Source organism: Streptomyces flaveolus, from assembly GCF_000716535.1.
Lineage (GTDB): Bacteria > Actinomycetota > Actinomycetes > Streptomycetales > Streptomycetaceae > Streptomyces > Streptomyces flaveolus_A.
Genome location: NZ_JNWV01000023.1, coordinates 57672 through 172624, shown reverse-complemented (window position 1 = coordinate 172624; position 114953 = coordinate 57672). Strand labels below are relative to the sequence as shown.

At 71.4% G+C, this 114953-nt stretch carries 102 protein-coding genes and 3 pseudogenes (1 of these 105 only partly in view); 49 read left to right on the top strand and 56 right to left on the bottom strand.

The window, feature by feature from the left end; genetic code table 11:
* Positions 1-13 precede the first annotated feature (13 nt).
* The 3 genes from OO52_RS25420 to OO52_RS25410 all read left to right on the top strand — a co-directional run bounded on the left by OO52_RS25420 (position 14) and on the right by OO52_RS25410 (position 2072).
* Positions 14-826, top strand: coding sequence for a helix-turn-helix domain-containing protein (locus tag OO52_RS25420; RefSeq protein WP_234337809.1), 813 nt, complete (start codon positions 14-16; stop codon positions 824-826).
* Positions 827-1000: 174 nt separating this feature from the next.
* Positions 1001-1717 (top strand): alpha/beta fold hydrolase, encoded by a 717-nt coding sequence (locus OO52_RS25415; protein ID WP_030646155.1) that lies wholly within the window; start codon positions 1001-1003, stop codon positions 1715-1717.
* A 73-nt stretch (positions 1718-1790) separates the two neighbouring features.
* Complete coding sequence (locus OO52_RS25410) at positions 1791-2072, top strand: WhiB family transcriptional regulator (RefSeq protein ID WP_030646154.1); 282 nt, start codon at positions 1791-1793, stop codon at positions 2070-2072.
* Between the two features lie 98 nt (positions 2073-2170).
* On the opposite strand, the gene OO52_RS25405 is transcribed toward OO52_RS25410, so the two are convergent.
* Positions 2171-5620 (bottom strand): phosphodiester glycosidase family protein, encoded by a 3450-nt coding sequence (locus tag OO52_RS25405; protein ID WP_037670914.1) that lies wholly within the window; start codon positions 5618-5620, stop codon positions 2171-2173.
* 491 nt (positions 5621-6111) lie between these two features.
* Here OO52_RS25405 and OO52_RS25400 point away from each other — a divergent pair, with 491 nt between their 5' ends.
* The 5 genes from OO52_RS25400 to OO52_RS25380 all read left to right on the top strand — a co-directional run bounded on the left by OO52_RS25400 (position 6112) and on the right by OO52_RS25380 (position 12443).
* On the top strand, positions 6112-6693 hold the full coding sequence (locus OO52_RS25400; RefSeq protein ID WP_030646153.1) for a DoxX family membrane protein: 582 nt from the start codon (positions 6112-6114) through the stop codon (positions 6691-6693).
* 734 nt (positions 6694-7427) lie between these two features.
* Positions 7428-7961, top strand: coding sequence for a CbrC family protein (locus OO52_RS25395; RefSeq protein WP_030646152.1), 534 nt, complete (start codon positions 7428-7430; stop codon positions 7959-7961).
* Positions 7962-8109: 148 nt separating this feature from the next.
* Entirely contained in the window at positions 8110-9648 is a 1539-nt protein-coding gene (locus tag OO52_RS25390) for a hypothetical protein (protein WP_030646151.1), read from the top strand.
* 108 nt (positions 9649-9756) lie between these two features.
* Positions 9757-11061 carry an AAA family ATPase gene (locus OO52_RS25385; RefSeq protein ID WP_030646150.1) on the top strand — a complete coding sequence of 435 codons (1305 nt, stop codon included), beginning with the start codon at positions 9757-9759 and terminating at the stop codon, positions 11059-11061.
* 38 nt (positions 11062-11099) lie between these two features.
* On the top strand, positions 11100-12443 hold the full coding sequence (locus OO52_RS25380; protein ID WP_051818512.1) for a vWA domain-containing protein: 1344 nt from the start codon (positions 11100-11102) through the stop codon (positions 12441-12443).
* A gap of 82 nt (positions 12444-12525) precedes the next feature.
* On the opposite strand, the gene OO52_RS25375 is transcribed toward OO52_RS25380, so the two are convergent.
* From OO52_RS25375 to OO52_RS54020, 5 genes are all read right to left on the bottom strand, one after another.
* Complete coding sequence (locus OO52_RS25375; protein ID WP_199819957.1) at positions 12526-14700, bottom strand: xanthine dehydrogenase family protein molybdopterin-binding subunit; 2175 nt, start codon at positions 14698-14700, stop codon at positions 12526-12528.
* A 17-nt stretch (positions 14701-14717) separates the two neighbouring features.
* Entirely contained in the window at positions 14718-15695 is a 978-nt protein-coding gene (locus tag OO52_RS25370; protein WP_030646147.1) for an FAD binding domain-containing protein, read from the bottom strand.
* Position 15696: 1 nt separating this feature from the next.
* Positions 15697-16185, bottom strand: a complete 489-nt coding sequence (locus OO52_RS25365; protein ID WP_078629991.1) for a (2Fe-2S)-binding protein — start codon at positions 16183-16185, stop codon at positions 15697-15699.
* Positions 16186-16346: 161 nt separating this feature from the next.
* Entirely contained in the window at positions 16347-16829 is a 483-nt protein-coding gene (locus OO52_RS25360) for a DUF2000 family protein (RefSeq protein WP_030646145.1), read from the bottom strand.
* 229 nt (positions 16830-17058) lie between these two features.
* Positions 17059-18225 carry a PucR family transcriptional regulator gene (locus tag OO52_RS54020; protein ID WP_279616788.1) on the bottom strand — a complete coding sequence of 389 codons (1167 nt, stop codon included), beginning with the start codon at positions 18223-18225 and terminating at the stop codon, positions 17059-17061.
* A 137-nt stretch (positions 18226-18362) separates the two neighbouring features.
* On the opposite strand from OO52_RS54020, the gene OO52_RS25350 reads away from it, so the two are divergent.
* Positions 18363-20051, top strand: a complete 1689-nt coding sequence (locus OO52_RS25350) for an alpha-keto acid decarboxylase family protein (protein WP_030646143.1) — start codon at positions 18363-18365, stop codon at positions 20049-20051.
* The gene (locus OO52_RS25345) at positions 20048-20506 is read left to right on the top strand and encodes a DUF2000 domain-containing protein (protein ID WP_048910661.1); all 459 of its coding nucleotides are present in this window, start codon (positions 20048-20050) and stop codon (positions 20504-20506) included. The genes OO52_RS25350 and OO52_RS25345 overlap by 4 nt, the downstream gene beginning before the upstream one ends.
* A 52-nt stretch (positions 20507-20558) precedes the next feature.
* Here the strand turns inward: OO52_RS25345 and OO52_RS25340 are convergent, their stop codons facing one another.
* The 3 genes from OO52_RS25340 to OO52_RS25330 all read right to left on the bottom strand — a co-directional run bounded on the left by OO52_RS25340 (position 20559) and on the right by OO52_RS25330 (position 22734).
* Positions 20559-21128: a TetR family transcriptional regulator gene (locus OO52_RS25340; RefSeq protein ID WP_030646140.1), complete on the bottom strand. Its 570-nt coding sequence runs from the start codon at positions 21126-21128 to the stop codon at positions 20559-20561.
* A gap of 188 nt (positions 21129-21316) precedes the next feature.
* Positions 21317-22243 (bottom strand): NADP-dependent oxidoreductase, encoded by a 927-nt coding sequence (locus OO52_RS25335; protein ID WP_030646138.1) that lies wholly within the window; start codon positions 22241-22243, stop codon positions 21317-21319.
* Between the two features lie 2 nt (positions 22244-22245).
* Entirely contained in the window at positions 22246-22734 is a 489-nt protein-coding gene (locus OO52_RS25330) for a nuclear transport factor 2 family protein (protein WP_030646137.1), read from the bottom strand.
* A 177-nt stretch (positions 22735-22911) separates the two neighbouring features.
* Between OO52_RS25330 and OO52_RS25325 the strand changes: the two genes are divergently transcribed.
* Both OO52_RS25325 and OO52_RS50990 read left to right on the top strand, forming a co-directional pair.
* Positions 22912-23724, top strand: a complete 813-nt coding sequence (locus tag OO52_RS25325; RefSeq protein WP_030646135.1) for a LysR family transcriptional regulator — start codon at positions 22912-22914, stop codon at positions 23722-23724.
* A 269-nt stretch (positions 23725-23993) separates the two neighbouring features.
* On the top strand, positions 23994-24164 hold the full coding sequence (locus OO52_RS50990; protein ID WP_234339689.1) for a CGNR zinc finger domain-containing protein: 171 nt from the start codon (positions 23994-23996) through the stop codon (positions 24162-24164).
* Between the two features lie 48 nt (positions 24165-24212).
* Here OO52_RS50990 and OO52_RS25320 read toward each other — a convergent pair whose 3' ends face one another.
* Together OO52_RS25320 and OO52_RS25315 are read right to left on the bottom strand one after the other, a co-directional pair.
* Positions 24213-25109 carry a LysR family transcriptional regulator gene (locus tag OO52_RS25320; protein ID WP_030646133.1) on the bottom strand — a complete coding sequence of 299 codons (897 nt, stop codon included), beginning with the start codon at positions 25107-25109 and terminating at the stop codon, positions 24213-24215.
* A gap of 190 nt (positions 25110-25299) precedes the next feature.
* Positions 25300-26160 (bottom strand): NAD-dependent epimerase/dehydratase family protein, encoded by an 861-nt coding sequence (locus OO52_RS25315; protein WP_030646131.1) that lies wholly within the window; start codon positions 26158-26160, stop codon positions 25300-25302.
* A gap of 270 nt (positions 26161-26430) precedes the next feature.
* On the opposite strand from OO52_RS25315, the gene OO52_RS25310 reads away from it, so the two are divergent.
* The 3 genes and pseudogenes from OO52_RS25310 (at position 26431) to OO52_RS50985 (ending at position 28250) form a co-directional block, all read left to right on the top strand.
* On the top strand, positions 26431-27666 hold the full coding sequence (locus tag OO52_RS25310) for an MFS transporter (RefSeq protein WP_051818509.1): 1236 nt from the start codon (positions 26431-26433) through the stop codon (positions 27664-27666).
* A gap of 54 nt (positions 27667-27720) precedes the next feature.
* Positions 27721-27867, top strand: a pseudogene (locus OO52_RS47805) (lyase family protein); the annotation flags it as partial.
* A 41-nt stretch (positions 27868-27908) separates the two neighbouring features.
* A complete protein-coding gene (locus tag OO52_RS50985) occupies positions 27909-28250 on the top strand; it encodes a hypothetical protein (protein ID WP_158712558.1) in 342 nt (113 codons plus the stop codon).
* Positions 28251-28326: 76 nt separating this feature from the next.
* Here the strand turns inward: OO52_RS50985 and OO52_RS25295 are convergent, their stop codons facing one another.
* The 5 genes from OO52_RS25295 to OO52_RS52960 all read right to left on the bottom strand — a co-directional run bounded on the left by OO52_RS25295 (position 28327) and on the right by OO52_RS52960 (position 35949).
* Positions 28327-32415, bottom strand: coding sequence for a discoidin domain-containing protein (locus OO52_RS25295; protein WP_030646124.1), 4089 nt, complete (start codon positions 32413-32415; stop codon positions 28327-28329).
* A 977-nt stretch (positions 32416-33392) separates the two neighbouring features.
* A complete protein-coding gene (locus OO52_RS25290; RefSeq protein ID WP_030646122.1) occupies positions 33393-33695 on the bottom strand; it encodes a sulfurtransferase TusA family protein in 303 nt (100 codons plus the stop codon).
* Positions 33692-34957, bottom strand: coding sequence for an MFS transporter (locus OO52_RS25285; protein WP_030646120.1), 1266 nt, complete (start codon positions 34955-34957; stop codon positions 33692-33694). Before OO52_RS25285 ends, OO52_RS25290 begins: the two co-directional genes overlap by 4 nt.
* A gap of 286 nt (positions 34958-35243) precedes the next feature.
* Positions 35244-35651: an FAD-dependent oxidoreductase gene (locus OO52_RS52965; RefSeq protein ID WP_051818507.1), complete on the bottom strand. Its 408-nt coding sequence runs from the start codon at positions 35649-35651 to the stop codon at positions 35244-35246.
* A gap of 13 nt (positions 35652-35664) precedes the next feature.
* Positions 35665-35949 carry an FAD-dependent oxidoreductase gene (locus OO52_RS52960; RefSeq protein ID WP_234339682.1) on the bottom strand — a complete coding sequence of 95 codons (285 nt, stop codon included), beginning with the start codon at positions 35947-35949 and terminating at the stop codon, positions 35665-35667.
* Position 35950: 1 nt separating this feature from the next.
* Between OO52_RS52960 and OO52_RS52955 the strand changes: the two genes are divergently transcribed.
* A complete protein-coding gene (locus OO52_RS52955) occupies positions 35951-36217 on the top strand; it encodes an SDR family oxidoreductase (RefSeq protein ID WP_037629266.1) in 267 nt (88 codons plus the stop codon).
* Positions 36218-36380: 163 nt separating this feature from the next.
* On the opposite strand, the gene OO52_RS25270 is transcribed toward OO52_RS52955, so the two are convergent.
* The 4 genes from OO52_RS25270 to OO52_RS25250 form a co-directional block, all read right to left on the bottom strand.
* Positions 36381-37052 carry a hypothetical protein gene (locus OO52_RS25270; protein WP_030646119.1) on the bottom strand — a complete coding sequence of 224 codons (672 nt, stop codon included), beginning with the start codon at positions 37050-37052 and terminating at the stop codon, positions 36381-36383.
* A 25-nt stretch (positions 37053-37077) separates the two neighbouring features.
* Entirely contained in the window at positions 37078-37638 is a 561-nt protein-coding gene (locus OO52_RS25265; protein WP_030646116.1) for an SUKH-4 family immunity protein, read from the bottom strand.
* A gap of 450 nt (positions 37639-38088) precedes the next feature.
* Positions 38089-38733: a dihydrofolate reductase family protein gene (locus OO52_RS25255; RefSeq protein WP_030646111.1), complete on the bottom strand. Its 645-nt coding sequence runs from the start codon at positions 38731-38733 to the stop codon at positions 38089-38091.
* Positions 38734-38926: 193 nt separating this feature from the next.
* Positions 38927-39679: a hypothetical protein gene (locus OO52_RS25250; RefSeq protein WP_030646110.1), complete on the bottom strand. Its 753-nt coding sequence runs from the start codon at positions 39677-39679 to the stop codon at positions 38927-38929.
* 191 nt (positions 39680-39870) lie between these two features.
* Here OO52_RS25250 and OO52_RS25245 point away from each other — a divergent pair, with 191 nt between their 5' ends.
* Together OO52_RS25245 and OO52_RS25240 are read left to right on the top strand one after the other, a co-directional pair.
* Complete coding sequence (locus OO52_RS25245; protein ID WP_051818501.1) at positions 39871-40704, top strand: DUF6461 domain-containing protein; 834 nt, start codon at positions 39871-39873, stop codon at positions 40702-40704.
* A 298-nt stretch (positions 40705-41002) separates the two neighbouring features.
* Entirely contained in the window at positions 41003-42007 is a 1005-nt protein-coding gene (locus tag OO52_RS25240; RefSeq protein WP_030646106.1) for a helix-turn-helix transcriptional regulator, read from the top strand.
* Between the two features lie 191 nt (positions 42008-42198).
* Here OO52_RS25240 and OO52_RS25235 read toward each other — a convergent pair whose 3' ends face one another.
* The 4 genes from OO52_RS25235 to OO52_RS25220 all read right to left on the bottom strand — a co-directional run bounded on the left by OO52_RS25235 (position 42199) and on the right by OO52_RS25220 (position 47861).
* On the bottom strand, positions 42199-46035 hold the full coding sequence (locus OO52_RS25235; RefSeq protein ID WP_030646105.1) for a S8 family serine peptidase: 3837 nt from the start codon (positions 46033-46035) through the stop codon (positions 42199-42201).
* A 194-nt stretch (positions 46036-46229) separates the two neighbouring features.
* Positions 46230-46502, bottom strand: a complete 273-nt coding sequence (locus OO52_RS25230) for a DUF6510 family protein (protein ID WP_030646103.1) — start codon at positions 46500-46502, stop codon at positions 46230-46232.
* Between the two features lie 28 nt (positions 46503-46530).
* Positions 46531-47253: an FAD-binding oxidoreductase gene (locus tag OO52_RS25225; protein WP_030646101.1), complete on the bottom strand. Its 723-nt coding sequence runs from the start codon at positions 47251-47253 to the stop codon at positions 46531-46533.
* Positions 47254-47255: 2 nt separating this feature from the next.
* Positions 47256-47861 carry a sulfite oxidase-like oxidoreductase gene (locus OO52_RS25220; protein ID WP_030646099.1) on the bottom strand — a complete coding sequence of 202 codons (606 nt, stop codon included), beginning with the start codon at positions 47859-47861 and terminating at the stop codon, positions 47256-47258.
* 250 nt (positions 47862-48111) lie between these two features.
* Here OO52_RS25220 and OO52_RS25215 point away from each other — a divergent pair, with 250 nt between their 5' ends.
* The 3 genes and pseudogenes from OO52_RS25215 (at position 48112) to OO52_RS49900 (ending at position 50823) form a co-directional block, all read left to right on the top strand.
* Positions 48112-49098: a helix-turn-helix domain-containing protein gene (locus tag OO52_RS25215; protein WP_030646098.1), complete on the top strand. Its 987-nt coding sequence runs from the start codon at positions 48112-48114 to the stop codon at positions 49096-49098.
* A gap of 344 nt (positions 49099-49442) precedes the next feature.
* Positions 49443-50573 (top strand): annotated as a pseudogene (locus OO52_RS25210) (ABC transporter substrate-binding protein).
* Positions 50500-50823, top strand: a complete 324-nt coding sequence (locus tag OO52_RS49900; protein WP_106972053.1) for a M28 family peptidase — start codon at positions 50500-50502, stop codon at positions 50821-50823. Before OO52_RS25210 ends, OO52_RS49900 begins: the two are co-directional and overlap by 74 nt.
* Here OO52_RS49900 and OO52_RS25205 read toward each other — a convergent pair.
* Complete coding sequence (locus OO52_RS25205) at positions 50802-51086, bottom strand: Atu4866 domain-containing protein (protein WP_051818499.1); 285 nt, start codon at positions 51084-51086, stop codon at positions 50802-50804. The genes OO52_RS49900 and OO52_RS25205 overlap by 22 nt on opposite strands.
* A gap of 130 nt (positions 51087-51216) precedes the next feature.
* Positions 51217-52092 (bottom strand): helix-turn-helix transcriptional regulator, encoded by an 876-nt coding sequence (locus OO52_RS25200; protein ID WP_030646094.1) that lies wholly within the window; start codon positions 52090-52092, stop codon positions 51217-51219.
* A gap of 239 nt (positions 52093-52331) precedes the next feature.
* Between OO52_RS25200 and OO52_RS25195 the strand changes: the two genes are divergently transcribed.
* Both OO52_RS25195 and OO52_RS25190 read left to right on the top strand, forming a co-directional pair.
* The gene (locus OO52_RS25195) at positions 52332-53168 is read left to right on the top strand and encodes an SDR family NAD(P)-dependent oxidoreductase (RefSeq protein ID WP_030646092.1); all 837 of its coding nucleotides are present in this window, start codon (positions 52332-52334) and stop codon (positions 53166-53168) included.
* A gap of 16 nt (positions 53169-53184) precedes the next feature.
* Complete coding sequence (locus tag OO52_RS25190) at positions 53185-53961, top strand: SDR family oxidoreductase (protein ID WP_030646090.1); 777 nt, start codon at positions 53185-53187, stop codon at positions 53959-53961.
* A 291-nt stretch (positions 53962-54252) separates the two neighbouring features.
* Here the strand turns inward: OO52_RS25190 and OO52_RS25185 are convergent, their stop codons facing one another.
* The gene (locus OO52_RS25185; protein ID WP_030646088.1) at positions 54253-54978 is read right to left on the bottom strand and encodes a class I SAM-dependent methyltransferase; all 726 of its coding nucleotides are present in this window, start codon (positions 54976-54978) and stop codon (positions 54253-54255) included.
* Between the two features lie 477 nt (positions 54979-55455).
* On the opposite strand from OO52_RS25185, the gene OO52_RS25180 reads away from it, so the two are divergent.
* The 3 genes from OO52_RS25180 (at position 55456) to OO52_RS52950 (ending at position 58753) form a co-directional block, all read left to right on the top strand.
* Positions 55456-56085: a cysteine hydrolase family protein gene (locus tag OO52_RS25180; protein WP_030646086.1), complete on the top strand. Its 630-nt coding sequence runs from the start codon at positions 55456-55458 to the stop codon at positions 56083-56085.
* A gap of 38 nt (positions 56086-56123) precedes the next feature.
* Complete coding sequence (locus OO52_RS25175) at positions 56124-58328, top strand: FUSC family protein (RefSeq protein ID WP_051818497.1); 2205 nt, start codon at positions 56124-56126, stop codon at positions 58326-58328.
* Positions 58329-58507: 179 nt separating this feature from the next.
* Entirely contained in the window at positions 58508-58753 is a 246-nt protein-coding gene (locus tag OO52_RS52950; protein WP_030646083.1) for an alpha/beta hydrolase, read from the top strand.
* Positions 58754-58827: 74 nt separating this feature from the next.
* On the opposite strand, the gene OO52_RS25165 is transcribed toward OO52_RS52950, so the two are convergent.
* The 4 genes from OO52_RS25165 to OO52_RS25150 all read right to left on the bottom strand — a co-directional run bounded on the left by OO52_RS25165 (position 58828) and on the right by OO52_RS25150 (position 62595).
* Positions 58828-59361, bottom strand: a complete 534-nt coding sequence (locus tag OO52_RS25165; RefSeq protein ID WP_030646081.1) for a DUF4863 family protein — start codon at positions 59359-59361, stop codon at positions 58828-58830.
* 128 nt (positions 59362-59489) lie between these two features.
* Positions 59490-60176 carry a TetR/AcrR family transcriptional regulator gene (locus tag OO52_RS25160; RefSeq protein ID WP_048910501.1) on the bottom strand — a complete coding sequence of 229 codons (687 nt, stop codon included), beginning with the start codon at positions 60174-60176 and terminating at the stop codon, positions 59490-59492.
* 521 nt (positions 60177-60697) lie between these two features.
* The gene (gene wrbA, locus OO52_RS25155; protein WP_030646078.1) at positions 60698-61312 is read right to left on the bottom strand and encodes an NAD(P)H:quinone oxidoreductase; all 615 of its coding nucleotides are present in this window, start codon (positions 61310-61312) and stop codon (positions 60698-60700) included.
* 308 nt (positions 61313-61620) lie between these two features.
* Positions 61621-62595: a GlxA family transcriptional regulator gene (locus OO52_RS25150; protein WP_030646075.1), complete on the bottom strand. Its 975-nt coding sequence runs from the start codon at positions 62593-62595 to the stop codon at positions 61621-61623.
* Between the two features lie 135 nt (positions 62596-62730).
* Between OO52_RS25150 and OO52_RS25145 the strand changes: the two genes are divergently transcribed.
* The 3 genes from OO52_RS25145 to OO52_RS25135 are packed head-to-tail and all read left to right on the top strand — an operon-like array spanning position 62731 to position 65705.
* The gene (locus OO52_RS25145) at positions 62731-63369 is read left to right on the top strand and encodes an HD domain-containing protein (protein ID WP_030646073.1); all 639 of its coding nucleotides are present in this window, start codon (positions 62731-62733) and stop codon (positions 63367-63369) included.
* Positions 63350-64738: an MFS transporter gene (locus OO52_RS25140; protein ID WP_078629892.1), complete on the top strand. Its 1389-nt coding sequence runs from the start codon at positions 63350-63352 to the stop codon at positions 64736-64738. Before OO52_RS25145 ends, OO52_RS25140 begins: the two co-directional genes overlap by 20 nt.
* 40 nt (positions 64739-64778) lie before the next feature.
* On the top strand, positions 64779-65705 hold the full coding sequence (locus OO52_RS25135; RefSeq protein ID WP_030646069.1) for an NADP-dependent oxidoreductase: 927 nt from the start codon (positions 64779-64781) through the stop codon (positions 65703-65705).
* Positions 65706-65856: 151 nt separating this feature from the next.
* On the opposite strand, the gene OO52_RS25130 is transcribed toward OO52_RS25135, so the two are convergent.
* Positions 65857-67059, bottom strand: a complete 1203-nt coding sequence (locus OO52_RS25130; protein WP_030646067.1) for an erythromycin esterase family protein — start codon at positions 67057-67059, stop codon at positions 65857-65859.
* 58 nt (positions 67060-67117) lie between these two features.
* On the opposite strand from OO52_RS25130, the gene OO52_RS25125 reads away from it, so the two are divergent.
* The gene (locus OO52_RS25125; protein ID WP_030646065.1) at positions 67118-67879 is read left to right on the top strand and encodes a TioE family transcriptional regulator; all 762 of its coding nucleotides are present in this window, start codon (positions 67118-67120) and stop codon (positions 67877-67879) included.
* 76 nt (positions 67880-67955) lie between these two features.
* On the top strand, positions 67956-68696 hold the full coding sequence (locus OO52_RS25120; protein ID WP_030646063.1) for a VOC family protein: 741 nt from the start codon (positions 67956-67958) through the stop codon (positions 68694-68696).
* Between the two features lie 674 nt (positions 68697-69370).
* Here the strand turns inward: OO52_RS25120 and OO52_RS25115 are convergent.
* The gene (locus OO52_RS25115) at positions 69371-69670 is read right to left on the bottom strand and encodes a hypothetical protein (protein WP_234339680.1); all 300 of its coding nucleotides are present in this window, start codon (positions 69668-69670) and stop codon (positions 69371-69373) included.
* 114 nt (positions 69671-69784) lie between these two features.
* Entirely contained in the window at positions 69785-70459 is a 675-nt protein-coding gene (locus OO52_RS25110; protein ID WP_030646059.1) for a hypothetical protein, read from the bottom strand.
* Positions 70460-70611: 152 nt separating this feature from the next.
* On the opposite strand from OO52_RS25110, the gene OO52_RS25105 reads away from it, so the two are divergent.
* Positions 70612-71160 carry a GNAT family N-acetyltransferase gene (locus tag OO52_RS25105; protein WP_030646057.1) on the top strand — a complete coding sequence of 183 codons (549 nt, stop codon included), beginning with the start codon at positions 70612-70614 and terminating at the stop codon, positions 71158-71160.
* A 37-nt stretch (positions 71161-71197) separates the two neighbouring features.
* On the opposite strand, the gene OO52_RS25100 is transcribed toward OO52_RS25105, so the two are convergent.
* The 3 genes from OO52_RS25100 to OO52_RS25090 all read right to left on the bottom strand — a co-directional run bounded on the left by OO52_RS25100 (position 71198) and on the right by OO52_RS25090 (position 73496).
* Positions 71198-71965, bottom strand: a complete 768-nt coding sequence (locus OO52_RS25100; protein WP_030646055.1) for a class I SAM-dependent methyltransferase — start codon at positions 71963-71965, stop codon at positions 71198-71200.
* Between the two features lie 167 nt (positions 71966-72132).
* Positions 72133-72594, bottom strand: a complete 462-nt coding sequence (locus tag OO52_RS25095; RefSeq protein WP_234339678.1) for a class F sortase — start codon at positions 72592-72594, stop codon at positions 72133-72135.
* 347 nt (positions 72595-72941) lie between these two features.
* Positions 72942-73496: a sortase gene (locus OO52_RS25090; RefSeq protein ID WP_234337803.1), complete on the bottom strand. Its 555-nt coding sequence runs from the start codon at positions 73494-73496 to the stop codon at positions 72942-72944.
* Positions 73497-73852: 356 nt separating this feature from the next.
* Between OO52_RS25090 and OO52_RS25085 the strand changes: the two genes are divergently transcribed.
* Positions 73853-74224 (top strand): hypothetical protein, encoded by a 372-nt coding sequence (locus tag OO52_RS25085; protein WP_030646051.1) that lies wholly within the window; start codon positions 73853-73855, stop codon positions 74222-74224.
* 250 nt (positions 74225-74474) lie between these two features.
* On the opposite strand, the gene OO52_RS25080 is transcribed toward OO52_RS25085, so the two are convergent.
* Positions 74475-74903: an ester cyclase gene (locus OO52_RS25080; protein WP_030646049.1), complete on the bottom strand. Its 429-nt coding sequence runs from the start codon at positions 74901-74903 to the stop codon at positions 74475-74477.
* A gap of 141 nt (positions 74904-75044) precedes the next feature.
* On the opposite strand from OO52_RS25080, the gene OO52_RS25075 reads away from it, so the two are divergent.
* Complete coding sequence (locus tag OO52_RS25075) at positions 75045-75653, top strand: TetR/AcrR family transcriptional regulator (RefSeq protein ID WP_234339662.1); 609 nt, start codon at positions 75045-75047, stop codon at positions 75651-75653.
* A 158-nt stretch (positions 75654-75811) separates the two neighbouring features.
* Here OO52_RS25075 and OO52_RS25070 read toward each other — a convergent pair whose 3' ends face one another.
* Positions 75812-76717: an NAD-dependent protein deacetylase gene (locus tag OO52_RS25070; RefSeq protein ID WP_030646046.1), complete on the bottom strand. Its 906-nt coding sequence runs from the start codon at positions 76715-76717 to the stop codon at positions 75812-75814.
* Positions 76718-77097: 380 nt separating this feature from the next.
* Between OO52_RS25070 and OO52_RS25065 the strand changes: the two genes are divergently transcribed.
* Complete coding sequence (locus OO52_RS25065; RefSeq protein WP_030646044.1) at positions 77098-77901, top strand: tetratricopeptide repeat protein; 804 nt, start codon at positions 77098-77100, stop codon at positions 77899-77901.
* A gap of 290 nt (positions 77902-78191) precedes the next feature.
* On the opposite strand, the gene OO52_RS25060 is transcribed toward OO52_RS25065, so the two are convergent.
* The 6 genes from OO52_RS25060 to OO52_RS25035 all read right to left on the bottom strand — a co-directional run bounded on the left by OO52_RS25060 (position 78192) and on the right by OO52_RS25035 (position 84894).
* On the bottom strand, positions 78192-78755 hold the full coding sequence (locus tag OO52_RS25060) for a hypothetical protein (protein ID WP_030646042.1): 564 nt from the start codon (positions 78753-78755) through the stop codon (positions 78192-78194).
* 1205 nt (positions 78756-79960) lie between these two features.
* The gene (gap, locus tag OO52_RS25055) at positions 79961-80959 is read right to left on the bottom strand and encodes a type I glyceraldehyde-3-phosphate dehydrogenase (RefSeq protein WP_030646040.1); all 999 of its coding nucleotides are present in this window, start codon (positions 80957-80959) and stop codon (positions 79961-79963) included.
* A gap of 111 nt (positions 80960-81070) precedes the next feature.
* Complete coding sequence (locus OO52_RS25050) at positions 81071-82027, bottom strand: GlxA family transcriptional regulator (protein WP_030646037.1); 957 nt, start codon at positions 82025-82027, stop codon at positions 81071-81073.
* A gap of 96 nt (positions 82028-82123) precedes the next feature.
* The gene (locus OO52_RS25045; RefSeq protein ID WP_030646034.1) at positions 82124-83308 is read right to left on the bottom strand and encodes a cytochrome P450; all 1185 of its coding nucleotides are present in this window, start codon (positions 83306-83308) and stop codon (positions 82124-82126) included.
* Between the two features lie 31 nt (positions 83309-83339).
* Positions 83340-84695 (bottom strand): NAD(P)/FAD-dependent oxidoreductase, encoded by a 1356-nt coding sequence (locus OO52_RS25040; protein WP_030646032.1) that lies wholly within the window; start codon positions 84693-84695, stop codon positions 83340-83342.
* Positions 84685-84894, bottom strand: coding sequence for a ferredoxin (locus OO52_RS25035; protein WP_030646030.1), 210 nt, complete (start codon positions 84892-84894; stop codon positions 84685-84687). Before OO52_RS25035 ends, OO52_RS25040 begins: the two co-directional genes overlap by 11 nt.
* A 565-nt stretch (positions 84895-85459) precedes the next feature.
* Here OO52_RS25035 and OO52_RS25030 point away from each other — a divergent pair.
* The 7 genes from OO52_RS25030 to OO52_RS25000 all read left to right on the top strand — a co-directional run bounded on the left by OO52_RS25030 (position 85460) and on the right by OO52_RS25000 (position 94746).
* Positions 85460-86467 carry an Acg family FMN-binding oxidoreductase gene (locus OO52_RS25030; protein WP_030646028.1) on the top strand — a complete coding sequence of 336 codons (1008 nt, stop codon included), beginning with the start codon at positions 85460-85462 and terminating at the stop codon, positions 86465-86467.
* 403 nt (positions 86468-86870) lie between these two features.
* Positions 86871-89255: a phosphoketolase family protein gene (locus OO52_RS25025; protein ID WP_030646026.1), complete on the top strand. Its 2385-nt coding sequence runs from the start codon at positions 86871-86873 to the stop codon at positions 89253-89255.
* 171 nt (positions 89256-89426) lie between these two features.
* The gene (locus OO52_RS25020) at positions 89427-90452 is read left to right on the top strand and encodes an alcohol dehydrogenase catalytic domain-containing protein (RefSeq protein WP_030646024.1); all 1026 of its coding nucleotides are present in this window, start codon (positions 89427-89429) and stop codon (positions 90450-90452) included.
* Between the two features lie 252 nt (positions 90453-90704).
* Positions 90705-91580 carry a universal stress protein gene (locus tag OO52_RS25015; RefSeq protein ID WP_030646022.1) on the top strand — a complete coding sequence of 292 codons (876 nt, stop codon included), beginning with the start codon at positions 90705-90707 and terminating at the stop codon, positions 91578-91580.
* Positions 91581-92166: 586 nt separating this feature from the next.
* The gene (locus tag OO52_RS25010; protein WP_030646020.1) at positions 92167-92610 is read left to right on the top strand and encodes a universal stress protein; all 444 of its coding nucleotides are present in this window, start codon (positions 92167-92169) and stop codon (positions 92608-92610) included.
* 295 nt (positions 92611-92905) lie between these two features.
* Positions 92906-93811: a universal stress protein gene (locus tag OO52_RS25005; RefSeq protein WP_030646018.1), complete on the top strand. Its 906-nt coding sequence runs from the start codon at positions 92906-92908 to the stop codon at positions 93809-93811.
* Positions 93812-93837: 26 nt separating this feature from the next.
* Positions 93838-94746, top strand: a complete 909-nt coding sequence (locus OO52_RS25000) for a universal stress protein (RefSeq protein ID WP_051818492.1) — start codon at positions 93838-93840, stop codon at positions 94744-94746.
* Positions 94747-95129: 383 nt separating this feature from the next.
* On the opposite strand, the gene arr is transcribed toward OO52_RS25000, so the two are convergent.
* From arr to OO52_RS24980, 4 genes are all read right to left on the bottom strand, one after another.
* Positions 95130-95558, bottom strand: a complete 429-nt coding sequence (arr, locus tag OO52_RS24995; protein WP_030646014.1) for an NAD(+)--rifampin ADP-ribosyltransferase — start codon at positions 95556-95558, stop codon at positions 95130-95132.
* A gap of 252 nt (positions 95559-95810) precedes the next feature.
* Positions 95811-98606, bottom strand: a complete 2796-nt coding sequence (locus OO52_RS24990) for a SpoIIE family protein phosphatase (protein WP_030646012.1) — start codon at positions 98604-98606, stop codon at positions 95811-95813.
* Positions 98607-98677: 71 nt separating this feature from the next.
* Positions 98678-99271, bottom strand: a complete 594-nt coding sequence (locus tag OO52_RS24985; protein WP_051818490.1) for a DUF3291 domain-containing protein — start codon at positions 99269-99271, stop codon at positions 98678-98680.
* Between the two features lie 48 nt (positions 99272-99319).
* Positions 99320-100021, bottom strand: a complete 702-nt coding sequence (locus OO52_RS24980; RefSeq protein ID WP_030646009.1) for a helix-turn-helix transcriptional regulator — start codon at positions 100019-100021, stop codon at positions 99320-99322.
* 186 nt (positions 100022-100207) lie between these two features.
* Between OO52_RS24980 and OO52_RS24975 the strand changes: the two genes are divergently transcribed.
* Positions 100208-101086 carry an alpha/beta fold hydrolase gene (locus OO52_RS24975; protein ID WP_030646007.1) on the top strand — a complete coding sequence of 293 codons (879 nt, stop codon included), beginning with the start codon at positions 100208-100210 and terminating at the stop codon, positions 101084-101086.
* On the opposite strand, the gene OO52_RS24970 is transcribed toward OO52_RS24975, so the two are convergent.
* The 4 genes from OO52_RS24970 to OO52_RS24955 form a co-directional block, all read right to left on the bottom strand.
* Positions 101073-101474: a hypothetical protein gene (locus OO52_RS24970; protein WP_030646005.1), complete on the bottom strand. Its 402-nt coding sequence runs from the start codon at positions 101472-101474 to the stop codon at positions 101073-101075. The genes OO52_RS24975 and OO52_RS24970 overlap by 14 nt on opposite strands.
* 153 nt (positions 101475-101627) lie before the next feature.
* Complete coding sequence (locus OO52_RS24965) at positions 101628-102008, bottom strand: antibiotic biosynthesis monooxygenase family protein (RefSeq protein WP_030646003.1); 381 nt, start codon at positions 102006-102008, stop codon at positions 101628-101630.
* Between the two features lie 4 nt (positions 102009-102012).
* Positions 102013-104190, bottom strand: coding sequence for a GH92 family glycosyl hydrolase (locus tag OO52_RS24960; RefSeq protein ID WP_078966016.1), 2178 nt, complete (start codon positions 104188-104190; stop codon positions 102013-102015).
* 111 nt (positions 104191-104301) lie between these two features.
* Positions 104302-106914: a glycoside hydrolase family 2 gene (locus OO52_RS24955; protein WP_030645999.1), complete on the bottom strand. Its 2613-nt coding sequence runs from the start codon at positions 106912-106914 to the stop codon at positions 104302-104304.
* Positions 106915-107384: 470 nt separating this feature from the next.
* On the opposite strand from OO52_RS24955, the gene OO52_RS24950 reads away from it, so the two are divergent.
* From OO52_RS24950 to OO52_RS24940, 4 genes and pseudogenes are all read left to right on the top strand, one after another.
* On the top strand, positions 107385-107582 hold the full coding sequence (locus OO52_RS24950; protein WP_030645998.1) for a hypothetical protein: 198 nt from the start codon (positions 107385-107387) through the stop codon (positions 107580-107582).
* Between the two features lie 105 nt (positions 107583-107687).
* Positions 107688-108095: a DUF3224 domain-containing protein gene (locus tag OO52_RS24945; RefSeq protein ID WP_030645997.1), complete on the top strand. Its 408-nt coding sequence runs from the start codon at positions 107688-107690 to the stop codon at positions 108093-108095.
* Between the two features lie 109 nt (positions 108096-108204).
* Positions 108205-108748: pseudogene (locus tag OO52_RS54255) on the top strand (NF041680 family putative transposase); the annotation flags it as partial.
* Between the two features lie 211 nt (positions 108749-108959).
* Complete coding sequence (locus OO52_RS24940; protein WP_078877313.1) at positions 108960-110408, top strand: serine/threonine-protein kinase; 1449 nt, start codon at positions 108960-108962, stop codon at positions 110406-110408.
* An 11-nt stretch (positions 110409-110419) separates the two neighbouring features.
* On the opposite strand, the gene OO52_RS24935 is transcribed toward OO52_RS24940, so the two are convergent.
* Positions 110420-111223 carry an SMI1/KNR4 family protein gene (locus OO52_RS24935; RefSeq protein ID WP_030645993.1) on the bottom strand — a complete coding sequence of 268 codons (804 nt, stop codon included), beginning with the start codon at positions 111221-111223 and terminating at the stop codon, positions 110420-110422.
* Positions 111224-111384: 161 nt separating this feature from the next.
* Here OO52_RS24935 and OO52_RS24930 point away from each other — a divergent pair, with 161 nt between their 5' ends.
* Positions 111385-112236: an EamA family transporter gene (locus tag OO52_RS24930; RefSeq protein ID WP_030645991.1), complete on the top strand. Its 852-nt coding sequence runs from the start codon at positions 111385-111387 to the stop codon at positions 112234-112236.
* A gap of 253 nt (positions 112237-112489) precedes the next feature.
* Here OO52_RS24930 and OO52_RS24925 read toward each other — a convergent pair whose 3' ends face one another.
* Both OO52_RS24925 and OO52_RS24920 read right to left on the bottom strand, forming a co-directional pair.
* Positions 112490-113104, bottom strand: coding sequence for a dihydrofolate reductase family protein (locus OO52_RS24925; protein WP_030645989.1), 615 nt, complete (start codon positions 113102-113104; stop codon positions 112490-112492).
* Between the two features lie 436 nt (positions 113105-113540).
* A complete protein-coding gene (locus tag OO52_RS24920) occupies positions 113541-114236 on the bottom strand; it encodes a glycerophosphodiester phosphodiesterase (protein ID WP_030645987.1) in 696 nt (231 codons plus the stop codon).
* A gap of 301 nt (positions 114237-114537) precedes the next feature.
* Here OO52_RS24920 and OO52_RS24915 point away from each other — a divergent pair, with 301 nt between their 5' ends.
* A protein-coding gene (locus tag OO52_RS24915) for a DNA polymerase Y family protein (protein ID WP_030645985.1) crosses the window boundary here: on the top strand, positions 114538-114953 show its beginning. It continues 604 nt past the right edge of the window; only the first 416 of its 1020 coding nucleotides appear in the window; it begins with the start codon at positions 114538-114540; the stop codon falls past the right edge of the window.

The following is a 114953-nucleotide window of genomic DNA, read 5'->3' as shown; positions in this document are numbered from 1 at the left end:
GATCACCCCTGCCATGCCCGAAACCCCCGAACGCCAGTCGTCCATCACGTCCCCGGGAAATGATTCAGGCCCTTTCATCAACCTGCCCTGGCCGACCGCCGGCGACGACGACCACCTTTACCTGGCCGTCAACGTCTCCGACGAGACGGTGATTCTCCCGCATGACTCCCTCCTGCAACTGGAGCCCGGTGACATCGTCATCGGCGCCGCCCCCCGACCCGACCTCCTTTCCCGTGGCGAGAACCTGGCCCTCTTCCGGATCCCCCTGTGCCTGCTCGACGCGTCGGCGGCCGACCTGGGTGCGGTCGCGCACACCCACCTCAGCGGTGGGAGCGGCCTGGCGTCGCTGGTCTCGCAGTTCCTGACCGCCCTCGCCCGAACGCCGCGCCACCAGCGCCTGACCGGCGGCCGGCGCCTGGCTCTGAACACGGCCGACCTCGTGGCCCTCCTCGTCGGGGACGTCCTTCGGACGCGCGGACCGCGCTCCGCCCCCGGGAGCCACGAGATGCTGGCGCGGATCCAGCGGCACATCCAGGACAACCTCATGGACCCGGACCTCGCGCCCGAATCGATCGCCCGGGCACACCACATCTCGGTGCGCTACCTGCACAAGCTCTTCCAGTCCGGCGGCACCACCGTGAGCGCCTGGATACGGCAGCGCAGGCTCGACGCCTGCCGCGCCGAACTGCGCGCGCGGCGCCGTACCGTGGCCGCCGTGGCCCACAGCTGGGGCTTCGCCAGCCCCTCCCACTTCAGCCGCCTCTTCCGGCAGACCTACGGCATCACCCCCAAGGAGTGGCAGGCCACCGCGTCCTCCGACGCCTGAGCCCCACCAGCCACGGCCCCACGCACCCGCGGCCCGCCTTTAGGCACCTCCCGCCGCCGACGCCCCCGGATCCCCCCACCGCCCACGAGGCCACCATGCGAAGCCGTCGAGGCCGCCGGGCACGCCGGCGCCCCCCCTCGCCGGCACACCCGTGAACCGGGAAGGAACCCCGCCATGCCCCCCACCCCCACCGTCGTCCTGGTCCACGGAGCCTTCGCCGACACGGCGATCTGGTTCGGCGTCGTCGCCGAGCTGCACAGCCGCGGCATCCCGGTCGTCGCGCCGCCGAATCCACTGCGCGGCCTCGCCGCCGACGCCGCGCACATCGCGTCGGTCGCCGCTCAGATCGACGGTCCTGTCGTCCTGGTCGGGCATTCCTACGGCGGTGCGGTGATCACCGTCGCGGGCACCACCGACAACGTCGTCGCCCTGGTCTACGTGGCCGCCTATGTGGTGGAGGAGGGGGAGAGCCTCGGCGAACTGCGGGACCGTTTCCCGGACACCGCACCGGCGGGCGACCTCCAGCGGTGGAGCTACCCCGCCCCCGACGGTGGTGAGGGCGTCGAGGTCACCCTCAGCGTGGAGGCGTTCGCGACGGTGTTCGCCGCCGATGTCTCCGCCCGGGTCGCCGAGGTGCTGGCCTCCTGTCAACCTCCGCTGGCCCTGGCCGCCTTCGAGGAGAGGGCCACTGCCGCCGCGTGGCGGACCAAGCCCTCGTGGGCCTTGGTGGCCGGCGCGGACCAGGTGATCGCTCCGGAGGTGGAGCGCTTCGGTGCCGCGCGGGCCGGAGCGAAGGTGGTCGAGATCGACGGTGCCTCGCACGCCGTCACGCTCTCGCAGCCCACGGCCGTGGCCCGGCTCATCCGCGACGCCGTCCACGCGGTGAGCTGACCCCGTACGCATCCGCTGACCCCCCCGCGCGCACCCCCCGCACGAGACCGCAGCCGAAAGGAAGGACCAGTCGATGACGACGCAGCTCAAGCCGCTTCTGCGGACGTGGGAATGGCAGGCCGAGGGGGCCTGCCGGGGCATGGACAGCTCGGTGTTCTTCTCACCGCCCGGTGAGCGGGGATCCGCGCGGCGCCGGCGTGAACAGAGAGCGCAGGAGATCTGCCGCTACTGCCCGGTGCGCGTTCCGTGCGCCGGCTTCGCCGCGGCGTCCGACCAGCGGTACGGCGTGTGGGGCGGTCGCACGGAGGCCGAACGCCGCGCCGGCCCCGGGTCCCCGGACGCCGCGAACCCCTGAACCCCTCGACCTCAGTGCCCCCTTCTCGTCGGCGCCGGGAGCGGCCTCGACCGGCCGGGGTGCCCGGGAAGCCCCGGGCACCCCGGCGGTGGGTCAGATCACCGGACGACGACCGAGGTGCCGGCCGTGACACCGCCGGCGGTCACCGAGACGGTGACGGTGCCGGGGCGGTGGGCGGTCAGGGCGCCGGTGGCGGGATCCACCGAGGCGACCTTGGGGTCGCTCGACGTCCAGACGTGGGAGGCCGGGTCCGCGATCGGGATCGTGAGCGGTGCGATGTTGTCGCCGCCGATCTGCTCGCCCGTGGCGGTCAGGGTGATGTGGTCGCCCTTGGCGACAGGGTCCTTCGGACCGTGGACCGTGATCGACGCGAGCGCGGGCTCCACGGTGTACTGAAGGTCACCGTCGTCACCGATCCGGATCAGACCGAAGTGGTAGATGCCGCCCTGGTCGGCCGGGGCGTAGGCCGGCATGCCGAGGTCGGCGAAGGTGAACTGCGGGATGCCGCCCTCCTCGGTGGTCACGCTCCGGCCCTCGGGATCGAGGATCTGCTCGGCGAAGCCGCGGGCGTGACCGTACATCATGATCACGTGCTGCTTCGGGTGCGTCTGCTGGTAGCGCTGCACCAGCCGCAGATACATGCGGGCCTCCCAGCGGTCCGTGAACTGGCTGTTCGCGGCCGGGTGCGGGTCGTAGGCGGGCATGTGCGTGACGACCAGTACGTCCTTGGCGGTGGTGTCCGTCAACTGCTGGACCAGCCAGGGGTACTGGGCGCCCTCCGGGTCCTGGAACGGGTCCGAGGACTGCAGGCTTCCGTGCGAGTTGTCCGTGACGATCAGCCGCGCCGCGCCCTGGGTGTAGGCGTAGTGGGTGTCGCCGAAGGTGTCACTGTAGTTGCCGTTCTCGGCGTCGGCGCCCTGGGTGATCTCGTGGTTGCCGACGATGTCACGCTCGGGAACGCCGAGCGCGTCCATCTTCGACTTGGCGAACCGCAGATCCGCGAGCTTGCCGTCGTCCGCCATGTCGCCCAGGAACTGGGCGGCGTCCGGCCGGGCCTGCGGGGTGAGCTCGGGCAGCCGCTCGGCGACGGAGTCCATCACGTTGCTGCTCACCGACCCGGGGTCGGAGGCGAGCAGATGGGCGTCGTCACCGGTGAGGAGAGTGGTGCCGCGCTTCGCGAAGTCCGCGGAGTCCTCCTCGAAGGACAGCCACTCGGGGTTCTTCGGGACGGCGTGGTACTCGGGCGCTGTGACGGGCCGCGGAGAGTACAGGGCCTGCAGACCCGCGACGTTGAGCGAGCCGCTGTAGGCGGTGCTCGGGCTGATGGCCAGGAAGTCGATGAAGCTGATGGTCAGCGGGAACTGCATGCCGGCGGGCAGCTGGGCCACCGCCAGGTGCCAGTCCTTCCAGGTGACGTACGTCGGGTAGAGCGTGGTCGAGGATCCGTTGACGCCGATGTACTTCTCGGCGAGCTCGATGCCGTTGCCGTCACCCTTGATCCACACACCGATGCCGGTGGGGACCTGGCCGTTGTTCGTGTCGGTCTTCAGGGTGGTCTTCGGGGAGAGCACCAACTGCTTCACGCCGGACCCGGCCGGCATCGAGTAGTCCAGCCTCAGCGATCCCGACTCGTCGGACCCCGGCGGGACGACGCCCGGGTCGGCGGTCAGGGTGGCGGGCTTGCCGGTGGAGTTGTTGCTGAGCCGCCAGACGTCCAGGCTGGTCATCGGGTCGATGACCTTGTGGACGCTGCCGACGGCGATCGACGCGGTGCTGGTGGCGCCCGCGACCGTCGCGGTCACCTCGGCGAGCCCGCCCTCGTCGGCGTCGGCGGTGAACAGGCCGTGGGCGTCGACGCTGCCGAGGCCCGCCGGGTTCACCTTCCAGGTCGCCGCCTCGGCGGGGATCCGCACCTGGTCGCCGTCCTTGTCGGTGGCCGACAGGGTGAGCTGCTGGGTGGCGCCGTTGTCGAGGTCGGCCTTGTCGGGCGAGACCGTGAGGGTCTTCAGCTTGCCGACGACCTCCAGCTTCGCGGAGGCGGAGGCCGTGCCGTCGGAGGCGATGATCCGGCCCGTGCCGGTGCGGCGCGGGGTCAGCACGCCGTTGTCGTACGTGGCGAGGTCTGAGGGTTCGACGCGGACCCGCACGTGCCCGGCCGCCGGGTTGGCGAACCGGTCGACGGCGTACACCGGCAGCGGGACGGAGCCGCCGGCGACGGTGGTGAGCGTCTTGCCGCCGTTGACGACGACCTTGTCGGCCGGTCCGGGCTGCTTGGCGGTGGAGTAGAAGAAGATGCCGTTGGCGACCGGGCGTTCGGTGTTGCCGGGCAGGTCGGACGGCGTGTTGACGACCTCGGCCCGGCCGGCCCCGGGGGCACGGCTGACCATGGTGGTGGAGCCACCGCCGTCGAACAGCATGGCGGTCCAGGCGCCGTGGGCGACCATGTAACCGGCGACCTCGTCCCGCGTCACGCCGAAGGCCGTGGCAGCGCCGCCATGGCCGTCGACGGCGACGACGACCGCGTGCTTGCCGTCCTTGGTGATGCCGACGGCCGTCTCCGGGTTGGCGCCGCTCGGCGGGGTGCCGGTCGGGTCCCGGTAGACCTTGCCGTCCTTGACCAGGGTGTCGACACCGCTGATCAGCTCGGTGACATCGTTGTCGGGAGAGAGGTGGGTGGCGATGCCCACCTTGTCACCGGAGTGCAGGCTGTCGGTGAGCCACTGCCCGCCGTCGCCGGCGCCGAGCAGGCCGAGCCGGCCGGAGGTCAACCGCGGCACGGTGGTCACCCCGGTCTGCACACTGTCGACGACGAAGCCGCCGTCCGTGGCCCGGCCGAGCACCAGCGTGGACGGCTTGGCCAGGTCCGGGGTCTCGCCGAGATCGGGGGTGACCTCGGTGATGCCACCGGTCGACACGTCGTTCACCGTGTTCACCGAGGCGAGCGAGCGGGTCGCGGAGCCGGCGGTGATCGTTCCGGAGAACGTCTCCGGGCCCATCACCATGGTGCCGTCGGGCTTCACGCCCAACTGGGAGGCGAAACCCGGCTTGGGGCTCTTCAGCACGCGCCCGTCGGAGACGATGCCGCCGAGCGGGCGTCCACTGGCGTGGATCTCGAAGTAGTCGCCGTTGACGCCGGCCACCGCGCCGGTGCGACGGGCCATCGAGGACGGCGTCTCGTCCGCCGGGTTGGTGAGGGTGTCGCCGGCCTCCACCATCCCGACCCGGAGGTTCGGATCGGTCAGGTCGGCCGTGAGCACCTGCATGTGCTGGCGACCGCCGACGGTGTCGTAGGTCTCGCTGTAGTGCCGCAGACCACGGGTGACGGTCTCGTCCGGCGTACGGGTGTGGTCCACCACCACGGGCCAGTTCTGCGGTGTGTCCGGCAGCCAGTCAGGCTGGGCCGTGTGCCGGGGCGCCGCCGTGTCGTCGGCGGAACCGAAGGCGGTTCCCGCCCCGCCCACGGCGCCGGCGAGCGTCAGCGCCAGCGCCGCCGCCACCGCGGTACGGCGTGAGCCGGCCGCCAGGGGTCTCTTGTTACGAAGTGTCATCACGCGTTTCCTAGAGGAGTGCGCCGATGGTCATCGACGCCCACGACCACCGCACACCGGCTCGGCGGAGCACAGGTGTCCGGACCCCGTGGCGAAGATGACCATCAGGAGCGCGTCCACGGACCGGCGGTCACGCGGCGTTCACCATCGACGTGCGTGGGCGCTGTCGTCCCGTGTGGCATGAGCGTGTAGACGGTGGGCCTGTCGGTGTTTCGGCCGGGATCGTTGTTGCCGTCGGGCATACTCCGCGCTCTCCGCACCGCGCAGGGGGCAGCTCCGACCCACAGGCCCGGCTGTCGGAACCGCCCCGCCGTACCCACCCGGCGACGGCTCTCCCAGATGCACGACGCGGTCCGCACCGCAAGGATCGCTTGTGAGGCGTGCGTGCTCCGTGAGGCTGTGCGGCGCGCGCACCCACCCGTCATCGGTTGCTCGGCGGCTGTCCGAGCTGGGGGTAACGCCCGTTTCGGCGCTCCAATCGGATCATTGCCATGTTGATCAAACGCATCCTGAACCGTTCGCCTCATTCCACGCAATCGGCGGCGCACCCCACCGCCACGGCGCCCACGGCGGCCGCCACCGGGCCGGTGGTGACCGCGGCCGACTGCGGCCTGCTGCTCCTCCGACTGACCTTCGGCCTGTTCATGGCCGCGCACGGAGCTCAGAAAGTCTTCGGTCTCTTCGGAGGCGGTGGTCTGACCGCGACCGGCAGGGCCTTCGAAGCCCTGGGTTATCGCCCGGGGAAGATTTTCGCCGTGATCGGGGGTCTGTCGGAGCTTCTCGGCGGTCTCGGTCTGGCCCTGGGGCTGCTGACCCCGCTCGCGGCTGCCGCCCTGATCGGCGTCATGATCAACGCGATGGTCACGGTGACCGCCGCCCACGGAGTGTGGGACTCGGACGGCGGTGTGGAGTACAACGTGGCGATCGCCGTCGCCGCCCTGGCCGTCGCCGCCATCGGACCCGGCCGGCTGTCCGCCGACCGCTTCTTCCCCTGGGGCAGGGGCGGCTGGGCGGAGGCCGCCGTCGCCCTCGGCCTGGGCGGTGTCGGCGCTGCGCTCTCTCTCAGCGTCTAGGCCGATACGGCCGCGTGGACCGCCTCTGCCGGGGGTGAACAGGCCATGCGGGCGCAGCGCAGACCTTTCCGGTCCCTGCCCCGGACAGGAAAACGGACCGGCAGCCGGACGCCCGAAGGCACGGGCGCCCCAGACCGCCGTCCGGCAGGCGAAGACGGGCAAGGCGGCAGCCGCACATAGACCCTGCGGACGTGACGACGACATACGTGGCGGACGGTATGAAGATCACAACGTTGGTGGACTTCTGGCGGATCATCGGCGAGGCGGCCAACGGCCACGAGGCGTCCCGCACACACCTGGGCCATGCGGAGACCGCTCGCCAACTGGAGATCCGTCTCTCGCGCCGCCATCCCGGGAGCCGTCCGTCCGTCAGCGCCGACCTGGCTGCGGCCCGTGAAGGCCGGGGGCCAACCGTCTGCGACTGGCTGCTCGAGATCTTCGCGGACCGCCCCCCGGGACCTTGCGGCTCCGGTGACGGCCGCCGCCCGCCGCCGCCCCGGACTCCCGAGCCTCCTGGATCGCGGCCGCGTGGGTGGGCGAGACGGCGACGCCGAGGTCCCGTACCCGTCCGAAGACGGCTCGGCTGCCGAGCCGACCGCACCGCCAACACCGAGCACGCGGCGCATTGCCGCAGGAGTCCCAGGACACGGCTTGATCGCGAACCTCCTTGCGGACAGACTGCCCACCATGCGATCAAGAGGCATGGCCATCGAGCCGCGGATCGAGAAGCGGCGATGAACGCCGGCCTGCCCTTCTTCCGCTACCACCCGGACCCCCTCGCCAGCGGCTCCATCCGCGCGGCCGCCGATACGTGCGCCTGCTGCGAGCGAAGCACCGGCTGGATCTACACGGCGACCTTCTACACCGCCCAGGAAATCGAAGGACGTTTCTGCCCATGGTGCATCGCGGACGGGAGCGCGGCTGAACGCTTCGAGGGTGAATTCGCCGACTCCTACGGACTCGACGGTGTCAGCGAGGACGTCCTGTACGAGGTGACCCGTCGCACCCCTGGCTTCCACGCCTGGCAGGATCCGCACTGGCTCGTCCACTGCCAGGACGCGGCCGCCTTCCTGGGCGAAGTCGGATACACCGAGTTGGCGGCCCACCCCGAAGCCCTCGACCAGGTGCGGGCAGACATGCGCATCGCCGGCCGGCACGATGAAGACCAGCTCGAGTACTTCCTGACGCATCTGGGCGAGGGGGCGACCGCCATGCTCTTCCGGTGCACCGTCTGCGCCACTCACCTCGCCTATGCGGACGCGTCCTGAGACTGGGGGCGCCGACGCCACACCGGTCGCCGCGCCGCGGACCGTGTGAAATTCGGGGACAGGGCGTCAGCGGTGTGGTTACGATGCCGGAGATGAAGAACTTCTCCTCGTACGGATTGGGGGAATCGTACGTGCAAGGTGAGTGCTGATGGCACATCACTTCGCGAACGACATCCCGTCCCGCCTGTTGATGTGGCAACGCGTGCGTGAGTACGCCGTGCCACCGTCCATGATCGAGACCGCGACCGCGCGTCGTGAGGTCGGTGACTGGTCGGGGGCCTGCGCCGCCGCCCGCATCGACATCGATCTCGATCTGCGCGCCGTGCGCAAGCGCCACGGCACCGATGTCGCCACTCTGCTCCGTGCGGACCTGCGCCGGCTGGCGCCGGATCTGCTCCGCTGGCACATGCCCCGGATCGCGCCCGACGGGCGGCTCCGGCCCGGCCTCACCATCTCCCTGGCCCGTTACGGCGGTTCGGGCGGCCCACCGCTGCAACTGGTGGTGCGCACACCACCGACCAGCGCGGACGCCGGCCAGCGCATGTCGCTGGCCCTGTGGGAGGGACCAGGACGCAGTGTGCCGGGGCACCACCCGCACCCCCATTCCGACCGGCGTCACCGCCTCGACCTGCACCGGCACCTCTGGGACTCCGGACGAAGCGGCGAACTCGCGCGGCGATGCGGGGCGGACGCGGCACCGCCGATGGTGCCGGTCGACCGCTCCGACGGCTCCCGCCGTCCAGCCCTTCCGGATCCTCCAGGTCACCTGGACCACGCGGATCACCCAGATCACCCGGATCCTGTGGAGCGGGCCGCCGCAGATGCCTCGTGGGCGGTCTCCCGCTGGGCCGCCGAGGCGGAGCTGCTGTTGCGGGCCGAGGGACGCCCTCGCGGCGCCTTCACCGTGCGGCTCGGTGCGCGCAGCCGTGCCGTCCTCGAACTCGTCGCGCCCGACGACAGCCATGCCCCGACGTTCAGACCCCTGCCCCGCGAGGAGTTGCCGCCGCAGCAGGTCGCCGCGCTCCCGGTGCTGCCGGAGGCGGCGGCCCGGATCCTGCCCGATCTGGAGCTGCTGCGGGCCGGGCTCGTCGCGGCCGATCGCCTGCATCCGCTCGTCGCCGCGGCACTGGCGGAGCCGAGCCCGGCGGCAGCGGCCGGACCGGCCCCCGAGCCCCATGATCCGCACCGGGTGCGGTGCCGGGGCGAGGTCCACCGGATCGCGCTGCGGGACGGGGTGCTGACGGCGATCGATCACGATCCGGCCGAACTACGGCGGGAGGAACTGCTGGTGGCGCTCGGGGGGCCGGCGCTGCCCTGCGTCCGGGCCATCGACGCGGTGCACCGCAGCCCGGAGGCACTGCCCGCCGTCCGGGAGCGGCTCCTCCACGGTGACGTCATCGGCGCGCTGGCCGTGGTCGAGGGACTCCTCGGCCCCGGCGCCCTCCTGCCCGACGGGCCGCTCCGGCGGGAACTGGAGTCGGCCGCGACCCGACGCATCGACCACGGTCTCTTCCGCTCGGGCCTGGTCGCCGTGCACCCCGCTGCCCGCGCCGCAGGAGGCGGGAGCGCCTCGGACGCGGCACACGCCGACGCGAGTCACCGTCCCCGGCTGGATCGCCGTACCCCGCACTCCATGGTCCGCAAGCGGAGCAGCCGGGCCCGGCCACGCACCGGCCTCGCGGGCTGACCACCCCTTCCGCCCAACTCGCCCACCAGCGCCACGCGTTAGGCGCCGCATGCCCTCACGACATCCGGACGGGCCGTCCCGTTCCCTCATCCCACCCAGGTGATGCCCATGACCTCCAGCACCCTCCCGCGGACCGCGGTCCCTGCCGTCGGCGCGCCCGCACCCCTCCCCGCCGGACCGTCCGACACCCGCACCCAACTCGCCCTCGCCGACCACCTCCTGGCCGCCCTGCGGAACACCACCACCGAGCCCCGCCCCGATGAGCAGCTCGAAGCACTCACCCTGGCCGTCGCGGCCGACCTGCCCGTACTGCTCTGGGGCGAACCGGGCATCGGCAAGACCGCCGCCCTGACACAGCTCGCCGGCTCCCTCGGCCTGCCGCTGACCACCGTGATCGCCAGCGTCCACGAGCCGTCCGACTTCTCCGGGCTGCCCATCGTGGGCGACGACCCGGCGGCACAGGGCGTGCCGATGGCGCCGCCGCAGTGGGCCGTGGAGCTGGTGCGGGCCGGCCGGGGGCTGCTCTTCCTGGACGAACTCTCCACCGCCACCCCCGCCGTCCAGGCCGCACTGCTCCGGGTCGTCCTCGAACGGAAGGTGGGTGCCCTCCAACTACCGCGGGGCGTAAGGATCGTGGCCGCCGCCAACCCGCGCGCTTCCGCGGCGGACGGGTGGGAACTGAGCCCGCCGCTCGCCAACCGGTTCGTCCATCTGCACTGGGTGCACGACCCGGAGGTGGTGGTGCGCGGGCTGGGCGGGGTCTGGCCCCGGGCGGAGCTGCCCCGGCTGGCGCCCGAGCGGCTGCCGGAAGCGGTGGCCCACGCCCGGCGCGCGGTCTGCGGCTTCCTGCGAGCCCGGCCGACGCTGATCCACCGGCTGCCGAGTACGGAGACACGACGCGGCGGCGCCTGGCCCTCGCCCCGCAGCTGGGACGCCGCGCTGACCCTGCTGGCGTTCGGCACGGCGGCCTCCGTCTCCCGGGAGGTGCTGGCGTTGCTGGTGCGGGGCGCGGTGGGGGACGGCCCAGGGCTCGAACTCCTCGCCCACCTGGACCGGATGGACCTGCCGGACCCGGAGTCGCTGCTGGCCGATCCCGCCTCCGCCGAACTGCCCGTGCGGGGCGATCTGCGGCAGGCGACGCTGGAGGCGGTGGTGGCCGCCGTCGGAGCGCGCCCCGAGCGGCGGCGGTGGGAGGCGGGCTGGGCGGTACTGGTCCGGGCACTGGAGACCGGCGCCCCGGACCTGCTGGTGGCCCCGGCGACGACACTGGCGGCGCTGCGGCGCGACGACTGGGAGGTGCCCGCGGCGGTGGAACGGCTGGCCGGGGTGATCGGCCTCGCCCGACGGGCGGAGCAGTCGGTGGGACGGGCCACGGCGGCCGGCGCCGGGCGTACGACGGGGCCGCGCCGATGACGGAGCCCGCGAAGCGCCCGAGGCCGCTGCCACACCCCATGCGCCCGCTCGCGCGGCCGGCACGCCCGGTATGGGCCACGGCACCGAGGCCGACCGCCTCCGGTGGGTCGTACGACCGTCCCGGCCTGCGGCTGGACCAGGAGAAGTTGCTGGCCGCCCGGCTGCACGCGGTGAAGGTCCGCCCCTACCTGGCCGCCGCCCTCTTCGCGCTGCACGTGGTGGAGGACCGCTCGGTGCCGACGATGGCGGTGGACGCGCACTGGCGCTGCTACGTCTCACCCGGCTTCGTGGCGCGCACCCCGGTGGAGGAGCTGGCGGGCGTCTGGGTGCACGAGGTCTCCCACCTGCTCCGCGACCACCACGCGCGGGGCGAGCGGTACGCGCGGGAGCACGAGAAGCACGGTCCCGGCGAACGAAGCGGGACGGGGGGTTCCTCGACCGGGGGTCGGGGGAGGCTACGGCGCAACATCGCCGCCGACTTCGAGATCAACGACGACATCTACGGCGACGGCCTGCCCCGGCCTGCCGGAGCGGTACGCCCGTCCATGCTGCGGCTGCCCGACGGTCTCCTCATGGAGGAGTACCTGCGCACGGCGTCCCTGTCCGGCCTCACCGCGGACCTGGCCTGGCTGGACTGCGGCAGCGGCGCCGACGGACAGGCCCGGCCGTGGGAGCTGGGACCCGACGGGGCACACGGGCTGAGCAGGCAACAGCGGGACGCGGTCCGCTTCCGGGTCGCCGAGGGCATCAAAGGCCGGCCCGGCCACGCGCCGGAGGGGTGGCGCCGGTGGGCCGAGGAGGTGTTCCATCCCCCGCAGCCCTGGCGGCAGTTGCTCGGAGCGGCGGTCCGCTCGGCGGCGGGCGCGCCCGGCACGGGCGAGGACCACAGCTACCGGCGTCCGTCCCGGCGCTCGGCCGGCGTCCCCGGAGTACTGCTGCCGAGCCTGCGCCGCAAGCCGCCCCGGGTCTGCGTGGTGATCGACACGTCCGCGTCGGTGAGCGACGCCGAACTGGGCAGCGCGCTGCTGGAGGTCGCGGCGATCTCGCGGGCGGTGGGCGGACGGCGCGACCTGGTCTCGGTGATCTCCTGCGACGCGGCGGCCGGGATCGCCGTCCCCCTCTGCCGCGCCGAGAACATCGCACTGGTCGGCGGCGGCGGAACCGATCTGCGCTCCGGCTTCACCCGGGCGCTGCGCTCCCGGCCAGGCCCGGACGTCATCGTCGCCCTCACGGACGGACAGACCCCGTGGCCCTCGGCCCAGCCGCCCTGTCGCACCGTCGTCGGGCTCTTCCCACGCCCCGCCCACGCCGTGAACGAGGCAGACCCCGACTATGTCCCGGACACCCCACCGCCCTGGGCACGGGTCGTGACGATCGGCTGAGACGGAGACCGGCAACGGGCGCCGCAAGGGGCCTGGGTACGACGTCCTCCCGGCCCCCTCCGGTCCGGGCCGCGCCCGGAGGTCACATACGGGGATCCAGAAGCTTCTCGGGCGTGATCGGCAGGTCCCGCACGCGCCGCCCCGTCGCGTCGAACACCGCGTTGGCCACCGCCGCCGCGATGCCGGTGGCGGACAGCTCCCCGATCCCCTTGGCGCCGAGCGGCCCGGCGTGCGGGTCGAACTCGTCGACGAAGGACATGTCGATGTGGGGTGGGATGTCTGCGTTCACGGGCAGCGGCACCCCGGCGAGGTCCTGGGACAGCCAGCGCCCCAGGTGCGGCTCGAAGTGGCTGGCCTCCATCGCGGCCATGCCCCACCCCCACACCAGGCCGCCGATCAGCTGCGAGCGCGCGGTGCGCTCGTTGACGACCGCGCCGACGCTGTAGACGCCCGTCGCGCGGCGCAGCCGCAGCAGCCCGAGGTCCGGGTCGACGCCGACCTCCACGAACATGGCGCCGAACGTGCGGGACGAGACACCCGGCGCGCCCGCGTCGGCGGACGCGCCACCGGGCAGGACCATCTCCCCGTCGCCGACCACCTCGTCGAGCCGCGCCGCGCCCAGGATGTCGCCGTACGGCCGGCGCCGGCCGCGCCAGGTCAGGGCGCCGGAGTCGGCGCGCACCTCCTCGGCCGGCCAGGACAGCACGTCGGCGAGCCGGCGCAGCACGTCGCGGGCGGCCAGGTGCACCGCGGTGCCCATGGCGAGTGTCGTCCCCGAGCCGTAGGTGGGGCCCGCGTAGGGCAGGTCGGTGTCGCCGGACACCCCCTCGACGGCACCGATGTCGATGCCCAGGGTCTCGGCCGCGATCTGCGGGAAGATCGTGGTGGAACCCGCGCCGATGTCGGTGTACCCGGCCTCGACGGTCGCGGTGCCGTCGGCCCGCAGCCTGACCCGGGCCCGCGAGGTGAACCTGAACTGGCCCTGGGTGCAGTCGGCCATGCCGCAGCCGATGAGCCGGTGTCCGTCCCGGGTGCCTCCCTTGGGCCGCTCCCACCAGCCGAACCGCCGTGCCCCCTCCTCGTAGGCCTCCCTGAGCTTCTTCGAGGACCAGGGCGTGCCGTCGGCGGGATCGTTCTCCGCGTAGTTGGTGAGGCGGAGCGTCAGCGGGTCCACGGACAGGGCGTGGGCCAGCTCGTCCATGGCGGAACCGAGCGCCCAGGTGCCGGGGCCGTCGATGGGGGAGCGCATGAACGACGACAGGTTGACGTTGCCGCGCCGCACCCGCTGGCTCGTGGAGATGTTCGGGGAGGCGTACAGCGCCTTGGAGGGCACCGACCCGAACTCCACGTAGTCGTCGGTGACCGCCGTGACGTTGTCGACCTCGTGGACGATGGCCCGCAACGCGCCGCGCTCGTCCGTGCCCAGGGACACGCGGTGCTCCATCAGCGGCTGGTAGCCGACGATGCTGTACATGTCCTGGCGGGTGAGGACCAGCTTCACCGGACGGCCGACGGCCTTGGCGGCCATGGCGGCGAGGATCTCGTGCGGCCAGACGAACGCCTTCGTGCCGAAGCCCCCGCCGGTGTGCGGGGCGATCACCCGTACCCTGTCGGCCGGGATGCCGAAGGCGGCGGCCAGGGTGTCCCGCACCGCGTACACGTGCTGCACCGAGTCGTGGACGGTGAGCCGGCCGTCGTGCCACTCGGCGACGATCGCGCTCGGTTCCATGGGGTTGCCGTGCCGCGACGGCTGTGTGTAGGTGCCCGCCACGCGTACGGGCGCGGACGCGAGGGCGCCGGCCGCGTCCCCCTTGCGGAACTCCAGGTCGCTGAGCATGCCGTAACCGCTCTCCGGCGACGGCGGGACGCCCGCGGCCGTGTCCGGGTCGACGAAGGGCTCCCGCTCGTACGACACCCGCACGCGCGTCGCGGCACCCTCGGCCGCCTCCAGGGACTCGGCCAGGACCATGGCCACCGGCTGGCCGAAGTAGTGCACGACCTCCGACTGCATGGGCAGGAAACGGGTCGCCAGCGGAGGGCTCGGCAGCTCCGCGAACGCCTTGTCCACGGCCGGCAGCTCGGTCAGCACACGCACCACGCCCGGCTCACGCCGCGCCTCCTCGACGTCGTAGCCGCTGACCCGGCCGGCGGGGACCGTCGCACCGACCAGGACCGCGTGGAGCTGCTCGGCGACGTTGTGATCGGCCGCGTACACCGCCGCTCCGGTGACCTTGGCGGGGCCGTCCTGCCTGGTCACGCCACGCATTCCAGTCATCACGCCTCCAGGGCCAGTTCGAGGGCACGCAGTGCCGTGTTGCGGGCGAGCGGGATCTTGTACGCGTTCGAGGAGAGGGCGCGGCCGGCCGCGAAGCCCGAGGTGACGGCGTCCCGTACGCCCGGGCTGCCGGGGCGCAGACCCACCAGTGCCCGCTCCGCGTCGTACAGGCGCCAGGGCCGCAGCGCCACGGAACCGAGGGCCAGGCGCGCGCGGGAGATCAGGCCGTCCCGTACCTCGACGGCGGCGGCGGCGGAGACGAGCGCGAACTCGTAGCTCTCCCGCTCGCGCACCTTCACGTACGCGGATCCCGGCGCGGGCGCCCCCAGCTCGATGCCGGTGATCAGCTCACCGGGGCGCAGCACGTTGTGCGCGGCCGGGTCCTCGGCGGGCAGGGTGTGGAACCGCGTCGCCGGGATCCTGCGACCGCCGTCGGCGTGCTCGGTGACGATCTCCGCGTCGAGGCAGGCGAGGGCGACGGCCGGGTCCGAGGGCTGTACGGCCACGCAGTCCTCGGTCCAGCCGAAGATGGCCAGCCGCTCGTTGGCCCCGTGCAGGGCCGCGCAGCCGGAGCCGGGGACGCGTTTGTTGCAGGCGACCGGATCCTGCGAGCGGAAGTAGGGGCAGCGGGTGCGCTGCACCGGGTTGCCGCCGATGGTGGCCAGGTTCCGCAACTGCGCCGAGGCCGCCTTCAGGATCGACTGGGACAGCACGGGGTACGACGCCTCGACGCGTGGGTCCTGGGCCACGTCGTTGAGCCGGGCGAGCGCGCCGATGCGCAGGCCGTCACCGCGTGACGTGATCTCGTGGAGGCCGGGCAGCCGGCCGATGTCGACCAGGCGGTCCGGCGCCTCGATGCCGATCCGTGCCCAGTTCAGCAGTTCGGTGCCGCCGGCGAGGAACATGGTGCCGGCGGCGCGCCCGCTGTCCAGGGCGTCGGTGACGGACTCGGCTCGGGCATAGGTGAACGGGCGCATGTCACCGCTCCTTCCCGGCGGCGGCCTCGACGGCGGCGGCGATCTGCGGGTACGCGGAACACCGGCAGATGTTCCCGCTCATCCATTCGCGGATCTCGTCGTTCGAGCCGGTGTGTCCCTCCCGGATACAGCCGAGGGCCGACATGATCTGGCCGGGCGTGCAGAACCCGCACTGGAAGGCGTCCGCCTCGATGAAGGCCTGCTGGACAGGGTGCAGTTCGCCGTCCCGGGCGAGCCCTTCGACCGTCGTCACCTCGCCGCCCTCGGCGCTCGCGGCCAGCACCATGCAGGCGTTGACCCGGCGCCCGTCGAGATGGACCGTGCAGGCACCGCACTCGCCCCGGTTGCATCCCTTCTTCGTTCCGGTCAGCCGCAGCCGCTCGCGGAGGAGGTCGAGAAGGGTCGTACGCACATCGCACGTCACCTGGGTCGTCGTCCCGTTGACCCGCAAGGTCACTGTCGTCTCTGGGATGAGGCTCTCGTCCGGCATGGCATCGCTCCTGGGAAGGCCGGCAGATCGTGGAAAGGCGGTGGTCGGACCGGGTGAGCGGTCACCTCCCTGCACCGCACCTGCTGCCCGTGCGAGCGTCGGCGCCCGTGGGGGCAGCGCATGAAGTCAAGCCTCACGCGGCCGTCGGCCGCTGACAACCGTCATGTGACGGGGGGAGCCGACGGCGGTGGCGCGGAGCCGGACGCGGTGAGCGCCCGCAGTACGCCCTCGACGCTCTCGCGCCGCCCGAAGACGGCGAGCGCGGCGTACTGCGGGTCACGGGCGTGCGTGCTCCGCACCGCCCGCGCCGGATCTCCGTACCCGGGGCACTCGCAGATGCCGAGCTCGCCCCGGACCGCCGCTGCCCGCAGCGCGACCAGGCCGGCCTGTGAGGTGGGCAGGACGGCGACTCGCGACCTCAGCGTTCCCGCGTGCGCCCAGGGCCCGGTGTCCGGGAGGTCGAGTCCCCGCACGCCGGACATCCGCGCCCCGGCGGCCAGGCTCACCACGGCGGCGGCGTTCACCCGCTCTTCGGGGCCCAGCTCCTCGTGGACGGCTATGACCATGTGCTCGACGGGCAGCGGCCCGCGACGACGGTAGGGACGTTCGCCGACCGGAGTACTGGTGGCCACATAGATCGTCATCGTGCTCTCCGTGCGCCTGAAGGGTCCGTCCAGCCTGCCCGGCGGCCTGCGGCGAGGGGAGCGGCGAAACCGAAACGTCCGGCGGCCCGACCTTGTGCATTCCACAGGGGCCTGGGGACCTGGTTGTCGGCGAGCAGGCCTACACCTCGAGCGGGCGGACTTCCTGCGGTACGGGTGGCTGGACGTCCTCAAGCAACGTGCGGCATGCCGCTGACGGCCAGTCGGCGGCTCACGGCTCCGGGCGGCGCGGCAGGTTCAGGCCGACCATGCTGGCGCTCAGGCCGGCCCACGTCCGCACGTCCCAGCCGGTCAGTTCCTGCCACCGGTCCAGCCGGTACCGGACGGTGTTGGGATGGATGTGCAGCGCACGCCCGGTGCCGGTGAGCGAGAACCCGTGTGCCGCGAACGCGCGGATCGTCTCCGCGAGGTCGGGATGTTCCCGGGCCGCCGCTCCGCCCGGGCCGAGCAGCGCCGCGAGCCGGCCGGTCTGCGGCCGGACGATCGCGGTCAGCCAGTCCTCCTCGAAGCTCGCCACGCCCGTGCCCCCGGCGGGGAGCACCTCCCTCGCGTCCAGGAGGCTCACGCCCGCTCCGGTCAGCCCCTCCCGGGCCAGGCCGACCCCCACCGGCGCGTGCGGGCGGAGGCCGTGCAGCGCGTCGAGGAAATCGCCGGCCGGCACACCCTGGAGGATCCCGACCAGCACGTTGTCCCGGTGGGCGCACAGCACCACCCCACGGTGGCGACGCATCCGCTTCCCCAGCGCCGTCGCGTCCTCCTCCGACCACGCCTCCCCGGGCGAGCAGACGGCCTGGAACGTGCCCGAGGGGTCGAAGCCGAGCGCCTGCGCCAGGTGCGCGTGCTCCGCCGTGGGCGGCCCGCCCGCCGTCAGCGCGCCCAGGAACCGGTGCGTGAGGGCGAGCCGGGCGGCGTCCTCCGCGCGTACGGTCTCCCCGTACGCGTCCGCCGCCGCGCTGCTCGCCTGCTCGATCCACATCCACACCGTCCCGACCAGCCCGGCCAGTTCGGAGCGCATGGCCTGGTCCTGGGGGCCGGCCCGGTGCAGCAGGATGTTCCACATCTCGCGGTAGCCGACGTGGTAGGCGCTGACCACGGACTCCAGCGCCAGCCCCTGCTGCGCCCGGCGGCGCCCGAGTTGCCGCGCCCGCCGGCTCTCCTCGGGCGACGGTGGCCGCCGCGTGATCAGCCCGGTGAGCAGCCCCTCGTACTGCAGGGTCACCGCCTGCTCGTGCTCGGCGCGCCCCACCACCGCGTAACCCGGGATCTCACGGCGGATGCGGTCCACGATGCCCGGCACCAAGGCGTGGAGATCGTCCCTCACCGCGCGGCACAGGGCGGCGACCGTCTCGCCGTTCCGCCCGGGTGAATGCGCTGACACCTGATACGACCCCTTCGCCGGACCGCCTTCGTGTCACCAGGTTAGGCGTGCCCTTCGTGTTTTCCACAGTTTTCCCATCGGGGACTTCTCCGATCGCTCTCTGTGAGGGCCACGCCCGCGCGACCATGCTGGAGCCCATGAGCACGTTCGAGCCACCCCCGACCGTCACGGTCGCGGAGTACCTGCTGCACCGCCTCGCCGCCCTGCGCGTGAACCACCTCTTCGGTGTGCCCGGCGACTACAACCTCGCGATTCTCGACACCGTCCTCGCCTCTTCCGAGGTCGAGTGGGTGGGTACCGCCAACGAACTCGGCGCCGCGTACGCCGCCGACGGCTACGCCCGCACCCGGGGATTCGGCGCCCTGCTGACCACCTTCGGCGTCGGGGAGCTGAGCGCGGTCAACGGGATCGCCGGCAGCTATGCCGAGCGGGTGCCCTTGGTGCACATCACAGTGAGCCCGCCCCAGGCGGCGGAGCGGACCGGGGCCGTCCTCCACCACACCGCGGCCGACGGCGAATACGACCGCTTCGCCCGCGCCCACGTCCCCGTGGTCTGCGCGTCGGCCGTCCTCCGCCCGCCGACCGCGGCCCGTGAGATCGACCGGGTGCTCACCACCGCTCTGCGGGACAGCCGCCCCGGCTACCTGCGCCTGCCCTCGGACGTCGCGGCCGCGCCGGTCGGGGCTCCGGTGGGAGCGCTCGGGAGGCCGGCCGAGGTGAACGAGGAGAGCCGGACCGCCTTCCGCGCCGCGGCCGAGGCCCGGATCGCGCGATCCCGGAGCGTCGCGGTGCTCACCGACTTCCTGGCCGACCGGTTCCGCGCGCAGGACGCCCTGGCGGCGCTGATCAACGCGGCCGACCTGCCCTGGGCGGCCCTGGCGTCGGGCAAGACCGTGCTCCCGGAGGACACCCCGGGCTTCGCGGGCGTGTACTGCGGGGCGCTCGCCGTACCGGAGGCGCGTGCCGCCGTCGAGGGCGCGGACCTGTTGATACGGGTGGGCGTGGTCCTGGCGGACACGACGACCGGCGGCTTCACCCACGGCTTCGACCCCGGAGCCGGGATCGACGTCGCGCCGTACTCCGCGACCGTGGACGGCAAGACCTTCGACGGGCTGCCCATGGCCGCCACGCTCGACGTACTCACCGACCTCTTCGCACACCGGCCCGGTGGCGTCCGGCGGTCATCGCGCCCCGCGCCCTCCGCGGTGCCCCGGACGCCGGCCGACCCGGCGGGACCGCTGACCCAGGCACACCTGTGGCGGGCCCTGGCCTCCTGGACGCGCCCGGACACCACCGTGGTGGCGGAGCAGGGCACCTCGTTCTTCGGCATGTGCACCGAACGCCTGCCCGGCGGGGCGAAGTTCATCGCCCAGCCGCTGTGGGGCTCGATCGGCTACACGCTGCCCGCACTGCTCGGCGCCCAGCTCGCCGACCCCACCCGGCGCGGCCTGCTGCTGATCGGCGACGGCTCGGCCCAGATGACCATCCAGGAACTGGGCACCCTCGCCCGGCAGCGCCTCACCCCCGTGATCGTTCTGGTCAACAACGACGGCTACACCGTCGAGCGGGCGATCCACGGGCCGCGCGCCGCCTACCACGACATCGCCGCCTGGGACTGGCAGGCGGTGCCCGCCGCGCTCGGCGTCCCCGACGCACTGGCTCTGCGGGCGGCCACGCCCGCCGAACTCGCCACCGCTCTGGAGGCGGCCGAGCGCACCACCGACCGCATGGTCTTCATCGAAGTCCGCACCGGCCTGGACGACACGCCCGAACTGCTGCACCGGCTCGCCGACAACGTGCGGGCCCGAAACGGAGGAGAAGCATGACCCGGACCTTTGAGCCCGCCCAGGCCCCCGAGCGTTCGCGAGCCCCCGAGCCCGTCGAGAGGCTCGTCATCGTCGTCGACCAGGACCTGCCGCTCGGCCATCTGGCCAACGCGGTGGCCGTGGCCGGACTCATCGTCGGCGCGACCATGCCGCACCTGCTCGGTGCCGAACTGAAGGACGCCGACGGCCGGACGCACACCGGCACCTACACGACCGGCCTGCCCGTCCTGCGCGCCGACCGCGAGGAACTCGGCCGGATCTGCGCCCGCGCCGTCGAGCGCGGCCTGGGGCTGTGCGAGTTCCCGGCGGTCGCCCAGACGACCAACAGCTACGACGAACTCACCGAACTGGTCGCCGCGCTGCCCACCGAGAAGCTGGAGCGGGCCGCCATCGCGGTCTACGGCACCCGGAAGACCGTCAACAGCCTCACGGGCAGCTTGCCGTTGCTGCGCTGAGCGACGCGGGCCGGCCGGGGGGCGTCACTCGGCCGGCTGGGGGAGAGGCGTGTCAGTCGCCCGGCATCAGCCGCCCGGCCAGTGCCTCGACCGAGGCGACGACGGCCGCGCGGTGCCGCTTGAGCCGGGCCGTCTCGTCGTCGTCGGTGGGGTTGCGGATGGCGGGGGGCGTGAAGAGCCATGCCTGGGCGGCGGCGAGGGCGATCATGAGGGCGTCCATGCCGGTTTCCAGGTCGGTGCCGTGGGCGTCGGCGACGGCCTGGGCCTTGCTGAGATGTGCCTCCAGCTCGGCCGTCGATGCCTCGGGCCGCTCCAGCGTCTTCCACTGGGTGAGCCGGATGAGGTCCGGGTCGGCCACGAAGGCGTCGAAGAGAGCACCGGCGTAGGCCGCGAGGTCGTCCGGCGTGAAGGGGACGACGTCGGCCAGGACGCGGACGCGGGCTTCCAGGACGGCGTCGAAGAGGGCGTCCTTGGACCCGAAGTAGGCGTAGATGGCCTGCTTGTTGGCGGGCGCGTTCTTGGCGATGCGTTCGACGCGTGCTCCGGCGAGTCCATGTGCGACGAACTCCTCGTGCGCGGCCTCCAGCAGCCGGGCACGCGTCGCGGAAGAGTCATAGCCCATGGCAGCAGCCTAAAATACAAACGTCTGGATAGAAAAAGGCATCCTCTTGTGCCAGGCCGGTCCGGCAAGCAAGGGCGACGACCGTGCCGGCCGTATGGCGCGAGCGAGCGGGTCCGGCCGTATGGCGCGAGCGACCGTGTCCGGCCGTATGGCGCGAGCGACCGCCCCACGGCCGGCCGTGAGGAGGGTCAGTCCCCCACGGTCACGACGACCTTGCCGCGGGTGCCGCCCGCGGCCAGCACCCGCTGGGCGTCGGCGGCGCGTTCCAGAGGAAACGTGGCGCCCACCCGCACGCGCAGCTTGCCGGTGTCGGCCAGCTCGGCCACGGCCTCGAGATCGTCGCCGTCGAGCCGGCAGAAGACCGGGATGACGCCCGGCAGCCCGGTCTCCGCGACAGAGGCGACACGGCCACCCGGCCGGACGGTGCCCGCGGCCGACACCAGCGTCCCGCCTCCGGCCGTGTCCAGGACGGCGTCCGCACCGGCGGGCACCAGGTCGAGGACGCGCTGGGCGACCCCGTCCCCGTAGGCGACCGGGAGGACGCCGAGGGACCGCAGGTGGTCGTGGTCACGCGGCGAGGCGGTCCCGACGACCTGGGCGCCGCGTGCGCGGCCCATCTGGGCGGCGAGCGAGCCGACGCCGCCGGCCGCGCCGTGCACGAGCAGCGTCTCACCCGGCCGGACGCGCAAGGCGCGCACCACGGCCCGGTGGGCGGTGAGGCCGGCGAGGGGCAGCCCGGCGGCCTCGGCGAAGCTCATGGTGCGGGGCTTGCGCACCAGCGTGCGCACATCGGCCGAGACCAGCTCGGCCAGTCCGCCGTGCGCGCGCTGCACGTCACCGCGGACGTACCCGATGACCTCGTCACCGGGGGAGAACTCGGTGGCGGCGGGCCCGGCGTCCTCCACCACCCCGGCCACGTCCCAGCCGGGGATCACGGGGAAGTAGGTGTCGACGGCACCGTCCAGCGCACCGCGCTGCAGTGCCAGGTCGGCCGGGTTGAGCGCCGCCGCCCGCACCCGGACCAGCACGGAGTCGACATGAGTCCTGGGCCGCGGAAGCTCCGCGAGTTCCAGTACTTCGGGGCCGCCGTACCTGCGGTAGACCATGGCCTTCACGGTCACACCCCCGGAACTGCCATCGGCATGTCCAGCAGGACGTCGTGGCGTACGATCTTCCACTCCCCGTCGATCCGGCGCAGATCGGTGTCGTAGTAGCCCGACTCGTACGGCTCCACGGTGCCCTGAGCGCCGGGGGCGCCCTCCGGCCGGCCGGTCTCCGGACGGCGCCCGGCACGCACCCGGAACACGATGAACTGCGCGTTCAGGTGGGCGCGGTCACCGTCGACCTCGATGATGTGGTCCGAGGTCGTGTGGTGGCTGAAGCCGCCCTCCGGGTGCGGTTCCATGAAGTGCGTGACCGCGTACTCCACCGCCGCACCACCGATCAGGGGCTCGCCGAACGGCTCGTGGCTGCCCGGGCCGGTCCTGGTGTGGACCCGCACGATCGCGTCGTGTGTGAAGAGGGCGCCCTGGGCCTTCCCGTCGCGCGCGTCCGTGGCGCGGACGTAACGGGCGAGCACCTCCTGCACTTCGCGTTCCTCGCTCATGATTCGGCTCTCCTGATGTTCTGGTCGTGTTCTGCGTGATCTGACGCGTGCCGCGGCATCGCGCGGCACGGAATCCGGGAGGCCGGCCCGGTCGGACCGCGCCCCCGCACACTCAGTCGACCAGAGGGTGGGGCCAGGAGCCATGACCAATGTGACATGGGCCGATACCCTGAAAGCATGGATCGACTGGAGACCCGGGAACTGGTGTACTTCGCGGCCGTGGCCGACCAGCTCCACTTCGGCCGCGCAGCGGAGGACCTGGGCATCACCCAGCCGGTGCTCTCCCGCGCCGTAGCCCGTCTGGAGCGGCGGATGGGCGTCCGTCTCCTGAACCGCACGAGCCGGAAGGTGGAGCTGACGGACGCGGGCCGCACCTTCCGCGACGAGTGCCGGAGCCTACTGCGCCGGCTCGACCTGGCGGTCCGGCGCACCCAGCGGTCCGCGGGCGCGCCCCGCCTCGTCATCGCCGTGCGCCCCGGAACGGGCAGCGGCTTGCTCGCGCAGGTGCTGCACCGCCATTCCGGGCCCGAACCCGAGCTGGTCTTCACGCACGACCCGGCCGGCGCGGTCCGCGACGGGGCCGCGGATGCCGCCCTGCTCTGCGTCGGCAGCGACGACCTGGCCGGGCTGCGGGGCGTCGAGGTGGGGGAGGAGAACCCGGTCGCGCTGCTGCGACACGACCACGCGCTGGCCGGCCGCGCCGCCGTCACCGTCACCGACGTCCAGGGCGAGCCGGGCTACCGCTCGCACTGCCCCGAGGTGGGGCTCGACGAGCTGATGGACCGGGTCGCGCTGGGTCGCCTCGTCACCGTGGTCGGCTCGGCGGTGGTGGACCGCATGCCGAGCACGGTGGCCGCCGTGCCGGTCACCGACCTGCCGCCCACCACGCTCGCCCTCTGCTGGTCCCCGACGACCGCTGCTCCTGGCCTGCCGGCCCTGGCGGACAGCCTGGCGGCAGGGGCGTCGCCCGTGCGCTCGGTGCCGTCGTAGGGCGTACGGCGGGAGTCCCCGGCGGGCATGGCTCCCCGCGCCGCACCCGGTTCGCCGGCCGGTACCTGGTGGAACCGTCGGCCCCCTCGGTCCGGTCAAGCGGTTGCTTCGAGGGATCCGTGCCGGCACGAGGGCCACGGCGATCAGCTGTCGCACCGTCAGCGTCCCGCCGAGCGCGAGGAAGCCGATGAGCGCGCCGACCGCCGGGCCCAGTGCGAGCAGCACCCCGAAGGCGCGCGTGTCGATGCGTCGCAGCAGGGTCATGTCGAGTGAGTAGGGATCACCGCGGACAGCACGGCCACACCGCATCCCGGGCCCGCGAGCGGTGCGGCCTCGCCCTCGTCGACACCTCGCGCGACGGCCGGCGCCGCTACCGCACGGTGCGCTACGCCCACAACGACGCGGTGGCCCGGCACCGCAGGCGGGCCACCGGCGCGTGAGGCCACGCCCGGCATCAGCCCTCCGAGGAGGGTTCTCCTGTGTGGTCCTCAGCGCTGCGGCGGCTGTTCCCCGGTCCGCGGCCCGCCAAGGGTCTCCGTCGCGGCCTCGGCGAAGTCGTGGACGAGGGGGGAGCGGCGGGACGCCACCCATGCCAGGGCCACCTCGTTGGGGCCGATGTCCTCCACGGGCAGCGGCACCACATCCGGGCGGGTGTAGAAGTTGGCGGTGGACAACGGGAGCACGCAGATGCCCGCACCGGAGGCCACCAGTTCCAGCTTCTCCTCCACCTGGTGGATCGTGGGCACCTCGTGGCGCCGCCGCTCACGCAACTCCAGTGCCACGTCACGCCATTCGGGTACGGCGTCCGGGTCCTGGAGCAGATGCTCGGGGGCGAGGTCGTGGACGGTCACCGACGCCCTGTCCGCCAGCCGGTGCCCCGCCGGCAGCATGACGACCCGGGGCTCCCGGAACAGCGGCCGCACCTGAAGGTCCCGCTGGTCGATGGGCAGCCGTACGACGCCGATGTCCGCCCGGCCGTCCAGCAGCACCTCCACCTGGTTGTCCCAACTGGTGCGCAGCAGACGCACGCTGACGCCGGGGCGGCGGGTGGAGAAGAGGGCCGTGGCCGGGGTGACCGTGATGCCGGGCATGAACCCGATGGTCAGCGTGGGCGTGCCCCGCGCCGCCGTCTTCACCCGTCGGAGCAGCGCCTCGGCCGAGGCGAGCAGCGGAACGGCGTCCTCCAGCAACTGCTCCCCGGCCGGTGTGAGCAGCGTGCCGCGCCGGTCCCGTGCGAAGACCTCGGTGCCCAGCTCGTCCTCCAGGCTCCGGATCTGCCGGGACAGCACCGGCTGGGCGATGTGCAGCCGCTCGGCCGCGCGTCCGAAGTGGAGTTCCTCGGCCACTGCCACGAAATACCGAAGCTTCCGCAGGTCAAGATCCACCCGGACTCACCGCTCACTCTCTGCGAGGCGACCACCCGGCTGGGCGGTCGGCCCTCCTGGAACGACTCCTCGATCGCCCCCGCGGACGACCGAGGCAGTTGTTCCCGAATCTACCCGTCCCGGCCACGGTGAGCCGTCGCGGACGCTGCCCGCCGCCGTCACGGACGGTCCCCGCCCTGTCCCTGATCCGTCACTTCTCGCCGGCGAGGACGGCCAGCGGGTCGGTGTGCGCGGGGGTCCAGCCCAGCTCGGCCTCGGCGCGCGCCGGGGTGAGCTGCTGGTCCAAGGCGAAGGCGTCCGCGACCGGGCCCATCTGCTCGCGGGCCTGCTTCAGCGTGATGGAGGCGACCTTGCCGTCCAGGCCGACCGAGCGGGCGACGGCCAGCGCGCACTCCTTGGCGGTGGGGTTCACCCCGCCCACGCCGACGTACACCGAACCGGGCTTCGCCCTCAGGGCGGCGACGTACAGCTCCGCGATGTCGTCGATGTGCACCAGCGCCCAGTGGTTCGAACCGTCGCCGATGTAGGGAACGGCACCCGCTTCCTTGCCCGGGACGGTGTAGAAGAGGTCGATCAGGCGGTTCTCACCGCCGTACAGCAGGCCGGGCTGCACCACGACGGGACGGCCACCCTGCTGCGCGCGCCGCAGGACGGCGTACTCCACCGGCTTGCGCCAGGCGACCAGGGACGGCGGGTTCCAGGGGGCGGTCTCGTCCACGACCCCCTCCGTGTCGCCGTAGACCCAGGTGCCGCCGGTGTGCACATAGGTGCCGGTGCCGATGCCGTCCTGCATGGCGGTGGCGGCCGCGAGGTCCTCGTCCCCGGTCTCGGCCTGCGCCAGGTGGACGACCGCCTCCGCGCGGGCCGCCGCCGCGTTCAGCACGTCCAGATCGCCCAGCCCGCCGCGCACCGGAGTCGCCCCGACGGAGGCGACGGTCTCGGCGGCGCGGTCGTTGCGGGCCAGCGCCTCGACGGTGTGTCCGTGGCGGACCAGCGCGCTGATGGTGGCCTTGCCGATGTAGCCGGATCCGCCGGTGAGGAAGATCTTCATGGTCGTGGCTCCTGTCTCCGTGTGACCGGTCTCCGTAGACCGGTGACGTCGCTGACCAGCCTGCGCTGGGGGACGGATCCCCGTCCAAGACCTGTTCTGCCGCCTGTGATACCCGCAGGGCATGAGCCGGCCCGAGGTGTCGTCGCCGACGAACGGCTGATGCCCGGCAGGCATCACGGGCGCCGAAAGAGGTCTTGGACATGCGCCCGTCCCCGCCCGGACCTTGGGACGCACACCCCCGCCGTGCCTCACCAGCCAGGAGGATGCCCCATGTCCCAGACCGACGCGGCGCGGCCCGCCACCCCGGCGGCTCCCGCGCACCCCGGCATATCGCGCGCCCTGACCCTGCTCCTCGCGGTGGCCACCGGTGCGATCGCCGCCAACGTGTACTACGCCCAGCCGCTGCTCGCCGTGATCGCGCGCTCCCTGGGCACCTCCACCGGCGCCGCCGGTGCCGTCATCACCGTCACCCAACTCGGTTTCGCCGTGGGCCTGGTGTGCGTGCTCCCGCTGGCCGACATCGTCAAGCGCCGTTCCCTGGTGAGCGTTCTGCTGCTGCTCGACGCCGCCGCGCTCGCCGCGGTGGGCTTCGCGCCCCGACTGGCCGTCGCGCTCGTCGCCTTCGCCGCGCTCGGCCTCGCGAACGTCGCCGCCCAGGTTCTCGTGCCCGCGGCGGCGCACCTCGCCGACGACACCCAGCGCGGGCGCACCGTGGCGACCGTCATCAGCGGTCTGCTCACCGGCATGCTCCTCGCTCGGACGGTCGCCGGCATCGTGACCGAACTCGTCGGCTGGCGCCCGCTGTTCCTCGGCGCCGCGGTGCTGATGATCCTCGTCAACGTCGTCCTGCGCCGCGCTCTGCACGGCATCGACGCCGCCCCGGGCCGGCCCGTCGGCTATGGCGAGGTACTGCGCTCCACCGTCCGCGTCTACCGAGCCGAAGCCGCGGTCCGCGTCCGCTCCGCCTACGGCGCCCTGGGCTTCGCCGCGTTCAGCGTCTTCTGGTCCACCGCCGCCCTGCACCTCAGCCGGGCCCCGTTCGGCTACTCGCCCGCCGTCATCGGCCTGTTCGGCCTGCTCGGCGCCGCCGGCGCGACGGCCGCCAATCTCACCGGCCGTGTCCGGCGGCACACCCACCCCATGCCCACCGCCGCCGCGATCGCCCTCATCGCCGTCGCCTACGCGGTGCTCCTGGCCGCGGGCAACACGCTGGGCGGCATCATCGCGGGCGTGCTGATCCTGGACATCGGCGTCCAGGGGCTGCACGTGCTGAACCAGCGTGTCATCTACGACGTCGACGCGGCTGCCCGCAACCGGGTCAACAGCGTCTACATGACGTTCTACTTCCTGGGCGGCGCCCTCGGCTCCGCTCTGGCGTCCTTCGTATGGCCGAGGGCCGGCTGGACCGGCATCTGCCTGACCGGCCTCGGCGTCACCGCACTGGCGACCGCGCTGTGGGCCCGCACCTCCGGCCGGGTGCACCGCGCCGCCCGGCACACGCGATAGCACAGCTCACCGCGTGCGGACATCGTGCGACAGCCCGACACCTTCCCGAACGCCATGCACATCGCCGCGGTCAGGGCGGTGCACGAGCACCTGCTGCCCAGCGTGCGGGCCCTCCAGCAGGCCGTCGCCGCCGAAGCGGAGCGGGGGCACGACGTGGCGAAGGTCGGCCGCACCCACCCGGGGGACGTCCCGCTCAACGTCGGCCGGGGGTGGTCCGGTTACGCCCACCAGCTTGAGCAGGCGTGCGAACGCGTCGTCCACTCCTTCGCGGGGCCGCTCGAAATCGCCCGGGTGCCTCGGCCAGGCTGCGCGCGCCGGCGACCCAGTGCGAAGCCCGCGGCGTCCAGGGCTCCGACCTCGACCGGGAGCGGATCGGCGAGTACGTCGACCGGTCGCTCATGCTGCTCACCGCCCCCTCGCCGGTCAGCGGCCACGACAAGACCTCCGCCATCGCCCACAAGGCGAACGACGAGGGAACCGCCCTGCCGGCGGCCGCGCCGGCCTCCGGTCACGTCAGCGCCGAGGAGTTTGACCGGATCGCCGGGCCGGCTGCCGTGGTCGGGCCGACGCCGCGGCACGCGTGAGCCGTGCCGGACACGTGGCCGCCGCCCGGACCCGGTGCTCACCGGGTCCGGGCGGCGGCCCGGGGCGTGGAGCGGCTCAGCCGCGCAGCGTCGCGACCGGGCTGTTGTACGCCTCCGCCGTCAGCACCGGGCGCCGTGCCGAGCCGGCCCCCGCCGGCCAGGACAGCCGGACGGTCCGGGACTCGCCGGGCAGCAGCCACAGGTAGTTGTCGCTGTACAGCGTCGGCAGCACCCGGCGGCCGTGCGCGTCCTCCAGCAGCGACAGCCGGACCATGGCGGCCACCGCCGACCCCTGGTTGCGGATCACCGCCGTCAGCTCCTGACGGTCACCGGAGCGCGACCACCGGGTGATCGCACCCGTGAGCTTCACCTGCTTCGCCTTGTTCAGCCCCCGCAGCGCGGCGGGCTCCCGGTAGCGCCAGTAGGTGTTCCGCGACAGCTCCCTGCCCCGGGAGTCCTGCAGGGTCAGTCGCAGCAGGTGCAGGTCCGGGAGGCCGTCCGTCCACGCGGCGGTGAACGCCTCGGCGGTGGCCGCCCGTTCCACGTCCACCCGGGCCGTCCTGCTCCCGCCGAGCTGCCGGCCGGACAGGTCGTACAGCCGGGCGGTGACCGTGGCGCCCCGCAGGTCCGCCGACGTGTGGTTCACCGCGATGACCCGCCACTTCACCGGATCGGCCTGCACGTGCAGCGGCTCGCAGGCCGAACGGGCTCCGTAGTAGGTGCCGTTGACGTCGAAGTCGTAGTCGTACGTCTGCCAGACCGTGCTGTGCCAGGCGGGGTGGGACATCCACAGCATCAGACCCGAGGCGTTGTCCCACAGGTTGGCGTTCCACGCCTCGAACATGGCGCGCGTGTTCTCGTAGTTGACGAACTGCGCCTTGCGGGCGAAGTCGTCCAGATCGCCGGACTCGCCCAGGCGGGCCTCGATGGCGGCCTTGTAGTTCTGCGGCGCCTGGTTCCCGCGCTCGCTCCAGTCGTGGTAGTACCACGCACCGCGGATCGGCCACTCCGGCTCGTCGCCCGTCATGTTGCGGATGCTCGCCGCGGTGGAGACGACGGGCATGCCGATCTCGGTGTGGAAGCCGAAGTCATGGCTGCCGTACGTCATCGGGTCGAAGTACTTCTCCGGTTCGACCCAGCCGTAGGGGCCGCCGCCCGTGATGATGCCGCCCGCCGAGTTGTTCTGGTAGAGCACGCCGGGCACCTGCTGCTCCACCGCCTCGCGCATCCCCTTGTCGATGGCGGCCGGGGGATTGCCCTCGTTCGCGCCGCACCAGACCACCACGGACGGGTGGATGCGGTAGCGCAGCACGGTGTCCCGCGCGATCGCGTTGAAGGCGTCGTGGTCCGGCGGGTCCATGCCCCACGCGTTGGGGAAGTCGTTCCACACCAGGATGCCGTGCCGGTCGCAGGCGGCGAAGAACTCCTCCCGGTCACTGCTGCCGACCCAGTTGCGGATCATGGTGAAGTTCATGTCCCGGTGCATCCGCACCGCCGCGTCCATGCGCTCCGCCGGCATCCGGCGCAGCAGTTCGTCCCAGCCCCAGTTGCCGCCGCGCGCCAGCACACGCACGCCGTTGACGCTGATCTTCAGCGGGTCCGGAGTGTTCGACACGGACTTGACGTCGGTCCACGTGTCGCCGTCGTCGGACACCTGGATGGTGTACGACTTCGGGTACGCGGTCTCCCAGACGACGGCCACGCGGTCGAACGTCCGCGAGGAGCCGAGGTCCACCCGGATCCACTGGTGGTCCTCGTAGGCGGAGGACCAGCGGGTGTTCGGGTCTCCGTCCGTGGCGTGCGACGCCGGATGGTCGGACTCCTCCGTGGAGGCGGTGGCCGTCCGGTGCAGGGCGAGGTCGGTGCCCGGGTCACTGCGGTCGACGACCCCGAACGACCACAGCGAGTTGCCCCAACTGGTGTTGCGCAAACCGCAGTTCAGGCGGACGTAGCGTGCGGTCTGCCGGTCGAAGTCCTCGACCTGCAGGCTGGCGTTGCCGTTGTTGAACGGCAGCGGCACCGCCCCGTTGTCCACCGACTTCACGTCGGTCCAGTCCGAGCCGTTCGAGGAGACCTGGACCACGAAGCTCTTCGCGTACGCCTGTTCCCAGGTGAGGTCGACCCGGTCGAACGACTCGGGGGAGCCTAGGTCGACGCTGATCCACTGGTCGTCCTCGTAGTCGGAGGACCAACGGGTGTTCGGGTTTCCGTCGGTGGCATTGGCCGCGCCGTTGCTGTCCTGGTCGGTGCTGGACGCGTCGGCGTGGGCGTGCAGGGCGAGGTCGGTGCCCGGCCGGGTGCTGTCCCGGACGGACAGGGTCCACAGGGAGCTGCCCCAGGAGGTGGCCCGCGTCAGGCAGCGGATGCGGACGTGCTGGGCCTGCTGCCGGTCGAAGGTCACGGTCTGCGTGTAGGAGTCGCCGGACGCGGTGAACGCGAGCGGTACGTCGTACTCGTAGCCGAACTGGCGGATGCCGAAGCGGGTGGTGCGCCGGTCGCTTTCCTGGCCGCCCACCGAGGCGGTGAGCGTGAGGTCGTGCAGGTGGGCCTCGCCCAGACCGTTCGGCCACCACAGCCGGGGGTCGCGCAGCCTCAACTGGCCGAAGGCCTCCGGCGCGAAGACGACGTCCATGCTCTCGCCCGCCTTCACGGTGACCGTCTTCGACACCCGCACCCCGTCGAAGGCGGCCGTGACCGTCGCCTGGTGGTCGGCGGTGTCCGCGTTGCGCACCGGCACGACGATGGTCAGCTCGGCCACCGACACATCCGGCAGCGAGGGCAGCACGGTGTCCACGCGCGGGTCGCCGATGACGACGTGACCGGTCGATCTCAGCCGGACGTGGTTCCAGATGCCCGCCGCGCGGTCGCGTACGGCCGGCATCCAGTCCCAGCCGGAGGAGGCCAAGTACGTCGGGGAGTTGAGGTTCATCTGCTGCGCGCCGGCGTCCACCCAGGACTCGCCCAGCGGACCCTTGTCACCGGGGCTGCCGGGGACCGGCATCGGCGTGATCTTCACCGCGAGCGCGTTCTCACCGCTCTCGGCGAGCTGCCGGGTGACGTCGAAGGCGGCACGGGCGAACGGGTACGTCAGGTCGCCCACCCGCGTGCCGTTGAGCCACACGTCGGCCTTGTGGTTGACGCCGTCGAACTCCAGCCAGACGTGCCGGCCGGCGCCGGTGCGCAGCCCGCGCGGGAGCGCGAAGTCCCGCTTGTACCACCAGGAGTGGCGCGACAACGCCTCCGGTATGTGCAGGTTGTTCAGACCCGCCACCGGGTCGGGCAGCTTGCCCTGCTCCACGAGCGAGCCCAGCACCGTGCCGGGAACGGTCGCGGGCAGCCAGCCGCTGGTGTCCACGGATGTCTTCGACAGGCCGGCACCGTCCGTTCCGGCCCAGTCGTCCATGGTGAGCCGCCAGCCCGACTCCACGGGCACGGTCCCGTCGTCGGCGACCTTGAGCGCCGGTCCCTCGTCGTGCTGGACACCCCAGTCGGTCCAACCGGTGGCCGAGGGGCGGTGGCCCTTGGCGGAGCCGTACACCTCGAAGCCGTTGAGGCCGAGGGGCAGCGGGCTGGAGCGCTTCCGCGAGGTCATGCGAACCCAGCGCGCGGACACCGGGCGGGGAAGCTGGACGTCCACGACGCCACCGGTTCCGGCCGTGGTGCTGTACACCGTCGTCCAGGACTCGTGGTCCACGGACGTCTCGACCACGAAGACCAGGGAGAAGCTCGACTGGATCTCGTCGCCGGTGGTACCGCTGTGCACATTGCCGGTGGTGGGCGGCGTGTACACCGGATCGGAGGCGTCGGCTTCGAAGGTGAGGCGGACCCGCGTGACCTCGCAGGCCGCCTGGAGGTCGACGGCTATCCACTGGGGATCGCCGCCCTCGGCACGCCAGCCGCTGCCCTTGACACCGGGGGAGGAGAGGCGGTCGACCACGAAGGAGCCGGGGGTGGCGGCGTAAGCCGTCGAAGAGACCGAGACCGGCCGGTAGAGCGCCAGCTCACCGGGGGCGCCGGAGGTGGTGACCGGAGCGCCGTCGGGCGCGGCGGCGGCGGTCGCCGCCGGAAGCACGGAACCGAGACCGAACCCGGCCAGCAGGGTGGTACCCGTGGTGACGATGGCCCGTCGCGACGGATGGCGCGACGGATCCGACTGATCTGTCATGAGCGTGACGTCCCATCAAAAAAGCGGTGCAGTCCGGACCGCTCCCGGTCTGGCGCAGTAGGAATGACAACGTTGCCAAAGGCTCTGCGGCGCAGCGGCTCATGTCAACCCCTGATACGTGGATCGGTCTCTGACCGATCCGGTCGTCTTGTGACGGCCTCCGCCGGCTCGTGGCTGTAGCGAACGAGGAAAGCGTGCGGTCGCCGGTCCGCGTGCGTACGTGTGACTCGGGGTGTGCGGTGCGGGAATCGGCTCGGGGTGTGGGTGCTTGACCGGGTTCCTACCGCGTTGAATGCCTGCCATGCCGCCTTCCGAGTCGTAGGGGTCTCACGTCGGCCGACCGCGACGAGGAGGCACGGTCACTCACCCTGAATCCGCCGGACAGTTGCAGATGTGATCGGTGTCCGGACGACGCCGAGGCGGACGTGACGCATCCGCGCCGACAAATCCGCTGCCACACCAGCGGGGGCCCTGGCCCGGCGGCCGCAGAAGGAGCCCCATGAGCAACCTCCCTGCCCTCCTGCCCGTACACGGCGCGTGGCACGGCCCCTGGTGCCGGCAGCCGTTGGACGAGCAGGTCCCCGACGTCGATGTGCGCATGGTCGCGCTGCCGGCAGTGGCTCGGACCTCGCGTCCCTGGGGTACCCAGCACCGACATCCTGTTGCGAGGCCGGTATCGCCATCCCGCCGCCCCTTCGGGAACACATGGCGAGGCACGCCCGGCGGGTGCGCCGCATGCACTCCTCCCACGCTCCGTTCCTCGGCCGCCCGGCCGAGGCCGGCCCGTCTGCTGAGGGAGGAACCTGCCCAGTGAGCGGTGAGATTCCGGTCCGGCGGTTCTCGTGCGGCTGTCCGGGTACGCCCGTTCACGCCGGCTCGTCCGCCTGAGGTCGTTCGGTCCGGCGAGGTGCTGGGCGTTTCGCCGCAGCCGGGTGAGCCGTCGATCGGTGCAGGAGCCGGCCCGCCGCGGATGACGCTCACGTGTCGGTGAGGCGCCACGGGGCGCCGGCCGCCGTGGGACGGGCCTTGGCCGAGAGCCGGAGGGCGTACACAGGGCGGTCGTCATCGGGGGCGGGGCCGAGGTAGTGGTGTCCGGTCATGTGACACCAGGCGGGCAGGTCGAGCGGGGCTGCCGGATCGGTGTCGACGACGTGGACCACGGTGCCCGGCTCGGCACCGTCGATTTCCCCGCGCAGGCGCATCAGGAGGGTGACACAGAGCAGGCCGGTGTCGTCGACGGTGATGTCCGGCGCTGGGATCTCCTGGTTCGCCAGGCTCATCGACGGTAGGCGGTGGCGGCGACGGCGGGAAGGAGAGCGAGCGAGAGGACGCCGCCGGTGAGGGCGAGGGCGGGGTAACTGGTGGCGGCCACCATGATGCCGGAGGCCATGCCGCCGGTGGCACCGGCGATGGCGACGGAGACGTCGACCACGCCCTGGGTCCGCGCGCGGGTGGCCAGCGGCACGGTGTCGGTGATGATCGCCGTACCGGAGACGAGGCCGAAGTTCCAGCCCAGCCCCAGCAGGGCCAGGGCGAGCGCGAGGAGGGCGACGGAGTCACCGGGCGCCGCGGCGGCGAGGAGACCGGCGGCCAGCAGGGTGATGCCGGACGCGGCTGCGATCTTCATGCCGGTGTAGCGGTCGACGAGCCAGCCGGTCAGCGGCGACGGCAGGTACATCGCGCCGATGTGGAGGGCGATGACGAGGCCGGACGCGGCGGTGCCGTGCCCGTGGTCGTGCATGTGGACCGGCGTCATCGTCATGATCGCGACCATGACGAGCTGGGACAGGACCATGACCAGTGCGCCGAGGACGACGCCTCCGCGCCCCTCGCCCCTGCCGACGACTTCGGAGACGGCGGGGTGCGAGGTCGCGTCGGCCTCCTCGGCCTCGGCGACCGTACGGGCCAGGAGCAGAGGGTCGGGGCGCAGCCAGAGGGCGAGGACGAGCGCCGCCAGCGCGTAGGCGGCGCCGGACAGCATGAAGGGGCCAGCGAGGTTCGGTATGCCGAGGCGTTCGGCCAAAGTGCCGGTCGGCGCGGCGAGGTTGGGGCCGGCGACACCGCCGAGCGTGGTCGCGACCAGGACCGTGGCTACGGCGCGGGCCCGGTGACCGGGGTGGGCGAGATCGGCTCCTGCGTAGCGGGCTTGGAGGTTGGTGGCGGAGCCCGCGCCGTAGACGAAGAGGGCGATGAACAGCAGGACGGGGTTGTCCAGGGCAGCGGCGGTGATGACGCCCGCCGAGCCGACGGCACCGGTGAGGTACCCGGCGGCGAGACCGGGACGGCGGCCGCGATGCTGGGAGATGCGGCCGACGGCGACCGCGGTCAGCGCCGATCCGGCGGTGAGCAGGGCACTGGGAAGACCGGCGAGGCTCGTCGAGCCCAGCATGTCCTGCGCGAGGAGCGCGCCTACGGTCACCCCGGCGGCCAGGCCCGCGCCGCTGAGGACCTGGGAGGCGACCAGCACGCGCAGGATGCGGCGCTGCGCCTGCGCGGGGTCGCATATGTGGGGCGTCGTACCGGCGGGTGCGGTGCTGGTCATGTCTCTCCCGGGGCGGTGGTGTCGCCGTGCACGGGGGGAGCCGAGCACGGTTGGGACCTTCGTACGGTGCGTCCGAAGGGATTCATACTGTGCTTTCGAAGGGCCTCGTACGGTGCCGTCCGAAGTGGCTTCCTACTAAGGCGACTTCGTACGGTGTGTGGAGTGGTTTCGTGCGGAGCCGTCCGAAAGGGGCTCGTATGGAGGCGACTTCCTGCGGAGTGTCGTGACGCGCCGGTGCGCCGGCCCACAACCTTCCGTTGCGGGTCGGCGCACGAGACGGAGCGAACTAGGTGCCGGCGCTGATGACGTCGATGCCGGGCTCGTTCGCGGCGGACGACGCTGCCAGGACGGCCAGGGCCGCGCGCTCCCCGGAGGCGAGGGCGCCTTCGATGTGTCCGGCATGCTCGGTGGCCGTCTCGGTCGATGCCCAGTGCAGCCGGCCGTGGAGCGTCGGGCGTTGATAGAGGCGGTGACCGAAGAGGGAGTGGTCGTCCAGGCGCTGGACGGAGGAGGGGGAGGTCCACCGCTCCGCGCTCCAGTCCTGCACGTACAGGGCGTCAGGGGTGGCCGCGGCGGGGCCGAAGAGCTGAGCGAGCTGTGCGCGGACGGCCTGGTCGAAGCCCGGGCGGAAGGTGCGCGTTGGCGAATCCGAGCAGCGCGCCAGGCCGCCCGTCGGGCCCTGACATGTCGTCAACCCTCTGCATCGGTCAGGTCCTGCTGAACGCGGCACCGTCCAGTCCCCTCTCCCGCCAGCACGCGAAGGGGTACGGGGCGACGACCTTGGCGACGGCGCCCATCCAGACCGACGTGGCCCGGGCAAGACGCAGGAGACCGGCGGGAAACGTGTTCCCGAAGTCGATGTACTCCACGGCCAGCGCGGGCGGCAGGGCCAGCACGACGTGCTCGGCGCGGAGGGTGCCGTCCGGCGTCTGCACGGCAAGCCCTCCGCGGCCGTCGGGGTGGATGGCGGTCGCGGGGCTGTTCAGTCGCACCGTGCCGGTGGGCAGCGCGGCCGTGAGGGCGGAGGCGAGGCTCTGCGGTCACGGCGGGGTCCGACATGCGGCGCTCTTCCTGCGGAGAGGAAGGGTTCCGGACGTCGACTCCGCGCTCGACGGGTTCAACACCTTCCACCCCCTCGGCCGCACCGGCACCCCCGACGACGTCGCCGCCACCGTCGCCTTCCTCCTGTCGGACCAGGCCGGCTGGGTCACCGGCGCCGTCTGGGACGTCGACGGCGGCGTCATGGCCGGACGCAACTGACCCGCCCCAGCACTCCGCCCACACTTCGGACGGCGCCGCCCGGGGTGACACCGCCCACTGCCCAGGCCGAGCGGGCACCCCTGGGCGCTGGAGCCGCACGGCGGTCGCGGGCCGGGCGGTCACCCGGCCCGCCGCACGTCCGCCGGACGGCCGCACGGGTTCCTCAGACCGGGTGACCGGTCTGCGCGATGTCCTCGGCCAGACCGGCGAGTTCGACCTCCGGGTTGAGCAGGGCGACGATCTGCGGCGTCATCGGGCGCCCCGCCAGGACATGGCGGACGGCCGCGACGTCGACGGGGGTCTCGTAGTACTCGGACGCCCACTGTGCGTAGGCCTCCGGTGAACGGTCGACGAGGAGTTCGAAGAGGACGTCGGCGCCGTCCGGGTCGCCGTCGGCCTTCTCGGGGAAGACGATGGCGCCGGTCCGCCAGGCGGGGTCGGTCGCCCGCCGCCACAGACACCAGGTGACGGAGGGGACCCCGTGCTCGTCACGGAACGCGGGCTCCGTGACGTACCGGTGGAAGACCTCAGGCACGTCGTCGAGCACGCCGGGCCACACCGCGGGGACGTCCATGCGGGCCCAGGGACTCATGGGCGACGTGTGGTCGAAGCCCCGGACGTACGCCCCGGCGCCCGAGAACACGATCGTGTACTCGCTCCCGAGCCCGTCCCGCATCGACGCCCTCCGCTCGCCCTCCTTCCCGTGCGCGTCGAAGGAGTGGAACCGCCCGTCCAGCTCCGGGCTGAGCACGGCGTCCAGCATGGCGAGCCCACGGCAGTGGTCTCGCAGTTCCTCGATGCCCGGCAGCGCCCGGGCCACGTCGTGTACGGTCACGCGGCCGCTCCGTCCCGCTCCGCTGTCAGACGAGCCATTCGAAGATGTCGTCCCAGAAGGCTGAGTCGTCCACATACGGCTCCGGGCCGATCATGCGCTCCCGAAGATCGGCGACGGCGGCCGCGCGCACCGCGTCGTCGTCCGATTCCAGGGCGTCGCTCGACTCGGCGATCAGCCCGAGGAGCACGGCGAGCACAGGGAGCGAATCGGCGGCCAGTCCCTTCCAGCCGGCACCGTGGTCCCACCCGTTGGGGTCGTAGTGGGTGATGCCGCCGTCCGCCGCTCCGAGCATCAGGTGCTGATCGCCCCAGAGGGCCACGGTGAAGCAGAAGTTCGTGGGCGGGGAGTCGTCGTCGGGGTAGCGTTTCCCGTAGATCTCGTCGGCATCGAGCGGCTCCCACTCGTCCTGGTCCCGCAAGTGCCTCGTGTCGATCCCCGCGACATCCAGGTCGACGGCGGGGAATCCGACCGTGAGCAGGAACTCCCTGGACTGGGCATGCGTCAACTCGGCCGGCAGGGCGGCCTCGTCCGGTCGCCAGAGCGAGCCCTCGCCCAGCCGTTCCTCCAGCCACGCCGCATCCGGCATCAGTGGAATGTCGTTGCTCTTCACCGCATGGCCCCCATGGATCCCGCATCGTTCGATCAGTGCGGGCCCCAGTCAACCGCACAGCCGCTCGGCGGACGCCAGGGAGTGCCACCCAGTGCGCTGAGCTCGTGGGTTCGCCGGGTCGGAGGCCGTGGCGGTCGCATGGATCGCGACGCCGAGCTCGACCGCATGGAGCAGGTACTGGTACGCGTCCCCGACCGGGGCTTCGCCTTCTACGAGTTCAGGCCGCTGGCGATCGGGGGCCACCACGGCCACCCCGCGCAGCCGCAGGCCCTGCACCGCCACCCGAGCCGGCGCAGCGCCAACGCCCGGCCCCCCGACGGACTCGCCGCCCAGCGCGAGGAGCGCGCCCGCATCCGCGGTGAGGGGGCATCCGCCGGGGCGGACGCCCCCTCGCCGTGGCAGCCGGAACCCGAGTGGGTCCTCGCGTCACCTTCGCCAGAACAGGTGGTGCGTCACGCCGCTCGGGCTGGGTACGACCTCCAGGTGGAACCGGTCGAGCAGCTCGTCCGGGGACTCCCAGAGTCGCAGACCGGACCCCAGCTTCACCGGCGAGACCGCCACGTGCATGGTGTCGACGAGGTCGGCATCAAGGAACTGCCGGATGGTGGTGACCCCGCCGCCGAGCCGGACGTCCTGGCCCCGCGCCGCTTCCCGCGCCCGTGCGAGGACCGTGGCCGGGTCGTCGTCGACGAAGTGGAACGTGGTGTCGGAGAGCGTGAACGACGGACGCTTGTGATGGGTCATGACGAACACCGGCGTGCGGAACGGGGGCTCCTCGCCCCACCAGCCGCGCCACTCATGATCCGGCCAGGGCCCGCGCTGCGGCCCGAACTTGTTGCGGCCCATGATCTCGGCGCCGATGTTGCGTGCGAAGTCTCGCGTGAAGTAGTCGTCGAGCCCCCGGCTCCCCCCGGGATCCGTGCGCATGGGCCAGCTCGCCGTGGCTCCGGCCCAGGCGAAGAGCCTCTCGGGACGGTCAAGGCCGAACGGTCTCTCGAGACTCTGTTGCTCACCGGCACCGATCCCATCACTCGAGACGTTGAAGTTCATGACTCTCAGTAGCTGATCCACGTGTTTCCTCGCAGGTCCCGTCATGTCATCGTGCGGCAAGGCGCCGCACATCATGACGTCGAACGGGACGCGGCCGGATCGACAGGGGCCCGCGACTTTTTTCCGGCGCGTCGCCAAGCGGTCCCGTCGGCGGTGTGCCGGGGCGGACACGGACAGCATCGAGGTGGCCGCCGCGACCACTCGGGTCAGCGTGCTAGCCGGGCGTGGGCGAGGCGTCGGTGAGGGACATCCAGTGCCGCACGGTCTCCTGGTGGGAGCCGGTCGCCGTGCCTGCGGCCACTGCCTGCGCGTCGGCCATGGAGCAGGGCGCCCCTGCGCGGGTCAGCAGCACGAGCGGCCACTCGGGGCCTGCGCCGGCCCCCGCTCCGTCGAAGGCGGTCCACTCCCACGGCCCGTGGAAGAGCCAGGCCCGCCCCGCGGCGTCGGCGACCTCGTCGCCCGGCCGGAGAAAGGCGTACGGCCGTATCAACAACTCGAAGGAGAACGGGATACCGTCGCCCGGGTTGATGCTGTATCCCGAGCCGTCGAGGTGGCTCTCGTCCGGGAACTCCCGGTAGGACAGGCCACGGCGCAGCACGGTCACGGACAGCCCGGGACGCGGAAGCCAACCCGTCTCCAGCGGGGGATCGTGGTGGTCGACGGAGGTGACGTGCACCACGGTCGGCGGCACTCCGACCCGGCAGACGTCCCCCGCCTTCAGGTGCTCGGGTGGCGGGTCGGTCCGGAACAACTCGGACTCGACCTCGGGGCCCACGTACCCGCCCGTGTCCACACCCAGGGCGACGATCCCGTTCCAGTGGAAGAACGCGCTGTCGGTGTCGATGCGCCACCATGGCCACCGCACCGAGACGTGCTCCCACGTGAGGCCCCGTTCGACTCTGGCCGGCGTGAAGGGGCAGGCGACCGACAGCACGTCACCGACCCGGAAGTCCCCCGCATGCGCCATGGGACCAGGCTAGTGCCGGCACCGCTCACGGTGCTCGCGGGCCCCCGGCCACGGCGTCTCACCGGCTGGGGCCCGCCTGCCTGTCGGTTCAGGGCCATGGACGTCCCCGCCGTCGGGCCGGTGTCAGTGGGCCGTCCTAAGGTCGTCACCACAGGCAGGGGGGTTCCGTTCGTCGGAGACGGGGAGGGCGTGTGAGCGACGGTCTTCAGTGGATGGTCGGCGTGACGACGAGTTCCGGGTGGATGCTGGCTGTGCACTTCGCCCGCGGCATCGACGCCGAGGAACTGGCGTGTCGCATGGGGGCGTCGCGCGGGGCGGCGGCGGAACCGATGACCGACGCGCAGATGGCCGGCCTCGACATCGACGGCTACCCCGACCGTGGGCCGAGCAGCGCCGTGGTCCGCGTCGGTGAGCACGCAGGCTGGGCGTTCGCCCTCGCGTACGGCCCCTACCTCGACCGTCTGGAGGAGGTCTCACGCGATGGCGTGGAAGCCCTCCACTACCACCACAACTCGGAGCACCCGCCCACCAACGTCCTGTACGCGCGCGACGGCCGGACCGTCTGCGGATTCGGGCTGTGCGAGGAGCGCCGCCGCTATGGCCATGAGCCCGATCTGCTCCTGCCCGACCTCGTGGCCGCGGGGATCCTGCACCCCGACGGGGAGACCTACCGCGATCGCTACATCGACGACTACGACGAGCGCAAGCGCCTCGGCCTGGCCGTCTTCGAGGAACGCTTCGGCCTCTCCCTGCCCCGCGCCGTACTCGCGGAAGAGCCCCTCCCGGTGTACGCGGTCATGGGATCACCGGCCCCCGACTTCGAGGAGATCTCCGCGTGGGCCGCGGCCAACGGCAGACCTTCCCCCGACGAACGCCTGCGCCTGATCCCCGCCGGCCTGCGCAGGGACTACGAGCGGGCCACCGATCCCCAGTGGTGGGAACGCCGGACACGCCACCTCGCCGCAGGCATCGGCGGGAGCCCCGTCATCGGCACCTTCCACGCCGGCGGGGAACCCGGCCCCTGACCCGGAGCCGTAGCCGCCGTCAGGAGAACCGTCGGCAGGCGCAGCCGGGCGTCGGTGCACCACCAGCGCCGGAGACCATGGCGGCCGGGTACGAGGCGGTGGACCGGAAGGTGATCACCACGGCCACGACACCGGCACCGGCGATCGCCCGGCCGTACCGGCCAACCAGGAGGCCGTGCTCCCGGTGGCCTGACGCCCGCCGGGGGCCGATCCGAGCGGCACGTACGGCTTCGCGGCGCCAACCGTCGGGCGTAGTACGATCTTCAACCGTTGGATTCCACGATTCCGGGAGGCGTCCGTGGCGCTGGAGGCGGCTGGAGTCTCGCCCGAGGAGGAATCCCTCTACCAGATGCTCGTGACGTCCGGCCGGGCCACCGAGGGGGACATCGCCGAGCGGGCCGGCCTGACCGACGCGGAGACCGGGCGGATCCTGGACTCACTGGTCTCCAAGGGCCTCGCCACCCATACGGACGGGACACCCCGCGTGTTCCGTCCGGCTCCGCCGGAGGCGGCGCTGCTGCCCCGGTTGAAGCGCAGCGCCGACGCGCTCGATCTGGCCCGGTTCGAGGCCGCACGTCTCATCGAGTCCTATCGGGAGACGATGCGCAGGCATGACGCCGGCCAGTTGCTGGAGGTGATCACCGGGGCGGAGGCCCTGCGCCAGCAGCTCCGGCAGATCCAGTCGAGCGCGCGCCACGAGATGCTGTGGTTCTGCAAGGCCCAGTACGTGGCCATGCCGTCGGGCACCAACGCCGAGGAGTTCGAGGCGCTGGCCCGCGGCGTGCGCTACCGGGTGCTGTACGAGAAGGCGTTCTTCGACGACGAGGGCGCCTTGGAGAACGTGGTGGCGGGTGTCCGGGCCGGTGAGGTGGCTCGTGCCGTACCGCACCTGCCGCTGCGTCTGGCCGTCGCCGACCGCTCCGTCGCCGTCTTCCCCCTCGTGGCCGGCGGACCGCACGGCAGCCCGGAAGAGCCGACCACGGCGCTGGTCAGGGACAGCAATCTGCTCGCGGCCCTGATCGCCCTCTTCGAGTGCTACTGGGAGGACGCCGTCCCCCTGGACATCGACGGCACCGGCGTACTCGCGGTGAGCGACGGCGTCGGTCCGGCCGACTCGCTCTCGGCCACCGACCGCAAGCTGTTGTCGCTGCTCGTGGCGGGGGTCGCCGACAAGGCGGTCGCCTCGCAGATGGGGCTGAGCCGGCGGACGGTCCAGCGCCGGATCCAGGGGATGATGGAACGCGTCGGCGCGGTGACCCGCATGCAGCTCGCCTGGCAGGCGTCGCGACGCGGCTGGCTGTGAACGGGCTCGCCCCGCGGCCCGGCACGCCTGTGCCGTACGCCACGGGCACCGGCGATTGCGAGGGGTGTGCCGGACGCCGCCACGCTGACGTCGTCCCGCGTTCGCACGGACGCGGCGGGTACCGGGCCCTCCATGGCCGTGGTACCCGCCGCGCCGAGTGACGGCACGAGCGCGTCAGCGCCGTCCGCGCGTCACGCCGTACCGGGGTGCAGGTACGCCCGCTCCACGGTCTGTCGCACGCTGTTGCCGGCGGAGTCCGTGGCGGTCACGCGGAGCGTCACGTAGGCGTCGCCGCGCACCTTCGACGGCCGTTCCACGGTGGCCGTGAACCGCGGGCCGCCGTCGTGCCGCCCCGTGCGCGCCGTGGTCCAGGTCTTCCCGCCGTCGTACGACGCCTCCGCCTTCAGGCGCACGCCGCGCGGGGCGGCCATGCCGTCCTGCATGCGGACGGTGAGGGCCAGGCGGTGTGCGCGTGCCCGGCTCACGGCGCCCTGCGCGTCGACCGGTACGTCGTAGTCGAGCTGGAGCAGCGGCAGCGGCAGCGGGGCGGTTTCGGCCGTGGTGTCCGAGCGGAACGTCCACGAGGTGTGCGTGCGCACCCCGAGGTGCCAGTCGTCCGACACCCGGGCGGTCGTCAGGTCCAGCCGGAACCGGGCCTTGCCCGGGGCCACTTCGAAGGTGCCCCACGCGCCGTTGTCGGAGACCGCCGTCTGCTCCTCGTTCCGGTACAGCACCGCCGATGCCACGTCGTCGGCAGCGGTCGCCCGGCCGGTGCCGAAGCCACCCGCCTCCGCGAACGACCAGTGACCGGCGTCGGAATCGGTGAACTCAGGGACGTACAGGGACAGGGTGTCGCCGGTGCGGACCGACGGCCGGGTCCAGCCGCGGGGGATGGAGGGGCGGACCGGCGCTCCGAACCACCGCTCCGCGGTGCGCTGGCCGGGGCGGTAGGCACGCGGCGCGTTCCGCATGCCGGCCGCCAACGGCAGGTCGGGGACGTCGACGACGTTGTGGTGCACGACGTGGTTCCACAGAGTGTCCCCGCCGGTCACGTACTCGACGCGCTCCCGGCCCACCGGGACGTAGCGGCTGTACTGGTTCCACGCGGTCTCTTGGTACGGCCGCCACCCGAAACGCTGCTCGCTGGCCCAGAGCGAGGCACCGGTGCGGGTGTACGTGCTGCGCACCACCGCGCTCTCCCGCTCCGAGACTGTGTGCACGACCTGCTTGGGGACGAAGTCCTTCGACACCTGCATCACGTCGTACAGATAGGGACTGCGCACCGTGCCGGAAAACGTCACCGTCGTGGTGCCCTTCTTGACGCGTTCCAGCAGGGCGGTGCCGTCCTTCCAGGAGGCTCGCATGCTGGGCAGGGCCGTCCGGTCACCCGTCGGCTGCCACCGGGTCCAGGCGCTGCCCTGCTCCTGCGGCCACACCATCAGCAGCGCCTCGGCCCCCGCCTTCGCGGCGGACAGGGCGAGTTCGGGCTCGGTGACGGAGAAGTCGTACCGCACGACGGCGAGTTTCCCGCGTGCGCGGCGGAAGTCGGGCGCCGACGAGGAGCCTGCGTCCACGGCGGTCAGCCGCGCGCCGCGGTCCGGGAAGGCAGGGGAGTGGGAGTCGTAGTACGGGACGAACTCCTCGGAGCTGCCGGAGACCTTCGCCCGCAGTTGCGGGGCCACCATCTGCCAGCGCGAGGTGAACTCGAAGGCGCCGTCGGTCACCCGGGAGGTCGGGCTGACGTAGAGGCGCTTGACGTCGTCGAAGTACATGACGCCCTGGATCAGCCCGCGGCCGTCGATCCGGCGGTACACGGTGGTGCTGAGGATGCCGTGCTGCTCGGCGGGGCGCGGTGTGCGGATGTGCACCTGGGTGGCCTCGGCGGCGTTCAGCGTCACCGTCCGGTCCTCGGTGACCTTGACCTCGGGGGCGACGACGGTGCCCGCCTCGCCGCCGTGATCGGTCATGCCGTAGAAGGCCGAACTGACGTAGTACGTGCCCTCCTCCACGAGGGCGACGTGGGCCTGCCTGTCCGCGTAGTCCACGAACCCGTCCGGGCCCCATATCGTGGGCAGCCAGTCCGGCTCCACCTTGCCGTCGCGGCCGCGGTAGAACACGGTCAGCCGGTGTTGCGGGGCGTGTACCGCGAGGGAGACGGTGGTGTGGGCGAGCACGGTACCGTCCGCGGACTTCGCGGTGAGGTACCCGTAGAAGTTGCCGCGGACCGCGTGCCGGGCGTCGGTGCTCAGCGGCACCTCGGCCGTGGCGCCGGGGGCGAGCCGCACGGTGTCGGAGCCGAGGCCGACCACCCCGTCCGGGAGCGTGCGCCCGGATTCGGTGGCCAGGCCGAGGGCCAGGGAGAGCGTGACCGGACGGTCGCCGGAGTTGGTGTAGCGAACGGTGGCCGCCTGCTGCCGTCCCTCCGAGCCGCCGGTCCGCAGCGGGCCGAGGGAGACGGAACCGCTGGCCCTGACGGCGCCCATGGCCGTGGCCACGTCGATCCGGCCGCCGCCCTGTTCGGTCACCTGGGTGTGGGGCACGGTGTGCGCGGTGCTGATCAGCGCGTCCTTGAGCTGCTGGGCGTCCCAGTCCGGGTGCCGCTGGGCCAGGAGCGCGGCGGCGCCGGCGACGTGCGGGGTGGCCATGGACGTCCCCGACAGCGCGACGTAGTGGGCGTCGACCGGGTCGCCCAGGGTGGTGCCGGACGCGCGCGCGGCGGTGATGCCGACCCCGGGGGCGGTCACGTCGGGCTTGACCGCGCCGTCGCCCAGGCGCGGGCCGCGGCTGGAGAACGGGGCGAGTGAGTCGTCACGGTCGACGGCCCCCACGGTCAGCGCCGCCTCGGCCGCACCCGGCGAGCTGACACTGGACGGACCCGACTCCCCCTCGTTGCCGGCCGCGACGACGAAGAGTGTGCCGGTGGACGCGGTCAGGGAGTCGACCGCCTGGCTGAGCGGATCGGTGCCGTCGGTCGGAGACCCCGACCCGAGGCTCATGTTGACGATCTTGGCGTGCTCGCGCGTCGCCCACTGCATGCCGTCGATGACGGCCGACTCGGTGCCGTAGCCGTCGTCGCCCAGGACCTTCCCGATGAGCAGGTCGGCCCGGGGCGCCACGCCCCGGCGGGTCCCGCCCGACGCGGCACCGCTGCCGCCGACGATCGAGGCGACGTGCGTGCCGTGACCGAAGTGGTCGTCCGTGTTGGAACTCTGGGAGAAGTCCTGGGCTTCCGTGATACGACCGGCCAGGTCGGGATGGCTCGCGTCGACACCCGTGTCGAGCACGGCCACCTTGACTCCCTGGCCCTCGTCACCCGCCTTCCAGGCGCTGGGGGCGTTGATCTGCGCGGTGCTGCGGTCGAGCAGGGCCTTCACCCTGCCGTCCAGCGACACCCGGGGCGTCAGCGCGGCACGGGCGACGCCGGCCTTGCCACCAGGGTTCAACGTCTCCCAGAAAGTCCCCAGTTGGCGTTCGGCGACCCGGAGCGATCGTGCGTGGATGCTCGGCAGGTTCCGGGAGGGAGTCCCCGGCGTGTTGAGCGCCGCGAGCCGGTCGGCGGTGGCGGCTGCGGCCCGTGCCGCCTCAGCGGTGACCCTGGTCCCCTTCCGAGACGGCTCGGAGGAGACGATCAGCGGGAGCGCGGAGGTGTGTGCCTCGTCGTAGCCCTGGGAGATCAGGGCGGTCACGTCGAACAGCCGGCGGTCCAGCGTGCCCGCGGAGACCAGGGACTCGGCGTCCCACGGGAGCACGGTCAGCGACTTGTCGTCCTCCTCGAGCGTCTCGAAGGGGATGTGCTCGCGACCGGGGCCGGGCCGCACCGACGCGGTGCGCCGTCCGCCGGGCAGCGATGTCACGGTCACCTGGTCGCCGGTGATCAGCCGTACGGTCGTGGAGCGCGCCCCCGGCTCGGCCGCGGAACGAGTGACGGTACCGCTGGTCGCCGCCCCCGCCACGGCGGTGGTGGATACGGCTCCGGCAACCAGTATCAATCCTGTTGATATCGCCGCCATAAGGCGGATCTTTGCCATCAGGGAAACACCTTTCGAACAGCCGTGGAACACAACTGTCCGAAATCATTTGGCGAGAAGGCCGGGCCTGTCACTGGCGCGAGCTGTCACAGCTGCGACATGTCTCAACGGCGACACCGCGGTGGCTTCTTGAGGGCACACGTCGTGTCGTGCCGGAGCGGTCGCGCCGACGGACGGGGACGGCGGCGTTTGCTTCAGGCCGTACGGAACCGGAAGGCGCCGGTCCCGCTGCCCAGGGTCAGCCAGATGTGGTCTTCTTCCCTGACCAGGCGCAGCGCGACGTAGGCGCACCCCGGGCAGCGAGCGGTCAGCCCTGGTTCGGGTCCGTAGATGTGCAGTTGCGCCAGAGGCCCGGATTGCCGGCAGTTCGGGCATCGCCACCAGGCCGTGGTGGGCTCCACGGAGAGGATCTCCGACAACGGACCGGCGAGGCTGTTGCCGTCGAGGAAGGCGGCGGGGTCTCCCATGAGAATCTCCCCTGTCAGAACAGAAGGGTCAGCCGAAGCGTTCGGTGCGGATGGTCGCGGGTTCCTTCCCCTGGCCGGCGAACAGCTCGACGAGCAGGTCACTGACGGTTTCCACGAATCCGGTGGAACCGCAGACGTAGACGGGACTCACCGGATCCAGGCGGGCCGCCGGCTCCCGCAGATCCGCTGCCGTGATGCGGCCGGGCGCGCGGGAAGCGCCGTCCGGGACGCGACGGGTATGGATGAACCGGATGTCGAGGAACGGGCCCCCGTCGGTGAGCTCCTCCCGGTACCAGATGTCCAGGGGATCGCGCACGGAGTACACCAACTGGAAGAGACTGCGCGAGCCGGCCGAGCGGTGGGCGCGGATCATGGCCATGAGCGGTACGACACCGGAGCCGCCCGCCACCGAGAGCACCGGTTCGGTCTGCTCCGGGTGCCACACGAACCAGTTGCCGAGCGGTCCGCGTACCTCGACCTCCTCGCCCGGCGGCAGTTGGTCGGCCAGGTAGGGCGAGACCTCACCGTCGGCCACGGCCTGGACGCCCAGCTCCAGCCGGTCGTCGTTGGCGGGCGCGGCCAGGGAGTAGCTGCGGACGGCCTGGTAACCGTCGTCGGCCGTGAGACGCACGTCGACGTGCTGACCGGGCAGGTGACCGGGCCAGCCGGGCACGCTGAACACCAGGCTGCGGGCGGTTGCGCTCTCCGCGCGGCGCCCGACCAGCCGTGCCGGCAGCCAGGCGAGAGCCATGGTCAGTCACCCCAGTGACGCTGCTCGCGCCAGGGGTCGCCGTAGTTGTGGTAACCCGCCGACTCCCAGAACCCCGGGTCGTCCTCGTGCGTGAGCCGCAGTCCGCGCACCCACTTCGCCGACTTCCAGAAGTACAGGTGCGGGACCAGCAACCGCGCCGGCCCGCCGTGCTCCGGGGAGAGCGCGTAGCCGTCGTAGGCGTGGGCGATCCATGCCTTGCCGCCGAGGAGGTCCGCGAGCGGAAGGTTGGTGGTGTAGCCGCCGTAGCTGTCGACCACCACGTATGCCGCGGTCGTCTCCAGTCCTTCGAAGAAGGCGTCGAGTGACACACCGCGCCAGCGCGTGTCGAACTTGGACCAGCGGGTGACGCAGTGGATGTCCGCCACCGTCTCCTGCTGGGGCAGGGCCATCATCTGGTCCCAGGTCCAGCTCCGCGTCTCGCCGAGCTCCGTGGTGAGGGTGAAGGACCAGGCCTCGGTCGGCACCCGCGGAGTGGGACCGGCCGACAGGACGGGGAACGACTCGGTCGGATACTGTCCGGGCGGCAGCCGCTCCGTCAACGAGTGGGGTCGTCCTCGGAAACCGGGTGAGAAGGAAGTCAACGTCATCTCCCGCGCGCTATGACCCGCCGCTGGAGGAGCAAGGGGGTTCCCTCCCCAGTCTCGGACCATGGCGGTGGCTTGACCACTCGGGCCGGGGCCGGGGGGAGCCAGCGCCAGGTGGTGCCCCGGACGGGCGGCAGCGCATATCGAGGATTCCTGGCGGCTCCGGGGTGGACTTTCCAGCCACCAGGCGTAAGGGTGGGCCCAATGCCGGCCACAGCCTCCTGCTCACCGCACGAATTGTGGAGGAAGATCGATGCCCGTCATTCTGTCCACTGCGGAGCTGTCCGCCGCCGACCGGGCGGAACGCTGGCACGCGGCGGTGACGAACACCTTCATACCGCTCGGTGTCGATCTCCTCGAGGAGGAGCCCTCACCTGGCGACATCGTCAGCGAGCGGCTCGGCGTCCTGCGGATCTCCCGTGTCCAGGCGGGGCCGCAGACGGTGACGCGGAGCAGACACCTGATAACCGGCGACGATCAGGAATTCATCATCCTCACTCTCCAGGAGCGAGGTACCGCGATGAAAGAACAGGACGGGCGGCAATGCGTGATCCGGCCCGGCCAGTTCTCCCTCTCGGATTCCTCTCGCGCGTTCAGGAAAACGCTCCATGAAAGATTTGCTTTCACATCCTTCCATTTCCCCCGCGAAGTGCTTTCCGTGCGGCCCGAGGACCTGCGGTCGCTGACCGCGACCACCTTCAGCGGCAGCGAGGGGAGTTCGGCCGTCCTGGCCCAGTATTTCGCGGGCCTGGCACGCGTGGCAGCCGACGTCGACGACGCCGTCGGCCGTCAGCTCGCCGTCACCGCGCTGGATCTGCTGGCGCTGCTCATCGACGAGCGAGGCGGCCGGCTGTCCGGCCCGCCCTCGACGACGACCGCTGCCACCCTGGTGCGCGTCAAGGACCACATCATGAGGAACCTCGGCGACCCCGACCTCTCACCACGCACGATCGCCGCCGTTCACTTCATGTCGGTGCGCTACCTGCACAAGATCTTCGAGCAGGAGGGAACCACGGTGGCCGGATGGATCCGAGCTCAGCGCCTGGAGCGGTGCCGCCGTGACCTTCTCCACCCCCGGGCACTGGAGACCGGAGTGGCGGTCATCGCGCGACGGTGGGGTTTCGTGAGCGCGGCCCACTTCAGCCGGGCCTTCCGCGACGCCTACGGCATGACACCCCGCGAATGGCTGGCGCACGGGCTCTCGGACGCACGGCGGCCAGGGACGGACATGGCCGCCTGAGGCGCCTGACGATCGACGGCCACCCGGTCGCCCCCTCCGCAGCGCCACGGCCCGCGACCTCGCCCCCCTGCTCCCGCGCACCCGGGACGGACGACGTCCACCAGACCGCACGGATCACCCACCCACCACGCGCGCTGGCCACCCGCCCGGTGGCGCAAGGCGGGCCGTGAGGCTCGGCGATCGAATAATCGGTTGCCGGTCGATGACGGCGGCGGATGCAATGTCCGGCATGATCACCCGGGTGCGCCCGCCAGGCGAGACGCGACGAACGCGCGCTGCCGGGCCCTGCCGCTCCGCGACCCGGGCGAGACGCAACCGAATCCTCGGACGGGAGACGCCCTCGCATGAACGCGCCACCATCGCCACGCGGAGCGGAACGGATCGACAGCACCTCCCTCCGGATCGGCGCGCTCGTCCCGCTGACTCGGCCCGGCTGGGTGGAGGCGGGCCGGCACCTGCTCGCCGGCCTGGAGCTGGCCGTGCGCGATGTCAATGAAGCCGGCGGGATCGTCGGAAGACCACTGGAGCTGGTGGTCCGAGACACCGCGGCCGACCCTCGGAGGGCTGCCGCGGCCGTGGACGAACTGGCTCGCCTGGGCGTGGCCGCCGTGGCCGGGGAGTACCACAGCGTCGTCGCCCGCGAGGCCGCCGCCAGGGCCGACGCCCTCGGCCTGCCGTTCCTCTGCTCGTCGGCGGTCCTGGACGCGCTCACCGAACGGCCGACGGAATGGGTCGCGCGGCTCGCCCCGCCGCAGTCCCGCGGCTGGCGGATCTACGCGGACTTCCTTCTCGGCGCCGGCCACAGCCGCATCGCCGTGGCAACCCAGCCGAGTGTCTACTGAGCGTCCGGGGCGCGCGTCCTGCGGGACCACCTCGCTCCCTACGGCGGCACCGTCATCGAACTCGACATGCGCGCGATCACCCCTACGGACGTGTGCGAGGAACTCGTCGACAACCGTGCGACAGCCCTCCTCCTCCTGGTCGGCCACCCGGAGCCGGCGGTGCCGATCGTCAGGTCCGTCCGCCGCGACGAGCGCCTCGCCGAGATCATGATCGGCGCTCCGGCCGGGCAACCGGAGTTCGCCGGATGGGCGACATCGCTGGGCGACGACGGCACGGGGATCCCGTTCTTGCGCTACCTGCCCGAGCGCCTGACCCCACTGGGCGCACGAGTGGACACGGCCCTCCGCGAGCGGCTCACCGAAGCACCCTCCTTCGTCGCCTTCGAGGGCTACGACACAGTCGCCGTTCTCGCCGATGTCCTGCGCTCTCACGGCGCGGACGGTACCCACGGCGCGGGCCGCGCGCGCATCGCCGATTCCTGGCCGCGCGTCGCTGTCGAAGGCACCCGCGGGCCGATCCAGTTCTCCCGCATGCCGGGCATCAGCGTGTGGCAATGGGGTGGGGCGCCCATCCAAGTCGTCGACCGGGACCCGGCGCACCCTGATCGCCGCCGGATCCTTCACACCGGCTGAAGAACGGACAGCCTCGGCCCATTCCGCGGGCGGGGCTTCCGCTGACCGGCCCCTCGAATTCCCGCGGCAGGTCTACAACGTGGGACTCGTGCTCGACGGCCGGTCCGACCACTCGCCCTTCATCGCCGCCGGAACCCCGGCGGGCGGTGCTCGACCCTGCTACCACCAGGCATACGACACGCCGTCAGATGTCAACGCGACCAACGCGAAGGGACACCGACGCAGTCTTCAGGGGCTCACATCGTGCTGATCGCAGGCTGGGCTGCTGTTCTCCCGGTAGAGGACGAGGTGTTCGTGGTAGAGGACGCCGTCGCGGACGTCGCCCGTGGCGGTGAAGCCGGTGTCGTCTACGTAGTCGATGTGGTTACCGGTGACGGTGTAGCTGCCGGTGTAGGCGCTCTTGCGGTTGCCTCGGGCTTCGTCGTAGCGGCCGGTCGGCAGGAGTTCTTGCCGAATGTGACCGTCGGCGGTGACCCACATGCCGACAAAGGGGTGGGGTGGATGGGTGTTCATGCCTCCACGGTCGCCTGTGGGGCGAGCGACAACCAGGCCACGGATTTCCTGGGTGTCCCGCACCCACCCTGTCCCCGTACGAGCGGGACGCCTTCGGCCGTGCTCGGCGACGACCGCCGCCGGGTCACGGCTACAACTCGCTGACCGCGGGATCGGTCCGGGGCTCAGCAGCCGGGGCCCGCTGGGAGGTCGCGGCCATGTCCCGCAGTCTTTCGAAGGCGGCGGCTGTCGGACTGGCAGGCTCGGCCTGGTAGACGACCAACTGCTGATGCGGAGCACCGTTCACGGTGAACGCCGCCGACTTGATGTGCAGGTCGCCGACCTGGGGATGCCTGAGGTGCTTGCCCTCCTGGGACTTGCTCTTCACCTCGTGCATCTGCCAGATCCGGGCGAACTCCTCGCTGAGAAGGGACAGTTCGTCGACCACCTCGGCGATCCTCTCCGAGTCGGGATCGTAACCGTAGGCGGCACGGATCTCGGCGACGCAGGAGTGCGCGGCCCGCTCCCATTCCTGATAGAAGTCGCGTCCCGCCGGGTCGGCGAAAACCATCCGCGCGAGGTTGTCGAACTGGTCGAACCCCGCGTGCAGGACCCGGGCCATGGAGTTGCCCGCCAGTACGTCGAGGGCCGGACCCAGTACGAAGGCGGGAGTGTGCTCCCAGCCGTCCAGCAGCTCCAGCAACTGCCGGCTGACCTGCTCCTGGCTGCCCCAGCGGCGCTGCCGCTGCGAAGCGGCGAGGCACAACCGATGGAGATGGTCGGTGGCCTCCTCGTTCAGGTTCAGCGCCTGCGCCACGGCCTCGACGACCTGCGGGGACGGGCTGCGCTCACGTCCCTGCTCCAGCCTGATGTAGTAGTCGGAACTGACCCCGGCCAGCAGCGCGACCTCTTCCCTGCGCAGCCCCGGGACCCGACGACGTCCTTGCTCAGGCAGACCGACGTCATGCGGCTTCAGGGCCTCTCGGCGGGCTCGGAGGAAATCACCCAACGGCGTCCCGTTAGTCATGTCAGTAAGACTAGTCGCCTTCCGGTCTTTGCATCAGCGGCCTCCGGGCGCTGTGGGCCCCTGAGTACACCCTGGTGCCTCCGTACCTCCGTAGTGGGCGCGCCCCTGCCGGGGGTTTCCTGGGTGCAGTACTCCCAGGAAGAGCGCGGCCTTCATGCGGCGACGGATCAGAGAGCACACTGAATTCGTAAGCAGAAAACCCCCGGAAACGGGGAAGCAACGAAAGAGGATTTCCTCTCATGGCTACTTGGTTCATCACCGGCGCTTCCCGGGGACTCGGCGCGGAAATCGCTCGATCCGCCGTGGCGGCGGGAAACAACGCCGTCCTCGCCGTCCGAAATCCGGAGCGCGTTCCGGAGGACTTGAAGAACTCCGAGAACGTCCTCGCGGTCGCACTCGACGTCACGGACGACCTCGGCATCCCGCAGGCCGTCCAGGCGGCCGTCGACGAGTTCGGCGGTATCGACGTCCTGGTCAACAACGCCGGCCGCGGCCTGCTGGGGGCGCTGGAAGAGATCACCGACGCCGAAGCCCGTTCCTTGTTCGACCTGAACGTATTCGGCCTCATCAACGTCACCCGCGCCGTCCTTCCCCTCATGCGCGAGCAGGGCGCGGGCAAGCTGGTGCACATCGGGTCCCGCTCCGGCTTCGAGGGCGAGCCCGGGGTCAGCCTGTACTCGGCATCGAAGTTCGCCGTCGCCGGCATCAGCGAAGCGCTGTCGGCCGAGATGGCGCCGTTCGGCATCCAGTCGATGGTGGTCGAGCCGGGCGTGTTCCGCACCGATTTCCTCGACGCCAGTTCCCTGTCGGTCGCCGCGAACCGCATCGCCGATTACGACGGCACCCCCGCGCACATGACACTCGACTGGATCGACGAGGCCAACCACGCTCAGCTCGGCGACCCGGTCAAGGGCGCGGCCCTGATCGTCGAGGTGGCCTCCGGCGAGAAGCTGCCCACCCACCTCTACCTGGGCCGGGACACGATCGAGCGTCTCGAGGTCAAGATCCAGCAGATCCGCGACGACCTGGAACCGTGGCGTGAGAAGTCCGCCGCCACCGGTCACGACGACGCCTGAGAACGAGGTCTTCCTGATGTCTGCTCTGCTCACCGGAACTCCTCTGGCCCATCGTGTCGCCGTCGTATCCGGCGCCTCCAGCGGCATGGGCGCCGCCACCGCCGAACGACTCGCCCAACTCGGCGCCACGGTGGTGGTCCTTGCCCGGCGCAAGGAGCGCCTGGACGGTGTCGTGAAGAACATCGAAGCGGGCGGCGGTACGGCCCTCGCCATCGCTGTCGACGTCACGAACCGTGAGGCCGTCCAGGCGGCCGCGGCGCGGGTCGCCGACCGGTTCGGCAAGGCCGACCTGGTGTTCAACAACGCCGGCGTCCAGCTCATCTCGGGCATCGAGGAGCTCAAGGTCGACGACTGGCAGCGCCAGATCGACCTCAACATCACCGGTTTGATGAACGTCATCGCCGCCTTCCTGCCCCACCTCACCGGCGCCGCCGACGAAGGCAGACCCTCCGACCTGATCAACACCTCCTCCATCGCGGCGACCCGGATCCTGGAGAAGTTCTCCGTCTACTCCGGCACCAAGGCCTACATCAGCCACCTCACGCGCCTGCTCCGCGTCGAACTGGGCCGCAAGATGGTCCGCGTCGCCACCATCGAGCCCGGCATGGTCGACACCGAGCTGCCCGACCACGTGACCGACCCGGACGCCTCCAAGCTGATGGCCGACCTCATCCGCGACATCGACGTTCTCCAGGGCGCCGACGTGGCCGAGACCGTGGCCTTCATGGCCGCCGTTCCCCGCCATGTGAACCTCACCGAGATCACCATCCTTCCCACCGCCCAGACGGTGTGAGCAGGTGCCGGGCTCCTGTAGTGCGTCGCTGCCCACCCGGACACGTCGTCTTCGACGTGCGGTCAGAGGACGGTTGTGCGATGCCGAAGTACACCGTGTCGTAGCGCCGCGGCGGCTGCCAGGCGAACAGATCGGCCTGCCCGCACTGAACGTTGGGGAAGGGAGCGCGCCCACGAGTGATGGCCGGCACCTCGGGTGCCGCGTCGAGAAGGGCCAGGTCTGCCCCTGAGGCAAGGTCGACGCGACGAGCGTGTGTCATCGCGGTGTCGAATGGCGGTGGATCACTGGGGATCAGGGGCGTCGTGCCAGGAAGACGAACTCCTTGCCTGGCCGGTCGGGTGCATCGCGCACGTCTTGCACCACGTAGCCGTGTGCGACCAGGTCCGTCTCGACCTCTTCCCGATCTCGGAAGCGCAGGGTCGAATCCGACGTCAGCACCTGCCCGTCCGCCGCGAAGACGTAGGTCCAGCGGAAGGTCACGAGAGGCAGGCTCACCTCGATCAGCTCGACCCAGTTCTCGACGGGGCCGACACCCGGGACCTCCGTCACGCGGTAGGAGTTCTCGCGGGTCCACTTCTCCCAGGCGCGTTTGGCCGGATCACGTGTCTCGAAGACCAGGTGCCCGCCGGGCCGCAGCGCTTCGTAGGCTCCCCGCAGCGTCTTCTGCCATGCGTGCGGATCGACGATCGCTTGAGCGACGTTCGCTGTCATCGTCGCCAGGTCGGCCCGCAACGGCGGGAGGGCTGTCGCGTCACCGCGGATCCAGCGAACTCGGTCACCGCCCGGTTTGGCCCGGGCGACGTCGACGGATGCCCGGGCGGGATCGATGCCGACGACGTCGATCTCGCGGTCGGCCAGGAGAAGGGCGAACACCCCTGTGCCACAGCCGATGTCCAGAACTCGGCGCGCCCCGACCTCTGCCACGATCCGGAGGTAGGCATCGAGATCGCTGCGGTCGGTGTCGAGCGGATCGTAGATCGCGGCGAGTCGTGGATGCGCGAAGCATTCGTCGGCCATGCGGCCGAACGTATGCGGAGCCGGCCCCGCAGGGCTACCGAGTTTCCCCGGGTTCAGCCGACTGGGGTTCCCGGGCGGGGACGACAGGTGCGTCGAGGCCAAAGGAAATCGGAGTTTGATCGCCGCGGGGTGGCCGATGGCCAGGGCGCGGTGCGTCAGGCCCGGGGGCGCGGGGCTGTGTCCGACATGCGGCTCCGCCACGCGCGTGCGGGACGTGATCCGGCTCGTCGGTGAGGAGCGGGACGTGACGGTCGTACGTCACCACGTCGTGCCCGTGACCGTGGACGGCGGTGGAGCGGCGGGGTGTGCGTCGAGGTCCCCGGCATCAGCTCCGTACCCGACTCGATGCGCGGCACGCGGGCGACCGGGCTGCGGGGGGGGGGTGACGTACGAGAGGAATTACGTTACAGTCATTGCTCGTAACGAAAGTTGGTGCCGGTGAACCGGCTGCCGACACTTCTATGGCGGAGGACGGTCATGGCAAGTGACTACGAACGCGGTCGAGTGGGGCTGCTTCTCGTCGACCCGGTCAACGAGAACTTCTCCGAGGACGGCAAGGCCTACTCGATCTACGCCCCGGAGTACGAACGGCTGGGCACGATCGAGCACCTGAAGGAGCTCATCGCCGGGGTGCGGCGGCACGGGAACATCCCCCTCTTCTACTCGACGACCGCCTACACCGACGCCGACTACTCGTCGTGGAAGCACGTCTCCGGAATCCACCGGCAGATGTTCGACAACCGGCTGTTCGAGGCCGGAACCTGGAACACCCAGTTCCACGAGGACCTGGCACCCCAGCCGGGCGACGTGGTCCTCGCGCCCCACAAGGGCCTCGACGTCTTCCACCACACCGACCTGGACTTCCAGTTGCGGCACCGCAACGTCGAGTACCTGGCCATCGCCGGGGTTTCCGGGATCATGGCCGTCGAGTCGACGGCCCGCACGGCCATGGAACGCGCCTACCACGTCACGACCTTCACCGACGCGATCGCCGCGCCCGGTGGCCTGGTCACCTACCAGGCGATGATGCGGGGACTGAACATGGTCTCCCACAGCGTGGTCAGCGTGGCCGACTTCCTGGCCTCGCTCGACAAGGCGCCGGCGTAACGCTGCCTGATCGCCCGGGTGTGAAGGAGCAGCGGGTCATGGAGCGAGGACGGCCGGGATGGGCGGGCTTCCGGGAACGGTTCGTGGCATCCGATCCCGGACTGATCCGGCTGCTGTCAGCGCTGAGCACGGTCTGCGCGGTCCTGCTGACCCTCGGCGTCCTCGCCGTGCCGCACGCCCCGGTGCCGATCCTCGTGACAGGCGCCCTCACGGCGATGGTCAGCACGGTCGCGGTCACCGAACCCCGCCCACGCGACCAGGCGCTCACCCTCGCGGCCGGAGTGCCCGTCTCACTGGCGATCGTGGCTGTCGGGAGCACGCTGACGCCGTACCGGGTCGTCGCGGACGTGGTGTTCGTCCTGCTGATCTTCGCCGCCATCTACATCCGGCGGCTGGGCCCGCGCGCGACCACGCTGGGCGTTTTCGCCTTCCAGCTCTTCTTCGTGACCCAGTTCGTCGGCACCCGGGTGGAGCAGTTGCCGCAGCTGGTCCTCGCCGTGACGGTGGCCTTCGGCAGCTCGGCGCTGGTCCGGTTCGCCGTTCTGCGTTCACCGCCGGAGCGGACGCCGACGAAGCTGGACCGGGCCTTCCGGCTGCGGCTGGCGCTGGTGCTGGACGCGCTGATCGAGGTGGCCGAGGGCGGCCCGGAGGCACCGCGGGCCGAGCGGGCGGTCGACGACCTGCGCCGGCGAACCGCCCGTCTGCACGCCGGCGCGTTGCTGATTCAACGCCGACTGGGAACCGGCGCGCCCGACCGTCGCACCGACGCGACCCTCCAGCACAGCGTGGCGCAGGCGGAGACGGCGGTGGAGCGGCTGGCCATCACCGTGCTGCGGCTCTTGTGGCCTGGTGCCGACATCGACACCCTGACCCGGCACCGGGCGAAGCTCCCCCTCATCGGATCCGCCCTCGCCGCCCGCGACGCGGAGGTGCTGCCCACCCTCATCGCAGAGCTTCGTGCGCTGCGCTTGGCCGTCACCTCCGGGCCGCTGCCGGCCGGCGCCGACACCGGCGACGTGTGCCACCGGCTGCTCGGCCTGCGCGGCGACGACGAGCGTTCGCCCGACGTGTCCCCGGCGATGCGGGACGCCTTCCGGTGCTCCTCGGAGTTGGCCCGTGCCCTGCGCCGCCCGCGCCCGGACGCCGCCGGACGCACCTCGACGCCCTCCGGGCGCATGAACGCGGAGCCTGGACCGGCGGTCGACGCCGTGCCGGGGCAGGTGGGCGCGGGCGTCCGTCCCACCACAAGGACCGCCCTCCAGGTCGCCACCGGATCGGCGCTGGCGATCGTCGGCGGCGAGCTGCTGTCGCCGCAGCGCTGGTACTGGGCCGTGTTCACATGCTGGGTGGTCTACATCAGCACCGCCTCGACGGGTGACGTCCTGGTCAGGGGGTACCGGCGGCTGGTCGGCACGGTGGCGGGCGTGGTCGCCGGCCTCGCCCTCGCGGCCCTGATCGGCGACGCCCCCTGGCCGGCCTTCGCCTTGGCGATCCTCAGCGTGTTCGGGATGTACTACACGACCGCGGTGTCCTACACGCTGATGTCCTTCTTCGTCACCACGATGATCGGCATGCTCTACACGCTGCTCCACGCCCTGACCCCGGGCGTGCTGGTGGTGCGGATCGAGGAGACCGCTCTGGGAATCGCCTGCGGGCTGGCCGCCGCGGCGCTCGTGCTGCCGGTGGGCACCCGTCGACACACGGACCGCTTGCTGCGCGAGGTCCTGGAGCGGCTGCACGTGGTGCTCACCCAGTCGCTGGCCCGGTTGTACGGCGGACCCGGCGGGAGCCTGCTCGGTCCGGCCCGCGCGCTGGACTCGGCGTTGGACGACCTCCGCGTCGCGATGCAGCCGCTGATCACCCCGGCCAGCCCCTTCAGGTCCCGGCGGCGCACCGCGCTCGCGGTGCTGGGGCTGCTGGAGACAGCCGCCTTCCACACCCGCGGTCTGGCCACCGCCGACGAACTGGCGCCGGCCGGTGTCCACATCGGCGCCGATCCGCGCGTCGAGGAGGAGGCCCGCCGCATCGGCCGTAACCTCGCCGCCCTGATCGGCCAAGCGGCCGACGGTGCCCCGCCGGAACGCGGCTCCGGGAGCGCCGTCCAGCCGCGAGTGGGGGAGAGCGGGGAACGTGCCGAGGACGCCATCGCGACGCTGCGGGCGCTGCGGCACCTGCGAAGCGTGGACGCGAGCATCCAGGGCCTCGCTCGAACCCTCAACACGCCCGTGAACGGCGGCTCGTGAGACGGGTACGCCTCAGCCCGTGCCATGTCCGTTCACGGCGACTTCTGACGCGTGTGCCTCCGCCCCAGGCCGACACGTCCACCCGACGTGAACTGGGGAGGGGTACGTCCTTACCACCGACGTCCTCGACTGGTACGCCGAGTGCTACGTGCCGGACGTGGCCGACCGCACCGACCCGCGTGCGGCACCGGGCACTGACGGCCGACCTGAGCGGCCTGCCGGCCGCGACCGTGATCACCGCGGGACTGGACCCGCTGCGTGACGAGGGCGAGCAGTACGTCCGGGCCATGAGCGCCGCCGGCGTGGACGTACGCGCGTACCGCCTGCGGGGCGCCATTCAGCTGTTGTGGCTGGCCACGAAGCTCGCGCCCGCCGTGCAGACCGAGGTGCTTGACCTGCTCCGGGAGCGCCTCGGCGAGGACTGAGGAGCGGGAAACCGCCCCACACCTGGTCCGCGTCGCGCCGGCCGCGGAACTGTAAGCCTTCTTCCGGAACCGTCCTACGCGGCGGCACCGGCGGACCGGGAAGGACGGATGTCGTAGGAGATGCGTCCGGCGGGGAGGTAGAAGAGGGCGATCAGCGCGCCTCCGCGCACCTCGGGGTAGTGGTGGCTGCCCGGGGCGGGCGCGGTCCAGCCCGGTCCCTGCCAGCCGTTCGGTCCCGCCAGTTCGGCTCCGGGGTCGATCGGGACGACCAGGTTCAGCTCGCCGTAGGGGTGCGCGTGGTACTGGCCCCGGTAGCGCTCGACGCTGTCCATGTACACGGCGGTGATGCTGAAGTAGTGCGTCTCCTCGGTCGGTTCGGCGATGCGGCTGCGGCGGTAGCGAGGACCGTCGACCTCGACGTTCGCCGCCCAGCCCTCCAGCAGGACACCGATCCTGATCAGGCGCGCCAAGTCCTGGTAGAGCTCGCTCGCGGGACCGTAGGTGGTGTTCAGCCAGCTCTCCAGGTCCTTGCCGGCCGTGCGGTTCCTCACCTCGGCCAGGAACGGGATGCTGCGCTCGATCAGCGCCTTGCGGCTGTCCTCGCTCATGCGTGGGGTCCTCTCGTGTCGCCACGGGCTCTGACTCGACAACCATCTCTCCCGCTTTGATTACAGTCAATAGCTGTAATGAAAGCTGCTACGGCGGAGCTCAGCCGGGAGACACCGAAAGATCTTCCTCAGGCGGAGTGATTCTCCCCGTCCACGGCGAGCGTGGGCCAGATCGCTGCGACGACCCGCTCGGCGAAGTCGGCCGGCACGTCCCGGCCGGTCCGCAGGTAGTCGGCGAAGTAGCCACCGAAACACAGGGTGACGACCATGTCCAGGTCGACGTCCTCGCGCACGGCTCCCCGGCGCTGCAGCGAGACGAGCGTCATCAGCAGTTCCTCGCAGCGCGGCCGTACGCCGTGTTCCCGGAGCTGCTCCAGCAGACCCGGCACCCGTTCCACCTCGGCCATGAAGTTGCCGTGCAGGGCCATGGCCCGTTCGTTGTGATAGCGCGGGTCGAGACGGCGCACCGCCTCGACGAGCGCCTCGCGCGGGGCCAACTGGTCCATGTCCAGCGGGGGGTAGGCCTCGCGCTGCTTGCGCAGACCATATTCCAGGGCGTCGATGACGAGGTCGTACTTGTTGGCCCAACGCCGGTACAGGGTCGGCCGGGTGACACCGGCGTCGGCGACGATGTCCCCGATCGTCATGGACGCGTAGCCATCCGTGGCCAGTCGCTTGCGCGTGGCCTGGATGATCGCCTCCTCGATCGCCGGATCCCGGGGCCGGCCGCTCGCAGGCGCCGCCTGCTCCGCGCGCGAGCGCCCTCCGCGCTCGTCGGCTCGCCCATCGGAACGCGTCGTCCTCGCCTTCGCCATTTCATCCCTTCCCGACACACAGGGCCAGTCGGAGCCGGGTCGCGTATCCGCACCCCGCCGCACCAGCACCCTACGCGAAGTCGGGGGAGCGCCCCCCGGGGTGGACCGGGGATGCACGGCACTCCCGAGTCAGGGACCACCAGGGACGTCACGGCGGTGACCGCTCGTACGCCGGTCGGCCGCGGCGGAGACTGGACGGCACCGTGGCCCGGGGCCCACCCGTACCGGCGTCCGGGAGCGCAACGACGAGCGCGACCACGAGCGCAACGACGAGCGCGGCGCTCGGGCGTGCGTGCTCGCACCGGCCCACGCTCCGCGACCGACGCCTGATCGCCGCGGCTCAACGCGAGAGACCACCGTCCGGCAAACCTGCCGCAGGCGGCACGGCGGCGCGTGTTCACTCCCACGCGCCGTACAACAGGCAGAGATCACAACGTGCGGGCGTTCCTTCCGGAACATCTCCGGAAGGAACGCCCGGTCGCGCGCGGCACTCACACCTGGCGAGCCGCGCGTCAGGTGTGTCAGGCGAGGCCGGCCTTCAGGGCGGCGGCGACCTGGACCACGCGCTCGGCCTGGTGACGGGCCGCGTTGCGGGTCTGCTCGCCGACCGGGTTGTTGCCCTGGGCGTCGACGTGCGAGGTGCCGTACGGGTTGCCGTCGATGAACTTGACGGGGTCGGTGTAGCCGGGGGACACGATGATCCCGCCGAAGTGGTGGATGGAGTTGTACAGGGCGAGCAGCGTGGACTCCTGGCCGCCGTGCGCGGTGGCGGTGGTCACGAAGCCGCTGTAGACCTTGTTGGCCAGCTTGCCCTGCGCCCACAGGCCGCCGAGGGTGTCGATGAACTGCTTGAGCTGGGACGAGATGTTGCCGAAGCGGGTCGGGGTGCCGAAGACGATCGCGTCCGCCCACTCGACGTCGGCGGTCGTGGCCTCGGGCACGCCCGCGCTCTCCGCGGCGTGGGCCGCCCACGCCTCGTTGGACGCGATGGCGGCCTCCGGAGCCAGCTCGGCGGCCTTCAGCAGGCGCACCTCGGCGCCCGCCTTCTCGGCCGCATCCGAGATCTCCTTGGCGATCTCGGCCGAGAAGCCGGTGGAGGAGTAGTAGATGACGGCGAGGCGGACAGGGGTGGTCATGGAGTCGTCTCCGATCCTGAGTATGCGTGTGGTGCGCCGTGGCGGACGCAGCTCACCTGGGTACAGGTGCCGTGCGGGCGCGCCGTCCGACGCGGTAGGTGAATCTTAAACGACTTTGTTCAATCGTCAACCACATGGGTGTCTCGCCCCTCAGGGTCGACGACCACCGACTGGGCACGGCGACCGCGATGCGCCGCCTGGACACCCCCGTCGGCACCACCGGCCCCCCGCCGGCGCCGCCGGGGGCATCTCCACCGGGCCCCCGCCAGCGTCGCCGGGCCGCCTCCACCGGCGTCGCCCGGCGGACGCTACTCGGCCTGCGCGCGGCGGGCGGTGGCGAACCGGCGCTGGTAGGCGGCAGGGGAGATGGACAACTCCCGTGTGAAGACGCGGCGGAGACTCTCGTAACTGGGGAAGCCGGCCAAGGACGCCGCCTGCGTCGCGGTGTACCCCTGGTCGAGCAGCGACTTCGCGATGTCGAACCGGATCGACTCGACGTACCGGGCCGGCGTGGTGCCCAGTTCCTCCCGGAACAGCCTGGTGAGGTGACGCGTACTGAGGTTGAGATGCCTGGCGAGTTCGGTGAGGGAGTGGTTGCCGGCGGGATCCGCGGTGACCAGGTCGACGACCCTGCGCAGGGCGGGCGACCGGGGCGGCGGCCCCTGCAGGGGAGCGGAGAACTGCGACTGGCCGCCCGCCCGTTGCAGGTAGACCACCAGGGACCGGGCCACCTCCCGGCTGACGTCGGGGCCGTGGTCCTCCTCGACGAGAGCGAGCGCCAGGTCGATGCCGGCGGTGACTCCCGCCGAGGTGTACGTCGTGCCGTCCCGGACGTAGATGGCGTCGGGTTCGACGCGGGTCTTCGGGTGCCGGGCGGCGAGTTGGTTCGCGATCTTCCAGTGGGTGGTCGCCCGTTTGCCGTCGAGGAGGCCCGTCGCGCCCAGGACGAAGGCACCGGAGCACACGGAGGCGACCCGGCCGGAACGGGCCGCCAGATCCCTGGCGGCTTCGACCAGATCGCGCGTGACCGGGGTTCTGGGGTAGACGTCTCCACCCGGCACCAGGAAAGTGTCAGGGTCCGGCTCCGTGGCGGCGCTGCCGTCGACGGCGATCCGCATGCCCATCGAGGAGACGACGTCCGCACCCGTCGTCGACACCAGGGCGATGCCGTAGTCGGCACCGAGGAGGTTCGCTTCCCCGAAAACCTCGGCGGGGCCGACGACGTCCAGCAGTTTGACCCCGTCGTAGACGAGGATCGCTACGCGATGCGTGTCGGAGCTCACAGAGCCATCCTGAGGTGACTGGATTCGAGTGGTTCATGGCCGTACCGAGGCGGCGCCGGAGGCCGCATGGTCGGCACCGTGGAGAACGGACACACGGTCCACTCGTAGCACAACGCACCGGAAAGCACGGACATCATGACCGACATCATCGCAGGCGTGGAAATACCCGAGACCTCGGCTGTCGCGGAGGCGACGGAATTTCTCCGGGAACGGACGAATCCGCTGATCTTCCACCACTCCCGGCGGGTATTCCTCTTCGGCACCCTCCACGCCCGTGCGCTGGACCTCCGGCCCGATCCCGAGCTGCTCTACATCTCCGCGATGTTCCACGACGCGGGCCTTCTGATCCCGTTCTCCGAAACGGAACAGCGTTTCGAGGTGGACGGCGCCGACCACGCCCGCAAGTTCCTGCTCGACCGCGGATTCTCCGAGAGCGCCGCCGAGGTGGTCTGGATGGCGATCGCCCTGCACACCACGCCGGGGATCCCCGGACGGCTGGGCCCCGAGATCGCTGCCACGACCTACGGCGTGCTGACGGACGCGATCGGCTGGGGGATGGACAGACTGGAAGGCGATCAGATGGACGAAATCGTCGCCGCGCATCCGCGAGGGGATTTCAAGAAGGAGTTCCTTCAGGCATTCCTCGACGGTCTCAAGGACCGTCCGGACACCACCTACGGCACCATGAACGCGGACATCCTGGAACACTTCGTCCCCGGCTTCCGCCGTGTTTCCATGGTCGAGCGCATCAACAATGCTGCCTGGCCGCGGTGACCCCGCAGCGGCCGGGGACGAACCGACGCAGCCGCCGCGTACTCGCCGCACCCCGCGTCGTCTGAGCCGACGCGCCGCCTTCAGCGTGCTGACGGTCACCACCGTCGTACTGATGGCGACCGCGAGCGCACCCTCACCGATCTACCCGCTGTACCGGGAACGCTGGGACTTCTCCGTCACCATGGTGACGGTCGTCTTCGCCGTGTACGTCGTGGGGCTCCTCGGAGCCCTGCTGACCCTGGGGCCGGTGAGCGACCGTCTGGGACGCCGTCCGGTGCTGCTCGCCGCGCTCCTGCTGGCGGCGGCCAGTACGGCGATCTTCTGGACGGCCGGCGGTGTCCTGTCCCTGGTGATCGCACGGACGGTGCAGGGCGTCGCCACCGGAACCGCCATCGGCGGGCTGGCCGCCGGGCTGGTCGACTTCTCCTCGGCGAGACGCCCGCATGCGGGGACCACGGTGACGGCGGTGGGGACGAGCGTGGGCCTGGCCGCCGGCGCCGCTGTCGTCGGACTGCTGGTCCAGTCGGTCGCCCACCCGGACACGTACGTCTTCTCGGCCCTCACTTGCGTCTTCCTGCTCCTCGCGGTGGCGGTGTGGTACATGCCCGAGACGGTCGCACCGCCGGCCGGCGAGCCGATCCGGCTCCGCCCGCGGGTGCGGATCCCGTACGGCTCCCGGCACCGGTTCCTGGCCGCCGTACCCGCCCTCGTGGCGGGCTGGTCCGTCACAGGGCTGTTCCTCGCCCTGACCCCGTCCGTCGTCGCAGGTGTCCTCCACGTCACCTGGGGAGCCGCAGGCGGGCTCGACATCGCCGCCCTGTTCCTCGCCGGTGGTGTGGGCGGCATGTGGTCCGCCCGGCACACGGTGCGGCGGGCCACACTGCTGGGCGCGGTCCTCCTGACCCTGGGATCGGCAGGACTGGCCGTGGCCATCGCCCTGCCTTCCCCGGTCGTCTACGCGTGCGGGGCCGTCGTGGCGGGGGCGGGGGTCGGCCTGACGTACAACGGAAATCTCCGCGCCATCGGCGAGGTCACCACCGCGCGGTCACGCTCGGAGGTCTTCTCCGCCGTGTACGTCGTCAGCTACGCGGCGCTGAGTCTTCCCGCCCTCGCGGCCGGCCTCCTGGCACCGGCATGGGGTTTGAGGACCACAAGTTTTCTCTACGTCGCGTTCGTCGGCTCCCTGTCGCTGCTCGCACTGGTCCACACGGCCCGGTCACGGACCGGCGGGCCCACGGGGCGCGACGCCGGATCCCCGCGCGGTGCCGACGCTCTCACCGCCTGCGCCGGCCGGTCCGGTCAGGCGGGGCCGGCCGTCGCACATCGCTCACCCCCGAACGGCGACGGTTCCCCGCCGAGGATTGGCTGACGTCCTCCACCACTCACCACACACCACGAAGGGATTGCTCGTGCGAGCCATCACCGTCCGGGACCGCGAAGCCGGGATCACAGGACTGACCCTGGAAGACCTGCCCCATCCCCACGCCGCCGAGAACGACGTCATCCTGCGGGTGCACGCCGCGGGATTCACCCGAGGAGAGCTCGACTGGCCCGCGAGCTGGACCGACCGCGCCGGCCGCGACCGCACCCCGAGCGTGCCCGGCCACGAGGTATCGGGCGTGGTGACGGAACTCGGCTACGGAACGACCGGCCTCACCGTCGGACAGCGCGTCTTCGGACTGACCGACTGGACCCGCGACGGCTCGCTCGCCGAGTACGTCGCCGTGGAAGCCCGCAACCTCGCCCCGCTCCCCGCCGACGTCGACCACACGGCGGCAGCCGCACTGCCGATCTCCGGACTGACCGCCTGGCAGGGCCTGTTCGACCACGCCGACCTCGTCACCGGGCAGACCGTCCTGATCCACGGCGCCGCCGGCGCGGTCGGCTCGATCGCCGTCCAGCTCGCACACGAGGCGGGAGCCCGCGTGGTCGGCTCCGGCCGCTCCGCGGACCGGGACACCGTCCTCGGCCTGGGCGCGCACGCGTTCCTCGACCTGGAGGCCGACCGGTGGGGGGACATCGGACAGGTCGACGTCGTGTTCGACGTGATCGGCGGCGACATCCTCGACCGCTCGGCCGCGCTGGTACGCGCCGGCGGCACGCTCGTCACCATCGCCCACCCGCCCACCGTGCGCCCCGACGACGGGCGAGCCCTCTTCTTCGTCGTGGAACCCGACCGCGCACGCCTCGCCGACCTCGCCCAGCGAGTGCGGGACGGCCGGCTCAAAATACGGGTCGGCGAGGTCCGTCCGCTGGCCGAGGCAGTCGCCGCCTTCACCTCGAAACAGCGCATCGCCGGCCGCACGATCATCCGCGTCACCGAGGACCGAGGGTGAGGAGACCGGCTGTCACGGCACCCCGCTGGAGTCGCGTGCCACGCCGCGTCCCGCTGTGCACCCGGGCGACATCGATCTCGACCTCCACGCCGCCCGGAAGGCCGGGAGCCGCGTCCGCGGCAAGCTCGATCGCCCGCCGCCCTGTCCGGTGCTAGCTTCGCGGCACGTCCTTGACGAAGACGACGCCGTCGGTGCTCGCCAGGTGGGCCGGATCGAGGGGGGAGTAGCCGAACCAGGGGGACACGCGGGGCGCGGGTCGCGTGTCGCCGAGGGCGGTGCCCAGCCGTGGGCCGTCGATGACGCACCGGTCCTCCGGAAGCACGTACAGGAGCCCTTCGAGGGTGTCCGGCGGCGGGGTGTCCACTCCCTGGTGCCGGATCGTGCCGAGGGCCGTGGCCACGAAGGCGTACTCCTCGCCGAGCTGGGCGCTCACCAACGCACCGGCGCCCCACCACTCCACCGGTCCCTCCCACATCCGCATCGTGCTCTTCTCCCGCTGGAGATGGGAGTTGTGGGCGTGGAGGAGCGCCGGGCCCCGAGCGGCGAGGGCGAGGAGGTTGTGGGCCATCATCACGTCCCGCAGCGCGCACAGCCGCGTCATGCGGGCCGGTGAGGTGTCGGCCATCCAGTAGTGGTAGCGCAGCAGGCCGGTGGCGGTGCGCCCGTACAGACGCGCCCGGTCCCACTCGTCCCGCGAGGTCGCCGTGATCAGGTGCGGCGTCTGCGCGTCGAGCAGCGCCACCAGATCGTCGGCGAGCAGCCGCAGCCGACCGGCCTCGGCCGACTGCCCCACGGACCGAGCCGGGTCCGTCATCGCGGCGGGATCGGTCCACCGGTCGTCGGCGCCGAGCAGGCGGTCGAGCGTTTCCGCGGTGCAAGGGAGCAGTTCCGCGCCCACCCCGGCCGCGAGGTACTCGTGGAGTGCGGTGAGGGCCTGCCGGGGACTCGCGGCTCCGGTGATCTCCAGCGGGCCGTCGAAACCGGCGAAGCGGATCCGCTCGGACGCGGGCCGGCCGTCGTTGTGGGCGCGCATCCAGCGAACGAGCTCCCGGTTGGCCGCGGACGTGCCCCAGCCGTGGCTGAATCCGCGCTCCATGACCTCGTCGAGAGTGCCCTTGCCCGAGGTGACGTACTCGTCCACCACCAGACCCGTCATGCAGTCGCTCTCGATCGCGATCGTCCGGTAGCCCTCCTCCTCGACGAGCTGCCGGAAGAGCTCGTTGCGCAGGTCGAGCAGAGCGTCTTCACCGTGCGTGGGCTCGCCCAGGGCGAGCAGCCGCGGCCGGGCCGGGAGCAGTCTCATGACGGCGGCAGCCTCGACGGCATGGGCGATGCCCTTGATGTCAGTAACCATGGATTCAACGGTATCTTTGAACCTTCGGTGGAAACTTCTCCGCGATACCGGCAGGCTGATGGGGCAAAACCTTCAAAGACACGAGAGGCTTCGGCCGGTCGATCTGGCCCGCGCGAACGGTCTGTCCACACAGGCGATCAGGAACTACGAGGAGGCCGGCATCCTTCCGGCCGCCGGTCGCACACCCCACGGCTACCGCCTCTACACCTCGCTGCACGCCCAGGCCCTGCGCGCGTTCCTCGCCCTGGTGCCGGGCCACGGCCACCAGACGGCGACGTCGATCATGCGAGCGGTGAACCAGGACGCGGTCGACGAGGCGTTCCGCGTCATCGACGAGAGCCACGCCCAACTCCTCGACGACCGGCGGACCCTCCACGCCGTGCAGAGCGCCCTGCGCGAACTGGAGTCCACCACGGCGCCCGCGCCTGATGCGAAGTCCGAGCCGATCGCGGAGTCAGTGCCCGGCGGCACGTTCATCGGGCCACTGGCGGTGAAGCTCGGACTCCGGCCCGCGACGCTGCGCAAGTGGGAGCGCGCCGGACTGCTGCGCCCGCGCCGCGACCCACGGACCGGATACCGCGTCTACGACGAGGCCGACGTACGGGACGCCCGGCTGGCCCACCAGCTCAGACGGGGCGGCTACCTGCTGGAACAGATCGCCCCGCTGATCGCCGAGGTGCGGGCGGCAGGTGGGCTGGAGCCACTGGAGGCCGCACTGTCCGACTGGCACGGCCGGCTGTCCGCCCGCGGGCGCGCGATGCTGGCCGGGGCCACCGAGTTGGCGGCCTACCTCCGAGAGCGCGAATCACCCACGGCCTGACCTGCGCCTGTGATGTCGCGACCGAGGCGACGACGGTCCTGTCGTCGTTGCGGAGCGGACGCTTAGGATCGCCGGCATGGCACTGCGACCCGTGATGGTGAACATAAAGGCTTGCGACGCCTCGGCGGTCGGCCGGTTCTGGGCGGAGGCGCTCGGCTGGACTGCTTACAGCCCCGGCGTCACCACCTACGTCGGCCCCGCCGGCGGCCTCGTCTGGCCCGACCCGGTCGCCGTCTGCGTCGACGTCGTTCCCGTCCCGGAGCCAAAGACAACGACGAAGAACCGTGTGCACCTCGACATCGCCACCACCTCTTCGGCCCATCAGAGGGAGTTGGTCGCGCGCCTGAAGGCTCTCGGTGCGACGCCCGTCGACGTGGGCCAGGGCGACGTGCCATGGACGGTCCTCGCCGATCCTGAGGGCAACGAGTTCTGCGTGCTGGAGCCTCGGGAGCACTACCGGGACACCGGACCGATCGCCCGGGTGGTGGCCGACTGCGCGGATCCGCGGGCCATGGCTCGGTTCTGGGGTGAGGCGATGGACTGGACCCTGCACGAGGTGACCGACGACCGTGCGGTGCTGCGCTCCGCCAAGGGTGTCGGTGCGTATCTCGAATTCCTCCGCACGCCCGGCGCGAAGACCGTGCCGGACCGCGTCCATCTCGACCTGCTGCCGTACCCCGGTGACGACAAAGCAGCGGAGGTGACCCGGCTGCGCGCTCTCGGCGCCACCGACCTCGACCTCGGCCAGGGCGACGTCCCGTGGACCTGCCTGGCCGACCCGGAGGGCCACGAGTTCTGCGTCCTCGCACTGTCCTGACGCGCAGGCTTGGGTGCGGTGCGGTGCGGTTGTGGTCCGGCGAGCGTCGTAGTCGGCCACTCCGCGTACCACCGCTGCGCGGGCCGCGGCGGAGGCTCGGCAGGTACGACCGGCGCCGTGGGTGCGGTCTCGGGCCGGTGGCAAGCCCGGACGCGTGGCGATCGCGGTGTCCGCACTGGCGGCGGTTGCGACGGGACTCGTGGCCGGACTCGGTGTGGGGCAGGCCGACAAGTGGGCGGTCCTCCCCGGAACCACGGTGCGCTGACCGTTGTGAGCGCCCTCACGGTGCCCGGGCGCCGTTTGGACGCGGGGCCGGATGGGCTGAGGTTCCGCACGGTACTGCGGTGGCGCCGGCTGGAGTGGGACGAGATCGTCGGCTTCGAGGATGTGCGCCAGCAGCGGTCCCCGCCTCCGCAGCACCAGTCTCCGTGTCGCGGCCAGGCTCGGTGCCGTACGTCGGCGCCACCGAGGTGCGCCCCTTCGAGGAGCGGGTGGCCGAGCCGCGCGCCCTGCGGCGCCGCTACTCGCGCGACACCACGGCGCGGTGGCCAGGGGCGTTCGGCATCGCCGCGTTCCTCATCGTCGCCCGGTGCGCCGCGACGGAGCGGCGGCTCCCACTGATCCCTTTCAACTCGGTCGAACCGCGCCCTGCCCAGGCTCCCTTCCCGCCCCTCTCAGCGCACGGGTACGCCACGCATGGCGAGCCGCAGCTCCTCGAACAGGTCACGCAGTTCGCTCGGCATACGGGGCGCCACCTCCGCGCCCACCTCCAGCAGGAGCCGGACGCCGCGCCGGAACTCCTTGTCGCCGATGGGCTCGTCCAGCATCCTCGCCACCTCGATCAACGGAGTACCGATGGAGACCTCGACCTCGTCCGGAAGACCGTCGAGGTAGACGTCGTCCTCGGTGAGCACGAGATCCACGATGCGGCGGGCGGCTTCCCTGACGGATGGCGAGCCGGTTTCGGACGGCACGGTTCCCCCTCATCTCAGGGCTGACAGCGGAAAGCACACCTGCGGGGTACCCGGATGACTGCGCCGTCGACGGCCTACAACCCGGGGCTGCGGAAGGGGAGTTCACGTCGAGCCTCATTCCCGGAGGGGATAGCCGATCTGGGCGATGTCCTCTCCAAGGGCGGCAAGGTCGACGTCGGGGTTCAGCGATGACACGACGCTCGGTGTGAGAGGCCGCAAGGCATAGACGTGACGCACGGCCTCAAGGCTTACCGACACCTCGTAGTACTCCTCCGCGAACTGCTGGTAGGCCTCGGGCCGGCCGTCAAGGAGTACGTCGAAGAGCCACTCCGCGCTGCCGTCGTCCTCCATTCCCTCCGGCAGAGCCTCGACGGCACCGCACCTCCAGTCGGTGTCCGCCTGCTCGCGCCAGAAGCACACCGTCGCCCGCGGCGTCCCGTCGGCTTCGCTGAAGGCGGGCTCCGTGACCTGAGGGAGAAAGGCTTCGGGCACTCCGTCGAACAGGCCGGGCCAAGGCGCTGGGGGCGTCGACCGGTGAGGACTCATCGGCGACTCGTGATCAAAGCCCCGGACATAGGCGCCCGCCGCTGAGAAGACGATCGAGTACTCATTGCCGCAGCCGTCGCGCATGGACGCCATCTCCTCCGCCGGCGACCAGCGGGAGTCGAACGAGTAGAACCGATGCCCCCAGTCCGGGCTCATGATGGCATCCACCATGGCCATGGCGCGGGAGCGATCCCGCACGATCGGAATCTCGGGCAGCCGGCGGATTACTTCGTACACAGACACAGCCACATCCAAGCATTCCCTGGCGGGGCTGTACTTGCCGTCCTCGACCGTACCGAAGGACGCCCCCAGGATCAGCGTTGCTCATTCCAGCGGGGCCATGCGCAAGGTGCTGGACACGCGTCGACGTTGCGCTCCGCGATAGGTTGCCCGCCATGGCTGAACTCGGACCCGTCGCCTGGCCACCCGCCCCGTTGAGGACCGAACGGCTCGTGCTCCGCGAGTCCGAGGCCCGGGACCGTACGGCGTTCATCGAGCTGTTCGCATCGCCGGAGGTGGGGACCTACATCGGTGGCCCTCGGCCGCGTGACGAGCTCGAGCGCGCGGTGCCTGAGGTGCCCGGGCGGCGCCCCGGCCTCTTCGTGGTCGATCTGGGCGGAGCGATGATCGGCATGGTCACGCTCGATCGGCGCGACGCAGAGCGCCCGGGTCACGTCCGTCCCGATGCCGGGGAGGCCGAGCTCGGCTACATGTTCCTGCCGGAGGCGTGGGGACGCGGGTACGCCGCAGAGGCGTGCGCAGCGGTGCTCGACTGGTTCGCCGACGCGTTTCCCGGCGAGCCGGTGGTGCTCTGCACCCAGACCGCCAACGACCGCGCGATGCGCCTCGCGGCGAAGCTGGGGTTCACCGAGGTGGAGCGGTTCGAGGAGTACGGCGCCGAGCAGTGGTTCGGTGTGTGGTCCCCGGTCGTGCACACATGCTGATCGCACTCGTTACCGGGGCTGCCATGAGGCTGAACACCTATTCGCCGGCGCGGGCCACGAGCAGCGGCTGGAAGAAGCCTGTCTCCTGCGGCATCCGCCACTCAGGGTCGACGAACCCGGCCTTGGCCACGAGGTCGGCAAGCCGCCCCTGGCCGAGTGCCCAGTAGGTGGTCCAGCGGACCTTGACGCGCCACTCCCCGCCTGCCGGAAGGAGTTGGAAATGCTCCAAGTCGTAGTGCTCGCCGTCGTCGTGCCAGTGCCATAGCTGAAAGGTGACGGTCCGTTCCCCGTCGGCGGCGGCCCGGTGCACGTGTGGAGGTGTCGAAGTGGGGCGGTCGCGCAGCAGATCTTCGTAGGGTCGTGTGCTGACCAGCAGCAGGCCGGCGGGACGCAACACGCGGCGCATCTCCGTCAAGGCGGCGCGGACATCCTGCTCTGTCAGCAGGTGAGGCAGCGAGTTGTCGGCGCAGACGACGCTGTCGAACCGGCCATCGGGAAACGGGAGGCGTCGCATGTCGGCGGCCGCCGCGGCCAAGCTCACGCCCCGGCGGGCGGCCTCACGGACAGCGCGGGCGGCGGCACGGGGGCTGAGGTCGGTGCCGGTGACGCTGTGCCCGCGCAGCGCCAGGCCGATGGCCTGCGTGCCGATGCCGCAGGAACAGTCGAGCACCGCCGTACGAGCCTGACCGATCAGGGCGTCCAGAGCGTCCCCTTGCCGACGGATGCTCGCGTCCCAGTCCGAGTAGATCAGGTGGTAGTCGTCGGCCAGTTCGTCGTAGAAGTGCGCCACTGACGCCTCGGGCATGGCCCGAGGCTACCGTGGGCCGGCCAAGGTGTGGCGGAGAAGCGCCCGCCGGTGCTCGCCACGGTTTCGCAACCGTCGCGGTGAAGGCAGCCGAGCAAATGGCACGCGACGTCGTCCCTAGGCGGTGGACGGCGTCCGCGTCCAGCGGTCAGGGTGCGTCCGGCCGGCTACGTCACCGCGGTCAGCGTCGCGTAGACCACGACGTTGCTCAGGTAGCCGGTGCGCTTGGTGTAGGCGCCGCCGCAGGTGATCAACCGGAGCTCGGGCCGGCCGGAACTGCCGTAGACCTTCTGGCTGGGGAACCTCTCTTTGTCGTAGAGCTCGACGGCGCGGACGGTGAACACCGCTGTCCGCCGGTCGGCCCGGCTGATCTCGATGGTGGCGCCCTCGGTCAGGGCACCGAGGTCGTAGAAGACACCGGGGTCGCCGGCGGGTGTGTCCACGTGCCCGGTGGCGATGGCGGTTCCTGCCGAGCCGGGAGTAGTGCCGTCGCCGTACCAGCCGACGTTGCCGGGCTCGTCAGCCGGCGGAGTCCGTAGTGCCCCTGCCGCGTCGAGGCCCACTCGTGTCACCGGGGCGTCCACTCCGATGGCGGCGATCCGGAGGCGGAGCGGATCTGCCGGGGGCATCGGGTGGAGGGTGGAGCCGGCGGGACGGGTGGGGTCCGCGGACGTGGGGAAGGCCTGGGCCGCCGATGGCCGCGGGGGTGACTTTCCGTCGTGCGCCCCACTGATCAGCAGCACCCCACCGGCCGCCATTGCCCAGGCCAGGAGGAGCACCGCGGGGCTGAACGGATCTCGGGAGCCGCTGGTGTGGTGTTTTGATGCCATAGCGGTTGAGTCTTTGCTTCACGGCGGGTGCGTTGCAGCGGGTGGTGTGGGCGTCGTGGTGGGCGGCCTCGCGGTCACCGGAACCATTCCGATCCAGGGCCGGTCACAGCTCGAACGGGGCTGGGTCGGCCGGTGGACTCGGACGGTCAGGTTCGGTTGTCGTTCGGGCGGCGGCACAACCAGACCGCACCCCCGGCGGCGGCCGTGAGGAGCAGCCCACCGCCCAGGGCGAGCACCATGCCCGTGTCCTCGGCAGGTCCGAATCCGGCGTTCACCGAGCCGCTCGGAGAACGTCCGGTGACCCGGTACGTTTCCGTGACCTTGGTCAGCGGCGGACACTTCAAGGTGACCGTGTCGCTGCCCGGCCGGGTTCCTTCCGGGATCTGGAACTCGCCCGTGAGCACGCCCTCCTCGTCGCCCGCGAAGAGGTGGAACTCTCCTCCCACCTCCGACCAGCCCTTGCCATAGTCCGCGTCGGCGTCGCAGGCCCTCGTACTGACCGTGACCGTGGACCCCGGTGGGGCATTCCAAGGTTCGATACTGACATCCGAGTCATCAGCGGCGGCAGCGGCCGGGATCTGCAGCCCGAGGGCACCGAGAACCAGGCCGATACCGGCACCCATGTGTCTGTAACGCATGCGAATCCTCCAACGGAACAGTGTCCGGCCTGCTGCGCGGCACAACTCCTGTGTTCCGCTCACGAGGCAACCGACAGTCCGTCAGTTCCGCAACCTGACGAGTCGCCCGATACGTCACCCGGTCAGACGCACCGGTGTTCCCGCTTGATCGCTTACGCAGGTCACCGACGCGGAGATCATCGGTACGCGTCACCCACCGCCCCGTCCCCATAACGGTGAAAGCCGGCCGGGCTCCCCCCTGCGGCGGCACGCGGCACGCCAGGCGCCGAGTGGGTGGATGACATCGTTGCCAACGGCCGATTTTCGCCTTTCGAATAAGTTGAAAGGTTAAGTAGCTTGATCGGCGGACCGGCCGGTTCCAACGAATTGTGGTTCCTGTATCGGACTTTCGTGGTCCCGCACACCTTGAGGTGAGTCCCATGAACGCATTCCGTACGAAGATCGCCGCACTCGCCGGCGCGGCAGCCGCCGCGTCGTTGCTCACTCTCACAACGGGCACCCCGGCCGGCGCGGACGAGCTGCCCGGCGTGCTCTTCTACACCGGTGCGAACAGTACGGGGACCGAGATGGCCGCCGACCTCGGCGATCCGGGAGTGTGCCACCAGTTGCCCCAGTCGGCCGCGTCCTACCTGGCCATATCGGACAAGAACGTCGAGGTCTACTTCAACCCCGACTGCAAGACCGGCGCCCCCGGTACCTCCGGAGACCTGTACTACGTGACGGGAACCCTCAACTCGGGCAACTTTCCCTTCCCGGCGGTGAGCTACCGGGTCCGCCCCGTGGGGGAGTGAGCAGTCGGGGGCGCCACAGTTCCCCGGGGGTGCGGACGTAGCGGCGCGACGTGGATGTCCGCGTGCGCCCGGCCTCGGCGCCGACCGGATGCCGGACCTCGCTTTCCTCGCATGCTCGGACCCGTCCCGGCTGTGCACCGGGCATGGCCGGGTCGGGCCGGGCACGGCCTGGTCCACGAGAGCCGGCCTGGCCTACGAGAGCCGAGCTTGGTGCGGGCGGTGGTGCGAGTGACCTGTCGGCGGGGGCGCGTCAGTTCGCTGTGGCGGGTGGCGCGGTGAGGCGCTGGTACAGCTCCCAGCTCGCCCGTTCGACCCAGTTGTGCAGAAGCTTGCCGTCCTCCCGGACCGCCCAGACCGCGGTCCCGGTGAAGGAGACCGGTCGCCCGTCGGCCTCGGTGCCCAGGACGCCGTTGTTCCGTCCGTGAACGCGCCAGCGCGAAGCGACCCGGCTCCCGTCATGGTTCTGGAAGGTTTCGATCACCTCCAGCCGCAGGTCGCCGACCTGGTCGAGGAAGCCCCTGATCCAGTTCTTGAAGTTGTCCCGCCCCTCGACGCGCTCGCCGCCGGTGGTGATGACGAAGTCCTCGACCACGAAGTCGTCGACCTTCTCCGGATCGTGTGCGTTCCACACGTGCGTCCAGAACGCCTCCACGATCTCGACGGAACTCGCGTAAGCCATGACGTCTCCTTCTGATCGATGAGCCATGCCACCGGGACCCGCCTGCCGGAGGTCGTGGCCGGGCAAGGCCGGGATGCCAGTCGGTGCGACGGACCGTGCCGCACTTTGCCCACCATACATAGAGGTATGTATGGTCGAAGCATGGAACGATCCTCCGACGCCAGGGAGCGCCTGATCGAAGGCGCCCGGCAACTGCTGTGGGACCGGGGTTACCTCGGCACGAGCCCGACAGCGATCCTGCACCGGTCGGGCGTGGGCCAGGGCAGCATGTATCACCACTTCAAAGGCAAACCCGATCTCGTCCTGGCCGCCGAGCGGCGCAGCGCGGAGCTGATGCAGGCGCAGATCCGCCAGATCTTCTCCGGCAGCGGCTCGGGGCTGCAACGGATCGTCGCGTACCTGCTTCTGGAACGAGACGTGCTGCGCGGATGCAGTGTCGGGCGGCTGGTGGGCGATCCGGAGATCGTCGCCGACGACGCGCTGCGTGCGCCGGTCCGGGAGACCTTCGGAGTTCTCGTCGGTTGCCTGGCCGAGGCCGTCGCCGAGGCGCAAGGGGCCGGCGAACTGGACGCACGCCTGCGGCCGGAGCAGACCGCCGCCGCTCTGGCCGCCATCGTCCAGGGCGGATACGCACTGGCTCGCGCCGAGCAGTCCGTCGACCCCTTCGACCGCGCGATCCAAGGCGCTCTGGACCTGCTCGGCGTCACCGCGGACGACGACGCCCTTGGCACCGGTCGAAGGACTTCATGACCGGCCGTCTGCCTGCGACTCACTCATGCCACGCCATCACCGGCACCCCGTGGCCCTGCTGAGTGGGTCACCAGACCGTGGCGACCCGCCCGATCCCGGTAGTGCCGCCGCCGGTTCCCACGCGGTCGCTCGTGCGGGAACCGTGCCCCGGTCGCGGTTCAGGTCCGGGAGGTGGCCTGGCCGTCGATGGGGATGTCCAGCAGGCCGGCCACGGCGGTGAGGGCTCTGCCCAGCGGGAGCGCGACGCGGGTGACGGCGTGCCGGTCACCTCGGGTCTGGTCCCGGTTGACGATGAGCACCGGCTTCCCGGCATCGGCCGCCTGGCGGACGAACCGCAGCCCGGACATCACCGTCAGCGAGGAACCGAGGACCAGTAGTGAAGCCGCCTCACGGACCAGCTTGCGGCAGTACTCGACCCGCTGCGGGGGAACCGCTTCGCCGAAGAACACGACGTCCGGTTTGAGGACGCCGCCGCAGATCACGCAGGGCAGTACGCGGAAGTCCTTGACTTGTTCGTCCGTGAGGTCCGCGTCACCGTCCGGGTTGATCCCCGCCGCCACCGGCTCGAAGCCCGGATTGGCCGCTTCCAGCCGCTGGGCGAGTTCGCCGCGCGGGCTGAAGGCGCCGCACCCGAGGCAGACGACCCGGTCCAGGCTTCCGTGGAGCTCCACGACGCCCTCGCTGCCGGCGGCCTGGTGCAGGCTGTCCACGTTCTGGGTGATCACGCCGGAAAGCAGGCCGTGCCGCCCGAACGCGGCCACGGCCCGGTGTCCCGCATTGGGGCGGGCGCGGCCGAAGGTGCGCCATCCGAGGTGGCTGCGCGCCCAGTACCGGCGCCGGGCCTGGGCGCTGCCGGTGAACTCCTGGTAGGTCATCGGGGTGTGCCGGCTCAGACTCCCGCCCTCGCCCCGGTAGTCGGGGATGCCCGACTCCGTGGAGATGCCCGCCCCACTGAGCACCAGCACCCCGCCGGCGCCCAGCGCGTCGGCGACCGGCTCCAGATCAGTGGTGCCGGGCGGCAGGTCCTCGGGAGGGGTCCAACTCAGAGTGGGGCGCATACGCATGCCGCCAGAGTACGAAACAGGCTGGCGTCGGGGTGGTCCGGTACAGCGTCCCGCACCTCTGAGGCCGACCGCGCACGGTCGCAGCGGCCGGCTCGTGCTGCGGAGGCCGGCGTGCGGGACCGGGCGGGGAGGGCTGAGCCCAGTACACCGCGGCGCACGGGCTCAGGAGCGCACCGACTCCCCGTATCCCTCAGGTCACGGGCGCTCGTCCAGGTGCATCGACCCGGACCCTCACCAGTCATTCCGACAGGAGGGGGCAATCGGATGCACAGTGGGCGGACGAACAGCAGAGCTCCGCCCACCCCACGGCACCCGACCACCGCCACCATCGGGTCATGGGTCCGAGCATGATCCACCGGACGACGGCATAGGGTTCCCCCATGGATCTGGACGAGGGGCGCAGGGCAGCCGAGGCCGGGGACTGGGTGGGCGCGGGACACGTCTTCGTCCGGGCCGCCATGGAGGGCAGTGCGGAGGGCGCCGAGCTGGCGGCTCGGGTGACCGTCGAGCTGGAACCGCTGGCGGACGGTGGGTCGGCGGAGGCCGCCGCGCTGCTCGCCGGGATCTACCTGGAGTACTTCGACGAGTCGGCCCTGCCGAGGGCCGTGCGTTATGCCCGCGCGGCAGCCGAGGCCGGGCTCCCGGCCGGTCAGCGCACCTACGGGCACATGCTGGCGACGGGCCGCGGCGTCGAGAAGGACGACGCGCGTGCTGCTGAGTTGTTCAGGTCGGCCGCCGAGGGCGGGGACGCCTACGGCATGTTCAATCTCGCCCAGCTGATCGAGGACCCCGACGAGTCCCTGCCACTGTTCGAGGGTGCCGCGCGCGAGGGGATCGTGGCCGCCGGCGCGGTCCTCGGCGACCGGCTGTCGGCGTTGGACCGCGACGAGGAAGCGCTGGCCTGGTACGTCTGGGCGGCCGAGCGCGGGCACACGGGTGCGATGAACGCCGCGGCCTGCTGGTATCGCGACGGCTTCGGTACCGCACCCGACCCGGTGCAGGCGGTGCGCTGGTTCTTCGTCATGCTCGCGCACGGTGACGGCAACGGCATCCACGAGGCGATCCAGCTGGCGAAGGCCGCGGCCCTGAACGAGGCGCAGATCCGCGAAGCCGGGCGACTCGCCCGCGATCCCGGGTCGGCGCAGGCCCTGATCGACACGGTCCTGGGTGGCAGCCGGAGCTGAGGCAGTGTCCGGCCGGAACTGATTCGCAGCCGCGTCCTGATGCGTCGTGGAGTGGCGGTCGGTCACCGGCTGCCGGGGCTTGTGGAACGCATCGAGAGCCACTTCGGGATGTGAGCGCGCCCAACGTAACTCGCGGTCGGAAGCTTGACTTCAGCAGCTGTGGCGCGGCGGCTGCTGCTGAAGGGGCGACAGGTCCTGACGCCACGACGGTCGGCCGGACCGGCCCCGCGAGGATCGCCGGACCGGCCCGGGGGGTTGACCGGTGAGAGTGGTGAACCCGTTTACTCCGATCAGGCCACGATCGCGATGACCTTCGCGGCGTATCCGACCGCCTGGATCGTCGAGTCGACCAGAGAGCCGAGGTTCACATTCACTTTGTTGGTGCAGCGCGCATTCCACCCGCCGCCGGAATCCCGCCAGGCGTCACGGATGGCCCGCCGTGTGTTGCTTCTGCTCCAGTTGTAGTCACGGGAGCCCGACTCGAAGGTCCCGTGCATCCGGCCTGCCGTTTGGAACACGAAGGCCGTGCCGTTGGAGAAGCGCACAACGCACACACCGGCGAAGTTGTAGCTGGGCGCGCCGGAGTCGTGCATGTGGCCGGAGTAACTGTAGGACCCGCTCGGGTAGACGCTCAGCGAGTACCAGCCGCCAACCGGGACACCGCCGCCGAAGGTCACGTTCCTGCCGAGGATGACCTGTGTCGGCAGGACGGCGGGGCTCCCGGGCGCGAGGGCCGCGGTGCCGGACGACGGTGCGGGCGCTGCCTCCGCCGCGGTCGGCGCAACGATGGTTCCTGCCGCGAGCAGAGCCGTTGCGACGGCTGAGGCGCCGCGGCGCTTGAGACCGCTCACCATGACTCCGCCTCCTTCGAGTATCGGAGTTAGAGCTGATGCTGACTTCAACTGTTGAACAGCGGTGTATCACTGCTGCGGAGCACGACCGGCCGGTCTCTTCCGACCTGCCACCAGCCGTGTTGACCTGAACTCAGACGCGGGGCCCCACTTGGTCCACTCTAGTCAGTCGGCCCCCTGTGCGCTCGACGAAGAACTGGCACTGGAGCAGCGGGATCGCCGACACCTCGGTGACCACTCCAACGTGTACGTGACGACGCACGCGACCATGGGCGGCTGTCCAGTACTCCGAGGCCGATCTGAAAAGTCCATGCGTGCACACAGTTGCTCGGTAGGGAGCCATGACCGCACAACAACTTTGCGGGGCTGGATCAGATTTGATGAGAAATCACAAAACATAAGGGCTTCGGCGGCAGCAGCGGCCAGATCACCGCCCACTCAACGAGGCCGCAGACGCCGGGTCGGCGCCAGAAAAACTCGCCTGCTGACTGATCGCCCAAGCGGAAACTCGAATCAATGGTGTCAGCCGCTGCAAGGGCCTCTCGGTAAACGACAGGCTGGTCGCGGTTGCCCGCCGTGTAGGGTCCTTGGCGTGCGCCGGGTTGGACGGTGGTCCCCGCCGATGCCGAGTTCGATGATCCACTGGTCTTCTGGTACGCAAGAGGATCGTCCGGCCGCGCTCGGCTGTCGATCCGTCGGCCGCGCCAGCGTGTCTATCGCTGCTGCCTCCCTCGCCGAGCGGCCGTCGAGCCCGGTGCCGGAGTCCCACCGGTCCCCGCCTCGAATACACCCCATGCCTGCGGGTGCCGTGAACCGGTCGGTGCCGTTCCTTCCGCGCGTCACGGAGAAGCAGCCATGCGTATGCCCTGCCGTTCCACGTCTCGTTGCTCATGTCGGATCACGGCCGGCGTAGCGCGCGGCCCTGATCGGCCTCGCGCTGGCACCACCGGCTCTGGCAGGGCCGGCGGCGACCGCTGCCGGAGCGACCGCGGTCCCGGCGCACCAGCTAAAGATGGAGAGGCCATACTTGTTCAGCTACGAATACAACGACCACCAAACTGCGTCTATCTGCGTCCGCTTCGATTGATACCCCAGCAGCGTCGCCTGGCCGCGGCAGGTGACGACCAGTCATCAGCGTGGCAAGGCCAGAACCGCTGCTGGAGTGTCATTACGGTTGCCGGAAGGCGGGGTACCACTCCGGCGTGTGGTCAGCGGGTCGCGAGGAACTCCAGCGTGTCGATCACGCGGTTCGAGAAACCCCACTCGTTGTCGTACCACGCGACCACCTTGATGTGACGGCCGTCGACGCGGGTGAGGGCCGAGTCGAAGATCGACGAGGCGGGGTTGCCCGTGATGTCGGACGACACGAGCGGGTCGTCCGAGTATTCGAGGATGCCGGCGAGCGGCCCCTCCGCTGCGGCGCGGTACGCCGCCAGCACCTCGTCGCGGGTCACATCGCTGGCGACGGTCGTGTTGAGTTCCACGATCGAGCCCACCGGCACCGGCACGCGGATCGAGTCGCCCGACAGCTTACCGTCGAGGTTCGGCAGCACCAGGCCGATCGCCTTCGCGGCGCCGGTCGTCGTCGGCACGATGTTGATGCCGGCGGCCCGGGCGCGACGGGCGTCGCGGTGCGGGCCGTCCTGCAGGTTCTGCTCCTGCGTGTAGGCGTGTACCGTCGTCATGAACCCGTGCTCGATGCCCGCGAGTTCGTCGAGGACCGCGGCCAGCGGCGCGAGCGCGTTGGTGGTGCAGGAGGCGTTCGAGACGATCGTGTGCACGGCCGGGTCGTAGGCGTCGGTGTTGACCCCGAACGCGAGGGTGACGTCGGCGCCGTCCGACGGCGCGCTGACGAGGACCTTCTTCGCGCCCGCGTCGAGGTGGGCGCGCGCGGCCTTGGCCGAGGTGAAGCGGCCGGTGGCTTCCAGGACGACGTCGACACCGAGTTCCGCCCACGGCAGGTGCGCCGGTTCGCGCTCGGCCAGCACCGTGATCCGACGGCCGTCGACGACGAGGGTGTCGCCGTCGACGGTCACCGGGCGTCCGAGCCGGCCGGCCGTGCTGTCGAAGGCGAGCAGCCGGGCGAGAGTGGCGGGCTCGGTCAGATCGTTGACGGCGACGATCTCCAGGGCACTGTCGCGCTCCAGCAGTGCGCGCAGCACGTTGCGTCCGATGCGGCCGAATCCGTTGATGGCGATGCGAGTCATGAGTGATGTCCCTTCCTTTCGCCACCAGGCTCGCCCGCGGCCCGCGCCGCTGACAGTGGCGAGATCGCCACGGTTCAAAAGGATCCCGCCAGCCGCCGGTGCCGGGCGGCGTTACTCGCCCCTGGTGAAGGTGCGCCGGTACTCGCTCGGAGTGGTGCCGAGGATGCGCTGGAAGTGCAGGCGCAGGTTCGCGCCGGTGCCGAGGCCGACGTCGGCGGCGATCTGTTCGACGCTGCGCTGTGAGCGTTCCAGCAGTTCGCGGGCCAGGTCGATGCGCGCACGCATCACCCACTGCAACGGCGTGTAACCGGTCTCCTCGACGAAGCGCCGGGAGAACGTGCGTGCCGAGACCCCCGCCTGCCGCGCCAGTATGTCGAGAGTGAGGGGCTCGTCGAGCCGGCGCAGCGCCCACTCGCGGGTGGCGGCGAACCGCTCGCCGAGCGGTTCCGGGACACTGCGCGGCACGTACTGGGCCTGGCCGCCGCTGCGGTAGGGGGCGGCGACCAGACGCCGGGCCGCGTGGTTGGACGCGGCCACTCCGAGGTCGCCGCGCAGGATGTGCAGGCACAGGTCGATGCCGGAGGCGGCGCCGGCCGAGGTGAGCACGCTGCCCTCGTCGACGAACAGCACGTTCTCGTCGACCTGGACCAGCGGATGCCTGGCCACGAGTGCCCGCGTGTAGTGCCAGTGCGTGGTGGCGCGCCTGCCGTCCAGCAGGCCCGTGGCGGCGAGCGCGAAGGCGCCCGTCGAGATGGCGGCGAGCCGCGCGCCCCGGTCGTGGGCGGCGATCAGCGCGTCGACGACGGCCTGCGGCGGGTCGTCGCGGTCCGGGAACCGGTAGCCGGGGACGAAGACGATGTCGGCCCACGCGAGCGCGTCGAGGCCGTGAGCGACGTGGTACGCGAGGCCGTCACCACCGGTCACGAGACCGGGTGTCGCCCCGCACACCCGCACCTCGTACGGCATGCTCGCGCGGGTCGTGAACACCTGCGCGGGAATTCCGACATCGAGCGGCTTCGCACCCTCGAGCACGAGGACGGCGACGCGACGAAGGCGGGAGGGTGGCACAGGGAAAGGCTACGTGGGGTGTGACGTCGATACGCCACCGCGCGGTCGCCGACCCGCGCCGTCACTCCTTCCTGCCGTGCGGCGCGGCGTTCAGCCTCAGAGTTGGATGGGCAAGTGGCGGGGGCCGCGGAGCATGGCGTTCTGACGGTAGGGGGGTGGGTCCTGGACCAGCCGGGCGGTGCCGAGGTGGGGGAGCAGGGCACCGAGCGCGGAATACGCCTCGATGCGGGCCAGGGGGCCGCCGTAGCAGATGTGGATGCCGCTGCCGAAGCCGAAGTGCTGGTTGTCCGGACGGGTGGGGTCGAACCGGTCGGGCTCGTGGAACCGCTTGGGGTCGCGGCTGCCCGAGGCCAGCACCAGGATGACGGTCGAGCCTTCCGGGACGGTGGTGCCGGCGACGTCGATGTCGGCGCGCGGGAGGCGCTCGCGCATGTGGACCGGAGGCTCGTAACGCAGCAGTTCCTCCACCGCTCGGGGCAGCAGTTCCGGTTCGCGGCGCAGCAGGTCCAGCTGGTCCGGCTGGCGCAGCAGGGTGAGCACACCGTTGGTGATGAGGTTGACCGTGGTCTCGTGTCCGGCGATGAGCAGCAGGACGGCCGTTTCGGCGAGTTCCTCCCGAGTGAGCCGCAGAGCCGGGTCGGGCTCGTTGACGAAGGCGGAGAGCATGTCGTCGCTGGGCTTGCCGCGGCGCTGTTCGGCGAGGTTCACCAAGTAGCCGCCCATCTCCATCTTCGCCTGGTCACCGGCCTTGTCCGTCTCGGTGGTGTCCGTACCGGGCCTGACGTCGGCGGCGGCGACGAGGACGTCGGACCAGGCCCTGAAGAGGGGCTCGTCCTCGCGCGGCACGCCGAGCAGGCGGCAGATCACCGTGACCGGCAGCGGGTAGGCGAAGTCGTCGACGAGATCGATCTGCGCGCCTGCGCGGAAGGAGGCCAGCAGTTCCTGGGTGATCCGGTCGATCTCGCCGCGCATGCCGTCGACGCGGTGGGGGCTGTGCGGCGGACCGAAGGGCCGCATGGCCAGGGTGCGCAGTCTGTGGTGTTCGGGGTCGTCGAGCCGCAGGAACGGCAGTTGCTGCGCCTCCCCGCCGCGGGTACGGGGATCGACACTCATCCGTGGGTCGTGGAGCAGGGCGGCGACCTCGTGGTAGGTGCCGATCAGGTAGCTTCCGTCAGCTTGCTGAACCACCGGACCGGCCGCGCGGAGTTCCGCGTACAGCGGGTACGGGTCAGGACGGCTGGAGTAGTCGGTGATGCGGGCCAGCAGGGTCTCGGAGGCCATGGCGGCTCCTCGTGGTCGAGCGGGACGTGGGCTACACCACGGTCAGTCGGCGGTCGGGAAGGTGACCGGTGAGCGCGACGGTCGGACCGTGGGACAGCACCGACGGATCGGGTACGTCGGAAGGGATCGTGACGTCGGCCGCGATCGCACGGTCCGGCGCGCCGGGCGGCGGCGGGAAGGGAGCGGCCGTCTCGATCAGATGCCGGTAGTAGTCGAGCGACTTGGCCATGTCGACGGTGACGGCCGCGGTGACCCGGCCCTTGTACCCGTAGACCATGGCAAGACGGCGGGCCTCCAACGAACCTTGGGCGATGACGACGTGGTCGGAGTAGGTGGGCACGCCCACGGATTTGATGTTGAGTCCGAACTGGGTCGACCAGAAGACCGGGACGGCCAGGTGCGGGCGTTGCAGCGGACCCGGGTTGACCATGTTGTGGGCCGCCACCTCGGCCTGCTCGACCGCGTTGCCCCAGTGCTCCAGGGACAGCATCTGGTAGCCGAAGAGCGGGTGGGGGAAGCGGGAGACGTCGCCGGCCACGAAGACGTCGTCGGTGACGATCCCGTACATGTTGAAGGCGCGGCATCCGGCGTCGCACGCGATCCCGCGCGGGCCCACCGCCAGCCCCGACTCCGCCAGCCATTCGACATTGCGGATCGCTCCCAACGCCGCGACGCACACGTCCGCGTCGACCCGGCCGCCGTCGGACAGCTCCGCACCGGTGAAGGCTCCGTTGCCGTTCAGGGCGGTGACCGTCACGCCGGTGCGCAGGTCCACGCCGTGGTTGCGCTGCATGACGGCCGCGAGCTTCGACAGGGTGCCGCCGAGGGCGCCGACCAGCGGAGCGGGGCCGCGCTCGGTGACCGTGACCTGGATCCCCAACTCCCGGCAGGCCGAGGCGATCTCCGAGCCCGTGAAGCCGCCGCCGATGACCAGCACCCGCTCCGGCCTCGCGGCGAGCCGCTCGGCCAGCCCGGCGCCGTCCTCGCGGGAACGCAGGGTGAACACCCCGTCCAGCGCGGCCTCCTCCTTGTTGGGCCAAGGCCGCGCGCGGGTACCGGTGGCGATCAACACCCGGTCGTACGGCAGCGACTCCCCGTCTTCCAGCAGCACCCGCTTCTCCAGCAGGTCCAGGCCCGTGGCGCGGACCCCCAGCCGCCACTCGGCGTCCGGATCCCGGCGCATCGGCAGCTCGGTGGTCTCCGCTGTCGCCTGCCCGAGCAGCACCTGCTTGGACAGCGGCGGACGGTCGTAGGGTGCGTGGGGTTCGTCCCCGACCACGGTCAGTGAGCCGGTGAAGCCTTCCTCGCGCAGCGTCTCCGCGGCCCGCAGCCCGGCCAGCGACGCACCGACGACGACGATGCGGCCGTCCTTGAGGTCACCGGGCACCGCTGGTCACCTCTTCCCCCAGGAGTATGGCCTGTACCGGGCAGGCCGCCGCGGCCTGGCGTACGCGTTCTTCCTGGTCGTCGGGTACGGCCGTGGCGTAGAGAAGGCCTTCCTCGCCGTGCAGCTCGAACACGTCCGGCGCGAGGAACACACACTGTGCGTATCCCTGGCAGCGCGTGAGATCGACAACGGTCCGCATCTTCACTACCTCCTCGGCCGTCACACCCCCCTCACCTCCAGAATGGGTGGAGACCCGTTCGCTCGCACGGTGGCCGCCCGGGGACGCGGCCGGTGAGTCGTCGGTCGAGGGAGCGGTCGAGGTCGAGGGCGGCGCTGATCACAGCGGGGTGCGCGAACGCCGTTGGGAAATGGCCCAGTTGCTCGCTCGTGTGGCTGATCTCCTCGGCGTGCAGCCCGACATGGTCGTTCGTTGCCGAGGGCATTGAGGGCATTGAGGGCATCGAGGGCATCGAGGGCGGACAGCCACACCGGGTCGTGAGGGGTGATGAACCTGGTCAGCGGCATCACCCGCAGCGGGGCGTTCGGCAGGAGGCCTGGGAGACCGCCAACATCATCGATACGGAGTACCAGAACCGCACCGGGCCGGAGACCGGGCCGCGATCGATCATGTCGGCCGCCCGGTGGCCTCGTGCCCCATCCCTGGAAGGGATCTGCACGGGTCCGACCGCGATGTCGCTGCCCCGCCCCGGGACGTGCGCCTGTGCGCGGTCCGGGTACTGGGACGGAGTCGGCAGGAGAGCACGATGGACACACCGCAGCCGGACACGAAGACGGTCGTCGGTCTGGTCGCCGAGGCCGTGGCCGCTCCCTCCATGCACAATGCACAGCCCTGGCGCTTCCGCTTCCTGGCCAGTGAGAGGGTCCTGCTGCTGTTCGCGGACCTGGACCGCGCCATGCCCAGCTCCGACCCCGGCAACCGCGCCCTGCACATCGGCTGCGGTGCGTCACTGTTCACCTTGCGGGTCGCCGCCGCGCACGCCGGTGTCACGCCCACGGTCAGCCTGCTGCCGGACCCCGCCGAACCGCTGCGGCTCGCCGCCGTCCGGCTGGGCGGGACGGACCCGGCCGCCGCGGAGGACGATCTTGCGCGTCTGCACCCAGCCGTCCGCCGGCGGCACACCAGCCGGTACCCCTTCGACGAGAAGGACATCCCGGAGGACGTCCGGGCCGCCTTGCGCGCGGCGGCGGACCGGGAAGGGGCGGAGCTGCAGTTCCCCGGACCCTGGCACGTGGAGACGATCCTGGAGCTGGTGCACGACGCGGAGAGCCGTGACGTCCTGCACCCCGAGAACGCGGGGGACCTGCGGCGCTGGACACGGCTCGGACCGGAGGCCGACGCGGCCACCGACGGAGTCCCGGAGTACGCCTTCGGACCGCGCATGCGGGGCGGCAAGGCAGCCATGCGTGACTTCGCCGGCCGCCGCCCGGTGGCCGACCGCGGCACGACCTCGTTCGAGACGAACCCGCACCTGGCGTTGCTGAGCACACCGGGCGACACCCCAGCCGACTGGCTCCGGGCCGGCCAGGCGCTTCAGCGGGTGCTGCTGGAGGCGACCCTGGCGGGGCTCGCCACCTCCCTGACCTCCCACGCCCTGGAGAGCCGGGACCTGCGCCTGCTGACCCGTGACCCCGTGGCGGGCCGCGGCCACGTCCAGATGGTGCTCCGCCTGGGCTACGGACCACAGGGACCCGCCACGCCCCGGCGGTCCGTCCGCGAAGTCCTCGACATCGTCCAGACGGGAGGGTCGTGATGAGGGGAGGGCAGCACAGCGGCGGACCGGGCTTCGGTCGCGGCCCAGTGCCCCGGCTGCCTCCGTCGCGTCGCGGCCCAGTGACCCTGCTGTCTCCGTCGCGTCTCAGCCCAGTGCCCCGGCCGTCTCCGTCCCGGTCTCAGCCGAGGGGCCCCGCCGACCGTCGTCGCCCTGACGGCTCCTCGTCGGCCGGAGCCCTGAGGGCGCCCCGCCGCCCGACTGGCCGTACGAGTGGTCCCGATCGGGTGTCGGCCGAGGCGGTCAGGCCCTACGGGGCCGTCCGCTGCGCCGTCGGTGGCCCGAACGGCCCTGTCGGGAACCCGGCGCGTCGATGGAAGGTGGTCGTGCGGAGGCCGAGACGCAAGAAGCCCCCGAACGCTGTCCCGACACGAAAGGGATCCGGATGTCCGTCGACACGCACGCGGCGCCCGCCGAACTCTCGGACGAGGAGCTCGCCTCCCTTGACGCCCACTGGCGCGCCGCGAACTACCTCTCCGTCGGCCAGATCTATCTCATGGCCAACCCCCTGCTGGGCGAGCCGCTCCAGCCTGAACACGTCAAACCGCGGCTGCTCGGCCACTGGGGCACCTCGCCCGGCCTGAACCTGGTGCACACCCACCTCAACCGCGTCATCAAGGCCCGCGGCCTGGACGCGCTGTGCATCTGGGGGCCCGGACACGGCGGCCCGGCCGTGCTCGCCAACTCCTGGCTGGAGGGGTCGTACACCGAGACCTACCCGGACATCACCCGGGACGCGGCCGGCATGGCCCGGCTGTTCAAGCAGTTCTCCTTCCCGGGCGGGGTGCCCAGCCATGTCGCCCCCGAGACCCCCGGCTCCATTCACGAGGGCGGTGAACTCGGCTACTCCCTGTCGCACGCCTACGGCGCGGCCTTCGACAACCCGGAACTGCTGGTCGCCTGCGTGATCGGCGACGGGGAGGCGGAGACCGGCCCGCTGGCCGCCTCCTGGCACTCCAACAAGTTCCTGGATCCGGTCCGCGACGGCGCCGTGCTGCCGATCCTGCACCTGAACGGCTACAAGATCGCCAACCCGACGGTGCTGGCCCGGCTCCCGGAGACCGAACTGGACGAACTCCTGCGCGGTTACGGTCACGACCCCATCCATGTCACCGGTGACGACCCGAAGGCCGTCCACCGCGCCATGGCGGCGGCGATGGACACCGCGGTCGACCGCATCACCGGCATCCAGCGGGCCGCCCGCGAGGACCGGACCACGGACCGGCCCCGCTGGCCCGTGATCGTGCTCCGCACGCCCAAGGGCTGGACCGGACCCGCCGAGGTGGACGGACTGCCGGTCGAGGGCACCTGGCGCGCGCACCAGGTGCCGCTGGCGGCCGTGCGGGACAACCCGGAACACCTGCGGCAGCTCGAACAATGGATGCGCTCCTACCGTCCCGAGGAACTGTTCGAAGAGCACGGCGCCCCTCGTGCGCACGTATTGGCGTCCATCCCGGAGGGTGCCCGACGGCTCGGTGCCACTCCGCACGCCAACGGCGGCCTCCTCGTGCGGGAACTGCCTCTTCCGCCCCTGGAGAAGTACGCCGTCGAGGTGGACAAGCACGGCGCCACCCTGCACGAACCCACGCGTGTCCTCGGTGACATGCTCCAGGACGTCATGCAGGCGACCACCGACCGCCGCGACTTCCGCCTCGTCGGCCCCGACGAAACCGCCTCCAACCGGCTCCAGGCCGTCTACGCGGCCAGCGGCAAGGCCTGGCAGGCCGCCACCCTCGACGTGGACGAACACCTCGACCGGCACGGCCGGGTGATGGAGATCCTCTCCGAGCACACCTGCCAGGGCTGGCTGGAGGGCTACCTCCTCACCGGCCGGCACGGGTTGTTCTCCTGCTACGAGGCCTTCGTGCACATCGTGGACTCGATGGTCAACCAGCACATCAAGTGGCTGCGCACCACCCGCCGCCTGCCCTGGCGCGCCCCCATCGCCTCCCTCAACTACCTCCTCACCTCCCACGTGTGGCGGCAGGACCACAACGGCTTCTCCCACCAGGACCCCGGCTTCGTCGACCACATCCTCAACAAGAGCCCCGAGGCCGTACGGGTCTACTTCCCACCGGACGCGAACACGCTGCTGTCCGTCGCGGACCACGCCCTGCGCAGCCGCGACTACGTCAACGTCATCGTGGCGGGCAAACAGCCCTGCTTCGACTGGCTGTCGATGGAGGAGGCGAAGGTCCACTGCGCCCGGGGCGCCGGCATCTGGGAGTGGGCCGGCAGTGAGGACGGCACACGGGAACCGGACGTGGTGCTCGCGTGCGCGGGTGACGTGCCGACCCAGGAGGTGCTCGCCGCGGCCCAACTGCTGCGCCGCCACCTGCCCGCCCTGACCGTGCGCGTGGTCAACGTGGTCGACATCGCCCGGCTCCTGCCGAGCGAGGAACACCCGCACGGCATGAGCGACTTCGAGTACGACGGGCTCTTCACGGCCGACAAGCCGGTGATCTTCGCCTACCACGGCTACCCCTGGCTCATCCACCGCCTGGCCTACCGCCGTACCGGACACCGCCACCTGCACGTGCGCGGCTACAAGGAGATCGGCACGACGACCACCCCCTTCGACATGGTGGTCCGCAACGACCTGGACCGCTACCGCCTGGTCATGGACGTCATCGACCGCGTCCCCGGCCTCGCCGTCCGCGCGGCCGCCGTACGCCAGCGCATGGAGGACGCCCGGCAGCGCCACCACGTCCACATCCGGGAACACGGCATGGACCTGCCCGAGGTCGCCGACTGGACATGGGACGGCTGAACCGCCTCACCACAGCGCCCCGGCAAGCATCGCCGAGGCGCTCCTTCCGTACGTCCAGGACATCCAGTACGTGCAATACGTTCACAACAGGCGCTGACGGCCGTACGCCCGTGTTGCCCGGCGGCATCACGGGGGCGACCGTGTAGGTGGGGGAGCGAGGGAGTGAGTTCGGTGCGAGCGCTCGTCTACCACGGCCCGGCACAGACCTCCTGGGACACCGTGCCCGACCCCGTGATCGAGGAGGCGACCGACGCCGTCGTGCGCGTCGACGCGACCACCGTCTGCGGCACCGACCTGCACATCCGGCGGGGCGACTTCCCCGAGGTGAAGCCGGGGACCGTTCTCGGTCACGAGGCCGTCGGCGAGGTCGTGGAGACCGGTAGACGGGTCAACCACCTGCGCCTCGGCGACCAGGTGATCGTGTCGTCCGTCTCGGCCTGCGGGGATTGCCGGGAGTGCCACGACGGCCGGTACGGGCAGTGCCGCGGTGGCGGCGGATGGATCCTGGGGAGTCTGATCAACGGCACACAGGCCGAGCTCGTGCGCGTGCCGTTCGCCGACCACTCCACCACCCGGCGGCCCTCCGACCTCCCGCTCGATGACGCGGTGCTGCTCGCCGAACTCCTCCCGACCGCCTACGAGGTCGGGGTCCGCAACGGACACGTCGGTCCGGGAGACACCGTCGTCGTGGTGGGTGGCGGCCCCGTCGGCCTCGCCACGGTCGTTGTCGCGCGGCTCTACTCGCCCCGCAGGATCATCGTCGTCGACCTGGCCGGCTCACGGCTCGAAACCGCTGCCCGGGTGGGGGCGGATGCCGCCGAATCGCCGGGAAGGATGATCACCGAGCTGTCCGAGGGGCCGGGCGCCGACGTGGTCATCGAGGCGTCCGGTGATCCGGACGGCTTCCTGCTGTGTACGCGAGCCGTCCGGGCAGGGGGACACATCGCCAACATCGGCACACACGGCAGACCGACGGCACTGCATCTCGAGTCCCTGTGGCGCAAGAACGTGACGATCAGCATGGGGCAGGTGGACACGTCCTCCACACCGTGGCTGCTGGAGTTGATCAGGTTCGGCCAACTGGCCGTCTCCCCGCTGGTCACCCACACCTTCGGTCTCGACGCCATGGAGGACGCCTACGAGGTCTTCGCACACGGCACCGGCACGGGCGCGCTGAAAGTCGTGCTGCACCGGTGACGTCCGTCATCGGCGGTCCGGTCGCCGTGGGCGTGGACAGCTCCGCCCCCCGGTGGGGGTGTACCAGCCCACCGGCCGGGAGCCATCCGGCCCGTGACGGGCACGGCGTGCGGCGGGACGATGCGAGGGAAGGCAGGAGGTCGCCGGGCGCGCTCCGGCCACGGAGCAGGGGGCCGACGGACCGACGAGCCGGCCCGAACGCTCTCATGCTGTGCGGCGCGGCAGGCGGCCCCGGGAACGGCGGTGGTGACGATGGCACTCCCTCTGGTCGTGGGAGTCGACGGATCGGAGTCGAGCCTCGTCGCGGTCGACTGGGCCGTGGACGAAGCCGGCCGCCACGGACTTCCGCTCAGGCTGGTCCACGCCTCCCTCTGGGAGCGCTACGAGGTGGGCCTGCCCTCCCCGGGGCCGGGACGGCCCTCCGAGCAGGTGCCGGCCGAGCACATCGTGGCCTCGGCGGCCGACCGGGCGCAACGACGCAACCCGGAGGTGAAGATCACCACTGGCATCGTTTTCGAGGACGCGGCGGCCGCTCTCGTGCGGGAGGGCGGCGAAGCCTTCGCGCTGGTGACCGGTTCGCGTGGCCGCGGGCAACTGAAGGGACTCCTGCTCGGGTCGGTCGGTCTGGCCGTGGCGGCCCGAGCCCCCTGCCCGGCGGTCGTGGTCCGGGGTGACCGGGTGGGCCTGGCGGGCGGGCATGAGCGGATCCTGCTCGGCCTCGGTGCAGCCGGTACCGGCGCGGAAGCCGTGCGTTTCGCCTTCCGGGATGCCGAGGTGCGCGGCTGCGTCCTCGACGTCGTGCGTGCCTGGCGCAGGCCCGCCTTCGACAGGAACGGCAACCGGGTACGGGCCGAAGGGCCGGTCGACACGTCCGGGGAGCGACCGTCATCCGTCGTCGACGCCCCGCTCATGGCCGCGATCGACGAGTATCCGCATGTCCGGACGCGTCCGGCGACCGTCGAGGGGCCGGCCGGCAGGATCCTCGTGGACCGGTCGGCAGCCGCGGACCTCGTGATCATCGGGGCACGACGCAGAAGGGGTCACTCCGGACTCCAGCTCGGCCGCGTGGGCCTTGCCCTCCTGCACCATGCCCAGTGCCCGGTCGCGGTCGTGCCCGAACGGCAGTGAGCCGCGGTGCGGCATCTGCGGGCACGGTCGGGAGCGGTCCTGTGGGCCGCCCTCAACCGAACAGGCTTCGCACCCGGATGGTCTCGACGCGCCGCCATGTGCCGCCGGGCAGCAGCATCCGTTCGCCGTCGGCGCTGCGAGCGCTCAACCGGCTCGAGCCGGCCGGCCGGGGCCCCGCTCGCCGCCGCGTCTTCTTCGCCGATGGCAGCGCCGGGCCGCGGCAGGTCCGCTCGGCCCGCGCGTCAGCTTGAGTGCGTCGGCTCATCGGCCCTCCAATTCGCGAGTGCTGGGTCCGCTTGGGAACGCCGGGCCCTTCCGGGCGGTCGGGCCTGCCCGATGCCCGGACAGTCGCCGGCTACACACCCAGCATCCCTCCCCGTGTACCCGGGAGCAGCGCCGAATCGCACGACGGCGGGAGCAAGTGGAAGGGAACCGGCTCGGCGGCGCCCCACGAGCGCCGAGGGCACGCAGCCGTCCGTCACGCCGCCGGATGCGCATCTCTGGCGGTGCGGCGACGGGTCCCGCAGCGTGGGGGACAGGGGCGGACCGGCCCGGCGGGCACATACGCCGAAGAGAGGTGGGACGCATGGACAAGGGTGCCTCCGAGCGCCGGGTGGTGGTCGGTGTCGACGGGTCGCAGTCCTCGTACGACGCCCTGCGCTGGGCCGTGCGTTACGCCGGCCTGGTCGACGGCACCGTGGAAGCGGTCGCGGTGTGGGAGCTGCCGGGCCTGTACGGCTGGTCGGGGCCCGCCGTCGACATGGACGTCGACGAGGACGAGACGCGCCAGAAGATGAGCCATGAGCTGACCGACGTGCTCGGCGCGGACACGGCCGGCTCCGTGCGGACCCACGTGGTGCACGGCAACCCCGCCGACGTCCTGCTGCGAGCCGCCGAAGGAGCCGAGATCCTGGTCGTCGGCAGCCGGGGCAGGGGCGGCTTCGCGCGCGCCCTGCTCGGCTCCGTCAGCCAGCACGTGTCGCAGCACGCGAGCTGCCCGGTCGTGATCGTGCGCTCCGCGAAGCGGTGACCAGGGCCCGGCAGGGGGCCGGGGCCGGGATCGGGGGACGGCTTGGTGATCGCCGTCGGCCGCTGTGGCGAGCGGTGCCGTGCACGAGACTCCGTAAGCGCCTCGAAGGACGGCGCAGACACGTCCTGTCTTCCGGCACATCCTGGAAGGAGACGGACCGTCCGGCCGCGCAAAGCCCCACCGGCGTGCGTCTCGGAGAGGCCGGTCGGTTCCCGGTGGGGCCGTACGGCCCCTGATCGCGCGCCGTCCGCGGCGCCACACTGGTACCGGATTCCTCCCCGGGGAGACGGAGACGATGTCACGCACTGTCACCGTAGGTCTCGACGACTCGCCCGAGAGCCGGGCCGCAGCCGAGTGGGCGGCGCGCGAAGCCCTGCTGCGCGGCCTGCCGCTGAAGATCGTCCATGTGCGGGGGCCGACGCCCGGGCATGTGGCCCGGACACCACTGCTGGACCCGGAGAGTCACCGGAACTGGGCCCAGCGGCTGACACACGAGTCCGCGGACGGAATCCGGCTGCGCCACCCGGGCATCGAGGTGATCACCGAGCAGCTCACGGGGACCGTGACCGGTGTCCTCTGCGAGGCGGCGGGCTCCGCCGAGCTGCTGGCGCTGGGTTCGCGGGGCATGGGCGGGTTCAGCGGGTTCATGCTCGGCTCGGTGAGTCTGGGCGTCGTGGCCCGCGCCGAGCGCCCGGTCGTGCTGGTGCGTGCGGGGGAGCAGGCCGCCGACGAGCACGAGATGGACCCGTCGGGCGTACCGTCCGCCGCGGCGCCCTTCCGGCCCGTGGTGCTCGGCCTCGACATCGACCGCCCGGACGACACGCTGCTGGACTTCGCCTTCGACGCCGCCGCCCGCCGGAAGACTGCCCTGCGGGCCGTCCACGCCTGGCCCGAGCCGTCGGCCTCGTTCCACGGCTTCTCCGGTGACGCCAGGCTGCACGGCTCGCTCGAACGCGGGCAAGCCGCCCTCCTCGGCAAGGTGCTGCGCCCCTGGCGGCAGAAGTTCCCGGACGTGGAGGTGCTCGAAGCGAGCCGGTGCGGCAGCGCTCCACAGGTCCTCGTGAACGACTCCCGTGACGCCTCCCTGGTGGTCGTCGGACGACGTATCCGCCGTCACTCGTTCGGTGCGCACATCGGCCATGTCACGCACTCCGCGCTGCACCACATCGGCGCCCCCGTCGCGGTCGTCGCGCACACCTGACCCAGCACTCCGCAGGAGGACAAGCCATGAGCGCATCAGCCGCACAGCTCCACGGAGAGCATCTGGATCTGCCCCTGGTCGTCGGCGTCGACGGTTCCGAGCCGAGCATGCGGGCCGTGGACTGGGCTGCCGACGAGGCGGTCCTGCGGGGGGCGTCGCTCCGCCTGGTGTACGCCTCGCTCTGGGCGCGCTACGAAGGTGCGGCCACGGCCCAGGAGTTCGGCGAGCCCTCGGAGGAGGTGATGGCCGATGACATCATCGGGGCCGCCGAGCGGCGCGCCCGTCGTCGCCAGCCCGGGGTGAAGGCCACCACCGATGTGCTGCCCGAGGAACCGGAGCACGGCCTGATACGCGAGAGCCGCAGCGCCCTGGCGGTGGTGCTGGGCTGCCGCGGCCGCAGCGGCGTGATCGAGTCACTCCTCGGATCGGTCAGCGTCGCGGTGGCCGGACACGCGCACTGCCCGGTCATCGTGCTGCGCGGAAGCCACGACAACCAGGCGCACTCAGGGGCACGTGGTCGCATCGTCCTGGGAGTGGGTTCGAAGCCGGCGGGATCGGCCGCGGTGAGGTTCGCGATCGAGGAGGCCGTGCTGCGCGGGGTCCCGCTGGAAGCCGTCCGGGCCTGGCGCCGTCCCCTGCACGAGCCCCGTGCGCATCCGCTGATCGTCGGCCAACCGGCCCACGTGCACGAGCAACAGGCCGTCGAGGCGGTAGAGGACGCGCTGCGGGACATCCCGTCCGGCCTGCGGGTACGACGACGTACCGTCGAGGGCCACGCACGGGACGCCCTGTTGGCCGTCTCCCGTGAAGCCGACCTGCTCGTGGTCGGAGCCCGACGCCGCCGAGGCCACCACGGGCTCCAACTGGGCCGTGTCGCCCATGGCGTGCTGCACCACGCCGCCTGCCCGGTGGCGGTCGTACCCGAGCCGGCCTGAGCCCCGAAGAAGAGGCGTGACCGCCATGACCGAAGCGATCGTCTCCGGACCACCGGGGCCACACCGGCGCCGGCCGGTGGGCGCGTACTTCCGTGCCCTGCCGCCTCTGCCGTGCGCGGCAGTCGTCAGCCGGGTGCCGTCACCGTCCCGCCCCGCTCCGTCAGTCGGGCACCCGTGACCAGCTCGGGGTGGAAGCGCACCGCCTGCTCCGTGCCGTCTGTGGGTGCCAGGGCCGCAACAGCCCCCGGACGCGGGCAAGTTCCGCCGGATCGGTCACCAGTCGGTCGGCCGGTGGACGCCGGGGTGCGCTACGGGTGGATCGGCAGCGGCCTCCCGGCCATGGGGCGTGCCGACAGTCCACTCCCACGGCCCCTTGGCCCTCGTCAGTCCAGGATCGTGGCGATGCCGCGGCGGCGAAGGTCGGCCAGCCCGTTCAGCATGGCATCGATCTGTTCGGGGGAGTGCCCGACCCAGCCCTTGAGCTCCGAAACGATGCGTACGGGCTCGCGTGTGCGATAGGAGCGGGTGGGATTGCCCGGGAACTTCTTGTCGGTGACGTTGGGATCGTCCTCCAGGTCACCGGTTGGCTCCACCACGTAGATCCGCCCCGGTCCGTCGCCGGCCGCCAGCTCGGCGCCCCAGGTGGCGGCATCCAGGGTCTCGGAGACGTAGACGTGGCGGGACGTGCGCCCTTCCTCGTAGTTGGACGCGTGCCCGGGGACCAGCAGATCCCCGGGAGCGAGGTCGGCCTTCGTACCGTGCAGGTAGGTTCCCGCCTCGTACACCTGGAAGGGGACAGGGGCGCTGGTCATGGCTGCTCCTCGGGGCCTGGGCTCGGGGTAACAGGGAACCACAGCAGCTACCGGTGGATCCGCGACGAAGCCGACAACGGCTCGATCACCGCCCCTACTTGCTGGGCCGCCGCGGGCGGTACCGGAGAGCGGGACCACCTTGCCCTCGGACCGCTTCACGACAGCAGGAACACGACCAGCGAGGCCCAGCTACGCCACCCTGGGTGCCGTCCCCGACCGACCGAACGCGACCTCGCCCTGCCGGCCGGCGCTTCAGTCGAGGTCGTCGAAAAGGTCCAGCAGTGTCTGCTCGTCCGTCTCGGGCCCGGACTGCTCCGGCTGCGGAATCTGCTCGGCCCACACCGTTTTGCCCTGTGGCATGTAGCGGGCACCCCAGCTCTTGGTGAACTGCGCCACGAGGAACAGGCCGCGCCCGCCCTCCTCGGTCGTGGCCGCGCGTCTGATGCGCGGAGAGGTGTTGCTGCCGTCGGAGACCTCGCAGATCAGTGAGTCGTCGCGCAGCAGCCGCAGGCCCACCGGCCCAGGGCCGCCGTACCGCACGGCGTTGGTGACCAACTCGCTGACCACCAGCCCGGTGTTGAAGTCCAGCTCCGACATGCCCCAGGTGGCGAGCTGAGCCCGGGTCAGCGCCCTGGCCCGGGCAACGGCCGCGGGGTCGGGCGGGAATTCCCAGGACGCCACCCGGTCCTCGGGCAGCGCGTGCACACGGGCCAGCAGCAGGGCCGCGTCGTCGTACGGGCCGCTGGACAGCAGGGTGTCCGTGACCCGGTCGCAGGTGTCCTCCAGATCCGGACCGGCGAGCTTCAGGGCGGCCAGCAGTTGCGCGGTGCGCGCCTCGGTGTCCTCGTAGCCGCGGCTCTCCTTCAGCAGGCCGTCGGTGTACATCGTCAGCAGGCTGCCCGCGGGCAGGTCGACGGTGGCGGACTCGTACGGCTGGATACCGCCGAGCCCGAGCGGCGGACCGGTCGGGAGGTCGATCAGCCGCGCCTTCCCGTCCGGGGCCAGCAGGGCGGGCGGCGGATGACCGGCCGTCGCCGCCGTGCACCGGCAGGACACCGGGTCGTAGATCGCGTACAGGCAGGTCGTTCCCGTCGCCGGGTCCTGTTCGTCCACCTCTTCGTCGGGAGTGCGGCTGACCAGGTCGTCCAGGTGGGCCAGCACCTCCTCGGGCAGCAGGTCCAGACCGGCCAGCGTCCGTACCGCCGTACGCAGCCGGCCCATGGTCGCCGCCGCCTGCAGCCCGTTTCCGGGCACGTCACCGACGACCAGCGCCACGCGCATGCCCGACAGCGGGATCGCGTCGAACCAGTCCCCGCCCACACCTGACCTGGCGTCCGCGGGCAGATAGCGGGAGGCGAGGCCGACGGTGCTCAGCCGGGGCAGGGCGTGCGGCAGCAGGCTGCGTTGCAGGGTGAGGGAGGCGCGCTGCTCCCGGCCGTAGCGGCGGGCGTTGTCCATGCTGATCGCGGCACGGGCCGCCAGCTCGCCCGCCAGTGTCAGGTCGTCCTGCTCGTACGGCCTCGCCCTGCCGCGGCGGTAGAACCCCGCGAGACCGAGGACGGAGCCGCGCGCGGACAGCGGGGCGCCCAGGTAGGAGTGCTCACCCTCGCCGAGGAAGTCGACGGGGTGCACCCGGCCGGCCGGGTGCCCGGTCAGGGCCGCGGTCACCACCGAGTCCGTGACCGGCTGCCCGGCCTCCAGACAGCGGGCCTGGGGTGTGCCGGCGGGGTAGCCGGTCGGCTCGTCGGCCCCGCGGATCGGGAGGTCGCGGGAGTCCTCGCCGGCCCAGGCGGCCACCCGGCGCAGTGGTACGTCGGGGCGCAGGGGCCCGGGCGGTGGCTCTTCGCCCGCCAGGACGCTCTCGACGAGGTCGACGACGACCAGGTCGGCGAAGCGCGGAACGGTGATCTCCGCCAGTTGCTCGGCGGTACGCCGCAGGTCCAGGGTGGTGCCGAGTCGGACACCCGCCTCGTTCAGCAGGGCCAGCCGTCCGCGCGCCTCGGCGGCGAGCCGGCCGACACCGGGCTCGCCCACGAGCAGCAGCCACGCGTCGGTCGCTCCGGCGGCGTGCGGCTTCTCCGTCTTGCCGCGGCGGTCCAGGAGCGGCTCACGACGACCGGAGGCGGTCGCGGCAGCCGGACGTGCCCCACCGGTGCCGCCGGTGTCCTCGAAGCTGACCTCGACCGCCGCCCCCTCCGCGTCGCCGTGGTGCAGCTCCCGTCGGCGCAGGACGGCCACGCGACTGCCCGCGAGCGGCACCTCGGCGAATGCCTGACCGGGTGAGGAGATCAGCTCGATGGCACGTTCCAGCAGGATGAGCCGCTCCTGCGAGGCCAGCCGGGGTGGCGGTCCGCCGCGCCGGGACAGCTCTCCCGAGTCGAGGTCCAGCTCGGCGTGCCCGCCGCGCTCCATGGCCCGGCGGAAGGAGTGCGTGAGTTCGAGTTCGCGGGCCGTGCCCAGCTCCAGCAGGCGTTCCCCGATGCGATCGGTGGCGTCTTGGAGGACCATCGCCATGCCGGGGTCGGCCAGCTCCCGGGGCACGGAGAGGTTGACCGCGCCCCGCACGGTGCCGCCCACCGGGTCGCGCACCGGCGCGGCCATGCAGGTGAGCTCCTTGAGGTCGTGCAAAAAGTGTTCGTGGCCCACGACCACGAACGGCGCCCTGGTGCTCAGCACCATGCTGACGCTGCTGGTTCCCATGAACCGCTCGTCGACGTTGGCGCCCGGCACCAGGGACGCGGCGTCCATCAGTTTCAGCCCCGCCGGGTCGCCCCACCGGTCCACGATGTGCGCCCGCGAGTCGGCCAGCGCCACGGTGACCGGTACGCCCGAGAACCGTTCGTACAGTCGGGTCAGCACCGGTGCGGCGGCCCTGATCAGCCGGGAGTCGGGATCCAGGTCGCTCTCGATCGGCAGAGCCGCCCGCTCGCGGTCGATGCCGAGAGACTGCGAGCGCTGCCAGGAAGCGAGGATCTCCGGGCGCACTCCGCCGACCAGCGGTGACCGGTCGCCCGGATCGCTGCCCGAAGGAGTTGGGTACGACTCCACAGCTCCAGGATAATCGGGCAAATAGGGCGCTTGCCTCGGTTCGGCCGCTCAGGCACGCTCAACCGGCGGGTTCAGAAGCGCGCTTGCCTGCCCGTGGTGGGGGAGACGACCTGAACCGCCGCCGAGTCCGCGGCCGGCGTCGGCCGAGCGCTCCGGGTGGCCTGCTCGACGTGTGCCGGCCGCACCGCCTGGATGTGCCGGGCGGCCTCTGCCGCGGTGTATGAGGACGCGAAGGTGAACGCGCGCGGGGACGGCCCGTGCGCCCGCAGGTCCGCCAGCCGCTCCAGGGCCTCGCCGGCGGTCGGGAGGTGACCGGCGGGGATCCACCAGAGCACCAGGTGCGCCTCGACGTGCCGTTCGAACCATTCGCGGCGCCGCCGCATGACCTCCAGGTGCCCGCTGCGGTAGGTGAAGTCCCACAGGGCCTCCTGGGTCTCCCACACGGACAGGTTGACGATGACGTCCTCGCCCGCCGGGCGCAGGCCGGTGGCGTCGGCCGCCCCCTCCTCCACGAGTCGCCACACGAAGCCGGGCGCGCCGTCGGCGGCGGAGTTGACCGGGTCGAGCATCTCGACGAACGGCGTCATACGCGGGTCGTCGAAGGGGTGTCGGAGGGTGGCGACGTTGAGCTCGGCGAGGTGGGCGGCGGGCGCGGATGCGGTCATGGCCTCATCCCAGCACGCCCCCACTTTCTATGTCAATCACCGTTGTTTTTAGAAGTCTTCGACCACGACGCAGCACTCTCCTGGTCTGGCGTCCATGCGGGCGCGGACGGAACCGTCCGTGCCGAGCAAGCCCTCCAGCAGCGCGAGGTTCATGCCGCAGACGAGTGGCGGGAAGCGTTCGGCGACGGCGTGGAAGGGGCAGTTGCGCATCCGGACGACGCGTGCGGCGCCCCCGGTCGTCCCCTCGGTGCCTTCGGCGGCCTGGACACCGTCGGTACCCTCGGCGCCTTCCAGGTGCGGTTCGTAACCGCGGGCGGCCAGCACCCGCATGGCCTCCTCGAGGCTGCCGCAGGGCGCCGCCGAGCCGCGCAGGGCCTCGCCCCGGCGGCGTGCGGCCGCGCACAGCCCCGCGTCCAGCCCGGCCTGCTCGGCGGCCTCGGCGAGCAGTTCGGCGGCGGTGCGGTAGTCGCGGGCGGGCAGCGACACCGACCGCTCTACCCGGGCCCGCGTGTACACCTTGGCGGGACGGCCGGCCCCCGGCCCCGAGCGGCCCGTCAGGCGGCGGCTACCGCATTCCAGCAAGCCCGCCTCGGCCAGCTTGTCCAGATGGTGCGCGGCGAGCGTGCGTGCCACCCCGGCCGCCTCGGCGGCCTCGTTGCGGCCGACCTCGCGGCCCTGTGCCGCCACGTACTCGTACAGGCGGCGCCGCACCGGATCCTGCAACAGCGCGATCGAGTCGATGTCCTCCACCCGGCCATTCTATGAACAATCCGGCTTGGAGATAGAAAGGCGGGTCCGGTCCGGCCGGTGCCACCCGAAGAACGCCCCGGCGGGCCGGCCGCACCGGACCCGGCGACTGGCAGTCCACTGCGACGACCGTGCGCATGAAGCGTTCCGGGCAGGGGAGCCGTGAGGTCCCGGCCACAAGGAGGTCTCATGTTCGACGGGTTCACGTTGACACGTCGTGAGGGCGACGGGGTGCGGTTGCGGGTGCGCCACGGCGGCAGCGGTCCCGCGGTCCTGCTTCTGCACGGGCACCCGCGTACGCACGCCACCTGGCACCGCGTAGCCCCGTTGCTGGCCGCGGCGGGCCACACGGTCGTCTGCCCCGACCTGCGCGGTTACGGAGAGTCCGACAAGCCCCCGACCGACCCGCAGCACAGCCCGTACTCCAAGCGCGCCATGGCCGGCGACTGCCTCGCGGTCATGCGCGGCCTCGGGCACGACCGGTTCACCGTCGTCGGGCACGACCGGGGCGCCTACGTGGCCACGCGCCTCGCCCTGGACCACCCGGAAGCCGTGTCCGCCGTCAGCGTGTTGGACGCCGTCCCCATCGGGGAAGCACTACGGCGCTGTGACGCCACTTTCGCCGCCCGCTGGTGGCACTGGTTCTTCCTCGGGCAGACCGACAAGCCCGCCGAACGCGTCATCAACGCCGACCCGGACGCCTGGTACAAGGCCACCGCCGAGCCGATGGGCGCCGAAGCGTACGACGACTACCGCCGCGCCGTTCACGACCCGGCCACCGTGCACGCCATGTGCGAGGACTACCGCGCCGGCCTCGGCATCGACCGCGAACACGACGACACCGACCGGCGGACCGGCCGGCGCATCGTCTGCCCCGTGCAAGTGCTGTGGGCCACCCACGACGACATGGCCGACCTCTACGGCGACGTGCCGAGCGTCTGGCGCCCCTGGGCGGCCGGCCGACTGGAGGGCTCCCCGATCGACTCCGGACACCACATGGCCGAGGAGGCTCCGGAGTCTCTCGTCACCGCACTGCTCGCCTTCTGGGGGCGGCCTACTTCACCTTGACCGTCACCGTGGGCGAGTAGACCTTCCCGGCCGCGCTCGCGCCCGCGATCCGCAGATGCTCGGTGCCCTTGGTGTTGAGCTTGGCGATCAGGGCGTACGAGCTGCCCTTCTTGACCTTGGCGGTCGCCCTGAGCGAGGTCCACTTGCCGCCCTTCTCGTGTTGGAGCACGAGCGGGGAGCCGACCTTCAGGCCCTTGGTGCGGCCGGTGAACGTCACCTTGTCCCCGGCCTTCACCTCGGTCTTCTCGGCCTTCACGGTGATCGAGGCCATGGTGCCGGGGGTCGGGACCACGGCCAGGGCTCCGGCCGTCCCGCCGGACAGCAGCGCCACGGAGAGGGCACCGGCGCCGAGCGCACGAAGGCAGTGGTGACGGAGTACAGAGGTCATGTGCGTCTCCCGTCCTGTCGTTCGATCGACCTTTCCAGGCTGGCCCCGGGCCGTTGCTCCCGCCACTTGGGCCACTCGGGACAGCGGCCCACCAGCGCCGGCCGACGGGTGGACGCCGACGACCGGGACGAGCGCTGACGTGACGTCGGTTGGTCAAGCCGCTGTCGGGCCCTGCGGGACCTCCGCTCGCGAATACCCGTGGCTCCGCTCCACCTTCGCCACGTGCAGCGTGTAACTCTGGTACCACTCGGCTCGCCCGCGCTTCTGCGCCGCGCGGTGCTCGGCGTTGTTCCGCCACTCCGTGAGGGCGTCCGCGTCGCGGAAGTACCCGACGGTGATGCCCAGCCCGCCAGGAGTCTGCGCGTGGTCCATCCCCAGGAACCCGGGGACGTCCTTCACCAGGTCCTCCATGCGTGCGTTGGTCTCGCTGTAGCCGCTCTGGTCTTGGGTTCGCACCGTAGTGAAGACAGCCACGTAGTAGGGGGGTTCGTAGGCCTCGACGGGCATGACAGGCGCTTCCGGGTGCTCGCTCATGGCGTCACCGTACGGCGGGACGCGCCCGGCGATCCAGCGTCTTTCCCGAACGGGACACGCAGGGGCCGCTCCCGGGGCGGCGACCGGTGCCGAGGGCGACGGCGCGCCCCCGGCACCTGCGGCCCCAGGTGTCGTAGCCGGGCTGGACCGGGAAGAGGCCGATGGACGACAGGACGTTCCAGGCGGACATCGTGCCGAGGTCGTCGTTGCCGGTCATGCCGGTGGGGCTGTCGGTGAACAGGGTCAGCGCCGCGTGCACCACGTCCGTGGTCTTCCAGGGCTGGCCGGTGGAGAGGTAGGTGTAAGGGGCGATGAGGTCCGGCTCGTTCTGCGGGTTGTACTTGTCGGCGTTGTAGTACTCGTACGGGCCGTTGACCCACACCTCCCTCGCCGTCTTCGCCGGATCCTCCAGCAGCCGGTCGTAGGCGAAGAAGGAATCGAGCCGGGCGTTGGCGGCTTCCCGTCCCCCGATGAGGTCCACCACGCCGGGCAGATCCTGCGGCACGAGCCACTGGTACTGCCAGGAGGTCCCCTCGTGGAAGCCCTCGCTCTCGGCCGGATCGTCCGGTCCGGTGAAGGCGCCCGAAGCGTCGCGGGCCCGGAAGAAACCGGTCGAGGGGTCGAAGAGGGCGCGGTAGTTGCGTGAGCGGGCGGCGTAGCGGTCCGCGTCCTGCCCATGGCCGAGGTCGCGTGCCATCCGGGCCAGCATGGCGTCCGACAAGGCGTACTCCAGGGTCGCGGAGGCGCCGTGGTCGTAGTCCGAGTCGCCCGGCTTGGTGTGCGGACGGTTTTTCAGGTACGGCACGTAGCCATGGGCGAGGTACTCGCGGTTGCCCTCCCGTCCCACGGCGGGCGACGCGGCCGGCGGGACCCCGTCGGCGTTCTTGCGCAGCGCCCGGTACGCCTGTTCCTCGTAGCCCTTCAACAGGCCCTGCTGGTAGGCGTTGGTCAGGAACGGAGTGACCGGGTCACCGGTCATGATGTTCGTCTCGACGGTGCCGTAGCCCCACTTCGGCAGCCACCCCGCCTGCTCGTCGATCTTGACGACCGAGACCGCCATGTCCCGCGCCTCCCGCGGCGCGAGCAGGGAGAGCAACTGGGACTGGGTGCGGTAGGTGTCCCACAGCGACCAGTTCTGGTAGTACGTGAAACCGCGGGCGCGGTGGATCCGCTGGTCCCATCCCGTGTAGCGGCCGTCGGCGTCACTGCCGACGTTCGGGGCGAGGAACGAGCGGTAGAGCGACGAGTAGAAGGTGCGGCGCAGGCTGTCCGCACCGCCTCGTACGCGAATGTCGCCCAGGCGGTCCTCCCAGGTTCGCCGGGCCTGGTCCCGCACGGTGTCGAACGAACGCCCGCCTTCCGCACGGAGGTTGACGGCCGCCCCGCGCGCGTCGACGTACGACAGCGCGGTGGTCGCCTCGACGGTGCGGTCCTCACCGGTGTCGAACCGGACGTAGGCCCCGTCGGAGCCGGTCCGCGCCCCGTCGGTGACGGTGGACCCGTTCCAGGTGCCGTAGGCGGTGAAAGGCCGGTCGAAGCGGGTGAGGGTGTAGACGGTGTAGGGCTGGGTGTCCTGGCAGAAGCCGCGGCCGGTGATGGCGGTGCGCACGGTGTGGTCGTCGAGGATCTCGACCTTGGTTGTGACGTTCCGGTGCAACGACTGGGCGGCGTTGAGCAGCACGTTGGCCTTGTCGGTGGCCGGGAAGGTGTAGCGCTGCACGCCGGTGCGCCGGGTGGCCGTCAACTCCGCCCCGATGCCGGAGTCCAGGCGGACCCGGTAGTAGCCGGGACTCGCCTCCTCGTCGGCGTGCGAGAAGCGGGCGGCATAGCGGGCGTAATCCGTCTGCGTGACGTCGCCGGTGGTCGGCAGCACGGGCAGGTCACCGCCCAGACCGCAGCCCACGCCGGAGAGATGCACGAGGGAGAAGCCGCGGATGTGGTCGTCGGCGTAGTCGTACCCGGTGGCGTGGCCGGTGTCGGGGGAGAGCTGCACCATGCCGAACGGCACCGCCGCGCCGGGGTAGGTGTTGCCCTCGTTCTGGGTGCCGATGAACGGGTTGACGAGATCGGTCAGGGCCGTGCCGGTGCCGCGGTCGGGCCGTGCGGTGGCGGGAGCCGCCAGCAGCGTGGTCGCTGCCAGGGTTCCGGCCAGACACAGTCCGATGGTGCGCGTCCATGTCATGAGCGCCTCTGGAGTTCGGTGTGCCGGACAACGGATGTGGGACGGGCGGCACGGGGGCCGCCCTGCGTCCGCGGCCACGCGGGCACGCGCCCCCGTGACCGCGGACGGGCGTCAGCTCGCCGGGCAGCCTGCCGGGGTCGCCCGGGAGGCGTCGCGGATCAGCGCCCGGTGTGCGGTGAGCAGCCGGTCGGCGTCGGGCTTGAGCACCTGACGGTCGTACGTGAGAAGGCCGTTGAGCTCTCCTTCGACGTCCGAGATCTGCGTGTACACCGCGCCGTTGCCGCCCTCGCACGCCAGGGCGTGCACCTCGGTCAGCTTCCGCAGGTAGTCGTCGGTGTAGGCGGCCGGGTCCACGTCGACGTACGACTGCTGGACCGACCAGGCGTGGCCCGGCACCGCGAGCCCGAGACCGCCGTACTCCCCGGCTACCAGGGCCCGTTCGCCGTCGGGATGCGGCGGCAGGGCGGGACTGGGGTAGCCGTGCTCGTCCATGACGTCACCGGCTCCGCCGTCGCGGCCGAGGTTCAGCCCCGACATGCCGTTGACCAGCCGGCTCGGGTCCCAGGTCTTGGCCTGCCGGGCGATGCGCGCCTCGTCGTACTGGCCCCAGCCCTCGTTGAAGGTGACCCACATGACGATGGACGGGCTGCTGATGTGCTCGTCGATCATCCGCTTCATCTCGCGCTCGTACTCGGCGCGGGCCGCCGGGTCCGGGTCCACCCCCGCCGTGGTCGCCGGCATGTCCTGCCACACCAGCAGGCCCAGCCGGTCGGCCCAGTAGTACCAGCGGTCGGGCTCGACCTTGATGTGCTTGCGGACCGCGTTGAACCCGAGCCGCTTGTGCACCTTCAGGTCGTATGCCAACGCCTCGTCGGTCGGCGCCGTGTACAGACCGTCCGGCCAGAAGCCCTGGTCGAGGGTGGCCATCATGAAGACGGGCGCGCCGTTGAGAACGGTACGCGGGACGCCGTTCACCTTCTCGACGGCGATCGAGCGCATCCCGAAGTAGCTGCCCACCCGGTCGGCGCCCACCTTGACCCGGAGCCCGTACAGGAACGGGTCGTCGGGCGACCACAGGTGCGGGTCGGTGATCGTGAGATGCAGCGGGCCGCCGGTGCGGCCCCGCACCGTGGCGACCTTGCGGTGTCCGTCGTACGCCGTCGCCGTGACGGGTACGCCGTCCCGGACCCCTTGCGCCTCGACCGTGAGACGGTTGTGGGCCAGGTCGGGGACGAGCTTCAACGAGCCGACGTGGTCCCGGGCGACCGGTTCCATCCACACCGTCTGCCAGATGCCGGAACTGGGCGTGTACCAGATGCCGCTCGGATCCAGCCGCTGCTTGCCGACGGGCGGGTTGGGGCCGCCCGCGCCGTCGGTCGGGTCGTACACGCCGACGATCAGCTCCTGGGTTCGGCCGGGCAGCAGCGCGTCCGTGACATCGGCGCTGAACCTGTCGTAACCGCCGCGGTGTTCGGCGACCTTGTGGCCGTTGACGTACACCTCGGCCTGCCAGTCCACGGCCTGGAAGTTGAGCCGCAGCCGTGTGCCGGAGCCGATGTGCCAGTCGGCGGGAACGGTGAAGGTACGCCGGTACCACATCCGATCCTCCGGCCGCTCGAGCCCGGAGAGCTGCGACTCCACCGGGTACGGGACGAGGATCCGCTCGGGCAGCGTCCTGCCGACGGGCGGCTGCTCGCCGGCCTCGGCGGCGGCGAACTGCCAGCGGCCGTTGAGGTTGCGCCAGGCGTCCCGGGTCAGTTGGGGGCGGGGGTACTCCGGCAGTGCGTTGTCCGGCCCCACCTCGTCGGCCCACCGGGTGCGCAGTTCGTGGCGGGAGGTGTTGGGTCCGCTGCTGTAGAAGGCACTGACAACGTTGCCGTCACTCGTAGTGAGGCCGCCCTCGCCGTCGTAGCGGACGTCGGCCCTGCCGCGTGCGGTACCGGTCTTGTTGCCGACCACCGGCTCGTTGAGCGCGACGAGCAGCGCGTTCGGATCGGCCGGGTCGAGGCGCGTCGTGCCGAGCGGCCAGTCGGCGCCGCCGATCACGGCCCGCAGGTGGGTGGTGAAGTCCGCGGGCGGCGCGGCCGGCGGATGCGTGAACTCCAGTTTCAGGGTGCGTCCGTCGGCGAGGACCGCGGCGCTGGTGGCGCCGTCGTAATCGAAGCCGTCGGGCAGGAGGAACGCCGACTGCGGGACGGCCTCCTTGGTGCCGCCGGGCTCGGTCCAGCGGACGTGGAGGTTCGAACCGCCGAAGTGCTCGAAGTACTCGATCTTGAAGTCGTAGGCCGTACCGGCCGTCAGATCGATGGCAGCGGAGGTCTGTTCGCGGTCCCAGTCGTCGACCCAGTGGTCGATGGCGAGCTTGCCGCCGACCCACAGGCGGAAGCCGTTGTCCCCGCTGATCGCGAAGGTGTGCGGTCCGCTCCGCTCCGGCACCAGCTTGCCGGTCCAGCGGACACTGACGTCGTCCGACCGGCCCGTGGTGAACGTCAGGCGCGGTTCGAGGTTGTCGAAGTCGAGGTTCTGGTCGAAGCCGGTGGCCTTCAACTCGCCGAAGTCGAAGGCGCCAGGCGCGGATTGTGTGTGGTACTCGCCCTTCAGGCCGTGAACCTGTGCGGGTTCCCCGGCCGCGGCGCTCGCGTGCGGGGCGGCGATGAGGCCTGCCGCCCCAAGGGCCGCGGCCAGCAGAAGGGTGAGCCTCTCTCTGAGTCGTCCGGTGCGCACGGATCCTCCAGTGACGCGGGCGGAGGTGCTCGGGTCTCGGTGGCGACTCGGCTGTGGTGCGGTGGACGAGCCGCCAGTACAACGTTGTCAAGAGCAGCACTGAGCATGACAACACGGATTCCGATCTCCGTCCAGGGGCCGAGCGGCTTCGCCCGGCAGAACGGCGTCCCCGCAACGTCCGGCCGCGGAGCCGCCGTTGACGGCCGACGCATCCGCGTCCCACCTGGGGGGCCACCGCCCGGCATCACGGTCGACGAGGTCGAGGCCGTGGGCATCGAGGATGCCGAGCCTCAAGTGACCTGGTGCGGAACGCGGTCCGCCGGTCGCGGTGATCGTAGGGAGATCCGCCGAAGCCCACGCCGGACTCCTTGGCATGGGGTGACGCGCACGGTGAGACTGGCAGCCGGCCGGGTGAGCGTCTGCGAGACGGGCGCCGGCAGCCGAACCTCACCATTCCGTAAGGAGTTCACGTGCATCTGCGCAAGCGTGCGCTGGCCGTCGTGTTCGTGGCCACCGCGGCCTTCACCGCCCTCGGCGCGCAGGCGATGGCCGCGCCCATGCCCTGGGAGACCAGCGAGACCCCCACGGCCGTCACCCACAGCGACTCCACGGCGGCCCGCGAGAGCGGCACGATCACCGTGCGGTGCGCGCCCCCCTGCTATCAGTAGGCGGCCGTACCCTGAGCTTGTCCTTCAAGGTCTTCGTCGCCTCCCGGCCCCAGGGCCGCCTGCGGTTCGGCCCCGTCTGTCGGACCGCCTCGGTACGGTCGGTGCATGAGAGCTACGGCAACTTTCACCGTCAAAGCGTTCGTCCCGACCGAGCTGAAGCCCGAGCCTGCTGTGTCCACTGGGCTGCCGGTAGGTGTCGCGACGATGGAGAAACACTTCGAGGGAGAGGTCGTGGGGCGCTCGGCGACCCTGTTCACTGCCGCGTTCGACCAGTCGACCGGCGTCGGCACGTATGTGGCCATGGAGTCATTCGAAGGCTCGCTGCACGGACGGGAGGGGTGCTTCAACTTCGTGCACTCGGCGACAACAACCGGCAGCGACCGGACAGCGGAGTTCTTCACCATCGTGCCTTCGAGCGGCACCGGCGAGCTGACGGGGATCTCCGGGGCCGGAGGGATGGCCGTCGAGGCTGACGGCACGCATCGCATCTGGTTCGACTACCAGCTCGACTGAACGGGGGGCTTGTAGGCCTCCGACGAGGACCCGAACATGATCGCCCGAACGAGGCGTCCGGGGACGTGCAAACGGCCTTCGTCTGATCCAGTGCTCCACAAAAGACCATGTGCCGCGGTTGCGGCAGTTGCTGGCCGGGCTGCCGCGGTCCGAGGTCGCCGACGGCGCCTGGTCCCGGCGGTGGACGTCACCCACTGGCTCCGGCCGGACGCACCGACCAGTGCGGACCGATTGTGGCCGGACTTCGTCGTGCCAGATGCTGGACGCCCTGCGGCTCGACGTCGCGGAGACCACCGCGGCCAAGGTCCGCCGGGTAGTCGAGGACCTCATCGGCATGGGCCGCTGGAAGGCGGGCGACCGCGACGCGCAAGCGGGGTCTTGGCGCCGTGGAACTCACCGCCGCAAGGGGACACCCGCCCAAGCACGGCAAGGAATTCCGCTTCGCCGAGCCGGACACACCTGGGGTGAGCCTGATGCCGCGACGGCCCGGGTCACCGGCCGCTACGGCACCGCCTGCGCCACGGCCTGGGACCGCATCCCTCCTCGCCTTACCAGGCTCCGCATGGCCCCGCGAACTCCCTGTTGTGGAACGCACGTTGATCCGCCTGGATGTCGCCCACCTGCCCGGCGGACACGATCCACTTCCCGTTTGGCCGGCAGACCCCTTGACCATCGCCGAACGTGACCACGCCAGACCATGAAGATCAAGCAGAACGCCTGCCCCGGAACGCACACCGACAGCCTCACCGATCGAGTCGAGGAACGGGGCGCAGGGGTACTTCGGCACCTCATGGGTACGCGTGTGCGGCGCCCCCTTTGCAGGCGCACCTGTGGGCAGCACCTGGACAAGCAGTGGGAGATGACATGAGGCTCCGCCAGTCGGCTCTGGCGCCGTTCCGGTGTTCCGCACAAGTGCTGGGCGGGCGCTACCGCCTGGACGCGGTCATCGGCTCGGGCGGCGCCGGTGACGTCCACCGTGGCTTCGACCTGCGTCTGCGACGACCGGTGGCCGTCAAGGTCTTCCGCGTCGGCACCGGTGACGACAGGGAGGACGGCTTCCACAACGAGGCGGTGATCCTTGCCCGGTTGGGACACCCGGGCCTGGTCACCGTCTACGACGCCGGCCGGCACGACGGACGTGCCTACCTGGTGATGGAGCTGATCGACGGCCCTACGCTGAAGGCACGCATCACCGAGGGACCCCTGTCCCCCGGGGAGACCGCTGCCCTCGGGGCCGACCTCGCGCGTGCTCTGGCCCACGCGCACGACGCAGGCATCGTTCACCGCGACGTGAAACCGTCGAACATCATCCTGGACACGTCCGGCCGCCCCCACCTGACCGACTTCGGCATCTCCCGCCTGCTTGACGCCACCACCCGCACCACCACCGGCACGCTCATCGGCACGGCCGCCTACCTGTCTCCCGAGCAGGTGCTCGGCCAGTCCGTCGGCCCGTCAGCCGACGTCTACGCCCTCGGGCTGGTGCTCCTCGAATGCGTCACGAGCCGGCTCGAATACGACGGTGCTCCCCTGGAGGCCGCGATCGCGCGGCTCCACCGGCGGCCCGAACTGCCCGATTCCCTGCCGGAGGGGTTCGCGGCCCTGCTGGGTGACATGACCGCCCTGGAAGCGCAGGCCCGCCCGTCAGCCGACGACTGCGCCCGGACCCTGACCGCCCTGGCCGCCCTGGCCGAGTCGACCGGTCCCAGGCCCGTCCCACCCGCGGCCGACGTCACGAGCCTGGTTCCCGAGCAGGTACCGGCATGGGCCGACCTCACGCACCCGCATGCACCGCACGGCGCCGGAACGGTCGCACCGAAGGCCGCGTCCACGCGCGGACGCTACCTGGTCGCCGGCACGGCCGCCGCGCTGGCGGCTGCCATGGCCGCCACTGTCGCCGTATCCGACGGATCCGCGCACCACACAGCGACACGGGCGGTGAGCAGCCCCTCCGCGAAAGCCCACACGCCAGGCGCGTCCGTGCCCAGCGAAGCAGCGGGATCTAACCCTGCCGAGCCCGCCACCCGCGACGTCCCCGCCGGGCAGCTTCATGTCACCGGCCACGACCAAGCTTCGAGCCCCGCCTCCGCTGTGCCGAGCCGGACGCCCGCCACCGACACACCTACCCACGGCACCACGCCCCCGCCCGCTCACAGCACCGCACCGGTCACACCAAGCAGCGGAGTCGCGCGAACGTCCGAAACGGCGGCGCGTGGCAAGAGGGAAACGGAACCCTCCAGCGAGCGGCCCGACAAGTCCCGGAAGGCTGAAGAGGTACATCAGAAACTGCCCCGTAAGAAGAAAGAGGACTGAGAGCGGTTCGGTCAGTCGTTCGTCCGGTAGTTCATGAACCAGTGGGTGTCGAAATAGCGGGCCATCGTGAACGGGTGGTGCGGGTCGACGAGGATGCGGCAGACGAACTCCGCGGCCTGGCAGTCGAAGCGGACGTCCTGGCTGTCGAAGGACCGGACCACCACGGGCCAACGGTCGGGGTCGTCGCCGTCGGCCCTCCAGCAGTACAGGTCCTCGTGCTCCGTGCCCGCCCAGATGAGCAGCCCGTCCTCCCGGAGTCTCGTCCACGGCTCCTGGTTCAGGTCCAGGTTTCCATCGAAGGCGCCCACGCCGAACGTCTCGACCATGCGCTTGTAGTCGCTCGGCAGCACGGTGCCCAGACGTGACTCCACTTCCGCCCAGTCCACATCCGGCCGCCGGGCGGGATGCGTCCAGCCGGTGATCCGTATGAGCCGCTCCACCCAGTCGACGTCCTCGCCCTCGTCCGGAGCGACCGCCAAAGGCTCCGGCACCTCCCTGTGAGCGACCACCAGGACCGGCCGCTCGACCCCTTCGGCGTCTCGCGCCGTACCCGTGCCGACCCACTGGTCCCCGTACGCCCACGCCCGCATCGTCACGGCCCGGTCCGCGAAGGGAACCAGGAGAGCCGCGCCCCTGGAATCGTCGACCGTCGGATCGGTGAAACCGTCGAGGACGAGGGTGCGCGGGGCGCCGTACCTGTCGGCGAGCAGGTCGGCCAGGGCCTCCGGGTCCAGGTCGCCGGGCAGATACATGTGGTCGTCCCCCGGGCCGAGCCGGCCCAGCAGGTCGTTGACGGTCGATTGCGTGAGCTCCATGACGGACAGTGAAGCGCACGGCACTGACAATGGATGGGCTCGCCCTGATCTCCGGAACGCGGGTGCCATCATCACCGGGATCCCGGGTAGAGCCGCCGGTATGTGTTCGTGTGCCGACGCCTCGCCGTCCTGGAAAGGCCCGCCGCCCGCTGGGAGGTCGCGTGGGTGAGACCCTGGCGCTGGCCTCCGCCCTCTGCTTCGGCGTCACCCACTTCGCGAACGGGCTCGTCTCCCGCAGAGCCGACGGCATCACCGTGGCCCTGTACGCACAGCTCGCCGGGAGCGCCGTCGCGGTGTTGCCGGCGCTGTCGTCCTCCGGCGGCGTCGGCACGGCCGGTGATTACTGGTTCGGCGCGCTCTCGGGGGCCGGTACGGGCGTCGGGGTCGCGTTCCTGTACCGGGCGATGTCGCAGGGGCAGATGAGCGTCGTCGTACCGGTCAGTGACGTGGGGGCCGTCGCCCTCCCCGTCCTGGTGGGCGTGGCCTTCCTGGGTGAACGCCCGGCCGCTGCCGCCTGGGTCGGCATCGTGGCCGCCCTCCCCGCGCTGTGGCTCGTCACGCAGGCTTCTGGACCGGGCCGGGAGCGGGGAATCAACCTGCCAGTGACCGCTGGAGTACCCGCCGCGCTGGTCGCGAGCGCCGGGTTCGGCGTGCAGTTCCTGGCGATGGCGCAGGTGGGGGCGGACGGTGGCCTGTGGCCGGTCGTCGTCAGCCGGGTCGCGTCCGTGGTGGTGATCGCCGTCGTGCTCGTCCGGTACCGGTCTCCGGTGCGGATGCCTGGCCGGCTCGCGTCGGTGGCCGCCGTGGCCGGTGTGGTCGGCACGGTCGCCATCATCCTGTACCTCGACGCGACGCGGCACCAGTTGATGGCCGTGGCCACCGTGCTGTCCGCGCTCTACCCGGCCATCCCGGTGGTGCTGGCACTGGCCTTCCTGCACGAGCGGCTCACCCGCCGGCAGACCGCGGGACTGGTGTGCGCGGCCGCCGCCATCGCGCTCATCGCACTGCGCTGAACACGGCGGTCATGTGACGGTCCCGTGTACGAGTTGATCCAGACGATGCCGGCGTCGATGTGCTGGGCCATTGCCACCGGGGGGGTCCCGCGTCCAGACCGAGCCAGTCCGTAGCGCACGTCGGTGGCCATGCGCAGCGTTGTACTGAGAGGCCTCGCCGAGGCTCCGCGTGGCTGCGGCCAGGTCCGCGTCTGCCGCCACCACCACGGGTGCCCTTCCCTCTGCTGATGTTCCTGTGCGCAGTTCGTCGCGGTCACAGGACGTCGTAAGTCAGGTGTGTCGCGGTCGACGTCGAGGTCACGCTCCGCTGTGCCAGCGTGCGCGGCGCCCCGCCGGTGAACAGTGGTGTCCCGGCGCCCAGCACGACGGGCGCGAGGTGCAGCGTCAGCGCGTCGACCAGTCCGGCTTCGAGCGCCGAGCGGATCGTTGCGCCGCCGCCCATGAGGACGACGTCGAGGTCCTTGCCGCTGTCCGACGACGCCGCCTCGGCACGCTCGCGCGCGGTGGCGAGGGCGGCGCGCAGACCGGTGGTGACGAACGTCCAGTCGAGATCGGTGAGCCGTACCGACTTCGGCTCAGACCTCGTCACGACGACGAACGCGGGCTTGCCGACCTCGCCGGCGCCGTAGCCGGACGTGTCGTCCCAGCCGTACGGCCCGTCGACCACGTCGAAGAGCCGGCGGCCGAGGACGACGGCGCCCGACCGGGCGGTCCCTTCGCGCAGATACCTGCGGTCGTCGGGGTCATCGGAAAAGGCCCAGGTGTGCAGGGCCTCGCCGCCGGTGCCCAGTCCGTTGTCCGGGGCGGGGTCGGGGCCGGTGACGAAGCCGTCGAGGGAGACCGAGATGTCAGCGACGATGCGAGTCATGCCAGGGCAGACCCGATCCACTGCCCGAACTCATCGTTGGCGCGGAAGTGTGTGCCGGATGCGAGCCTGGTAGACCGTCTGCCGCGGCCTACGGATCGACCTTGGCATCAGACCTACCTGCGCGGGCCGGACGGCTCGGGAATGTCCGGTAGGCGGGTGCGGTTGTAGGAGGCGTGGTGGTGAAGGGGACAGTGTCCCCGGGCCTCACTTATTGCCTGCGGGGACGATCGTTCGGCTGAAGCCCCGCAGAGCCTTTCGCCGCGTAGGCGACCGCCCTTCACAACCACACGTTCCACGGGTTCAGCCCCGGCCGACGGACACGTCGGCCGGGGCTGTCTCGCGTCGGGGGCCAGGCGTGTCACCGCCGCCAGGGTCGTGGACGGTGAGGAGTACCAGGCACGCGACCCGGCGCCGGTTCGGTCCCGGACCCACGAAGTCAGGCCGTGGCCTCGACCAGTCGCTTCATGCCGGGCTGGTCGGTCACGCAGCCCACCAGGCCGAGCGTCCGGGCCAGCGTCAGGTCGCGCTCGTCGTTGACGGTCCAGGCCATCACGTCGATGCCGGCGGCGGCGCACTTCTCCACGATGGCCAGGTTCAGTTGGCGCAGATCCACGCTGACCAGGGTGGAACCCACCTTTTGGGCGCGGCCGACGAAGGTGTCGCGGTGCGCGCTGGCGCCTGCCACCAGCACGGTGCGGGCCTGCGGCAGCAGGTTGTGGATCTCGGTCAGGGCCACGTCGTGGAACGACAGCACCGAAACCCGGTCCAGCAGGTCGCGGTCGGCGATCACCTTGGCCAGCGACCGGGCGGCGGCCACGTCCTTGATCTCGGCCTGGATCGGCAGCGTCGGCCCGACGGCGTCCAGGACCTCCTCGAACGTGGGGATGCGCTCGCCGAGGCCGGCGTCGAGCTTCTTGAGCTCGCTCAACTCCTGGTCGGCGATGGGACCGGAGCCGTCCGTCGTGCGGTCCAGGGTGTCGTCGTGCATGACGACCAGCTCGCCGTCCCTGCTCAGGTGCAGGTCCAGTTCGATGCCGTCCAGACCCTCGCGTTCGGCCCGCAGAAAGGAGCGCAGGGTGTTCTCCGGCTCGGCGGCCATGACACCGCGGTGGCCGATGGTGAAGAAAGACACTCGGTTGCCCTCCCTGGGCGTGCTGTTCCGGTGCAGCCGCACGAGCGCCGTACCTCCCGCCGGGCGGCGGACGGCGGCCCGTCCGAGCGCCCAAGCCTAATTGGGGTCCCGTCCGGCCGCGCGCTCGGCCCGCCTTGACCACGCCGGAGCACGCGTCAAGGCAGGACGGGGGCATGGGACGCCGCTCGCGAGGAGCAGTGGCCATGCGCGGACCGTGCCGTCCCGTCACACCGTGATCACCTCACTGCACTCGCGTGTTCGATTTTCTGTTCGATAATGTGAGTGGTGGGAGGTGAGCACCGTGAACGACGACGGAAAGTCGGTCTCGACCGCGCTGGCGACGGTGATGCATGTGCGCTGCCCGGACCGGCTGCCGGAGGAGAGCTACCGGCGGGTACTGGAACTGCTGGCCGATCTGTCCCCGGTCGTGCAGGCGCTGCCGCCGTCCGCGGCCCTGGCCGAGCTGAAAGGCGCCCTGCGCTACCACGGCACGGACGCGGCTCACCTGGGCGAAATCCTGCGCGTGCGGACCCTCTCGCACCTCGGGGTCGACGTCCGGGTGGGGATCGGGCCCACGATCACCGTCGCGGCCACCGCCTCCGCCCAGATCAACGGTCCAGGCGGCGTCCTCGCCATCGCCCCTGAACAGATCTCCGACTGGCTCGCTCCGCTGCCGGTGGAGGCCCTGCACGGTATCGGCCCCCGCCAGGCGGCCGT

Bases quoted from the DNA above. Each gene is read 5' to 3' on its own strand.
- OO52_RS25070 (WP_030646046.1), bottom strand. From the start codon at position 76,717: ATGCGTATGCGCCCCACTCTGAGTTGGACCCCTCCCGAGGACCTGCCG.
- OO52_RS25285 (WP_030646120.1), bottom strand. From the start codon at position 34,957: ATGACCAGCACCGCACCCGCCGGTACGACGCCCCACATATGCGACCCC.
- OO52_RS25315 (WP_030646131.1), bottom strand. From the start codon at position 26,160: ATGAAGATCTTCCTCACCGGCGGATCCGGCTACATCGGCAAGGCCACC.
- OO52_RS25105 (WP_030646057.1), top strand. From the start codon at position 70,612: ATGGCTGAACTCGGACCCGTCGCCTGGCCACCCGCCCCGTTGAGGACC.
- OO52_RS25060 (WP_030646042.1), bottom strand. From the start codon at position 78,755: ATGGTGAGCGGTCTCAAGCGCCGCGGCGCCTCAGCCGTCGCAACGGCT.
- OO52_RS25250 (WP_030646110.1), bottom strand. From the start codon at position 39,679: ATGGCGCATGCGGGGGACTTCCGGGTCGGTGACGTGCTGTCGGTCGCC.
- OO52_RS25405 (WP_037670914.1), bottom strand. From the start codon at position 5,620: ATGACACTTCGTAACAAGAGACCCCTGGCGGCCGGCTCACGCCGTACC.
- OO52_RS25310 (WP_051818509.1), top strand. From the start codon at position 26,431: ATGTCCCAGACCGACGCGGCGCGGCCCGCCACCCCGGCGGCTCCCGCG.
- OO52_RS25180 (WP_030646086.1), top strand. From the start codon at position 55,456: ATGGCAAGTGACTACGAACGCGGTCGAGTGGGGCTGCTTCTCGTCGAC.
- OO52_RS25420 (WP_234337809.1), top strand. From the start codon at position 14: ATGCCCGAAACCCCCGAACGCCAGTCGTCCATCACGTCCCCGGGAAAT.
- OO52_RS25160 (WP_048910501.1), bottom strand. From the start codon at position 60,176: ATGGCGAAGGCGAGGACGACGCGTTCCGATGGGCGAGCCGACGAGCGC.
- OO52_RS25000 (WP_051818492.1), top strand. From the start codon at position 93,838: ATGAGCGCATCAGCCGCACAGCTCCACGGAGAGCATCTGGATCTGCCC.
- OO52_RS25075 (WP_234339662.1), top strand. From the start codon at position 75,045: ATGGAACGATCCTCCGACGCCAGGGAGCGCCTGATCGAAGGCGCCCGG.
- OO52_RS24940 (WP_078877313.1), top strand. From the start codon at position 108,960: ATGAGGCTCCGCCAGTCGGCTCTGGCGCCGTTCCGGTGTTCCGCACAA.
- OO52_RS25290 (WP_030646122.1), bottom strand. From the start codon at position 33,695: ATGAGCCTGGCGAACCAGGAGATCCCAGCGCCGGACATCACCGTCGAC.
- OO52_RS25385 (WP_030646150.1), top strand. From the start codon at position 9,757: ATGACCTCCAGCACCCTCCCGCGGACCGCGGTCCCTGCCGTCGGCGCG.
- OO52_RS25215 (WP_030646098.1), top strand. From the start codon at position 48,112: ATGCCCGTCATTCTGTCCACTGCGGAGCTGTCCGCCGCCGACCGGGCG.
- OO52_RS25345 (WP_048910661.1), top strand. From the start codon at position 20,048: ATGACCCGGACCTTTGAGCCCGCCCAGGCCCCCGAGCGTTCGCGAGCC.
- OO52_RS25045 (WP_030646034.1), bottom strand. From the start codon at position 83,308: ATGGCCTCCGAGACCCTGCTGGCCCGCATCACCGACTACTCCAGCCGT.
- OO52_RS24985 (WP_051818490.1), bottom strand. From the start codon at position 99,271: ATGACCGCATCCGCGCCCGCCGCCCACCTCGCCGAGCTCAACGTCGCC.
- OO52_RS25205 (WP_051818499.1), bottom strand. From the start codon at position 51,086: ATGAACACCCATCCACCCCACCCCTTTGTCGGCATGTGGGTCACCGCC.
- OO52_RS24960 (WP_078966016.1), bottom strand. From the start codon at position 104,190: ATGACATGGACGCGCACCATCGGACTGTGTCTGGCCGGAACCCTGGCA.
- OO52_RS25165 (WP_030646081.1), bottom strand. From the start codon at position 59,361: ATGAGCGAGGACAGCCGCAAGGCGCTGATCGAGCGCAGCATCCCGTTC.
- OO52_RS24925 (WP_030645989.1), bottom strand. From the start codon at position 113,104: ATGACTCGCATCGTCGCTGACATCTCGGTCTCCCTCGACGGCTTCGTC.
- OO52_RS24970 (WP_030646005.1), bottom strand. From the start codon at position 101,474: ATGACCTCTGTACTCCGTCACCACTGCCTTCGTGCGCTCGGCGCCGGT.
- OO52_RS24945 (WP_030645997.1), top strand. From the start codon at position 107,688: ATGAGAGCTACGGCAACTTTCACCGTCAAAGCGTTCGTCCCGACCGAG.
- OO52_RS25015 (WP_030646022.1), top strand. From the start codon at position 90,705: ATGGCACTCCCTCTGGTCGTGGGAGTCGACGGATCGGAGTCGAGCCTC.
- wrbA (WP_030646078.1), bottom strand. From the start codon at position 61,312: ATGACCACCCCTGTCCGCCTCGCCGTCATCTACTACTCCTCCACCGGC.
- OO52_RS25175 (WP_051818497.1), top strand. From the start codon at position 56,124: ATGGAGCGAGGACGGCCGGGATGGGCGGGCTTCCGGGAACGGTTCGTG.
- OO52_RS25190 (WP_030646090.1), top strand. From the start codon at position 53,185: ATGTCTGCTCTGCTCACCGGAACTCCTCTGGCCCATCGTGTCGCCGTC.
- OO52_RS25085 (WP_030646051.1), top strand. From the start codon at position 73,853: ATGAACGCATTCCGTACGAAGATCGCCGCACTCGCCGGCGCGGCAGCC.
- OO52_RS24965 (WP_030646003.1), bottom strand. From the start codon at position 102,008: ATGAGCGAGCACCCGGAAGCGCCTGTCATGCCCGTCGAGGCCTACGAA.
- OO52_RS25395 (WP_030646152.1), top strand. From the start codon at position 7,428: ATGAACGCCGGCCTGCCCTTCTTCCGCTACCACCCGGACCCCCTCGCC.
- OO52_RS25235 (WP_030646105.1), bottom strand. From the start codon at position 46,035: ATGGCAAAGATCCGCCTTATGGCGGCGATATCAACAGGATTGATACTG.
- OO52_RS25065 (WP_030646044.1), top strand. From the start codon at position 77,098: ATGGATCTGGACGAGGGGCGCAGGGCAGCCGAGGCCGGGGACTGGGTG.
- OO52_RS24975 (WP_030646007.1), top strand. From the start codon at position 100,208: ATGTTCGACGGGTTCACGTTGACACGTCGTGAGGGCGACGGGGTGCGG.
- OO52_RS25095 (WP_234339678.1), bottom strand. From the start codon at position 72,594: ATGCCCCCGGCAGATCCGCTCCGCCTCCGGATCGCCGCCATCGGAGTG.
- OO52_RS25265 (WP_030646116.1), bottom strand. From the start codon at position 37,638: ATGCCGGATGCGGCGTGGCTGGAGGAACGGCTGGGCGAGGGCTCGCTC.
- OO52_RS25195 (WP_030646092.1), top strand. From the start codon at position 52,332: ATGGCTACTTGGTTCATCACCGGCGCTTCCCGGGGACTCGGCGCGGAA.
- OO52_RS25140 (WP_078629892.1), top strand. From the start codon at position 63,350: ATGCTGCCTGGCCGCGGTGACCCCGCAGCGGCCGGGGACGAACCGACG.
- OO52_RS25010 (WP_030646020.1), top strand. From the start codon at position 92,167: ATGGACAAGGGTGCCTCCGAGCGCCGGGTGGTGGTCGGTGTCGACGGG.
- OO52_RS25325 (WP_030646135.1), top strand. From the start codon at position 22,912: ATGGATCGACTGGAGACCCGGGAACTGGTGTACTTCGCGGCCGTGGCC.
- OO52_RS25360 (WP_030646145.1), bottom strand. From the start codon at position 16,829: ATGACGATCTATGTGGCCACCAGTACTCCGGTCGGCGAACGTCCCTAC.
- arr (WP_030646014.1), bottom strand. From the start codon at position 95,558: ATGACCAGCGCCCCTGTCCCCTTCCAGGTGTACGAGGCGGGAACCTAC.
- OO52_RS25145 (WP_030646073.1), top strand. From the start codon at position 62,731: ATGACCGACATCATCGCAGGCGTGGAAATACCCGAGACCTCGGCTGTC.
- OO52_RS25365 (WP_078629991.1), bottom strand. From the start codon at position 16,185: ATGCCGGACGAGAGCCTCATCCCAGAGACGACAGTGACCTTGCGGGTC.
- OO52_RS25025 (WP_030646026.1), top strand. From the start codon at position 86,871: ATGTCCGTCGACACGCACGCGGCGCCCGCCGAACTCTCGGACGAGGAG.
- OO52_RS25120 (WP_030646063.1), top strand. From the start codon at position 67,956: ATGGCACTGCGACCCGTGATGGTGAACATAAAGGCTTGCGACGCCTCG.
- OO52_RS25295 (WP_030646124.1), bottom strand. From the start codon at position 32,415: ATGACAGATCAGTCGGATCCGTCGCGCCATCCGTCGCGACGGGCCATC.
- OO52_RS25370 (WP_030646147.1), bottom strand. From the start codon at position 15,695: ATGCGCCCGTTCACCTATGCCCGAGCCGAGTCCGTCACCGACGCCCTG.
- OO52_RS25340 (WP_030646140.1), bottom strand. From the start codon at position 21,128: ATGGGCTATGACTCTTCCGCGACGCGTGCCCGGCTGCTGGAGGCCGCG.
- OO52_RS24935 (WP_030645993.1), bottom strand. From the start codon at position 111,223: ATGGAGCTCACGCAATCGACCGTCAACGACCTGCTGGGCCGGCTCGGC.
- OO52_RS25380 (WP_051818512.1), top strand. From the start codon at position 11,100: ATGCGCCCGCTCGCGCGGCCGGCACGCCCGGTATGGGCCACGGCACCG.
- OO52_RS25030 (WP_030646028.1), top strand. From the start codon at position 85,460: ATGGACACACCGCAGCCGGACACGAAGACGGTCGTCGGTCTGGTCGCC.
- OO52_RS25125 (WP_030646065.1), top strand. From the start codon at position 67,118: ATGGGGCAAAACCTTCAAAGACACGAGAGGCTTCGGCCGGTCGATCTG.
- OO52_RS25400 (WP_030646153.1), top strand. From the start codon at position 6,112: ATGTTGATCAAACGCATCCTGAACCGTTCGCCTCATTCCACGCAATCG.
- OO52_RS25130 (WP_030646067.1), bottom strand. From the start codon at position 67,059: ATGGTTACTGACATCAAGGGCATCGCCCATGCCGTCGAGGCTGCCGCC.
- OO52_RS25220 (WP_030646099.1), bottom strand. From the start codon at position 47,861: ATGACGTTGACTTCCTTCTCACCCGGTTTCCGAGGACGACCCCACTCG.
- OO52_RS25230 (WP_030646103.1), bottom strand. From the start codon at position 46,502: ATGGGAGACCCCGCCGCCTTCCTCGACGGCAACAGCCTCGCCGGTCCG.
- OO52_RS25225 (WP_030646101.1), bottom strand. From the start codon at position 47,253: ATGGCTCTCGCCTGGCTGCCGGCACGGCTGGTCGGGCGCCGCGCGGAG.
- OO52_RS25415 (WP_030646155.1), top strand. From the start codon at position 1,001: ATGCCCCCCACCCCCACCGTCGTCCTGGTCCACGGAGCCTTCGCCGAC.
- OO52_RS25200 (WP_030646094.1), bottom strand. From the start codon at position 52,092: ATGACTAACGGGACGCCGTTGGGTGATTTCCTCCGAGCCCGCCGAGAG.
- OO52_RS25005 (WP_030646018.1), top strand. From the start codon at position 92,906: ATGTCACGCACTGTCACCGTAGGTCTCGACGACTCGCCCGAGAGCCGG.
- OO52_RS25410 (WP_030646154.1), top strand. From the start codon at position 1,791: ATGACGACGCAGCTCAAGCCGCTTCTGCGGACGTGGGAATGGCAGGCC.
- gap (WP_030646040.1), bottom strand. From the start codon at position 80,959: ATGACTCGCATCGCCATCAACGGATTCGGCCGCATCGGACGCAACGTG.
- OO52_RS25100 (WP_030646055.1), bottom strand. From the start codon at position 71,965: ATGCCCGAGGCGTCAGTGGCGCACTTCTACGACGAACTGGCCGACGAC.
- OO52_RS25390 (WP_030646151.1), top strand. From the start codon at position 8,110: ATGGCACATCACTTCGCGAACGACATCCCGTCCCGCCTGTTGATGTGG.
- OO52_RS25185 (WP_030646088.1), bottom strand. From the start codon at position 54,978: ATGGCCGACGAATGCTTCGCGCATCCACGACTCGCCGCGATCTACGAT.
- OO52_RS25330 (WP_030646137.1), bottom strand. From the start codon at position 22,734: ATGAGCGAGGAACGCGAAGTGCAGGAGGTGCTCGCCCGTTACGTCCGC.
- OO52_RS25080 (WP_030646049.1), bottom strand. From the start codon at position 74,903: ATGGCTTACGCGAGTTCCGTCGAGATCGTGGAGGCGTTCTGGACGCAC.
- OO52_RS25350 (WP_030646143.1), top strand. From the start codon at position 18,363: ATGAGCACGTTCGAGCCACCCCCGACCGTCACGGTCGCGGAGTACCTG.
- OO52_RS25035 (WP_030646030.1), bottom strand. From the start codon at position 84,894: ATGCGGACCGTTGTCGATCTCACGCGCTGCCAGGGATACGCACAGTGT.